The organism is Streptomyces sp. NPDC102360, from assembly GCF_044766085.1.
Taxonomy (GTDB): Bacteria; Actinomycetota; Actinomycetes; order Streptomycetales; family Streptomycetaceae; genus Streptomyces.
On sequence record NZ_JBIWLG010000010.1, the window covers coordinates 57,270 to 169,386 of the forward strand.

Annotated in this window: 104 protein-coding genes and 2 pseudogenes (2 of these 106 only partly in view); 38 read left to right on the plus strand and 68 right to left on the minus strand. The window is 70.8% G+C overall.

Going from position 1 to position 112,117, the window contains the following annotated elements:
• Positions 1-38, minus strand: the 5' end (the start) of a protein-coding gene (locus tag ACIRHA_RS31670; protein WP_403853000.1) for a PucR family transcriptional regulator. Its footprint begins 1,486 nt before the window's first position; 38 of the gene's 1,524 nt are visible here — the first part of the coding sequence; it begins with the start codon at positions 36-38; its stop codon lies beyond the left edge, outside the window.
• Positions 39-284: 246 nt separating this feature from the next.
• Here ACIRHA_RS31670 and ACIRHA_RS31675 point away from each other — a divergent pair, with 246 nt between their 5' ends.
• The 3 genes from ACIRHA_RS31675 (at position 285) to ACIRHA_RS31685 (ending at position 3,536) form a co-directional block, all read left to right on the plus strand.
• Entirely contained in the window at positions 285-1,652 is a 1,368-nt protein-coding gene (locus tag ACIRHA_RS31675; RefSeq protein ID WP_403853002.1) for a purine-cytosine permease family protein, read from the plus strand.
• Positions 1,649-2,137 carry a nucleoside deaminase gene (locus tag ACIRHA_RS31680; RefSeq protein ID WP_403853003.1) on the plus strand — a complete coding sequence of 163 codons (489 nt, stop codon included), beginning with the start codon at positions 1,649-1,651 and terminating at the stop codon, positions 2,135-2,137. The genes ACIRHA_RS31675 and ACIRHA_RS31680 overlap by 4 nt, the downstream gene beginning before the upstream one ends.
• Positions 2,138-2,198: 61 nt before the next feature.
• Positions 2,199-3,536, plus strand: coding sequence for an amidohydrolase family protein (locus ACIRHA_RS31685; protein ID WP_403853005.1), 1,338 nt, complete (start codon positions 2,199-2,201; stop codon positions 3,534-3,536).
• A 260-nt stretch (positions 3,537-3,796) separates the two neighbouring features.
• Here the strand turns inward: ACIRHA_RS31685 and ACIRHA_RS31690 are convergent, their stop codons facing one another.
• Positions 3,797-5,269, minus strand: a complete 1,473-nt coding sequence (locus tag ACIRHA_RS31690; RefSeq protein WP_403853007.1) for a DHA2 family efflux MFS transporter permease subunit — start codon at positions 5,267-5,269, stop codon at positions 3,797-3,799.
• Between the two features lie 230 nt (positions 5,270-5,499).
• Positions 5,500-6,282 (minus strand): MerR family transcriptional regulator, encoded by a 783-nt coding sequence (locus ACIRHA_RS31695; protein ID WP_403853009.1) that lies wholly within the window; start codon positions 6,280-6,282, stop codon positions 5,500-5,502.
• A gap of 122 nt (positions 6,283-6,404) precedes the next feature.
• Between ACIRHA_RS31695 and ACIRHA_RS31700 the strand changes: the two genes are divergently transcribed.
• On the plus strand, positions 6,405-7,520 hold the full coding sequence (locus ACIRHA_RS31700) for a serine hydrolase domain-containing protein (RefSeq protein WP_403853011.1): 1,116 nt from the start codon (positions 6,405-6,407) through the stop codon (positions 7,518-7,520).
• Between the two features lie 104 nt (positions 7,521-7,624).
• Here ACIRHA_RS31700 and ACIRHA_RS31705 read toward each other — a convergent pair whose 3' ends face one another.
• Positions 7,625-8,383, minus strand: a complete 759-nt coding sequence (locus ACIRHA_RS31705; protein ID WP_403853013.1) for an IclR family transcriptional regulator — start codon at positions 8,381-8,383, stop codon at positions 7,625-7,627.
• Positions 8,384-8,594: 211 nt separating this feature from the next.
• Here ACIRHA_RS31705 and ACIRHA_RS31710 point away from each other — a divergent pair, with 211 nt between their 5' ends.
• The 6 genes from ACIRHA_RS31710 to ACIRHA_RS31735 all read left to right on the plus strand — a co-directional run bounded on the left by ACIRHA_RS31710 (position 8,595) and on the right by ACIRHA_RS31735 (position 14,681).
• Positions 8,595-9,182 carry a VOC family protein gene (locus tag ACIRHA_RS31710; protein WP_403853014.1) on the plus strand — a complete coding sequence of 196 codons (588 nt, stop codon included), beginning with the start codon at positions 8,595-8,597 and terminating at the stop codon, positions 9,180-9,182.
• A complete protein-coding gene (locus tag ACIRHA_RS31715) occupies positions 9,179-10,162 on the plus strand; it encodes a fumarylacetoacetate hydrolase family protein (protein ID WP_403853016.1) in 984 nt (327 codons plus the stop codon). Before ACIRHA_RS31710 ends, ACIRHA_RS31715 begins: the two co-directional genes overlap by 4 nt.
• Positions 10,162-11,250, plus strand: a complete 1,089-nt coding sequence (locus tag ACIRHA_RS31720) for an alpha/beta hydrolase family protein (RefSeq protein ID WP_403853018.1) — start codon at positions 10,162-10,164, stop codon at positions 11,248-11,250. Before ACIRHA_RS31715 ends, ACIRHA_RS31720 begins: the two co-directional genes overlap by 1 nt.
• A gap of 2 nt (positions 11,251-11,252) precedes the next feature.
• Positions 11,253-12,185 (plus strand): NADP-dependent oxidoreductase, encoded by a 933-nt coding sequence (locus ACIRHA_RS31725; RefSeq protein WP_403853020.1) that lies wholly within the window; start codon positions 11,253-11,255, stop codon positions 12,183-12,185.
• A gap of 24 nt (positions 12,186-12,209) precedes the next feature.
• A complete protein-coding gene (locus tag ACIRHA_RS31730) occupies positions 12,210-13,760 on the plus strand; it encodes a bifunctional 3-(3-hydroxy-phenyl)propionate/3-hydroxycinnamic acid hydroxylase (RefSeq protein ID WP_403853022.1) in 1,551 nt (516 codons plus the stop codon).
• A 66-nt stretch (positions 13,761-13,826) separates the two neighbouring features.
• Positions 13,827-14,681: an alpha/beta fold hydrolase gene (locus ACIRHA_RS31735; protein ID WP_403853024.1), complete on the plus strand. Its 855-nt coding sequence runs from the start codon at positions 13,827-13,829 to the stop codon at positions 14,679-14,681.
• On the opposite strand, the gene ACIRHA_RS31740 is transcribed toward ACIRHA_RS31735, so the two are convergent.
• From ACIRHA_RS31740 to ACIRHA_RS31765, 6 genes are all read right to left on the minus strand, one after another.
• On the minus strand, positions 14,647-16,131 hold the full coding sequence (locus tag ACIRHA_RS31740) for an HAD-IA family hydrolase (protein WP_403853026.1): 1,485 nt from the start codon (positions 16,129-16,131) through the stop codon (positions 14,647-14,649). The genes ACIRHA_RS31735 and ACIRHA_RS31740 overlap by 35 nt on opposite strands.
• Entirely contained in the window at positions 16,128-17,105 is a 978-nt protein-coding gene (locus tag ACIRHA_RS31745) for a hydroxyacid dehydrogenase (protein WP_403853028.1), read from the minus strand. Before ACIRHA_RS31745 ends, ACIRHA_RS31740 begins: the two co-directional genes overlap by 4 nt.
• Positions 17,106-17,218: 113 nt before the next feature.
• Complete coding sequence (locus ACIRHA_RS31750) at positions 17,219-18,148, minus strand: carbohydrate ABC transporter permease (RefSeq protein ID WP_403853030.1); 930 nt, start codon at positions 18,146-18,148, stop codon at positions 17,219-17,221.
• On the minus strand, positions 18,145-19,005 hold the full coding sequence (locus ACIRHA_RS31755) for a carbohydrate ABC transporter permease (RefSeq protein WP_403853471.1): 861 nt from the start codon (positions 19,003-19,005) through the stop codon (positions 18,145-18,147). Before ACIRHA_RS31755 ends, ACIRHA_RS31750 begins: the two co-directional genes overlap by 4 nt.
• Before the next feature lie 237 nt (positions 19,006-19,242).
• Positions 19,243-20,547 (minus strand): ABC transporter substrate-binding protein, encoded by a 1,305-nt coding sequence (locus ACIRHA_RS31760; protein WP_403853032.1) that lies wholly within the window; start codon positions 20,545-20,547, stop codon positions 19,243-19,245.
• A gap of 171 nt (positions 20,548-20,718) precedes the next feature.
• On the minus strand, positions 20,719-21,873 hold the full coding sequence (locus tag ACIRHA_RS31765) for a substrate-binding domain-containing protein (protein WP_403853034.1): 1,155 nt from the start codon (positions 21,871-21,873) through the stop codon (positions 20,719-20,721).
• Between the two features lie 145 nt (positions 21,874-22,018).
• On the opposite strand from ACIRHA_RS31765, the gene ACIRHA_RS31770 reads away from it, so the two are divergent.
• The 3 genes from ACIRHA_RS31770 (at position 22,019) to ACIRHA_RS31780 (ending at position 26,238) form a co-directional block, all read left to right on the plus strand.
• Complete coding sequence (locus tag ACIRHA_RS31770; protein WP_403853036.1) at positions 22,019-24,457, plus strand: polysaccharide lyase 8 family protein; 2,439 nt, start codon at positions 22,019-22,021, stop codon at positions 24,455-24,457.
• Between the two features lie 88 nt (positions 24,458-24,545).
• On the plus strand, positions 24,546-25,262 hold the full coding sequence (locus ACIRHA_RS31775) for a heparin lyase I family protein (RefSeq protein ID WP_403853038.1): 717 nt from the start codon (positions 24,546-24,548) through the stop codon (positions 25,260-25,262).
• 178 nt (positions 25,263-25,440) lie between these two features.
• Complete coding sequence (locus tag ACIRHA_RS31780) at positions 25,441-26,238, plus strand: hypothetical protein (protein WP_403853040.1); 798 nt, start codon at positions 25,441-25,443, stop codon at positions 26,236-26,238.
• A 64-nt stretch (positions 26,239-26,302) separates the two neighbouring features.
• Here the strand turns inward: ACIRHA_RS31780 and ACIRHA_RS31785 are convergent.
• Positions 26,303-26,557: pseudogene (locus ACIRHA_RS31785) on the minus strand (class I SAM-dependent methyltransferase); the annotation flags it as partial.
• A gap of 61 nt (positions 26,558-26,618) precedes the next feature.
• On the opposite strand from ACIRHA_RS31785, the gene ACIRHA_RS31790 reads away from it, so the two are divergent.
• Both ACIRHA_RS31790 and ACIRHA_RS31795 read left to right on the plus strand, forming a co-directional pair.
• Positions 26,619-29,408 carry a hypothetical protein gene (locus tag ACIRHA_RS31790; RefSeq protein WP_403853042.1) on the plus strand — a complete coding sequence of 930 codons (2,790 nt, stop codon included), beginning with the start codon at positions 26,619-26,621 and terminating at the stop codon, positions 29,406-29,408.
• Between the two features lie 112 nt (positions 29,409-29,520).
• Positions 29,521-29,829: a hypothetical protein gene (locus ACIRHA_RS31795; RefSeq protein WP_403853044.1), complete on the plus strand. Its 309-nt coding sequence runs from the start codon at positions 29,521-29,523 to the stop codon at positions 29,827-29,829.
• 104 nt (positions 29,830-29,933) lie between these two features.
• On the opposite strand, the gene ACIRHA_RS31800 is transcribed toward ACIRHA_RS31795, so the two are convergent.
• Complete coding sequence (locus ACIRHA_RS31800) at positions 29,934-30,641, minus strand: TetR/AcrR family transcriptional regulator (protein WP_403853046.1); 708 nt, start codon at positions 30,639-30,641, stop codon at positions 29,934-29,936.
• 166 nt (positions 30,642-30,807) lie between these two features.
• Here ACIRHA_RS31800 and ACIRHA_RS31805 point away from each other — a divergent pair, with 166 nt between their 5' ends.
• From ACIRHA_RS31805 to ACIRHA_RS31815, 3 genes are read left to right on the plus strand one after another with little or no spacing between them, the layout of a single operon-like run.
• Positions 30,808-32,010 carry an acyl-CoA dehydrogenase family protein gene (locus tag ACIRHA_RS31805; RefSeq protein ID WP_403853048.1) on the plus strand — a complete coding sequence of 401 codons (1,203 nt, stop codon included), beginning with the start codon at positions 30,808-30,810 and terminating at the stop codon, positions 32,008-32,010.
• The gene (locus ACIRHA_RS31810) at positions 32,007-33,056 is read left to right on the plus strand and encodes a phosphotransferase family protein (protein ID WP_403853050.1); all 1,050 of its coding nucleotides are present in this window, start codon (positions 32,007-32,009) and stop codon (positions 33,054-33,056) included. The genes ACIRHA_RS31805 and ACIRHA_RS31810 overlap by 4 nt, the downstream gene beginning before the upstream one ends.
• 29 nt (positions 33,057-33,085) lie before the next feature.
• The gene (locus tag ACIRHA_RS31815; protein ID WP_403853052.1) at positions 33,086-33,844 is read left to right on the plus strand and encodes an SDR family NAD(P)-dependent oxidoreductase; all 759 of its coding nucleotides are present in this window, start codon (positions 33,086-33,088) and stop codon (positions 33,842-33,844) included.
• Positions 33,845-33,945: 101 nt separating this feature from the next.
• Here ACIRHA_RS31815 and ACIRHA_RS31820 read toward each other — a convergent pair whose 3' ends face one another.
• From ACIRHA_RS31820 to ACIRHA_RS31905, 18 genes are all read right to left on the minus strand, one after another.
• Positions 33,946-34,986: an MBL fold metallo-hydrolase gene (locus tag ACIRHA_RS31820; RefSeq protein WP_403853054.1), complete on the minus strand. Its 1,041-nt coding sequence runs from the start codon at positions 34,984-34,986 to the stop codon at positions 33,946-33,948.
• A 100-nt stretch (positions 34,987-35,086) separates the two neighbouring features.
• On the minus strand, positions 35,087-36,607 hold the full coding sequence (locus ACIRHA_RS31825; RefSeq protein ID WP_403853056.1) for a class I adenylate-forming enzyme family protein: 1,521 nt from the start codon (positions 36,605-36,607) through the stop codon (positions 35,087-35,089).
• Between the two features lie 70 nt (positions 36,608-36,677).
• A complete protein-coding gene (locus tag ACIRHA_RS31830; protein ID WP_403853058.1) occupies positions 36,678-36,998 on the minus strand; it encodes an EthD family reductase in 321 nt (106 codons plus the stop codon).
• A 39-nt stretch (positions 36,999-37,037) separates the two neighbouring features.
• Positions 37,038-37,427 carry a hypothetical protein gene (locus ACIRHA_RS31835; RefSeq protein WP_403853060.1) on the minus strand — a complete coding sequence of 130 codons (390 nt, stop codon included), beginning with the start codon at positions 37,425-37,427 and terminating at the stop codon, positions 37,038-37,040.
• A 42-nt stretch (positions 37,428-37,469) separates the two neighbouring features.
• Entirely contained in the window at positions 37,470-37,829 is a 360-nt protein-coding gene (locus ACIRHA_RS31840) for a nuclear transport factor 2 family protein (protein WP_403853062.1), read from the minus strand.
• A gap of 52 nt (positions 37,830-37,881) precedes the next feature.
• The gene (locus ACIRHA_RS31845) at positions 37,882-39,072 is read right to left on the minus strand and encodes an ABC transporter substrate-binding protein (protein ID WP_403853064.1); all 1,191 of its coding nucleotides are present in this window, start codon (positions 39,070-39,072) and stop codon (positions 37,882-37,884) included.
• Between the two features lie 184 nt (positions 39,073-39,256).
• Positions 39,257-39,877: a TetR/AcrR family transcriptional regulator gene (locus ACIRHA_RS31850; RefSeq protein ID WP_403853066.1), complete on the minus strand. Its 621-nt coding sequence runs from the start codon at positions 39,875-39,877 to the stop codon at positions 39,257-39,259.
• Between the two features lie 79 nt (positions 39,878-39,956).
• A complete protein-coding gene (locus ACIRHA_RS31855; RefSeq protein ID WP_403853068.1) occupies positions 39,957-41,105 on the minus strand; it encodes an acetyl-CoA C-acetyltransferase in 1,149 nt (382 codons plus the stop codon).
• Positions 41,106-41,136: 31 nt separating this feature from the next.
• On the minus strand, positions 41,137-41,940 hold the full coding sequence (locus ACIRHA_RS31860; RefSeq protein ID WP_403853070.1) for an enoyl-CoA hydratase-related protein: 804 nt from the start codon (positions 41,938-41,940) through the stop codon (positions 41,137-41,139).
• Positions 41,937-42,701: an SDR family NAD(P)-dependent oxidoreductase gene (locus ACIRHA_RS31865; protein WP_403853072.1), complete on the minus strand. Its 765-nt coding sequence runs from the start codon at positions 42,699-42,701 to the stop codon at positions 41,937-41,939. Before ACIRHA_RS31865 ends, ACIRHA_RS31860 begins: the two co-directional genes overlap by 4 nt.
• Positions 42,698-43,474 carry an SDR family oxidoreductase gene (locus ACIRHA_RS31870; protein WP_403853074.1) on the minus strand — a complete coding sequence of 259 codons (777 nt, stop codon included), beginning with the start codon at positions 43,472-43,474 and terminating at the stop codon, positions 42,698-42,700. The genes ACIRHA_RS31865 and ACIRHA_RS31870 overlap by 4 nt, the downstream gene beginning before the upstream one ends.
• Positions 43,471-44,739 (minus strand): acyl-CoA dehydrogenase family protein, encoded by a 1,269-nt coding sequence (locus ACIRHA_RS31875; RefSeq protein ID WP_403853076.1) that lies wholly within the window; start codon positions 44,737-44,739, stop codon positions 43,471-43,473. The genes ACIRHA_RS31870 and ACIRHA_RS31875 overlap by 4 nt, the downstream gene beginning before the upstream one ends.
• Before the next feature lie 49 nt (positions 44,740-44,788).
• A complete protein-coding gene (locus ACIRHA_RS31880; RefSeq protein WP_403853078.1) occupies positions 44,789-45,763 on the minus strand; it encodes a phosphotransferase family protein in 975 nt (324 codons plus the stop codon).
• Positions 45,760-46,992 (minus strand): acyl-CoA dehydrogenase family protein, encoded by a 1,233-nt coding sequence (locus ACIRHA_RS31885; RefSeq protein WP_403853080.1) that lies wholly within the window; start codon positions 46,990-46,992, stop codon positions 45,760-45,762. Before ACIRHA_RS31885 ends, ACIRHA_RS31880 begins: the two co-directional genes overlap by 4 nt.
• Before the next feature lie 17 nt (positions 46,993-47,009).
• Positions 47,010-48,155 carry a thiolase family protein gene (locus ACIRHA_RS31890; RefSeq protein ID WP_403853082.1) on the minus strand — a complete coding sequence of 382 codons (1,146 nt, stop codon included), beginning with the start codon at positions 48,153-48,155 and terminating at the stop codon, positions 47,010-47,012.
• The gene (locus ACIRHA_RS31895; protein ID WP_403853084.1) at positions 48,152-48,532 is read right to left on the minus strand and encodes a Zn-ribbon domain-containing OB-fold protein; all 381 of its coding nucleotides are present in this window, start codon (positions 48,530-48,532) and stop codon (positions 48,152-48,154) included. The genes ACIRHA_RS31890 and ACIRHA_RS31895 overlap by 4 nt, the downstream gene beginning before the upstream one ends.
• A 5-nt stretch (positions 48,533-48,537) precedes the next feature.
• A complete protein-coding gene (locus ACIRHA_RS31900) occupies positions 48,538-49,392 on the minus strand; it encodes an enoyl-CoA hydratase/isomerase family protein (protein ID WP_403853086.1) in 855 nt (284 codons plus the stop codon).
• 109 nt (positions 49,393-49,501) lie between these two features.
• Positions 49,502-50,566, minus strand: coding sequence for an alcohol dehydrogenase catalytic domain-containing protein (locus tag ACIRHA_RS31905; RefSeq protein WP_403853088.1), 1,065 nt, complete (start codon positions 50,564-50,566; stop codon positions 49,502-49,504).
• Between the two features lie 174 nt (positions 50,567-50,740).
• On the opposite strand from ACIRHA_RS31905, the pseudogene ACIRHA_RS31910 reads away from it, so the two are divergent.
• Positions 50,741-50,941: pseudogene (locus ACIRHA_RS31910) on the plus strand (cobalamin B12-binding domain-containing protein); the annotation flags it as partial.
• A 938-nt stretch (positions 50,942-51,879) separates the two neighbouring features.
• Here the strand turns inward: ACIRHA_RS31910 and ACIRHA_RS31915 are convergent.
• Positions 51,880-52,830 carry a helix-turn-helix domain-containing protein gene (locus ACIRHA_RS31915; RefSeq protein WP_403853090.1) on the minus strand — a complete coding sequence of 317 codons (951 nt, stop codon included), beginning with the start codon at positions 52,828-52,830 and terminating at the stop codon, positions 51,880-51,882.
• A 70-nt stretch (positions 52,831-52,900) separates the two neighbouring features.
• Between ACIRHA_RS31915 and ACIRHA_RS31920 the strand changes: the two genes are divergently transcribed.
• Positions 52,901-53,728, plus strand: coding sequence for an alpha/beta fold hydrolase (locus tag ACIRHA_RS31920; protein ID WP_403853092.1), 828 nt, complete (start codon positions 52,901-52,903; stop codon positions 53,726-53,728).
• Here the strand turns inward: ACIRHA_RS31920 and ACIRHA_RS31925 are convergent.
• The 6 genes from ACIRHA_RS31925 to ACIRHA_RS31950 form a co-directional block, all read right to left on the minus strand.
• Positions 53,662-55,656, minus strand: coding sequence for an FAD-dependent oxidoreductase (locus ACIRHA_RS31925; RefSeq protein ID WP_403853094.1), 1,995 nt, complete (start codon positions 55,654-55,656; stop codon positions 53,662-53,664). The two genes, ACIRHA_RS31920 and ACIRHA_RS31925, sit on opposite strands and share 67 nt — an antisense overlap.
• A gap of 18 nt (positions 55,657-55,674) precedes the next feature.
• A complete protein-coding gene (locus tag ACIRHA_RS31930) occupies positions 55,675-56,808 on the minus strand; it encodes an acyl-CoA dehydrogenase family protein (protein WP_403853096.1) in 1,134 nt (377 codons plus the stop codon).
• Between the two features lie 80 nt (positions 56,809-56,888).
• Entirely contained in the window at positions 56,889-58,226 is a 1,338-nt protein-coding gene (locus tag ACIRHA_RS31935) for an FAD-binding protein (protein ID WP_403853098.1), read from the minus strand.
• A gap of 83 nt (positions 58,227-58,309) precedes the next feature.
• Positions 58,310-60,811: an ATP-binding cassette domain-containing protein gene (locus tag ACIRHA_RS31940; RefSeq protein WP_403853100.1), complete on the minus strand. Its 2,502-nt coding sequence runs from the start codon at positions 60,809-60,811 to the stop codon at positions 58,310-58,312.
• Positions 60,812-60,822: 11 nt separating this feature from the next.
• Positions 60,823-61,692: a branched-chain amino acid ABC transporter permease gene (locus ACIRHA_RS31945; protein WP_403853102.1), complete on the minus strand. Its 870-nt coding sequence runs from the start codon at positions 61,690-61,692 to the stop codon at positions 60,823-60,825.
• Between the two features lie 161 nt (positions 61,693-61,853).
• Positions 61,854-62,657: an SDR family NAD(P)-dependent oxidoreductase gene (locus ACIRHA_RS31950; RefSeq protein WP_403853104.1), complete on the minus strand. Its 804-nt coding sequence runs from the start codon at positions 62,655-62,657 to the stop codon at positions 61,854-61,856.
• 53 nt (positions 62,658-62,710) lie between these two features.
• Between ACIRHA_RS31950 and ACIRHA_RS31955 the strand changes: the two genes are divergently transcribed.
• Positions 62,711-63,817 (plus strand): alcohol dehydrogenase catalytic domain-containing protein, encoded by a 1,107-nt coding sequence (locus ACIRHA_RS31955; RefSeq protein ID WP_403853106.1) that lies wholly within the window; start codon positions 62,711-62,713, stop codon positions 63,815-63,817.
• A gap of 46 nt (positions 63,818-63,863) precedes the next feature.
• Here the strand turns inward: ACIRHA_RS31955 and ACIRHA_RS31960 are convergent, their stop codons facing one another.
• Positions 63,864-64,805, minus strand: a complete 942-nt coding sequence (locus ACIRHA_RS31960; RefSeq protein WP_403853108.1) for an aldo/keto reductase — start codon at positions 64,803-64,805, stop codon at positions 63,864-63,866.
• Positions 64,806-64,850: 45 nt separating this feature from the next.
• Between ACIRHA_RS31960 and ACIRHA_RS31965 the strand changes: the two genes are divergently transcribed.
• Positions 64,851-66,317 carry a PLP-dependent aminotransferase family protein gene (locus tag ACIRHA_RS31965; RefSeq protein WP_403853110.1) on the plus strand — a complete coding sequence of 489 codons (1,467 nt, stop codon included), beginning with the start codon at positions 64,851-64,853 and terminating at the stop codon, positions 66,315-66,317.
• Between the two features lie 220 nt (positions 66,318-66,537).
• Here the strand turns inward: ACIRHA_RS31965 and ACIRHA_RS31970 are convergent, their stop codons facing one another.
• From ACIRHA_RS31970 to ACIRHA_RS32015, 10 genes are all read right to left on the minus strand, one after another.
• Positions 66,538-66,870 (minus strand): alpha/beta fold hydrolase, encoded by a 333-nt coding sequence (locus ACIRHA_RS31970; protein WP_403853112.1) that lies wholly within the window; start codon positions 66,868-66,870, stop codon positions 66,538-66,540.
• A 38-nt stretch (positions 66,871-66,908) separates the two neighbouring features.
• Positions 66,909-67,358, minus strand: coding sequence for an alpha/beta fold hydrolase (locus ACIRHA_RS31975; RefSeq protein ID WP_403853114.1), 450 nt, complete (start codon positions 67,356-67,358; stop codon positions 66,909-66,911).
• Positions 67,359-67,437: 79 nt separating this feature from the next.
• Complete coding sequence (locus ACIRHA_RS31980) at positions 67,438-68,082, minus strand: DUF6461 domain-containing protein (protein WP_403853116.1); 645 nt, start codon at positions 68,080-68,082, stop codon at positions 67,438-67,440.
• A gap of 15 nt (positions 68,083-68,097) precedes the next feature.
• Positions 68,098-69,261 (minus strand): FAD-dependent oxidoreductase, encoded by a 1,164-nt coding sequence (locus ACIRHA_RS31985; protein WP_403853118.1) that lies wholly within the window; start codon positions 69,259-69,261, stop codon positions 68,098-68,100.
• Positions 69,262-69,266: 5 nt separating this feature from the next.
• Positions 69,267-70,670: a peptide MFS transporter gene (locus ACIRHA_RS31990; RefSeq protein ID WP_403853120.1), complete on the minus strand. Its 1,404-nt coding sequence runs from the start codon at positions 70,668-70,670 to the stop codon at positions 69,267-69,269.
• Between the two features lie 103 nt (positions 70,671-70,773).
• Positions 70,774-71,352 carry a helix-turn-helix domain-containing protein gene (locus ACIRHA_RS31995; protein WP_403853122.1) on the minus strand — a complete coding sequence of 193 codons (579 nt, stop codon included), beginning with the start codon at positions 71,350-71,352 and terminating at the stop codon, positions 70,774-70,776.
• A 233-nt stretch (positions 71,353-71,585) separates the two neighbouring features.
• Complete coding sequence (locus ACIRHA_RS32000; protein WP_403853124.1) at positions 71,586-71,912, minus strand: hypothetical protein; 327 nt, start codon at positions 71,910-71,912, stop codon at positions 71,586-71,588.
• Positions 71,909-72,091, minus strand: a complete 183-nt coding sequence (locus tag ACIRHA_RS32005) for a hypothetical protein (RefSeq protein WP_403853126.1) — start codon at positions 72,089-72,091, stop codon at positions 71,909-71,911. Before ACIRHA_RS32005 ends, ACIRHA_RS32000 begins: the two co-directional genes overlap by 4 nt.
• Positions 72,092-72,371: 280 nt before the next feature.
• A complete protein-coding gene (locus ACIRHA_RS32010; protein WP_403853128.1) occupies positions 72,372-73,667 on the minus strand; it encodes a D-amino acid dehydrogenase in 1,296 nt (431 codons plus the stop codon).
• Positions 73,664-75,532, minus strand: a complete 1,869-nt coding sequence (locus ACIRHA_RS32015) for an MFS transporter (protein WP_403853130.1) — start codon at positions 75,530-75,532, stop codon at positions 73,664-73,666. Before ACIRHA_RS32015 ends, ACIRHA_RS32010 begins: the two co-directional genes overlap by 4 nt.
• 178 nt (positions 75,533-75,710) lie before the next feature.
• Between ACIRHA_RS32015 and ACIRHA_RS32020 the strand changes: the two genes are divergently transcribed.
• Positions 75,711-76,922 carry a CdaR family transcriptional regulator gene (locus ACIRHA_RS32020; RefSeq protein ID WP_403853132.1) on the plus strand — a complete coding sequence of 404 codons (1,212 nt, stop codon included), beginning with the start codon at positions 75,711-75,713 and terminating at the stop codon, positions 76,920-76,922.
• Positions 76,923-77,162: 240 nt separating this feature from the next.
• On the opposite strand, the gene ACIRHA_RS32025 is transcribed toward ACIRHA_RS32020, so the two are convergent.
• On the minus strand, positions 77,163-78,050 hold the full coding sequence (locus ACIRHA_RS32025; RefSeq protein ID WP_403853134.1) for a LysR family transcriptional regulator: 888 nt from the start codon (positions 78,048-78,050) through the stop codon (positions 77,163-77,165).
• A 106-nt stretch (positions 78,051-78,156) separates the two neighbouring features.
• On the opposite strand from ACIRHA_RS32025, the gene ACIRHA_RS32030 reads away from it, so the two are divergent.
• From ACIRHA_RS32030 to ACIRHA_RS32040, 3 genes are read left to right on the plus strand one after another with little or no spacing between them, the layout of a single operon-like run.
• Positions 78,157-78,570, plus strand: a complete 414-nt coding sequence (locus tag ACIRHA_RS32030) for a hypothetical protein (protein WP_403853136.1) — start codon at positions 78,157-78,159, stop codon at positions 78,568-78,570.
• Positions 78,563-80,227: a multicopper oxidase family protein gene (locus ACIRHA_RS32035; RefSeq protein ID WP_403853138.1), complete on the plus strand. Its 1,665-nt coding sequence runs from the start codon at positions 78,563-78,565 to the stop codon at positions 80,225-80,227. The genes ACIRHA_RS32030 and ACIRHA_RS32035 overlap by 8 nt, the downstream gene beginning before the upstream one ends.
• Positions 80,228-80,256: 29 nt before the next feature.
• Positions 80,257-80,679 carry a YybH family protein gene (locus ACIRHA_RS32040; RefSeq protein WP_403853140.1) on the plus strand — a complete coding sequence of 141 codons (423 nt, stop codon included), beginning with the start codon at positions 80,257-80,259 and terminating at the stop codon, positions 80,677-80,679.
• Here ACIRHA_RS32040 and ACIRHA_RS32045 read toward each other — a convergent pair.
• Positions 80,642-80,971: a hypothetical protein gene (locus tag ACIRHA_RS32045; protein ID WP_403853142.1), complete on the minus strand. Its 330-nt coding sequence runs from the start codon at positions 80,969-80,971 to the stop codon at positions 80,642-80,644. The genes ACIRHA_RS32040 and ACIRHA_RS32045 overlap by 38 nt on opposite strands.
• Positions 80,972-81,433: 462 nt before the next feature.
• On the opposite strand from ACIRHA_RS32045, the gene ACIRHA_RS32050 reads away from it, so the two are divergent.
• The 3 genes from ACIRHA_RS32050 (at position 81,434) to ACIRHA_RS32060 (ending at position 82,503) form a co-directional block, all read left to right on the plus strand.
• A complete protein-coding gene (locus tag ACIRHA_RS32050) occupies positions 81,434-81,817 on the plus strand; it encodes an RNHCP domain-containing protein (RefSeq protein ID WP_403853144.1) in 384 nt (127 codons plus the stop codon).
• 15 nt (positions 81,818-81,832) lie between these two features.
• Positions 81,833-82,270, plus strand: a complete 438-nt coding sequence (locus ACIRHA_RS32055; protein ID WP_403853146.1) for an RNHCP domain-containing protein — start codon at positions 81,833-81,835, stop codon at positions 82,268-82,270.
• Positions 82,271-82,338: 68 nt separating this feature from the next.
• Positions 82,339-82,503, plus strand: coding sequence for a hypothetical protein (locus ACIRHA_RS32060; RefSeq protein ID WP_403853148.1), 165 nt, complete (start codon positions 82,339-82,341; stop codon positions 82,501-82,503).
• 62 nt (positions 82,504-82,565) lie between these two features.
• On the opposite strand, the gene ACIRHA_RS32065 is transcribed toward ACIRHA_RS32060, so the two are convergent.
• From ACIRHA_RS32065 to ACIRHA_RS32075, 3 genes are all read right to left on the minus strand, one after another.
• Positions 82,566-83,459: a hypothetical protein gene (locus ACIRHA_RS32065; RefSeq protein WP_403853150.1), complete on the minus strand. Its 894-nt coding sequence runs from the start codon at positions 83,457-83,459 to the stop codon at positions 82,566-82,568.
• Between the two features lie 101 nt (positions 83,460-83,560).
• On the minus strand, positions 83,561-84,250 hold the full coding sequence (locus ACIRHA_RS32070; protein ID WP_403853152.1) for a helix-turn-helix domain-containing protein: 690 nt from the start codon (positions 84,248-84,250) through the stop codon (positions 83,561-83,563).
• 115 nt (positions 84,251-84,365) lie between these two features.
• Positions 84,366-85,001 (minus strand): TetR/AcrR family transcriptional regulator, encoded by a 636-nt coding sequence (locus tag ACIRHA_RS32075; protein ID WP_403853154.1) that lies wholly within the window; start codon positions 84,999-85,001, stop codon positions 84,366-84,368.
• 146 nt (positions 85,002-85,147) lie between these two features.
• Between ACIRHA_RS32075 and ACIRHA_RS32080 the strand changes: the two genes are divergently transcribed.
• Positions 85,148-85,903 (plus strand): SDR family NAD(P)-dependent oxidoreductase, encoded by a 756-nt coding sequence (locus ACIRHA_RS32080; RefSeq protein ID WP_403853156.1) that lies wholly within the window; start codon positions 85,148-85,150, stop codon positions 85,901-85,903.
• 77 nt (positions 85,904-85,980) lie between these two features.
• On the opposite strand, the gene ACIRHA_RS32085 is transcribed toward ACIRHA_RS32080, so the two are convergent.
• Positions 85,981-86,412 carry an OsmC family protein gene (locus ACIRHA_RS32085; protein ID WP_403853158.1) on the minus strand — a complete coding sequence of 144 codons (432 nt, stop codon included), beginning with the start codon at positions 86,410-86,412 and terminating at the stop codon, positions 85,981-85,983.
• Here ACIRHA_RS32085 and ACIRHA_RS32090 point away from each other — a divergent pair.
• Positions 86,411-86,551: a hypothetical protein gene (locus ACIRHA_RS32090; protein ID WP_403853160.1), complete on the plus strand. Its 141-nt coding sequence runs from the start codon at positions 86,411-86,413 to the stop codon at positions 86,549-86,551. The genes ACIRHA_RS32085 and ACIRHA_RS32090 overlap by 2 nt on opposite strands.
• A 25-nt stretch (positions 86,552-86,576) precedes the next feature.
• Positions 86,577-86,885 (plus strand): protease inhibitor I42 family protein, encoded by a 309-nt coding sequence (locus tag ACIRHA_RS32095; RefSeq protein ID WP_403853162.1) that lies wholly within the window; start codon positions 86,577-86,579, stop codon positions 86,883-86,885.
• Between the two features lie 84 nt (positions 86,886-86,969).
• On the opposite strand, the gene ACIRHA_RS32100 is transcribed toward ACIRHA_RS32095, so the two are convergent.
• The 4 genes from ACIRHA_RS32100 to ACIRHA_RS32115 form a co-directional block, all read right to left on the minus strand.
• Positions 86,970-87,488, minus strand: a complete 519-nt coding sequence (locus tag ACIRHA_RS32100; protein WP_403853164.1) for a hypothetical protein — start codon at positions 87,486-87,488, stop codon at positions 86,970-86,972.
• 23 nt (positions 87,489-87,511) lie between these two features.
• Positions 87,512-88,618 (minus strand): C1 family peptidase, encoded by a 1,107-nt coding sequence (locus tag ACIRHA_RS32105; RefSeq protein ID WP_403853166.1) that lies wholly within the window; start codon positions 88,616-88,618, stop codon positions 87,512-87,514.
• 542 nt (positions 88,619-89,160) lie between these two features.
• Entirely contained in the window at positions 89,161-93,483 is a 4,323-nt protein-coding gene (locus ACIRHA_RS32110; protein WP_403853168.1) for a trypsin-like peptidase domain-containing protein, read from the minus strand.
• A complete protein-coding gene (locus ACIRHA_RS32115) occupies positions 93,480-93,881 on the minus strand; it encodes a CU044_2847 family protein (protein ID WP_403853170.1) in 402 nt (133 codons plus the stop codon). The genes ACIRHA_RS32110 and ACIRHA_RS32115 overlap by 4 nt, the downstream gene beginning before the upstream one ends.
• A 602-nt stretch (positions 93,882-94,483) precedes the next feature.
• On the opposite strand from ACIRHA_RS32115, the gene ACIRHA_RS32120 reads away from it, so the two are divergent.
• Positions 94,484-94,687, plus strand: a complete 204-nt coding sequence (locus tag ACIRHA_RS32120; RefSeq protein WP_351344521.1) for a cold-shock protein — start codon at positions 94,484-94,486, stop codon at positions 94,685-94,687.
• A gap of 303 nt (positions 94,688-94,990) precedes the next feature.
• On the opposite strand, the gene ACIRHA_RS32125 is transcribed toward ACIRHA_RS32120, so the two are convergent.
• The 5 genes from ACIRHA_RS32125 to ACIRHA_RS32145 form a co-directional block, all read right to left on the minus strand.
• Positions 94,991-95,155: a hypothetical protein gene (locus ACIRHA_RS32125; RefSeq protein ID WP_403853172.1), complete on the minus strand. Its 165-nt coding sequence runs from the start codon at positions 95,153-95,155 to the stop codon at positions 94,991-94,993.
• Between the two features lie 3 nt (positions 95,156-95,158).
• Positions 95,159-96,145 carry an NAD-dependent epimerase/dehydratase family protein gene (locus ACIRHA_RS32130; RefSeq protein ID WP_403853174.1) on the minus strand — a complete coding sequence of 329 codons (987 nt, stop codon included), beginning with the start codon at positions 96,143-96,145 and terminating at the stop codon, positions 95,159-95,161.
• Positions 96,146-96,240: 95 nt separating this feature from the next.
• On the minus strand, positions 96,241-97,260 hold the full coding sequence (locus tag ACIRHA_RS32135) for an AraC family transcriptional regulator (RefSeq protein ID WP_403853176.1): 1,020 nt from the start codon (positions 97,258-97,260) through the stop codon (positions 96,241-96,243).
• 204 nt (positions 97,261-97,464) lie between these two features.
• On the minus strand, positions 97,465-98,547 hold the full coding sequence (locus ACIRHA_RS32140; RefSeq protein WP_403853178.1) for a zinc-binding dehydrogenase: 1,083 nt from the start codon (positions 98,545-98,547) through the stop codon (positions 97,465-97,467).
• Positions 98,547-99,107 (minus strand): 2,4'-dihydroxyacetophenone dioxygenase family protein, encoded by a 561-nt coding sequence (locus tag ACIRHA_RS32145; protein ID WP_403853180.1) that lies wholly within the window; start codon positions 99,105-99,107, stop codon positions 98,547-98,549. The genes ACIRHA_RS32140 and ACIRHA_RS32145 overlap by 1 nt, the downstream gene beginning before the upstream one ends.
• A gap of 319 nt (positions 99,108-99,426) precedes the next feature.
• Here ACIRHA_RS32145 and ACIRHA_RS32150 point away from each other — a divergent pair, with 319 nt between their 5' ends.
• Positions 99,427-101,319: an alkyl/aryl-sulfatase gene (locus ACIRHA_RS32150; protein WP_403853182.1), complete on the plus strand. Its 1,893-nt coding sequence runs from the start codon at positions 99,427-99,429 to the stop codon at positions 101,317-101,319.
• A 48-nt stretch (positions 101,320-101,367) separates the two neighbouring features.
• On the opposite strand, the gene ACIRHA_RS32155 is transcribed toward ACIRHA_RS32150, so the two are convergent.
• From ACIRHA_RS32155 to ACIRHA_RS32165, 3 genes are all read right to left on the minus strand, one after another.
• Positions 101,368-102,432 carry an AraC family transcriptional regulator gene (locus ACIRHA_RS32155; RefSeq protein WP_403853184.1) on the minus strand — a complete coding sequence of 355 codons (1,065 nt, stop codon included), beginning with the start codon at positions 102,430-102,432 and terminating at the stop codon, positions 101,368-101,370.
• Positions 102,433-102,499: 67 nt separating this feature from the next.
• Positions 102,500-104,824 carry an arylsulfatase gene (locus ACIRHA_RS32160; RefSeq protein ID WP_403853186.1) on the minus strand — a complete coding sequence of 775 codons (2,325 nt, stop codon included), beginning with the start codon at positions 104,822-104,824 and terminating at the stop codon, positions 102,500-102,502.
• Between the two features lie 61 nt (positions 104,825-104,885).
• Positions 104,886-106,259: an MFS transporter gene (locus ACIRHA_RS32165; RefSeq protein WP_403853188.1), complete on the minus strand. Its 1,374-nt coding sequence runs from the start codon at positions 106,257-106,259 to the stop codon at positions 104,886-104,888.
• A 245-nt stretch (positions 106,260-106,504) separates the two neighbouring features.
• On the opposite strand from ACIRHA_RS32165, the gene ACIRHA_RS32170 reads away from it, so the two are divergent.
• Positions 106,505-107,995: a long-chain fatty acid--CoA ligase gene (locus ACIRHA_RS32170; protein WP_403853190.1), complete on the plus strand. Its 1,491-nt coding sequence runs from the start codon at positions 106,505-106,507 to the stop codon at positions 107,993-107,995.
• Positions 107,996-108,018: 23 nt separating this feature from the next.
• Here the strand turns inward: ACIRHA_RS32170 and ACIRHA_RS32175 are convergent, their stop codons facing one another.
• A complete protein-coding gene (locus ACIRHA_RS32175) occupies positions 108,019-109,107 on the minus strand; it encodes a hypothetical protein (RefSeq protein WP_403853192.1) in 1,089 nt (362 codons plus the stop codon).
• Positions 109,108-109,196: 89 nt separating this feature from the next.
• Between ACIRHA_RS32175 and ACIRHA_RS32180 the strand changes: the two genes are divergently transcribed.
• On the plus strand, positions 109,197-109,763 hold the full coding sequence (locus ACIRHA_RS32180; protein ID WP_403853194.1) for a TetR/AcrR family transcriptional regulator: 567 nt from the start codon (positions 109,197-109,199) through the stop codon (positions 109,761-109,763).
• A 28-nt stretch (positions 109,764-109,791) separates the two neighbouring features.
• On the opposite strand, the gene ACIRHA_RS32185 is transcribed toward ACIRHA_RS32180, so the two are convergent.
• Positions 109,792-110,751: a hypothetical protein gene (locus tag ACIRHA_RS32185; RefSeq protein WP_403853195.1), complete on the minus strand. Its 960-nt coding sequence runs from the start codon at positions 110,749-110,751 to the stop codon at positions 109,792-109,794.
• A gap of 166 nt (positions 110,752-110,917) precedes the next feature.
• Between ACIRHA_RS32185 and ACIRHA_RS32190 the strand changes: the two genes are divergently transcribed.
• Entirely contained in the window at positions 110,918-111,175 is a 258-nt protein-coding gene (locus ACIRHA_RS32190; protein ID WP_403853197.1) for a hypothetical protein, read from the plus strand.
• 178 nt (positions 111,176-111,353) lie between these two features.
• Positions 111,354-112,117 carry the 5' portion of a phosphatidylserine/phosphatidylglycerophosphate/cardiolipin synthase family protein gene (locus ACIRHA_RS32195; RefSeq protein ID WP_403853199.1) on the plus strand. Its footprint extends 544 nt past the window's final position, so the window shows 764 of its 1,308 coding nt (coding positions 1-764); it begins with the start codon at positions 111,354-111,356; the stop codon falls past the right edge of the window.

Genomic DNA, 112,117 nt, shown 5'->3' on the forward strand with positions numbered 1-112,117 from the left:
CCGAGCCTCGACATGGCGAGCAGTTCGGCGAGCTGCACCGGTCGGCCTCCTCGACGCGGCCCACGTACGGGGCCGGCAGCTCGTGTTACGGGGATGCACACCGGCGTGCACGGGGTTTGGAGCATAGTACGGGGCCGTCGCGCGAAAGCGGCCGCGCGTCTGGAGAGATGTGCAATCCCGCTCGGGCGGCGCCGCCGGTTCACTGAGGGACGCAACGAGCCGCATGCCCACCCGCACCTCCCCCGCTCCCGTACTCCCCCGCCCCGTATTGGTGAGGAGCCATCATGCGCGCCGACCCCGAACGTCCCTCGGCCATCGAACGCCTGGGAGCCCAACCCGTCCCGCTCACGCGTCGGCACGGCCGCCCCTGGTCGCTGTTCACGCTGTGGTTCGGCGCGAACGTGCAGTTCGCGACGCTCAGCGTGGGCGCCCTTTCGACGTCCGTGTTCGGTCTCGACCTGCTGCCCGCCGTCCTGGCGATCCTCACGGGCACCCTGCTCAGCTCTGCCCTGGTCGGCCTGTTCTCCACCCGCGGGCCGCTCACCGGGGTGCTGCAACTCGTCCAGTCGCGCGGCCCGTTCGGGCGGCTCGGGAATCTGCCGTCCGCGGCGTTCACCGTCGTCAACGGCGTCGGCTGGTGTGTGGTCGACTCGTTGCTCGGCATCTACATCCTGCGGGACCTGACCGGCATGGGCTTCGCCCCGGCCCTCGCCCTGATGGCACTGGCCCAGCTGGGCATCGCGGTCGTCGGCTACCGGCTGATCCACACCGTGGAGCGGGTCCTCGCGGTGGTCCTCGTGGTGGTGTTCGCGGTGATGTCGGCGTACGGCTTCGGAGCAGCGCGGGCGTCGGCACCCGTCGATCCGGCCGACGGCTCAACTTCCGCGTTCCTGCTGGTCGTCGCCGTCACCGCAGCCCGCGTGCTCGGCTGGTCCGCGTACGCGTCCGACTACAGCCGCTATCTGCCGCAGCAGAGCCGGCCGCGCCGGGTGTTCCTCGCGGCGGGCGGTGGCTGCGCGGTCGCCGGGGTGTGGATCGGATCGCTCGGCGCCGCACTCGGCACGGCGGGCGCGCTCGACGACCCGAGTGCGATGGTCAGTGGCCTGCTGCCGCACGCGCTCGGCACGGTGGTGCTGTTGTGCCTGCTGCTTTCCACGCTCGCCTCCACGGTCATCGACCTGTACTCGGGTGCGATGGCGGCGCTCGTCGCCGGGTTCACCATTCCCCGCTGGGTGTCGGTGCTCGTCGTCGGCGGCCTCGGCACCGGGCTCGCCTGGTACGCGGGGCACGGCGACTTCGCGACGCAGCTCAACGACTTCCTGCTGATGACGGGTTACTGGCTGGCGCCGTGGGGCGCGGTGATGATCGTCGCGTACTGGGGGCGGGGTCGGCGCGCGGTCGCGGACCTGTACGACCCCGGGCACCGCTTCGGCCGGGGCCTGCCCTGCGTGCTGCTCGCGATCGCCACCGAGCTGCCGTTCATGAACCAGTCCCTGTACACGGGGCCGTTGGCCGGGGCGCATCCGGCGCTCGGCTCGTTCGGCCTGTTCGTCGGGTTCGCGGTGGCGGGGGCCGCCTACACCGTGCTGTGCCCACGCCCCCATACGTCCGAACTGCCCGCCACGTACGAGAAGTTGAGGAGCCAGGCATGACCATCACGACCGCATCCACCGCACAGGACGAGCTGTTCCTGCGTGCGGCGATCGCCCGGGCGGCGCAGGCCCGCGACGCCGGCAACCACCCCTTCGGCGCGCTGCTCGTCCTGGACGGGGAGCAGGTTCTGGAGGCCGGCAACACCGTTGTCACCGAACGGGACGCCACCGGCCACGCCGAGACCAACCTGGTGCGCCTCGCCACCAGCGCGTACGACCGCGGCGCGCTGGCCCGCGCGACGCTCTACACCTCCACGGAGCCGTGCGCGATGTGCACCGGAGCCGTCTACTGGAGCGGCATCGGCCGCGTCGCCTACGCCCTCGGCGAGGACGAACTCCTCGCCCTGACCGGCGCGAACCCCGAGAACCCGACGATGGCCCTGCCCTGCCGGGACGTCCTGGCCCGCGGCCAGCGCGCGGTCGAGGTGCTCGGCCCGTGCCTGCGCGAGGAGGCGTCCGCCGTCCACGCCGGATTCTGGAACTGAGCCCGCAGCCACTGGACTTGACCCCGCCGCCTCCCGCATCGGCCTTGAGGAGCAGCACACCATGTCGCCCCACCGCACACTCATCCACAACGGCATCGTCATCCCCTGCGACGGCACGAGGGCCGTCCTGGACCCCGGTTCCGTCCTCCTGGAAGGCGACCGCATCGTCGCCGTCGACCGCCCGGAGGCGTTCGACACCACCGACGCCCAGGTGATCGACGCCACCGGTCACGCCGTCATCCCCGGACTGCACAACACCCACCTGCACTCGGGCCTGTTGCGCGGCACCGCCGAGTCCAAGTCGCTGTGGGACTGGCTGCGCGACTACGTGGACCCGGCCCACAAGGCGCTCACCCCCGAGATCGCCGGGGCGGCGTCGCTGCTGTGCTACACGGAGTCGCTGCGGGCGGGCACCACGTCCGTGATGGACATGTGGCGTCACATGGAGGGCTCGGCGCACGCCGCCGAACAGGTCGGCATCCGCGCGACGCTCGTCCCCTACGTCGCCGACCTGCCCGGCTACGACTACTTCGAGACCCTGGAGACCAACCGCCGGCTACTGGAGACCTACCGCACGTACGCACGCGGCCGGGTCCGCTCGTGGGTCGGCCTCGAGCACCTCTTCTACTGCGGCGAGGACGCCTTCCGGACGGCCGCGGCCCTGGCCGAGGAGTTCGACACCGGCTTGCACACCCACTCCTCCGAGACGACGTGGGAAGTCGAGGAGTCGCTGCGGCAGTTCGGCCGCCGCCCCATCGAAGAGTTCCACCACCGCGGCATCCTCGGACCGCGCACCGTGGTCGCCCACTGCGTGTGGCTCGACGACCACGAACTCGACCTGCTCGCCGGGACGGGCACGAGCGTCGCCCACTGCCCGTGCTCCAACATGAAGCTGTCGTCGGGCCCGGCCCGCGTCGCCGACATGCGTGAGCGGGGCATCGCCGTCGGCATCGGCAGCGACGGCGAGAAGGAGAACAACAACCTCGACCTGTTGGAGGAGATGAAGTTCGCCTCCCTGCTGCAGAAGGTCACCTCCCTCGACCCGACGACCGGCGACCCGTGGGACATCCTGGACATGGCCACTCGGGACGGCGCCCGCGCCCTGGGCCTGGACGGCGTCACGGGCTCGCTGGAGGCAGGCAAGCGGGCCGACGTGGTGACCGTCGACCTGCGCCGCCTCCACACCACCCCCCTTCTCCACGGCGCCGACTTCAACGCCGTCCCCCACCTGGTGTTCTCCGCCTCCGCCGCCGACGTCGACCAGGTGTGGGTCGACGGTGAACTGCTCGTGGACGGCGGGACGGTGCGCTCCGTCGACACGGAGAAGGTGCGTCTGGAGGCTCAGGCCGCGGCCGAGGACCTGTTCCGGCGCCGGGCGGCTCTCACGAGGGGCCCGTGAGGTGACATGCCGGGCGCGCGCCGACAAGCCGCACCCCGGCCCCGAAGCGCTACGCATACGCACAGCGGATCAACGACGCGGCGCAGCAGGGCCGTCGCCCGGTCCAACTTCTCGCGTGCGCCTACGCATTGGGGAGCACGAGGCCTCGTAGACGGGGGGGGCGATCACGAGGCCGTCGGCGGCGGCCAGTTGGGCCGCCGCCGCGACCAGCCGGGGGTGGCCGGCGTCCCCGTGCAGCAGGGCCTCAACGGCGCGTGAGCTCAGCGCTTCTGCGGGGAGCGCGTACCGCGGCCGAAGAACAGCGAGGCCGCGAACGCCACAAGGCCGATGATGCCCGCGAGGATGAACGCCGCACTCAGACCACTCGCGTCGGGCGCGGCGGACGCGGCGTCGGACGCCAGGGACGCCACCGTGACGAAGACCGCCGTACCGCAGGCACCCGCAACCTGCTGCATCGTCGCGAGGATCGCACTGCCGTGGGAGTGCAGGTGGTCCGGCAGCGCGCTCAGGGACGCCGTCATCAACGGGGTCATCATCATGCCGAGCCCGCCCATCAGCAGCAGGTGGATGCCGATGACCGCCACCAGCGAGGAGTCCGGGCCGAGCAGCGAGAACAACCACAGCGAGGCCGCCAGCGCGGCCGCACCCGGGATCACCAGCGGCCGGGCGCCGACGCGGTCGTAGAGCCGGCCCACGGGGCGGCCGAGGACGCCGAGGAGCAGACCGCCGGGGAGGACGGCGAGGCCGCTGACGAACGTGGTCGTCCCCATGACCGTCTGGAGGTAGAGCGGCAGCAGGATCGCGGCCGCACCCAGCATGCACATGAACAGCAGCGCGGACAGCAACAGGGCCACGGAGAAGGTGGGGTTCGCCAGCGGGCGCAGGTCCAACAGGGCGCGGTCCCTGCGTTGCAGGCGCAGTTGGCGCAGGACGAACACGGTGAGGGACAGGAGGCCGGCGACGATCGGCATCCACGGCGCGACGGGGTGCTCCCCGCCTCCGGACTCACCGATGGAGGCGAGGCCGTAGAGGACGCCGCCGAAGCCGACGGCGGAGAGCACCACCGACAGCACGTCCAGCGGCACCTTCCGCGTCTCACTGTCAAGGCGCAGCCATATCGCGCCGATCACCAGAGCCGCCAGTGCCAGCGGCAGGACGATCCAGAACATCCAGCGCCAGCTCAACGAGGACAGCACCGCGCCGCCCACCGTCGGGCCGATGGCCGGGGCGACCGCGATGACGATCGTGATGGTGCCCATCATCGCCCCGCGGCGCTCCGCGGGGACCAGGCGCATCACCGTCGTCATCAGCATCGGGATCATGACGGCGGTGCCGAAGGCCTGCACCACGCGCCCGGTGAGCAGCACGCCGAAGCCGGGCGCGAGGGCGCTGATCAGGGTGCCGGTGCTGAACGCCGTCAGCGAGGCCAGGAAGATCCGGCGCGCGGAGAAACGCTCGAGAAGGAAGCCGGTGATCGGGATGACCACGGCCATCGTCAGCAGGAAGCCACTGGTCAGCCACTGCACGGTCGTCGTGGAGACCTTCAGGTCGACGGTGAGGTCGCGCAGGGCGACGCTCAGGATCGTCTCGTTGAGGATCATCACGAACGCGGAGGCCACAAGGACCGCGATCAGGACGCCTGCGCGCGCCGAAGTCCCGTCCGCGGGCGGGGCGGCCGTACTGCCGCCGTCGCCGGGCGCGTCCACGCTCTCGACGTTTGTTGGCTGGCTCATGTGGGGGTGTACCTCGCAAGAGTCGGTCGAAGTCATGGGCCGGGCCGTACACGGCGGGCCAGGTACTTGGCACACACGAACGGACCGGGCCACTCAGGGCGCTCACCGCAGGGCAGGGGAACGGCGCATACACGCAGTACGCACTCAACCCTCAACGCCCCGCCGTAGCACGGCATTCCGGGTATGACGGCCATCACAACAGATCACGGCGGCGGCAGGTGGACGTGGGCCTATCGCTGCGGGAAGTCGACACCGGCGGCGCGCAGCCGCGCCTCGACCAGCGCGTTCAGCCGGGCCATGGAGGGTGCGTCGTCCTCCCGGTGATGGTTGACCAGTGCGTACCGGGCCGCGTCGTCGGACCGGTCCCGGAGTCCGGTCCCCGCCGCCAGCAGCGCGCGGTCGGTCAGCACCTTCTCGGCCAGCGCGGACGCCAGCTCGTCGAGCCGCGGGTCGTCGGGCGGCCAGGAACTCGCGTCCCAGGCACGCTTGGTCAGCTCCACGTGCCCGGGATCGTCCAGGAGGTGCTCGAGCCGGGTCAGGAAGGTGTCGAACATCTCCGGAACCACCGCACGGGTCAGTACCAGTGCCTCTCGCTGCGTGGCCACGTACTCGGCTTTGAGGCCGAGTTCGGCCATACGGCCAAGGACCGCGCAGGCCCGGTCGGGCAGCAGGGCCCTGTCCCCGTGGGCGATCCGGTGCAGCGTGTCGCGGCGCGCGACCAGGTCCTCGATCTGCTCGGTGAGCCGGCGGTGAACGTCGTCCACGGCGGCGGCGAACCGCTCGGTGCCCGCGTCGAGCAGTTCGCCGGCCTCGGCGAGCGGCACTCCGGCCCCGGCCAGGGTCCGGGCCTGGACCAGCCGGAGCAGTTCGGCCGAGCCGTAACGCCGGTAGCCCGACGTGTCCCGCTCCGGCTCGGCGACAAGACCCAGCCGGTGATAGTGGCGCACGGTCTTGATCGTGACGCCGGCGTAGGCCGCCGCCTGACCGATGGTGAGCCCACCCTTGGCACGCATCCGCTCCAACTCCCCCCGAGAAGACTTGACCTTGACCTTAGGGCAGGGACCAGGCTCGCCGTACTGCCACTTCGCGCAGCCGTACTTCCACTTCGGGTACCACTCCGCACAAGGAGACGACCATGAGCCAGTCCCCGCACACCACAGCCAACTCCCCTGCCGGGGCGGACCGTCCGCAACTGCGCGGCGTCCTCCAGGAGATCGTCGATTCCGGAATCACCGGAATCCAGCTGCGGGTGCACGACGAGCGGGGCGCCTGGACCGCCACCGCCGGCGTGGCCGAACTGGGCCGCGGCGCCGAGCCTCCGACGAACGGGCACGTACGTATCGGCAGCAACACCAAGACGTTCACCGCGACGCTGGTGCTGCAACTGGTGGCCGAGGGCAAGGTCGACCTTGACGCGCCGGCCGTCGACCACCTCCCCGAGTTCGACCTCGACCGCCGGATCACGGTGCGCATGCTGCTGCAGCACACCAGCGGGGTGTTCAACCACACCGGCGAGTTCTCCGAGGACGGGACCGTGGCACCCGGAATCCCCTCGACCATCGCGGGCAAGGAATGGGTGGACAAGCGGTTCCACACGTACCGCCCACAGGACCTGGCCCGGCTGTCGCTGTCGAAGCCGCCGCGGTTCGAGCCGGGGGCGGGCTGGAGCTACTCCAACACCAACTACGTGCTGGCCAGGCTGCTGGTCGAGAACGTCACCGGCCTCCCCTGCGCCGAGGTGACACAGGAGCGGATCCTGAGGCCGCTCGGTCTGACGGGCACGGTGGTGCCGGGCGCCTCGCAGGACATCCCCGAACCGTACGCCCACGCCTACTACCGGTACGAGGACGCCGGCCGTACGCACACGGTCGACGTCAGCCGCCAGAACCCGTCCTGGGTCGACGCCGGCGGCGACATGATCTCCACCGCCCAGGACCTGCACACCTTCATCTCCGCGCTGGCCCGCGGCGAGTTGCTGCCCGCACCGCTCCTTGCCGAGATGAGCAAGCCGCACCCCGAGAGCGGCTTCGGACTCGGCCTGCGCGTCCAACAAGCCGGCCCCGACGGCGCCGACACCCTCCTGTTCCACAACGGCGGCCACAGCGGCCACGCGGCCCTGATGTACAGCACGGCCGACGGCAGCAGGACCCTGACCGCCGCGCTCAACTATGTGGACGATGCCGAAATGACCCTGGCGGGACCCTTCATGAAGGCGCAGGAAAGTCTCGTCGAGGCGGTGTTCGGCAGCTGAGCCCGCGTGGGAGGCCTGGTGGGGGCGGCGGTGTCGACCGTGCCGACATCGCCGGCCTCCCGCACCTCCTTTGGGCGGGGTACACAATCACCGCTCGGCGCGAACTACCCGAGCCGCGTGCCGAGTTCGGTGGCGGCGGCCACGACAGCGCCGCTGAGGAGGGCGAGTTTCGCGTCGGTTCGCCTCGCCGGGCCGGATACCGACAGCGCACCGCAGGCCACGCCCTGCCGGTTCCGTACCGGGGCGGCCACCGCGCAGAGGTCCCATTCGCTTTCCTCCATGTTGGTGGCGTAGCCGGCCTCCCTCACCTTCTCGAGCTCGGCCTCGAGCGCCCGGCGTGTGCTGACCGCATGCTCGGTTCCGCCCCGCAGCCGCGCGCCCGGATAGCGGCGCCGCAACTCTTCGCGGGAAAGCTCGGCGAGCAGCGTTTTCCCTGCGGCTGACGCGTGCGCCGGGCCTCGCTGCCCGGTACGCAGCCCGGCACGAATCACCTGCCGGCTCTCCACACCTTCGATGAAGACGGTCTGCGTGCCTTCCAGCACGAGCAGATGCGCGGTCTCGGAGGTGTCTTCGACGAGCTTCTCCAGCAGGAGACGTGCTTCGTCGCGCAGGGAGACGGCCCCCATCACGGCGATGCCGAGCCTGGCCAGGGCGGGCCCGGGTCCGTAGCCCTTGGTCCGGGCGTCCTGACGGAGCAGGTCACGGGCCTGCAGGGTGGTCAGCATTCGATGAGCGGTCGACCTGGCCACCTCCAACTCGGCGGACACGTCGGCGACTCGCAACGACGGCTTGTCCACCAGCATCAGCAGGATCCGCGCCGCGTTGTCGATCGATTCCACAGGGTAGGCGGCCGACACTGCCACACCCCCTCCGTCTCACTGTCGCCACTGCGACTGTTCTGGCAAATGGACTGCATTCCGCCAGCCAGAATACACCGATGCGCCACTCGCCCTGTGTTCCGCTGAGCAGAATCCTCTTCGTCCAGCAGAACATCCCTCCGTTGACGCGCCACCGGCTCGGAGCTAGCGTGCAGAACATGATCTGCTGTGCAGAACACTTTTCAGGAGGAGTGACGTGACGGCCTCAACACCGTCCGTCGCGGAACTCGGCCATGTCGGCCTGCGCTGTCACGACGTGAGCAGGCAACTCGCCTTCTACACCGACGTACTCGGGCTGACGGTCACCGACCACGACGAGCGGCTGGGCATCTGGTTCCTGTCCGCCCGGCCGGACACCGAACACCATGAACTGCTTCTGACCGATGGGCGGGACGCGCCGGTCGGCATCGGACTCATCCAGCAGGTGTCGTTCCGATGCGCACGCTTCGAGGACGTCCTCGGCTTCCATCGACGATTCCGGGAGCACGACGTCCGGCTCGACATGATCGTCTCGCACGGCAACGCCGTCGGCGTGTACTTCTACGACCCGGAGGGCAACCGGTGTGAGGTCTACTGGCGGACCGGGCTCGTGGCACGACAGCCCTTCGTCGAGCACATCGACATCGAGACCGATCCCGAGGAGCTTCTGGCCGCCATCGGGGCTTCGGTCGAGCGCCACGGCGCGACGGGTTTCACCGAGGAGAGCTATCGCGCCTGGACCCGCGAACAACGCGAGCAAACGGTGGCAGCCGATCGCGCCACAGCCCGGGAGGTGCGGCAGTGAAGTTCGTTCGCTACGCGGACGGCACGTCCTCACGCGTCGGTGTGGTGGACGGTGACCTGGTCCGGGTCGTCGACGGCCTGGCAGACCTGCTGCCTCTCATCGAGGCCGGCGACGCCGAGTTGCTCGCCGCCGGACGGACCGCGCTGCGGCGCGGCGCGACCGTGCCGCTTCCGGACATCGTTCCCCTGTCGCCGATCGCGACGCCTCCGACCGTCCGTGACTTCTACGCCTTCGAACAGCATGTCCGGGCAGGGCGCGCCTGGCGGGGCCTCGAGATGGAACCGGACTGGTATGAGCTGCCCGTCTTCTACTTCTCCAACCCCTACGCCGTCATGGGCTGCGGGCCGGTGCCGATGACGCCGGGTGCGGAGCGTTTCGACTTCGAACTGGAGGTCGCCGCGGTGGTGGGGCGCGGTGGCCGCGATCTGTCCGCTGGTGACGCCGAACAAGCCATCGCCGGTTACTGCGTACTCAACGACTGGAGCGGCCGGGACGTTCAGCAACGCGAGATGAAGCTGTCGTTGGGACCGGTGAAGGGCAAGGACACCGCGACGAGCCTCGGCCCGTACTTCGTGACCCCGGACGAGATCGCCGACCGCCGCGAGGGCAACGGCTTCCGTCTCGAAATGACCTGCACGGTCAACGGTGTTCCCTACTCCCGCGCCCTGTGGTCCGACATCCACTGGTCGTTCGGCGAGATGATCGCCTATGCCTCCCGCGGCACCGAAGTGCGGCCCGGCGATGTCATCGGCTCGGGCACCTGCGGCACCGGCTGCGTCCTGGAACTCTCCCGCACCCATGGCTCGACGACCTACCCGTGGTTGCGGCCGGGCGACGAGGTCGTCGCGTCGGTCGAAGGTCTCGGCGCGTTGCGCAATACCGTCACCGAGGCGGCGCCGGTCATTCCGTTGCGGCCCCCTGCCGCGACAGGGCAGAAGGACGGAACACGGCCGCGATTCACCGATGGAGTCGCGCGCTGATGGACGCTCCCGTACCGGCGGAGGACCCGGCCAAGCTGCGGGCCGCGTTGCTGCGTGCCATGCCGCTGTCCCGAATGCTCGATTACGGAATGGACCACGGGGACGCGGTCCACCTGGCCAGTGCTGCCGTCTCCGAACCGTGGCACGAAATCGCGACCCGCCTGGCCGAGGCGCAGTTGGCCCGCGCGGAGGCGGCCGCCGACCGCGGTGACGTCGAAACCGCGGTCGCGTGCTATCGCCGGGCAACGGCCTCCCTGGTCTTCGCACAGATGGCCTTCAACACCGACCACCCGGCCAAACGCGCGCTCTACGTCCGGCTCAACCGGGCCTACCGGGCCGCGGCCGAGCTCGACACCGAGTTGTGCGTGGAACGGCTGTCGATCCCGTTCCGGCAGAGCCACTGCACCGCCTGGCTCGTGAGTCGCTCCGGCGCTCACCCCGGCCCCGCGGTGGTCATCGTCGGCGGGCAGAGCGGTTGGGGCCCGGCCTTCCATCAGCAGGCCGAAGCCCTGGCCCGGCGGGGGCTGTCCGCTGTCCTGCTCGAGACACCGGGGCAGGGCGATACGCGCATGACCGGCGGACTCCACCTCGACGGGGGCGTCGACCGGGCCTTCAGCGCTGTCCTCGACGCCGTGCGTGCCCGTAGCGGCTACGACGGCCGGTACGGGGTGTGGGGAAACAGCTTCGGTGGGCTACTCGCCGCCCGTGCCGCGGTGCACGACAGCCGTTTCGGCGCGTGCTGCGTCAATGGGGCCGGCGCGAAGCCGGAGCCACTGCCGTTCCGGACCGCTCGCGAACAGTCGCGGGCGCTCCTGGGCGTCGACACCGACCACGAAGCCGCGGCTGTCCTGCGCACCCTGTGGATCGACCCGGCTCGCGAGCGCACGAGCGCCGCGCTGCTCGTGCTGCACGGTGGCAACGACCCGTTGGTCGGCCTCGACCAGCAGAAGGTGTTCCTCGACCTGTCGGCGCATCCGACCCTGCGGGTCTGGGACGACGGCGATCACACCATCTACAACCACTCGGCCGAGCGCACGGAGTTCGTCTGTGACTGGTTCCGTGCCCGGCTCACAGAGTCATGGAGGTAACCATGAAAGCAATCACCATCCGGGATTACGGCGACGTGGACGACCTGGAGTTCACGGAGCAGCCGACACCGGCGGTCGCACCCGGGGAGTTCCTGGTCCGGGTCAAGGCCGCCGGAGTGAACCCGGCCGACGAAAAGATCGCCATCGGGAATCTCGACGGCATCATGGTGACCCATTTTCCCCTCATCCCGGGCTTCGAGATGTCCGGCGTCGTCGAGGCTCGCGGCTTCGGTGCCACCGAGTTCGAGATCGGCGACGAAGTGATCGGCTTCGTCCTCAAGGACTGGGCGCAGAACGGTACTTACGCCGAACTGGTCTCAGCTCCTGCCCGCACTCTGGCGCGCAAGCCGGAGTCCTGGGACTGGCTCCGTTCGGCGTGTCTGCCGCTGAACGGGCTGACGGCCTATCAGGCCATCAAGCGCATCGACATCAGCGAGAGCGACACCGTCCTGATCCACGCGGCCTCCGGTGGGGTCGGCGCGCTCGCCGTGCAGATCGCCGCCACCCGGGGCGCACACGTCATCGGTACCGCCGGCGAGCGCAACCACGACTACCTGCGTGAACTCGGTGCCACACCGATCACCTACGGAGAAGGACTGGCCGAGCGGGTGCACGAGCTCGCGCCAGAGGGCGTCGACGCGGCGCTCGACTTCTACGGCGAGGACGCGGTGGCCGTCTCGCGGAAGGTCTTGAAGGATCCCGCGCGGGTCGCCTCCGTGGCCGACATCACCGCTCCCGAACAGGGTGGCCAATTGGTGTGGGCGCGCGCGAACGCCGGCGAACTGACGGAGGTGGCCGCGCTCGCCGAGTCCGGGAAGTTGTCCGTCCCCGTGCATCGTTCCTTCCCGCTGGAGCAGGCCGCCGACGCCTGGCGGATGCTCCACGCGGACAGCCGCGCCCGCGGCCGGATCGTGCTGGACATCGACGCCACCTGAGGTGCAAGCGAAAGGTTGGGACACATGAAACGTGCCGATGAACCCCGCACATCCACGACCACACCGGATGCGGTGGACGCGGATGTCCTCGTCATCGGGTACGGCCCGGTCGGTCAGACCCTGGCTGCTCTCCTGGGTGCCTCTGGGCACCGGGTGTTGGTGTGCGAACGGCGGGTCGGGCGCTATGAGACGCCCCGAGCCGGGCACTTCGATCACGAAATCATGCGCGTCTTCCAGTCCTTGGGCATTGCCGACGAGGTACGGCGCATCGCCGAACCGGCACGCGCGTATGAATTCCTCGATCCCGACGGAAGCGTGATTTCCCGTCTGCCAAGGGGATGGGCCGCCCCCTCCGGCTGGGACGCCTCGTACCACTTCTACCAGCCGGAACTCGAGGACGTCCTGGACGCGACAGTCCGCGGAGCGTCCACGGTGGACGTCCGTTTCGGTGCGGAGCTGGTCGGCCTGCGCCAGGGGGCCGCCCACGTGGAGGCGACGTTGGCGGACGGCGGCGTCGTCACCGCTCGTTACGTGGTCGGGGCGGACGGCGCCAACAGCGCGGTACGCACGCTCTGCGGCATTCCGACGGAGGATCTCGGTTTCCGGGGCGACTGGCTGGTCGTTGACGTCCGGCCCCGGCCGGGCGCCCCGGCCCTGGACATCCCCGACACCGGCCAGGTACTCGACCCCGCGCGGCCGAACCACATGGGCCGGGTGGCTCAGCGGTATTTCCGCTGGGAGTTCATGCTCGTCGAGGGCGACGATCCCGCGGAGATGGTGAAGCCGGAACGTGTCTGGGAGTTGCTCGGGCCGTGGATCGGCCCGCAGGAGGGGCAGGTGATCCGGCAGACCGTCTACCAGTTCCGGTCCATCGTGGCCGACACGTTCCGCCACCGGTCGGTTCTGCTTGCCGGGGACGCCGCTCACGTCATGCCGCCATTCCTCGGACAGGGCATGAGCTCCGGTATCCGGGACGCCTCGACCCTCGGCTGGATGCTCGACCTCGTACTGACCGGCGCCGCGGACCCGAAGCTGCTGGACCTGTACACGCTCTCGAGAAGGCCTCAAGTCATCGACTACATCGAGGAGTCGGTGCGGGTCGGGACCGTCGTCTGCGAGACCGACACCGTACGTGCGGCGCGACGTCGCGAGGACATGCGGTCGGCGACCGAGCTTCCGCCACCGTTCCAGCCACCTGTCGGCGCAGGCTTCCGGGCCGGGCATCCGCTGGCCGGCCACTTGGCTGTGCAGCCTCTTCTGCGGACGAGCGACGGAAAGACCGCGCGGTCCGACGACGTACTCGGCCGCGGGTTCACCCTGTTCAGCTTGGTCGAACCGGACGCGGCGACGGCCTCGGCCGTCTCGGACCTCGAGCGCGCGATCGGGCTGCGGTCCGTGGTGGTTGGCGCCGAGGGAGTCCAGGAAGAGGGCGAGGCGCTGCATGACTGGCTCAAGGAGGCCCGTGTCGTGGCCGTGCTGGTCCGCCCGGACTTCTACGTCTTCGGCACTGCTACCGGGCTCGCCGAGGTGGCGGGTCTGCTCGCCTCACTTCGCGTGAGCCTGTCGCTGACGTAACGGCGGGACACCGCCCGCGCGGCGGCCGACGACAGCCCCGGACCACGTGACACACGGAGGTATCTCATGCCGAAGACGAACAACGGTATCCATTACGAGGAGCGGGGAACCGGGCCGGACGCCGTCGTTCTGCTGCCCGGACTCGGCTGCTCACTCGCGTGTTGGTCCGAGGTGGCACCCCTGCTCGACGGCTACCGCCTCGTTCTCATGGACCTGCCGGGCCACGCGGGCTCCCTCCATGCGCCTGCCGACGGTTCCAGCCTCTCCCGGATCGCCGACACGGTGATCGACGCTTGTGACGAGCTCGGCCTCGAACGCTTCGCCCTCGTCGGGCTCTCCTTCGGTGGCGCGCTCAGTGTGCGGATCGCTCTCGACAGGCCCGGCCAGGTGTTCGCGGTCATGGCCCTCATGCCGTGGAACGCGGGCGGTACCGAGGTCGGCGATCCGGTCATCGAAGCGTTCCACAAGTCCTTCCGTGACGTCGAAGCCATCACGCGGGCCATTGGGGCCATCTCGCTGGAGCCGGGCAGGACGACCGATGTCGTGCGCACGATGACGACTGGCGTCACAGAGCAGTTCTGGCGCAGCTGGCTCGGGACCGGTGGTGGCGCCTACACGAGCATGTTCGAGGAGTTGCCCGGGATCGCCGTGCCGGCGTGCTACGTCATCGGCGGCAAGGACGCCATCGCTCCGCAGGACAAGTTGATCGCCGACATCCGTGCGATGCCCGGAGGCCGGCTGGTCTTCCTGTCGGACGCGGGACACCTCGCCCCGTACGAGTCTCCCGAGCTCGTCGCCCGGGAGATCCGCGAGTTCATCGGCCGCTACGCGCATCCCCGCCGGGACAGCCACGGCGACTGGCACGCCGCCGTTCGGGCGTCGACGGTCACCACCCCGCCTCCCTCAGCACCCGCGGGGTGACCTCTGGCAGGCCGCCGGTCAGCACCGTACGTCCCGGGGACTGAGGGATCCGGAGCAGGGACGGGACGGCGATGACGCGGCACTCCGCCGCCTCCGCCGCGGCGATGCCTGTCGGGCTGTCCTCCACCGCCACGCACGCCGCCGGGTTCACCCCCAGGACTCGGGCCGCCCTGAGGTACGGGTCGGGGTGGGGCTTGGTGTGCGGTGTCTCGCCCGCGGCCACCGTGGTGCGGAAGTGGTCGCGGCCCAGGGCCTTGGCCACCGTGTCCACCACGGGGCGCGGGGAGGCGGAGACCAGGGCCGCGGGGATGTCCAAGTCGGCCAGCAGTGAGAGGAGTTCGGGAGCGCCGGGCAGTGGCACCGCGTCCCGCTCCACCGCGGCCAGGAAGCTCGCTTCCAGTTCCTCGGTCAGCGACGCGACCGTACGGTCCGTGCCGCCGGCCGCGTGCAGGTACGCGGCGACGTCGACGGTCGCACGGCCGAGGACGCGCGGGAGGTCGGACTCCGGCAGCTCCCCCAGTCCGAGACCCGCCGCCGTCCGCTGCGCGGCCCGCCACCACAGTGGCTCGGTGTCCACCAGGGTGCCGTCCATGTCGAGGAGCACCGCCTGCGGGGTGGCCGCGAACGGGCGGCCGTCGAGCGTCCAGTGCCGGTCGGCCGGGCGGCCGAGCGCGGCGTAGACCTGTGCGGCCACATCGACGTGGGCGAGCGGCCGGGCGGGGGCGCGGTCGGCGATGTCGGGTCCCGCCGCGAGCAGCCAGGCGGTGCGCTCCACGGAGGAACGGCCGCCGTGGCCGCCCGCGTCGACGTGCCCGTGGTCGGTGACGACGAGGTACGTCCAGGCCTCCTCGGCGTAACCGGGGCGGGCACGCACTGCTGCCAGCAGCCGGCCCACCCGTGCGTCCGCCGCGGTCACCGCGCGCTCGTACCGGTCCCCGCAGCCCAGCAGGTGCGCGGTCTCGTCGGGCGCGCCGAGGTAGACGAACGAGACCTCGGGGTCATCCGTCTCCAGCACCGCGCGGGCCGCCTCGGTGATCTGCTCGTCGCAGGCCTCCCAGTCCTCGGCCGTCTCCGCTGCCGGGGCCGCGTAGCAGGACCGGGCGGGCGCCTGGAAGAGCGGGCCGCCGGAGCGGGACTGCAACAGCGGCTGCCAGCCGGCCGCGACGAAGGTACGGCGGCCGTCCTGTTCGGCGAGGCGGGTGGTGAAGTCCGGGAAGACGCCCAGGCGGTGGCCGGAGAAGTCGTTGCTCCACACACTGTGCTTGGCCGCCGTCACACCGGTGACGATCGTGGCCCAGCAGGGGCCCGACATGGTGGGTGTGGCCTCGTCCACCTCGATCGGGGCCAGAAAGCCGTGCTCCGCCAGCGCGTCGAGGTGCGGCGTCGGCACTCGGCGCAGCACGTCGAGGCGGACGCCGTCGATGCCGATGACCAGCACGCGGCGCCTCATGCGGACCTCGCGAGCTCGTCGGGGGCGACGGCGTGCGCGAAGGGCTCGCCTCGGGCGTAGCGCTCCAGTTCGGCGGTGGCGGCGTCGGCCATGCGGCCGAGCTCGTTGCCGAGGGAGCCCGCCATGTGGGGGGTCATCAACACGTTCGGCAGGCCGTACAGGGGCGAGTCGGCGGCCGGGACCTCCGGTTCGGTGACGTCGAGTACGGCGGAGATACGTCCGGTGAGCAGCTCGGCGGTGAGCGCGCCGGTGTCCACCAGGGAGCCGCGGGCCGTGTTGATCAGGGTGCCGCCGTCACGGAGGAGAGCCAGGCGGCGGGCGTCGAACAGGTGCCGGGTCTCGGGGAGTTGAGGGGCATGGATGGTGACGACGTGGCTGCGCCGCACCAGGTCGTCGAGGCCGGTCGCCTCGGCACCGAGGGCGGCGGCGCCTGCGGCGTCGAGGAACGGGTCGTGCACCAGCACTTCGAGGTCGAAGGGGCGCAGCAGTTCAAGCACCAGGCGGCCGGTGCGCGAGGCCCCGACGACGCCGACCGTACGGCCGTGGTTGCCGGCCCCGGCGAAGTACGGCAGCAGCGCGAAGCGGCCGCGGTGCTCCTGGTAGGTGCGGGCGCTGTCCAGCACCCGCTTGTTGGCGAAGAGGATCGCGGCCACGGTGTACTCGGCGACCGGCCGCGCGTTCGCCGCCGCGGCGCTGGAGACGGCGATGCCGCGCCGCCACACGGCGTCGGTGACATGGTGCTTGACGGAGCCGGCCGCGTGCACGACGGCCTTCAGTCGCGGCATCCGGCGCAGCAGCGCGGTGGTGAGCGGCGTACAGCCCCAGTGGGTGAACAGGACCTCGGCGGCGGCGAGTTCATCGGCGGGCGCCTGGGCGAGGTCCGGGCAGGACCGAGCGGTGTCGGCCTGTGCGGCAGCGGCCAGCCGGTCGAGGGCGCCCTCGGCGAGGAGGGCCGCGTGGATGTCGTCGCCCATGGCCAGAAGGGTGCGTGGGCGGCGCGCGGGCGCGGTGGGAATCGCGTTCAAGGAGGCGCCTTTCACAGCGGTCGTTGCGAGGCGGGAGTGGGCCGTCCCGCCGTGCGGGGAGGTCATTTCACCGCGCCCGCGGTCAGTCCGGAGCGCCAGTAGCGCTGCAGGCAGAGGAAGGCGACGATCAGCGGGAGGACGGCGACGAGGGAGCCGACGATGACGAGCGAGTAGTACTCGGGCTGCTGCTGGACGCTCTTGTTCCACATGAACAGGCCGAGGTTCACCGGGTACAGCCGCTCGCTGCTCAGCATCATCATCGCGCCGTAGAAGTTGTTCCACTGCGCGGTGAAGGTGAACAGGAAGATGGTCATGAACCCGGGGGCGAGCATCGGCAGCGCGACCCGGCCGAAGGTGCGGAACTCGCCCGCCCCGTCGACCCGCGCCGCCTCCAGCACCTCGCCGGGCACGTACCCCTCGGCGAAGACCCGCGCGAGGTAGACGCCGAAGGGGTTGGCCAGGGCGGGCAGCAGCAGCGCCCAGTACGTGTTGACGAGGTGCGCCTCGGAGGCGAGCAGATACTGCGGCAACTGCGTCACGGCGGACGGGATGAGCATCCCGACCAGCACCAGGCCGAAGAGCTTCTCCTTGCCCACCCACTGGTACTTGTCGAAGGCGTAGCCCGCGGCGACGGCGACGGCCGTCGACAGCAGAGCCCCGACGACGGTGTAGAGGATCGTGTTGCCGAACCAGCGCACGTAGATGCCGTCGTTGACGGTGAACAGCTCGTGCAGGTTGCTGAAGAGGTGGAAGTCGCCGAGCGCGAACGGGTTCGTCGCGAAGAGATCGGTGTGGTCCTTGGTCGCCGCGATCACCATCCAGGTGAGCGGCATCAGCGAGTAGAGGGCGAAGACGACCAGGAAGGCGTTGACGGCGGTACGAGAGGTCAGGCCGGTGCCGCGGCGCGGTGGACGGCCGGCGGGCGGCGCCGGTTCCGGCTCGGGCGCGGTTGCGTGGGGCGTCGAGGTGCCGGGGGCGGTGGTCGTGCTCATGCGGTCCTCCACCGGTTGCCGAGCTTGGTGACGACGTAGGAGGCGACGCCCCCGAGCACCGCGAGCAGCAGCGAGGCGGCCGCCGCGAGGCCGTAGTCGTGTCGCTGGAAGGCCGCCTTCATCACGTACATCGTCGGGGCCCAGTCGTCGCCCATGGCGTTGGCCCGCTCGTAGACGATCCGTGGGGCGTCGAAGAGCTGGATGGCTCCGATGCAGGTGAACAGGCCGACCAGGACGAGCGTCGAGCGGATCATCGGCACCTTGATCTGCAGTGCGGTGCGCAGCCCGCCGGCGCCGTCGACCGTGGCGGCCTCCAGGGTCTCGCGCGGGATGGCCTGCAGACCGGCGTAGAAGATGATCACGTTGTAACCGATCCACTGCCAGGCGGAGATGTTGACGACGGAGACGACGGCGGTGTCGGCGTCGAAGAAGTTCCAGCTCGCACCGAGGGCGTCCAGCGCGTCGGTGACCGGGCTGAGACCCGGGGTGTACAGGTACAGCCAGGTGACCGAGGCGATCAGCGCGGGGACGGCGTGCGGCAGGAAGAAGGCGATCTGGAAGAAGCGCCGGGCCCTGGCCGCCGCCGAGTCGATGAGCAGCGCGAGCGCCAACGAGACGGCGATCATCACCGGGATGTACAGGGCGCAGTAGACCGCCACGTTGCCGAGGGAGCGGAGGAAGGCGGCGTCGCCGAGCGCCTCGGTGAAGTTGCCGAACCCGGCGAAGACCCGCTCGGTGCCGCCGAAGCCGAGTCCCGACTGCTCCTCGCGGTACAGGCTCTGGTACGCCGCGTACCCGATGGGGGCGACGGTGACGGCGGCGAAGAAGACGAAGAAGGGGAGGACGAAGGCGGCGATCGCCCGGCGTTCACCGGGCCGGGCGCGACGACTGCCGGAGCGCGCCGCACGCGCCGCCCGGGGCGCGGACGAGGGGTGTTGCCACGGGTACTCCTTGGGGTGACGCCGGGGGGGGCGGACGGGGGGGCGGACGGGGCGTGGGGGGCGCGATACGACCGGCGGGGCCGAGGGGACCGGCAGGGCCGGAGGGGGCCGACAGCGCCGACGCGACCGACGGCGGCCGCGTCAACAGCGCCGCTACTTGGCCAAGTTGAGACCGCGCTCCTTGATGCCCTTCTCCGCCGCCCGCTGCCCCGCGGCCTGGCCCTGATCGAAGCCGGCGGCGGTCTTCTGCATCGCGGCCAGCACCTGCCCCTGCACCGGGCTCCACGTCCACCCGGGCACGATCGAGTCGGCGGCCGTGCTCGCGATCGCGTACGGGTCGGTGTCCTTGCCCCAGTACGACGCGTCGTAGGTCTCGGCGGCGACCTTGCGCATCTCGTCGTTCGCGGGCAGGGCGCTGCTCGGCGCCTTCGCGGATTCGAAGCGCGCCTTGATCCCGGCCTCGGTGGTGGTCACCCACTCGATGAACTGCGCGGCGGCCTCGGTCTTCCCGCTGCCCTTGGGCACCACGTACGAGGTGCCGCCGTACATGGCACTGGCCGGTTCGCCGTCCCAGCTGGGCAGCGGGGCGATGCCCCACTTGCCCTTGGCGTCGCCGTAGGTGGTCTTCATGCCCCCGGCGCTCCAGGCGGCACCGATGAAGGCGGCGGTCTTGCCGCTCGCCCGCTCCTTGGTCTCCTCCGGCGCCCACAGCGGGGTCTTGGAGACCAGGTCGTCCTTGACCAGGCCGGTCCAGTAGTCCGCGACCTTCATGGAGGCGGTGTCCCGCATCCGGACCTTCCAGGAATTGCCGCTGGTGGTGAACCACTTGGCGCCGGCCTGCCAGGCGAGGCCCGCCATGATGGCGGGGTCTCCGCCACCGAAGTTGGTTATCCGGACCTTCGGGTCCTTCTTCTTGACCGTCTCGGCGGCCTTCTTGAAGTCGGCCCAGGTCCTTGGCACTTCGACGCCGTACTTCTTGAACAGGTCCTTGCGGTAGTACAGCTCCAGCGGAGTGACGTCGAAGGGCACCGCCCAGGTCTTGCCGCCGAGGGTGACCAACGAGCGCATGTTCGCCGGGAACTTCCCCTTCACCAGCGGGCCCGCGGCATCGCTCAGGTCGGTCAGGTTGCCCTGGCTGGCGAATTCCGGGAGGGCCGAGTAGTCCATCGTGGCGACGTCGGGGCCGTTCTGCGCCTTGACGGCGTTGGAGAGCTTGGTGACACCGTCGGGACCCGCCGGTATCTCCGCGAACTTCACCTTGACGTTCTTGTGCGTCTTGTTGAACGCCTGCGCGGTCTCCTTCGCGCCGTCGGTCGACGACCAGTACGTGACCGTGACGGGGCCGCCTGACGCGGCGTCACCGCCCCCGTCGTCGCCGCCGCAGGCCGTGGCGGTCACGGCCACCGAGGCAAGACCGGCGATCAAAGTGATGCGGGAGGTGAGAGAGGTGGGCTTCATTGCACGTCGCTCCTACGCAGGACGGACCGGGTGAGCCGGAAGGCTCGGCCGATGTCGCGGCCCATGATTTGCGTCAGAACGAACAACAGTCAAGAGCGAATGAGCAATTCATTCATAGTGATCACTTCGATCAGAAAGGTGCGCCGTCCGCCGACGCGGCTCCGCCCGCGGTCACTTCGCACCGGTGCCGGACGAGTCCCGCACCCGCAGCCGAGGCATCAGCGCCAGATGCCGTCGCGGACTGTCGTCCCGCGTGCCACCGCCCGTGCCACCGCCCGCGCCACCGCCCGCGCCATCGACCGGTTCCGCCAGCCTGGCAAGGAGCAGTTCCGCCGCCGCCCGCCCAACGGCCCGGCGCGGCGGCGCCACCGCGGTGAGCGGCACGTCGGACAGTCCCGCCAGCTCGTCCTCGTACGCCACGAGCGCCATGTCCTCCGGGATCCGCAGACCCGCGGCACGCAGCCGCTGGACGATCCCGATGGCGTCCTGATCGTTGTGCACGAGTGCCGCCGTGACCCCGTCCAGCGCCAGCAGCCGCTTCGCGGCAGCGTCGAGGCCTGCGGGCGAGACCGCCGGGTGCATCTCGATCGGGTCGATCACCGGCAGCCCGCGGGCGGCCACCGCGGCTTCGTATCCCTCGCGCACCAGCGGGACGGTCGGGCTGTCGCGCCGCACCAGTAGCGCGACGGACCCGTGCCCGAGGTCGGCAAGGTGGTGGACGGCGGCCGCGGAGCCGAGCACATGGTCGGAGCGCACCACATCCAGGTGTGCGAGGCGGCCGCCGACCGGGATGCGCCGCTCCAGCAGCACCGCGGGCACCGGCAACTCCAGCAGCTGCCGCTCCTGTTCCGCGCTCGGCAGCCCCAACTCCCAGGCCGGTTGCAGCAACAGCCCCTGGACCCCGCCGTCGAGCAGCTGACCCACCTGGACCGCGTCCTCCGCGGGCACCCAGTTCGAGATCCCGACGACCAGTCGGCCGCCGCACGCCGTCACGGCCTCCTGGGCGCCGCGCACCAGCTCGGCGAAGTAGTACTCCATGCTCGGTACGACGATGCCGAGGGCCGGCTCGCCCCCAACGGCCGGGGCAGAGGCCGCACTTGGAGTCACGGCAGGACCCGAGGGCGCCGCCGCGGACTCCGTCTGCGGCCAGGACACCGTCCCGTGCGCCCGCTCGACGCGGCCCTGCGCGGCGAGCGCCTCGACGTCGCGGCGCACCGTCACGGCCGAGACGCCCAGCTCTTCGGCGAGCTCGGCGACCTTGACGCTGCCGCGCGCCCGGACGACATCGAGCACGCGGTCATGGCGCTGGTTCACGTGCAGTCGCACGACGGCCTACCTCCCTGGTCACACCCGCAATACGTGCGATTAACCGTACCGTACCGATCGTTTCTTTCGATACGAATGTCTTGAGCATTCCGTGCGGAGCGTGCTAGGAAGCTGGCACACGCTCCCCTCTGGGCTCGGAGACACCATGCCAACTCCCCTGTCCCGCCGCCGATTTGTTCAGGCCGCCGCCGGCACCGCGGCCGCCGTCGGCCTCACCGGCACCACCTTCGCCGTCGCCCCCTCCCCGGCGTACGCGGCGGACGAGTTCGACACACTGCGCGACACCTGGCGCGGGCTCCTCCTCGGCGAGGGCTTCAGCCCGACCGCCGAACCGTTCACATCAAAGCTCGCGGCCGTCGGCGCCACCGCCCGCGACCTGAGCGCGCGCATGACACCAACGGACGGCTCGCTGTGGCCGGACGCGGTGTGGGCGGACCCGGATCCCGACAAGGACACCGAGTCGTACGGCTTCTCCGGCAAGATCCAGACCAGCTTCGCCCAGCTCTACACGATGGCCGAGGCCTACCGCCAGCCCGGCACCGGCCTCACCGGCGACACGGACCTCGCCGAGCAGATCGTGACCGGCCTCGACCACATCTGCGCGAAGGTCTACAACGCGGGCCAGGAGCCGTACGGCAACTGGTACAACTGGCAGATCGGCGGCCCGCAGGCGCTCCTCGACACCGCCGTCCTCCTCCACGACCACCTCACCGCCGAGCAGATCGCCACCTACTGCGAGGCCGTCGACCACTTCGTACCCGACTCCGCGGTCGCGGACTACACCGGCACCTCGACCGGCGCCAACCGCATCGACCTGTGCCGGGTCCTGGCCGTCCGCGGCATCCTCGAGAAGAAGCCCGCGAAGGTCGCGCTCGCCTCCGAGGCCATCGCCCCGGTCTTCCCGTACGTCACCAAGGGCGACGGCATCTACGCCGACGGCTCGGTCATCCAGCACACCACCGTCGCCTACACCGGCTCGTACGGGGCGGTGCTCCTCGACGGCCTCAGCAAGCTGATCGCCCTCCTCGGCGGCTCCACCTGGGAGGTCAAGGACCCGAAAAAGCAGGTCATCTTCGATGCCGTGGAGGCGTCGTACACCCCGTTCCTGCACAACGGCCTGATGATGGACGGCGTCTCGGGCCGCGCGATTTCCCGCGGCCTGCCGCCCGGCGGCACCAAGGGGCAGAGCGACGACCAGACACGCGGCCACACGGTCATGGCCTCCATCGTCGCCCTCGGCCAGGGCGCGAGCGAGGCGGAGAACGCCCGCTGGCGCGCGCTCGTGAAGGGCTGGGTACAGCGCGCCCACTACCGTCCGGCAACCACCGACCCGGCCCTCCCGGTCAGCAAGCTGGCGCTGCTCAACGACGTACTGGACGACAGCGGCGTCGCCGCGGCCCCGCACCCCGACGGCAGCCTGGTCTTCGCCGCGATGGACCGCGTCGCCCACCACCGCGCCGGCTGGGCGGCCTCGCTGTCCATGGCCTCGCGCCGCATCACGTACTACGAGAACGGCAACGGCGAGAACCTGCGCGCCTTCCACAGCGGCTCCGGAATGCTCTATTGGTGGGGCGACGACTTCGCCAACGACCAGTACTCCGACCGGTATTGGCCCACCGTCGACCCGTACCGGCTGCCCGGCACCACCGCTTCCGCCAAGCGGCTCACCGACGGCGAGGGCGGCATCTGGGGCGCGGCGCTGCCCGATGCGGACTTCGTCGGCGGCGCGGGCGACGGCACGTACGCGATGGTCGGACAGCACCTGAAGGGCCTGTCCTCCACCATGGAGGCACGCAAGTCGTGGCTCTTCCTCGACGACGCGGTGATCTGCCTCGGCTCCGCGATCAAGGCCGCCGACGGCGCGGCGATCGAAACGATCGTCGAGAACCGCCACTTGGGCCCGACCGGCAAGAACCCCCTGGTCGTCGACGGCCGTACCCAGCCCGCGGACCTCAGCTGGGCTGCCACTCTCGACCGCGCGAAATGGGCCCACATCCAAGGCCACGGCGGCTACCTGTTCCCGGGCGGCGCCACGCTCAAGGCCGCGCGCGAACAACGCACCGGCGCCTGGCACGACATCAACACGGGTGGCTCACCAACGGAGTTCACCAGCCGATACGTGACCCTGTGGTTCGACCACGGCACGGCGCCTCAATCGGCCGGCTACGCATACGTGCTGCTGCCGGGGGCGGATGCCGCGCGCACCGCCCGCCGCTCCACGGCGCTGAACGGCTGGCTGACCGATCACACCAACACAGCGGTGGCGCACGGCGCCCGCATCCCGTCGCTCGGCGTCACGGGCGCGGTGTTCTGGGCGGCGGGCAGCTTCGGCGGACTCACCGCGAGCGCCCCCGCCACGGTCCTGGTCCGCGAACGGCGGGACGGGACCGCGACGATCAGCGTCAGCGACCCCACCCGAAAGCTCACCGGGCTCACCCTCACCTGGAACAAGGCGGTGCGCTCGGTGCTGTCCAAGCCGGCAACGGTGACACGGGCCGCCACGGGCCCGGCCCTGAAGCTCACCTTCGGCGACCTCTCGGCCACCGGCGGCACCACCCAGAAGATCACGGTCAAGCTCGCCTGAACAGCCACGTTCCCCACGGAAATGAACTCTTGCCCCAGGAGGTCTCATGTACGTGCACGCCCGTAAGCGCGGAAGGATACGCACAGCCATGGTCGCGGCAAGCGCTGCCACCGCTGCCGCCGGCCTGCTGCTCTTGAACACGAACTCCGCCCAGGCCGCGGTCTTGTGGGACGGCGACGCGGCGAGCGGCACCGGTGTGTTCGGCAGCGTCGAGTGCGACGCCCCCGGAAGCCTGACCACCCCGGAGCAGAGCGGCCACGGCGCCGTCTTCCAGTACTCCAAGTCGGTGGGTACGTACCGCTGCGAGTCCCGCGGCATATCGCCGGACGGCTCCCGGTACGCCTTCGCGAACGACAAGACGTACTGGCTCGGCTGGGAGCAGAAGTTCTCCGTGGTCCCGGGCAGTGGCTCCGACTTCGTGCCGTGGCAGTGGAAGTCGTATCCCAACTCATCCCAGAACTATCCGGTGTTGATGACGGTCGGCAGCGGACAGCTCAAGCTGATCTACGTGGGTCCGGGGGCCGGCTGGAAGACCGTGTGGTCCACGCCGGTGAGCGCTGGCGCGTGGAACCGGGTGGCCCTCGGCATCCACACCTCGACGTCCGAGTCGTCGGGCTGGGTCGAGCTCTACTACAACGGCACCCGACAGACCTTCTCCGACGGCTCCACCCGCATGACCGGCCGCACTTGGGACTCCGCCAACGAGCCGAAGTGGGGAGCGTACGACCGCGACAACACCACCACCAAGATCGTCAATACGGTGGACTCCCTCAAGGTCGGCTCCTCTTACGGGGACGTGGACTGACCCCGAGCGGGACCCCAATCGGCCGACGGACGGGTGTGTTTCGGTGTCTCAGGGGCACACCCAGATCGTCATCACCTCGTAACTGCGCTTCCCCCGAACACATCCGATCAGGCAGGCTCAAGATCGGCCAAGGGCAAACAGCCCGGCCGCACATCACACACCAACGGGGGATCACATCATGTTTCGCAACCACCGCCGCAAGGCCGTCCTCACCGCCGCCGCCCTGATGGCCACGACCACTCTGCTCACGGCCTGCCAGGGAGGCGCGGACGAGAGTGACGCGTCGAGCGGTTCCGGGTCGTCGTCGACCTCGGCGTCGGACGCGAAGGACAAGGGCGGAGACACCGGTTCGAGTTCCACGGAGGGTACGGAGTCGCAGGCCGGCAGCGGCTCGGGGGGCACGTCGCAGGGCAAGGGCGTGAGCGGAACCTGGTTCGGCAACGTCTCCTACCTGGCTCCCGGCAAGTACACCGTCTCCGACCTGAAGGACACCGAGCAGGCGTTCTTCACCTCGACCGACACCGATATCCAGGGCGCCGGTGACATCTGCGGCGACGCCGAGGGCCAGGCCGCCACCAAGTGCACCGAGGAGCAGCTCGAGGCCGCGTCCAAGAAGGGTGTCTCGGCGACCGTGAAGATAAAGAACGGCACGGCCGTCAGCATCGTCGAGGACCACGCCGGCAGTGGTGGCGGTGGTGACTCGGACACCGACAAGCCGAGCGGCCTCCGCTCCGGCGAACTCGGCTACCTGGCCCCGGGCAAGTACACCCTGCTCGACAGCGACGGAAACACCACGTCCTTCTACAGCGCCACCGCCACGACCATCAACGGCAACGGCTGGATCTGCGGCGAGAACGGTGACAACAAGCGCTGCACCGAGGGCGAGCTCGAGGCCGCGGCGAAGAAGGGCGGCGTCCGAGTCGTCGTCAAGATCGACAACGGCGCCGCCGTCACCATCGACGAGGAGCACAACTGAGCCACCTCGCACGCCACGGTGGACCGGCGAGGGACACCGTGACGTCTCGGCGCGGCGGAACTTGCGGCTTGTGGGTCACCCAGAGAGCAGTTCCGCCGGCCAGCGGTGTGCCCAGTCGGGTGGGTCGGTTTCATTGTAGCCGTTGAGTGTTCGGGGGTTCGGGCCGCGGATCAATGAGACTGAGCCCGCCGAAGTCGCAGAACACCAGGTCGAAGCTGTCGTCGGCGAAGGGGAGTTGTTCGGCGGCGCCCTCGGCGGAGAGCGCCCTGGACCACTGGCCGGCGCCGCAGCCGAGTTCGAGGACGCGCTTGCCGGTAACGGCTGAGCATGTGCACCAACTGGGTTACACAGACGGCCTGTTGTACGGAACACTCACCGGGATGGATGAGCACAGGAGCGCCGAGGCCGAGGCGGAGACGGAGCACCCTGTGCTGGGACGCCATCGCCGCACCTACCGCCCGCCACGCCGAGGACCCTTGGCGTATGGGCTCCTTCTGCTGCGACTCGTCCCCCTGTCCGCCCTGGTCTTCCTCCTGGCGATTCTCGTCGGCGCGTTCTTCGGCCGGGACGATGCGACCGTGCCCCAAGTGTTGGGTGTGCTGGCACTGTTGGGACCGGCAGCCGTCAGAGGACTGTGGCACTGGCGGCACGCCCACGTAGAACTGCGGCTGTACGAGCACGGGGTGATGGCCGTCGCATCCAACGGGCGGGATGCCGTCTATCCCTGGTCGTCGACGATGCTCTTCACGGACGGCAGGCGACGCTACAAGCTCGCCAACCCCGAAGGAACGGTCATCACGCTCGGAGCGGCAGGCCTCGGCCCCCTCCTGAACGCGACCCGCATCCGGGGCCTGCGCACCCGCACCTTGATCAAGGGCCTCCAGCTCCCGGACGAGAACGAGTGGGGCCCGGCGATCCAGCGGGCCATCCGGGACGCGATCCTGCCGCCGACCGTCGCAGCGGTACGGGACGGCGCCGAAGTCACCTTCGGGGTACTCGTGGTGAGCCGGGACGGGCTCAGTGTGCGGCGCAGGCGCGGGCGGGACGATGTCACGTCCTGGCAGGACGTCGTCTCGATCGGCGTCACGGACGGGGGCAGCCTGGAGGTGTCCTCACGCGGCCCCGACTTCCCGACCCACTACGCGATACCGCAGTACCAGATCCCCCACATCGAGGTCCTCCTCGCCATCGCCCACCGCGAGCGCACCAACCGGCCACCGAACGCACCCGCCCCGAGCACCGGACCACGGCCCACACCGACGGCGACACCAACACCGACACCAGCACCAGCACCAGCACCGGCACCGGCAACGGCACCGACCGGCGAGGACACCGAAGGGGCCGGGGACGCCGGGGAACTCAGCGACACGACAGCACGGTTGAGCCTGTACGTCACCTTCGGTACGGCCGCCTGGGCCGCCTGGCGGCTCGGTGCCCGACAAGGGCTGGACGGGGTCGGCCCCGTCCTGCTGACCATCCTCGCGGCGGCCTTCGGCGGGCTCTTCGGGGCCGTCTTCGGGCTGGGGATCGCGGCGTTCGCCGCGATCCTGCCGCGCACGGTCGGCGAGTTCATCGTCGAACCGCTGATCCGCTGGTTCCGGCACCGCCGCTACGTCGCCGCCCTCGTCCTCGCGCTCGTCGCCCTGGTCGCGCCGGTCGCGCTGCTGTTCATCCTGTTCTGGTCGTTCCCGTCCCGGCTGGTCCCGCTGCTCGCGCTGGTCTTCTTCGGCGGTTGGGCGCTGGTGCTCGCGATCAGGTGGTGCCACCGGTCGGACCGCACCCTCGTGAGGCACCTCCCGGATCTTCCCGGCGTGGCACTCATGTTCCTCGCCGTCCAGCAGCTGGTCTCCGGCGACATCCTGACCGTGGCGCCGGCCGCCGGACTGTTCTTCCCGATCGCGATCTGGCTCTGCCGGCGCGGCTGGCGCCGGTTGAAGGACTCGCCACGGCCGTCCGTGCAGGCGGCGGCCGACGTCGTGGTGTCCCTGCAACTCGGCCTGGTCTTGGCCGTGTTCGTGGTGTGGCTGGGAAACGTCCTCTCCTTCACTCCGGCACAAATCACCGCCGTGCGGGGCGTGTTGACGTCGCTCCAAGGGCTGACCGAAGTGCCCTGGACGTACTGGCTCGTGGCGTACACCGTGCTGGCTTGCGGCAGTTACGCGGTGTTGCGGTGGCCGGAGCGCGTCGCGCGCTTGCAGGAGCGGTTGCGCCCGGCCCGCTTCCGCGGGAACCGGCTGCCGCTGGGCGCCGCGGTCAACTTCGGGCGGCGCGTCCTCAGCGGGCTCAGTCTCGGCCTGATGGCCGCGCTGCTGTTCGCCGTCGTGGCGGCCCCGGTCTCCGAGGGGGCGTGGAAGCGGCCGGTGGCCAAGAGGTACGCACTGGAGACACAGCGCCGCCAGGACGCGGCCGGTGCCGCGGCCGCGTACCGCGAGATCCACCAGCAGGTGACGGCGCATCCCCGCTCGGCGGAGCGCCTGCGGTCCGTGGTGCTGGCCGTGTACCGGGCGGCGCCCTCGCCACCCGGGGAGGGCGTGAGCCCGGCGGCCCGGCAACTCGCGCGTCAGGTCGGCCGCTACCAGGCCGCCGCACTCGACGTCGACGACCCGGCCGCACCGCCACCGGACACACCACCGGAGACCGACGGCCTCGACGAAGAGCTCGCCCGTCTCGACGAGAGCCAGCAGCGCACCGAGCGGCGCGAGCAACGCACCGACCGCTTCGCCGAACTCGCGTCCCTGGCCCTCACCCGCACCTTCGACATCCCCGACCTGGGCGACAACGAGGCCGTGCAGATCCTCAAGGAGTACCTCGGCGGGCTGGTGGAGGACGGCCCGATGAAGCGGATCTTCTACCGGTGGGGCGAGCGCATCGGCCGGCCCGCACCGCCCCCTCCACCCGACGGCGAGCGGCTCGTGCGCATCGACCTCCGCCGCCTGACTTCGGTGGCGTACGACCGGGCCCGCGACGCGGTGGAGCGCGCCGACGGCGATCTGCTCGGCTTCTACCAGCGGTTCGGCGTGGGCCTCCCCACCGAGGAGCCCTCGACGACCAGGGTCGTCGACCTGGCGAACCAGCATCGGTACCTGCGGCATGCGACCGGCGACTGCTCCGGGTGTGTGCGCCCCGGGGGCGGGGACGGCGGAACCACTGGTGGCGGCGGGCGCCGCTGAGCCGCCCGGCGATTGATACCAGGAAATGTCGATCTCTTCATATACAGTGACCGACTGCTATCAGCCACCCCCCAACAGGTCTCCATGACCTGTCACTTGGAGAGGAACAGCTTTGCCTCGACGTTTCACCACACTCGCCGTGTCCGCCGCCATCGCGGGCGGCGTCCTGTTCTCGGCCGTCCCCGCACAGGCCGCCCCCGCTGCCGACCAGGGCAGCGTGTCGGCAGCCGGCCCGATCACCTGCAACATCTCCAAGATGCGCCAGCAGGTCGCCAGCCATAAGTCCAAGGCCAGCAAACTCGACGCTCTCGGCTACCACAAGTCGGCCGCGAAGGAGCGCGCGAAGGCACGGGCGATCCAGAACCGGATCCAGCAGTGCCAGGACGCCGACGACAACAACCCCGGCCCGATCGGCGGCTGAAGCCTGACCACTTCGGGGCAGGCACACGGACGGCCCCGAAGGTGAACGAGCCCCCGCCTGGCAGCACCCTCGCCGGGCGGGGGCGAATTCACCCTGAGTCTTCGCTACTTGGCCACCCGATTCCGCAAGGCCCGGCCCGCCCGCGCGTTCACGATGCGGAGTGCGATGTCGCCGTACTGGTAGGCGAGTTGGTCGACGGAGAACTCGCCTCCCTCGTGGAACCAGCTGGCCACACCGATGCCCATGTCCAGGATCGAGTACGAGGCGATCCTGGCGGACTGGACGTCGAAGACGCCCTCGGCCACGCCCCGCTCGATGAGTTCACGGTAACGCCGCTCGTAGTCGCTGCGGCAGCCGAGGACGCGCTCCTGGGCCGCCGGTTCCAGGCTGTCGATCTCACGGTTGCCCACGAAGGCCTCGAGGCGGTGGCGGGCGTGGTAGCGGATGTGCGCCTCCACCGAGCGGCGGAGCTGTTCACGTACGTCGTCCGTGCCGCTGACGGCCGCGATGTTGTCCGCGATGAGCTGCTCCATCGTGCCGATCATGACCTCGGCCAGCAGTTCGTGTTTCGACGTCACGTGTTTGTAGAGGCTCGGGCCGCGGATGCCGACGGCAGCGCCGATGTCGGTCATGGTCGTGGACCGGTAGCCCTGCGCCGCGAACAGCCGCAGGGCGGCCAGGCGGATCCCCGAGCGGCGGTCCGCCGGAGACTGCTCCTCGGGCCGCGCGGGACGGTGGGGGCGCTCGTAGCGACTGTCCCGACCACTGTCCTGGCCGCCATGGCTTTCGCGACCCTCGTGCGCTGCCGTCACGCAGGACTCCCTACCTACTCGTGACCTACCCATTGTTAGCCGACCGACATCCGCTCGGTCCAAGCAATCTACCTCGTACGGCAAGCGCGTACGCCACACACCCTTGACAGGCCACCACCCTCACACCTCTCATGGCTAATGGTCATTAGCCATGAGAGGTGTGAGGGTGTCCATCGGATTCGAGATCGACGAGAGGGTGGCCGACATCGCGCGGCGCACCACGGAGTTCGTACGGGACGTGGTGATCCCCGAGGAGCGCGCGTGCGACGGCAACGTCCACGACGGGCCGGAGCCACTGCGTCGGCGGCTACAGGAAGCGGCACGCGCGGCGGGAGTGTTCGCTCCGCACATCGGTGCCGAGTGGGGCGGGCTCGGTCTCGATCAGTGCGGGCAGGCGGTGGTGTTCGAAGCGGCCGGGTACTCACTGCTCGGGCCGCTCGCGCTCAACTGCGCGGCGCCCGACGAGGGCAATACCCATCTGCTCGAAGTGGTCGCCACCGAGGAGCAGAAGGAGCGGTTCCTGCGGCCGCTGGCCTCGGGTGAGGTGCGTTCGTGCTTCGCGATGACCGAGCCCGCACCGGGTGCCGGTTCCGATCCGCGGGCGCTCGCCACGACCGCCACGCGGATCGACGGCGGCTGGCGGATCGACGGCCACAAGTGGTTCATCAGCGGCGCGGACGGGGCGGCCTTCGCCATCGTCATGGCCCGCACCCGCGGCGAGGCGGGGGACGCGGGCGGCGCGACCATGTTCCTCGTCGGGGCCGACAACCCGGGCATGAAGGTCGTCAGGAACATCGACACACTGGACCAGGGGCTGTTCGGCGGGCACAGCGAGGTCGTCTTCGAGGGCTGCGAGGTGGGTGACGACGCCGTGCTCGGCGCGGTCGACGAGGGCTTCACGTATGCGCAGGTACGCCTCGGACCCGCGCGCATGACCCACTGCATGCGCTGGCTCGGGGTGGCGCGCCGGGCGCAGGACATCGCCCTGGAGCGTGCGGCGGACCGTTCGGCCTTCGGCAAGCCGCTGGCCGAACTGGGCATGGTCCAGGGCCTGTTGGCCGACTCCGAGATCGACATCGAGACCAGCAGGGCGGTGCTGTGGCGGGCCTGCTGGGAACTGGACCAGGGTCGTTCGGCCGCCCAGCACACCTCGATCGCCAAGACGTACGTCTCCGAGGCCGTGAACCGGGTCGTGGACCGGTCCGTGCAGGTGTGCGGCGCGCTCGGCATCTCCGGGGACGCCCCGCTGTCGCGGCTGTACCGGGAGGTGCGGCCGTTCCGCATCTACGACGGCCCGTCCGAGACGCATCGTTGGGCCATCGCCAAGCGTGCCGTCCGGGCCGCACGGGAGCGGCGGGCCGCGCTGTGACCATCCCTGAGTCGGCTGCGACCACCTCCGAGGCGACCGTCGTGGGCATCGATGTGCCCTCGCTGCGGCGGTACTTCGAGCGCCATGTCCCCGAGTGCGCGGGCCCGCTCGACATCGAGCTGCTGCACGGCGGGCGCTCCAACCTCACGTACCGCGTCAGCGACGGAACGCACCGGTGGGTGCTGCGCCGGCCACCGCTGGGGGTGCTGACGCCGACCGCGCACGACATGGACCGCGAGTACCGAGTCGTCGCCGCGCTGGGCGGCACCGGGGTGCCGGTCGCCGGGGCCGTTCTGTCGTGCCGGGAGCCGGATGTCATCGGGGCGCCGTTCTGCGTCGTGGACTTCGTCGAAGGGGCGGTGCTGCGCGACGGTGACGAGGTGGTGTCGCTGTCGGCCACGGACGTGCGGGGCGCCGCCGACGCGCTCGTCGACGCCCTGGTGGCCCTGCACGGGGTGGACCCCGCGGCCGTCGGACTCGGAGACTTCGGGCGGCCCGAGGGATACCTGGAACGGCAGGTGCGGCGCTGGCGCGGCCAGTGGGACAAGGTCGCCACGCGGGCGCTGCCCGACCTCGACGCCCTGCACGGCAGGCTCGCCGCCGCCGTGCCCGCGAGCGGCGCGCCGTCGATCGTGCACGGCGACTACCGACTGGACAACACCATCCTGGCTCCAGGCGACTTCGGGCGGATCGCCGCGATCGTCGACTGGGAGATGGCCACGCTCGGCGATCCCCTCGCCGATCTCGGCATGCTGCTCATGTACTGGGACCCGGCCTGCGAACCGGTGCTCGGCGCGCGCCACGTCCCAACTGCCCACCTCGCCTTCCCGGTTGGCCGCGAGCTGGCCGAGCGGTACGCCGCGCGCTCCGGCCGCGACATCGGCCAACTGTCCTTCTACCAGGCCCTGGCCTGCTTCAAGCTCGCAGTGATCGCGGAGGGCATCCACTCCCGCTATCTCGCGGGCCGCACCGTCGGCACCGGATTCGAGCACGTCGGCTCCGCGGTCCCCGCGCTGCTGCGCTCAGGCATGGAGCTGCTGCCGTGACCCCCGTACCACCGGCCGAAGGAGAGACCGTGCAAGACCGACTGTCCGGAATGATCGCCCTGGTCACCGGCGCGACCGGAGGCATCGGCGACGCCGTCTCACGGCGGCTCGCCGCCGAGGGTGCCACCGTGGTGGTCACCGACGTCGACGCCGACCGCTGCACCGCCCTCGCGAAGGAGCTCACCGCCGGCGGGGCGCGAGCGCTGGGCCTCGCCCTCGACGTGAGCGACGAGGACGTGTGGCGGGTCGCGATCGAGCGGGTGGTGGGCGAGCTGGGCGGCCTGTCCGTGCTCGTCAACAACGCGGGCATCGCCGAGATGCGGACGGTGGAGACGGAGACCCAGGAGTCCTGGGACAAGGTCATCGCGGTCACGCAGGGCGGTGTGTGGCTCGGCATGAAGCACGGCGGGCCCGCGATCGAGCGCTCCGGCGGCGGCTCGATCGTCAACATCGCCTCGATCTTCGGCACGGTCGGCGGCTTCGGCAGCCAGTTCTCGTACCACGCCGCCAAGGGCGCGGTCCGGTTGATGACCAAGAACGCCGCGCTGCACTGGGCCACCCGCGGCGTCCGTGTCAACTCCCTTCACCCCGGCTTCATCGAGACACATCTCTCGCGCGAACTGTGGCGCGGCACACCCCGGCACACCGCGATGGTCGAGGGCACCCCGATGGCGCGGCTCGGACGTCCCGAGGAGGTCGCGGGGACGGTCGCGTTCCTCGCCTCGTCGGACTCCAGCTTCATGACCGGTTCCGAGTTGTACGTCGACGGTGGCTGGACGGCCCGCTGACATGCGCCGGGGGCGCGGCAACTGCCGCGCCCCCGGGGGTTGTTACCTGAACCGTTCAGTACACCCGCGTATACCTGACCAACTCACCCACGTGCACTGATTCACCTCACCCGCGTGTACTGGTTCACCCCGCCCACCATCTCCACCGCGATCTGGCCCCGCAGCACCAGGACATCCAGGTGGGCCGCCGTCTCGTTGACCGCGAGCATCTGGTTGAAGGCGCTGAGGTCGCCGAAGGGCACCTCGCGGCGCGTCCAGCCCAGGGCGCGCGCCACCGCATGGGCGTCGAGGGTGGCCTCCCCCAGGGCTGTCAGGCTCTTGGCGAGCCGGTCGTCGTGGTGGGTGAGGAGTTCGGCGACCCGGGTGTGGGAGCTTTCGACGACCGGTCCGTGGGCGGGCAGCAGACGTGTGTCGGCGAACCGTGTCATGAGCCGCAGCGAGTCCAGGTAGTCGGCGAGGGGGCGCCCGCCGGGTTCGGTGAGTTCGAAGCCGATGGACGGGGTGATGTGCGGCAGGACGTGGTCCCCGGAGAACAGGAGTCCGCGCTGTTCGTCGAGGAAGACCACATGTCCCTTGGTGTGTCCGGGAGTCGGTACGACGCGCAGCTCGCGCTCGCCGAAGCGCAGCGTCTCCGCGCCGAGCCAGCGGTCCGGGGCCTCCCATACGCGCGGGTCGTAGCCGCCGTGGTCCAACGCCTGGACGTGGTCGGCCAGTTCACCGGCGCCCGCCCGGCGCAGCGTCTCCAACGAGCCCGTCGGTTCGTCGCTGCCCAGCCGGTCGAGCATTTCCAGGCCCGGCCGCTCCCCCGCGCCCAAGTACACGCGTGAGCCCAGCAGTCGGCGCAGTTCCACCGCGTTGGTGTAGTGGTCGCGGTGGATGTGGGTGACGAGGATGTGCCGGATGTCGCCGAGGTCGCGGCCGATGGCGGCCAGGGCCTCCTCGAGGGCCTTGCGGGCCTCGGGGATCGCCCAGCCACCGTCGATCATGACGATGCCGTCGTCGTCCGCGAGGTTCTCCAGCAGATAGACGTTGACGGCGTGCAGGCCGTCGTTGGGCAGCGGCAGCGGAACGCGGTGCACTCCGGGCTGCACGGTCTGGACTCCGGCTGCGGCCCAAGGGCCCTGGTCGAACCGCGCTGTCATGTCTCTCCCTCGCCGGCTGTCGCGCCGTGGTCGGTTGTCCTTCGTGGTGCGGGCCGCGCCGCCGTCGGCATGGCGGCGCGGCCCTCGGCGAGCCCGCCGGTCAGGCCGGGTCGGGCGTGCGCTTGCGTAGTGTGCGGGCGAGTTCACCGGCCCCGGACCGGTCGAGCTTGCCGACCTTGGTCTGGGGCAACTCCTCGATGCCGTACACGAATTCGGGCCACTTGTTCTTCGACAGGCCTACGTGTTCCAGGTGCGCGGTGATCTCCGCCAGGTCGACGGTGCCACCGTCCTCGGTGACGACGAGCAGGGCGATCCGTTCGCCGAGCACCTCGTCGGGTACGGCGGCGACGCAGGCCCTGGCCACGCGCGGATAGCCGGCCACCGCCCGCTCGATCTCGGTGATGTCGATGTTGCGGCCGCCGCGGATGATGATGTCCTTCTCGCGGCCCATGACGGTGACGGTGCCGTCCTCGTGCCTCATCAGCAGGTCGCCGGTGGGGAAGTAGCCCTCGCCCGTCAGCTCCGGCGGCTCGACCCTGCCCTCGCGGGCGTAGCCGAGGAAGAGGGAAGGGCCGCGGACCTGCGCCCGGCCGGACACCCCGGGTGCCGCCTCGGCGCCCTCGGGGGTCAGCGCGCGCAGGTCCGTGCCGGGAAAGGGGCGGCCGTCCCTGCCGAGCCGGACCTCCTCCGGGTCGTCGGGGCGCGGCGAGGTGTGGCCGAGACACTCGGACATGCCGAAGACGCGCAGGATCTTCGTTCCCAGGGACCGTTCGGCACGGGCGAGGGCGCCGCGGTCCATCGGTCCGCCGCCCACCGTGATCGCCCGCACTCCCCCGAGGACACCGGAGCCGGCCGCCTCGGTGCCCATCTGGAGCGCCATCGTCGGCACACACATGGTCCAGCGGACCTCGTGGTCGGCCATCCGCCGCAGCGCCGCCGCCCGGTCCCACTTGGCCGTCAGCACGAGCGGGCCGGTGAGCAGGAGGGAGAGGTAGACGCCGAAGCAGTACGCGGCCGTCGACGACAGCGGCACGATCGCGGCCACCGCGTCCCCGCGCTTCAGGCCGTTGATCTCGATGGTGCTCGTGCCGGCGTAACGCAGGGCAGCCTCGGACTGGACGACTCCCTTGGGCCGCCCCGTCGAGCCGGACGTCAGCCCGATCAGCACGCCGCCCGACCAGCGCGACACGTCGTACGCCCCGGGCGCGGTCCGGCAGGCCCAGCCGTCGAGGGCCGTGCCAGCACGCCCCTCGGGCACGAGGCCCGACACCCCCCACTCCTCCATCGCCGAGGGTTCGGCGACCACCGCGTCCGGCCGGATGTCCTCGTACGCGGCGGCGAACTCCTCGCGCGTGGTGTGCCGGTTGACCACCGCGAGCATGCCTCCAGCCAGACCCACGGCGAGGCTGCCGGCGACGGTGCGCCACGAGTTGTCGGCCTGGAGCGCGACTGTGCCGCCTGTGCCGCCTGTGCCGTCGGCGCCGCCGGGGAACATCACCTCGGCCAGCCGGGCCGCCTCGGCGAGCAGCTCGCGCGCCGTATGGGGGCCGGTGTCGTCGATGACGGCGACGAAATCCGCCTGCTCGGCCCTGTGTTGGAACTCCCGCACTACCTGTCGCATCCCGCTTCCTCGCTACGCTGTACCGAAATCCGCAATGACCGTCTGGCGTGTGCTGTGGTGCCGCGAGGTGTCAGCCGGCGAACATCTCTGCCTCATGACCCATCACCGCGATACGGCGGCCCTTCATGTCCCCCACCTGCGCGATCGCATCGGCCCACTCCTGGCTGGCCAAGGCCTTCTTCAGCTCCTCCGGGGAGTCGAAGCCGAGCACGGACATTCCGTCCCAGCCCTCCGAGCGCGGCTCCAGCGCCTGGTCGATCTCGGTGTGCCGCCAGGAGCGCAACCCGGGGAGCCGGTAGGTGAGTTTGGCGTGGTCGCCGCGCCACCAGTCGATGAAACGCTCGTGTGTCCACTCCGGTGGCCGGGCTGCCAGCAGGACGAGGTTGTACATGACTGCCTTTCCAGTGCGGTCGGTTGGGGTGACTCGGGTTCAGGCGAACCGGATCTCGGACGAGCGGCCGATCAGCAGCCGCTGCAACCGGTTCTTCTCGTCCACGCGTCCGGCGGCGACGAAACTCGCCTCGGGCTCACCGGCGCGGCGCACCTCGCCGAGGAAGAGCTCGTCCTGGCCGAGCGTGGTCGCGGACAGCAGATGGTGGGTGCGCGTACCGCGCTCGCGCTGTTCCAGGTAGCCGACGAGAGCGGCTCGGTCCCCGGCGAAGTCGGCCGCGTTGCCGTCGCCGGTGGAGAACAGGATGGAGAGCGAGAAGTCGTCGCTGATCAGGTCGAGTATCCGGTTCGGCGTGTCACTGTCGAGGATCTCGAACCAGGCGGTGAGGAAGGGGGCGGGGGCCGCGGCTGCGGTCGTCGTCTCCGTCATGTCGGCTTCCTTTCGGCTCGGTGCCGACCGTCGCGTACGCGGCTAGTCCGGCAGGTCGATGAGGTCGTACGTCGTGGTGAAGTACGACTGGTAGCGGGACATCCGCCCGGCGGGTGTGACCACGGCAGCCGACAGGAAGGACCCGACGGCCTTCCCGGACTCGGTCACCACTCCGTACACGGTCTCCAGATCTCCGTCGGAGCTGTGCCGGAGGATCTTGTGCTCCCGCTCAACGGCGTTGCGGCCCGCGATGTAGTCGGCGAAGTCCGCCTTGGACCGTCCCGTCGCCTCGCGGCCCGGCAGGGCGATGAGGAACCGGAAGTCCGGTTCGAGGAGGTCGAGCGCCCGGTCGGGGGCGTCGCTGTCCATGCGGGCCATGTATGCGGGCAGTACGTCGGCCATGGGTGATCCTCTCGTTCTCTTCGTTTTTGGTGGCCGCGCGATGTCAGGGGTGTCAGTCGCGGGTCGGTGGCGTGAAGAAGTCTCCCTGCGACTCCCAGCGGCCGTTCCTGACGACGACCTTCTGTACGTCGCGGGTGCCGAGGTTTCGGCCGGGTCCGAAGTCGAGGACGGGACCGACGCCGGTGTCGACATGGCGTGCGTTCTCGTAGGCCCGGGTCAGGGACTCGCTGGTGACCGGCCCGTCGATCGTCTTGGCGATCTCGACGAAGGCCTTCGCGGCCTCCCAGCCCCACAGGGTGATGAAGTCGGCCGGGTGTCCCCGCTCGTATTTGGCCATCCCCGCACGGAACTCCTTGATGGCCGGATCGTCGTCGTGCGGCGACTTGACCAGTTGCAGCGCCTTGAGCCCCTCGGCCGTCCTGCCCGCCAGGGACAGCGTGGCCTGGGCCGCCACGGGCGCGTAGCCGTACGCCGGGGCGTCGAGCCGCTGCATCCGCGCCTCCTTGAGGTAGGACGCGGTCTCGGCAGCGGTGAGGATCAGCACGACGGCGTCCGGCTTCTGCGCCTTGACCTTGCTGATCACCGGGCTGTAGTCGGTGGTCTGGTACTTGACGGTCAGCCGTTTCACCTGGACCGACGGATCGGTCTTGCGTGCGGCCGGCTCGATCTCCTTGCCCACGTTCACGAAGGCGGCCGGGTCGCTGTGCACGACGACGACCTTCTTGGCTCCGTCGCGTACCACCCACTGCCCGAGCGCCGCCGCCTGGTCCTCGTACAGCGTTTGCAGTCCGAAAAGACCGGGGCGGGCCGGCTCGTACCAGGACGCGTCGCCGCCGAGCGGGTTGAGGACCGGCACCTTCGACTGATCGAGCACGAAGGGGAACGTGGCCTGGGTCTGGGAGGTGCCGTTGGTGGCGACGATGGCCACGACCCCCTCCTGGTCCACGAGCCGGCGGGCGATCTGGACGGTCTGCTCCGGGTCGTTGGCGTTGTCCTTGACGACCCAGTCGATCTTGCGGCCGTTGATCCCGCCCTGCGCGTTGACCGACTTGAAGTACGCGTCGGCGCCCGCCCTTTCGGGGATCCCGAAGGAGGCCAGCGGGCCGGTGAGCGGGAACCACGCCCCGATCTTGATGACCTTGTCGTTGCCCGCAGAGGGGCTTCCCGTGCCGCAGGCGTTCGCCATCAGGGCGAGCGTCGCGGCCAGCGCGGCGATGAGCGCGCGAGTCGTGCGTCGTCGCAAGACCCCTCCTCAGATCAACCTGAGTTAAGTTCAATTCAGTTTGGATGTTAATCCCGGGGAAACCCCGCTGGCAATGGCCCGTCACGTGCCGATCCCCGCGGCCACGAAAAGGCTGGAGAAAACAGCTCGACCCCCGACGGATGTCCGTCGGGGGCCGCGCCCGTACTTGCCGGTACTTACAGGGTCAGGAAGCCACCATGCGCACGCAGGCGCCCTCGATCAGCTCGCTGATCTCCGACAGCGGCGTCGCGCCCGAGGGCCGGTACCACCGCCACACACTGACGATCAGGCCCAGCACGCTCGAACCGAGGAGCTGCGCGTCGCGCAGCGGGAACGAGCCCTGGGACATGCCCTTCACCAACAGGTTCGTCCAGTCCCGCTCGACGACCTGGACCAGCTGCCTGGCCGCCACCCGCTCGGCCTCCTCGCGCTTGGAGCCGCGGGAACCCGAGAGCAGGTCCATGTGGTTCTGCAGGATGCGCATCTGCAGAACCTCGTGCGGGGAGACATCGTAGGCCGCGCGGACCACGGCCCGCAGCGCCTCGACGGGCTCCTCGACACCCTTGGTCGCCTCGACGAACCGGTCGTGCGAACGCTCCAGTTCGAGCCGCATGATCGTGAGCAGGCAGTGCGTCTTCGACTCGAAGTAGTGGTACAGGGCGGTCTGACCGATCCCGACCCGCTCCGCCACGGTGGACCACTTGGTGGCCTCGAAGCCGGCCTCCCCGAAACAGTCCACAGCGGCCGTGAGGATGGCGGCCCGCTTGGACCTGGGCCCCGCCTCCGGTTCAACGATCCTTGTCATTACTTCTCTCCTGGCCGTCACTCGCCGTGTCCGTACCCGAGAGTAAACCCAAGCTGAACTCAGTTTCCAGCCGGATGGCTCAGCCCCGCTCGAGTACGGTCGCGTTCGCCATGCCGCCGCCCTCGCACATCGTCTGCAGACCATAACGGCCGCCGGTCCTGCGCAACTGATGAACCAGCGTGGTCATGAGCCGGGCGCCCGTGGCACCGAGCGGATGCCCGAGGGCGATCGCCCCGCCGAAGGCGTTGACCCGTTCCTGGGGAGCACCGATCTCCTTCTGCCAGGCCAGGACGACGGAGGCGAAGGCCTCGTTGATCTCCACCAGGTCGATGTCGTCGATCGTCAGTCCGGCCCGGTCGAGGACCTTCTCGGTGGCGGGGATCGGGCCCGTCAGCATGTGGATCGGGTCGGATCCGACCACGGCCGTGCTGTGCACCCGGGCCAGCGGGGTCAGCCCGTGGCGGCGTACGGCCTCCTCGGAGGCGATCAGCAGAGCGGCGGCGCCGTCCGAGATCTGGCTGGACACGGCGGCGGTCAGCCGGCCGTCCTCGGTGAGGGGCTTCAGGCCCGCCATCTTCTCCAGGGTGCTGTCGGCGCGCGGCCCCTCGTCGGCGCTCAGCCCGAACGCCGGGACGATCTCGTCGTCGAAGTCGCCTGCCGCCCGGGAGGCGAGCGCCCGCTGGTGGCTGCCGAGCGCGAACCGCTCCATGTCCTCCCGGGTGATGCCCCACTTCTCGGCGATCAGCTCGGCCCCGCGGAACTGCGACACCTCCTGCTCCCCGAAGTGCTCGCGCCAGCCCTCACCCGCGAACGGACTGCCGAGACCGGCCCGTTCGCCGACGAGCATGGGACTGGCGATGGGCACCAGGCTCATCACCTCCACGCCGCCCGCGACCACCAGGTCGGCGGCGCCCGAGCCGACGGCCTGCGCGGCGAAGTGGACGGCCTGCTGCGAGGATCCGCACTGCCGGTCGATGGTGGTGCCGGGCACGTGCTGCGGCAGCCCCGCCGACAGCCAGGCGGTCCGGGCGATGTTCCCGGTCTGGGCGCCGACCTGGCTGACGCACCCGAAGTACACGTCGTCCACGGCCGCCGGGTCGACGCCACTGCGGTCCAGCAGGGCGCGGAGCACGTGTGCGCCGAGGTCGGCGGGGTGCACGCCGGCGAGCGTGCCCTTTCGGCGGCCGACCGGGGTACGGACGGCGCCGACGATGAATGCTTCCGACATGGTGGGCTCCACGAGGTTCAGGGGGACGGGATCAGACGCCGGAGGTGCCCGGCGCCGCGCGCGTGAAGTCGGGCGCGCGTTTGCCGAGGAAGGCGGCGACGCCCTCACGGCCCTCCTCGGAGGCGGCCGCGGCGGCGAGCGCGCGGGCCTCGCGGTCCAGGTGCGGGCCGAGGGGCGAGGTCAGTGCGTCGGCGACGAGCCGGCGCGTGGCACCGAAGGCGGCGGTGGCGCCGCGGCGCAGCGTCTCCGCCGTGTGCGCCGCTTCCTCGGGCAGGTGTGCTGCGGGGACGACGCGGCTCACCAGGCCGAGCGCGGCGGCCTCGGCGGCCGGTGTCCTACGGTTCGTCAGCAGCAGGTCCAGGGCCCGCTTGGGGCCGAGCAGCCGCGGCAGGACCCAGCTCACTCCGGCGTCCGGCGAGTAACCGATCCCGGTGTACGCCGCGGTGAACGTGGCGCTGTCGGCGGCGAGGGTGACATCGGCCGCCGCGGCAAGGCCGATACCCGCGCCCGCGACGGCTCCCTGGACGGCGGCGACCATGGGCGCGTCGAGCGCGGCGAAGATGCGCAGTGCCTCGTGCAGTGCGTCCGTGACCGCGGTGAGGTGCTTCCGCAGTACCTCCCCGGAGAGCTGGGAGAACTCCCTGAGGTCACCGCCGACACAGAAGGACCTGCCTTCGGCGGTGAGCAGAACGGCCCGCACCGGGGCGTGCTCGCAGGCGCGTGCCGCGGCGAGGAGTCCGCGCGCGGCCTCCAGGCCGATCGCGTTGCCCGCCTCGCCCCGGCGCAGGGTGACCCGGGCCAGGCCGCCTTCGTCGATCTCGATGGTGACGGTCATCGCGCGGTCCATCCGCCGTCGACGGTCAGGACCTGCCCGGTGCAGTACGTGGAGGCGTCCGAGGCGAGGAAGAGCAGCGCGCCGTCGAGTTCCTGGGCCTCGCCGCCGCGTCCAAGCATGGTGTTGCGGTCGACCCAGCGGCTGGAGCGCTCGTCGCCGAAGAGGTCCGCGGTCATCTCGGTGCGGAACCAGCCCGGGGCGAGCGCGTTGACGCGGGTACCTGAGCGGCCCCACTGTCCGGCCAACTCCCGTGTCAGGCCGATCAGTCCGGCTTTGGACGCCGCGTAGGCGGCGCCGCCGAGGGGTGCGGCGGACACCAGGCCGAGGATGGAGGAGACGTTGATGATGCTCTTCCCGTTCATGTCGCCGCCCGGCGCCTCCGTGATCAGCCGGGCCAGGTGGAAGGGCGCGGTGAGGTTGACACCCAGCACGTCGGCGAAGGCGTCCGGTGACTCGTTCTCGGCGCGCGTCTCGCCGGATGTGGCCGCGTTGTTGACCAGGACATCGACGCGGCCGGTGGCGGCGAGCGCCGTGTCCACCAGTTCCGTACGGTCGGAGGCCAGCGAGACGTCGCAGGCCACGGGGTGGATGCGGGCGTCGGAATCGGCGAGTTCCTTCAGCCGGTCGACGCGGCGGGCGGCGGCGAACACGGTGGCACCCGCCTGGGCGAGGACGGTGGCGAAGCGGGCGCCGAGTCCCGCGGAGGCGCCGGTGACGATCGCGGTGCGGCCTTCCAGGGAGAAGAGGTCAAGCGCGCTCACTCCTCCACCCCGATCGGCAGTGCGGTCGCGCCGCCGTCCAGCACCAGGGTCTGGCCGGTCATCCACGACGAGGCGTCGGAGGCGAGGAACAGGGCGGCGTTCGCCACGTCCTCGACGGTGCCGAGGCGCCGCATCGGCAGCTTGGCCGTCAGGAGCGGCTCGCGGACCTCCCACACCGCGCGGGCCAGCTCCGTCTTGATCAGCCCGGGGGCGATGGCGTTCACCCGGGCCCGCGGCCCGAGTTCGTAGGCCAGTTGCCGGGTCATGTGCAGCATGGCGGCCTTGGTGGCGTTGTAGTAGCCGATGTGCGGGTCGACGATCAGTCCGCCGACGGAGGCGATGTTCACGACCGCTCCCCCGTGCTCGGCCATCCAGGCCCGCCAGGCGTAGCGGGTCCAGGCGAGCATGCCGTACTGGTTGACGCGGACGGTCTTCTCCGCGCGCGGCAGGTCCAGATCGATGAGGTCGCCGTTGTAGGGGTTGGTCGCCGCGTTGTTGACGAGGATGTCGAGGCGGCCGAAGCGGTTCATGGTCTCCTCGACACAGGCCTCCGCCTGGTCGGGCTCGCCGGCGTTGGCGACCACCGTGTGGATGTCGCCGTCGCCCTTGACGCGCAGCAACTCCTCGCGGGCGGCGGCGAGTCCGGGCTCCTTGCGGGCGGCGATCACCACGTGGGCGCCGGCCGCGCGGTAGGCGGTGGCGATGCCGAGGCCGATGCCGCGGGATCCGCCGGTGATGACGGCCACCTGGCCGTCGAGAGTGTGGGCGCTCACGCCGCACCTGCCTTCGTCTGGGATTCCGTCTGTGCGTGCTTCGGGGACCGCGCCTCGGAGCGCTTCTTGTACGGGGCGAGTTCCTGGCGTGCCACGGTGCGCAGATGTACCTCGTCGGGGCCGTCGGCGATCTTCAGGGCCCGCGTGATGGAGTACAGCCGGGCCAGTACGGTGTCGTCGCTCACCCCGGCCGCGCCATGGGCCTGCACCGCGCGGTCGACCACCTTGTGGGCGACCTCCAGGGCGGCCACCTTGATGGCCGCGACCTCCATCCGGGCGGCGGCGTTGCCGACGGTGTCCATCAGCCAGGCCGACTTGAGGACCAGGAGGCGCAGCTGCTCGATCTCGATGCGACTGCGGGCGATCCATTCGCGCACCACGCCCCGGTCGGCCAGCGGCCCGCCGAAGGCCTCGCGTGCGCTGACGCGTTCGCACATCAACTGCAGGGCGCGCTCGGCGAATCCGACGGCGCGCATCGCGTAGTGCATACGTCCGGGGCCGAGCCGTCCCTGCGCGAGCGCGAAGCCCTCGCCCTCTCCCCCGAGGATGTTCCGCACCGGCACCCGGACGTCCTCGAAGAGCACGTCGCCGTGGCCGAGCCGGTCGGTGTAGCCGAACATCGGCAGGTCGCGCAGGACGGTGACGCCCGGGGTGTCCCGCGGGATGAGCAGCATGCTCTGCTGACGGTAGGTGGGCGCGTCCGGGTCGGTCTTGCCCATCAGGATGATGAGCTTGCAGTCGGGGTCGAGGATCCCGGAGGTGTACCACTTGCGGCCGTTGACGACGTACTCGTCTCCGTCGCGGGTGATACGGGTGCGGATGTTGCGGGCGTCGGAGCTGGCGACCTCGGGCTCGGTCATCGCGAAGCAGGAGCGGATCTCTGCCTCCAACAGGGGCCGCAGCCACTGCTGTTGCTGCTCCGGCGTGCCATACAGGGCGAGCAGCTCCATGTTGCCGGTGTCGGGCGCCGAACAGTTGAACACCTCGGGGCCCATGATGGAGCGCCCGGCCAGCTCCATGAGCGGCGCGTACTCGAGGTTGGTGAGCCCCGCGCCCCAGTCGCCGTGTGCCATGAAGAGGTTCCACAGCCCCTCGGCGCGGGCCTTCTCCTTCAGCTCGCTCATCACCGGCGGCAGCGCGTGCGGGTCGTCCGCCTCGGCGAGCTGGCGGTCGTACACCGCTTCCGCGGGGAGGACGTGCTGCTCCATGAACGACCGCATGCGGTCCTGGAGTTCACTCGCGCGCGGCGAGTATCCGAAATCCACGATGGCTCCTGTGGTGGGTCGGGGCTGTCGGCGTGCGGGTCGGGAGCCGTCAGCCGAGGAGGTCGCGCGCCGTGCGGATCATCGCGGCGATGGTCGGCGGCAGTCGCTCCTGGTCCGGGTCGTGGTGCTTGCCCTCGCGGTGCCGGCGCAGGTTGTGGCCCATGATCGCGGCCATCTTCATGCGGCCCAGGGCCCGGAACCAGTTCATCGCGGGCAGTGCGGGCCCGCCGGCGCGGTAGGTGTCGAGGAGTTCGGCCTCGGTGGGGAGGCCGGGCACCGCGCGTCCCAGCTGCGGGAAGTTGTGGTGGTCGGCGAAGAGCAGGAACCAGCCGAGGTCGATGCGCGGGTCGCCGACGCTCCAGATCTCCCAGTCGACGACGGCGGTGGCGCGTTCGCCGGCGTACAGGATGTTGCCGAGCCGGAAGTCGCCGTGCAGCAGTACCGGAGGGAGGCCGTCGGGCACGTCATCGGCGAGGGATGTGAGCAACTCATCGCCGCCGGGCCGCAGTTCGTCCGGTACGGCGTGCATGGTGCGGCTCCACCGCTCCAGCTCGCCCGCGGCGTCCAGCGGCTCGGGGGCCTCAAGCGCGGGGCCCGACACGTCGGTGTCGTGCAGGGTGCGCAGGACGCGGGCGCTGTCCAGCATGCGCGCCCGCGCCGTCGCCGCGGCCATCTCGGGTTCGTCGAGGATGGGCTCGATCGCCTCTCCTGCGGCGAACTCCATGGCGAACCAGGCGGGTTGGGCCTCGTCGACGACGGCGACGCCGGGCACGGGGACCGCCGAGCCGGCCAGCGCGCGCAGCACGCGCGCCTGGCGGAGCACGTCGTTGCGCCCGACCGGCCGCTGCCCCGGCGGCACCGCCTTGACGACGTAGGCCGCCTCTCCGGCCGTGACCGAGTACGTCAGCCCGGAGTGTCCGCCCGGCAGCGTCACCAACTCCCCGACGGGCACGCCGGGATGGCGCACCGCGAGCCGTTCGCGGACGCGCAGGGCCAGGTCGGCGACGGGGGTGGCCGTGCTCATCGGACGGGCTCCTTGGGCAGGCCGAGCACGCGCTCGGCGAGGATGTTGTGCTGGATCTCGTCGGTGCCGCCCGCGATGCTGTAGCCGGGCGCGCCGAGCAGGTGTTCCGTCCAGGCGTACGTGCCCCACTCCCCCGTGTCGGCGACGAGGGCCGGGCCGAGAAGGTCGGACACCAGGTCGCTGGTGTGCCGCATGGTCTCGGTGGCGTACAGCTTGCCGACAGAGGCCTCCGCGCCGGGTTCGCGTCCGGCGACGAGGGCGCCGGTCACCCGCAGCCCGATCAGCCGCTGGACGAGGGCGCGTACGTAGAGATCGGCGGCCCGCTGCTGTTCCGCGCCGGTGAGGGGGCGGGGCAGGTTCCGCGCCAGATCCACGGCCCGGTCGGCGTTGTCGAGGCCGAGGCTGCCGGAGTCGAGGCGTTCGGCGGCGAGCACGCTGAGCGTGACCCGCCAGCCCTCGCCGACCGGTCCGAGCCGGTCGGTGTCGGGGACGACGACGCCGTCGAGGTAGACCTCGTTGAAGCTGGCGCCGCCGGTCATCTGCCGGATGGGCCGCACGGTCACGCCCGGCGCGTCCATGCGTACGAGGAAGACGGTGATGCCCGCGTGCTTGCGGACGTCGGGGTCGGTGCGGCACACCGCCACGCCCCAGGTCGCGACGGTCGCTCCGGAGGTCCACACCTTGTGCCCGTCGAGGATCCAGTGCGCGCCGTCGCGCACCGCCTTGGTGCGCACCGCGGCGAGGTCGGATCCGGCTTCCGTCTCCGAGAAGAGCTGGCAGGCCAGTTCGTCGGTGCGCAGCATCGGGCGCAGCCAGCGCTGTTTCTGTTCCTCGGTGCCCCAGATGCCGATCGCGGGGGCGACGAGCTGCTGGGTCACCGGGAAGATCTCGGTGCGGTGCGGCACGTCGAAGGCGGCTTCTTCGGAGCGGTAGAGCTGTTCGTAGTACGCGGGCAGGTCGCGCCCTCCGTATGCGGCCTGCCAGTTGAGCGCTCCCCACCCCTGGTCGTAGCGGGTGCGTTCCCATTCCTGGGTGCGGGCGGTGTGCTCGTGTTCCTGTTCGTCGGTCCGGTTGTCGAACACGGCGACCGAGTCGGAGCCGCTGCCCCAGGCGCCGTCGGCGGCGCGCGGGCGGGCGACCGTGGAGAGCCACCGGCGGGCCCGGTCGCGGAACTCGTCGGGTTCGGGGATCGCGCTGTCGGGGATCCCGTTTCCGGGGATTCCACTCATGTCTTCCTCACCTCCGTTCAGCGGGACAGCACGGTGCAGGCGCTCACGCCCGGGGCTCCGTACACGTGGGTGAAGCCGACCTGGGGTGTGCCGGGCACCTGGCGTTCGCCGGCCGCGCCCCGCAGCTGCTGGACGACTTCGTAGACCTGGCGCAGTCCTGAGGCGCCGATGGGTTCACCGTTGGCGATGCAGCCGCCGTCGGTGTTGACCGGCAGCCGCCCGCCGACCTCCGTGGCACCGGCGGCGATCAGCCGCTCCTGTTCGCCGTCCTCGCAGAATCCGCACTCGGCCAGGTGCATGAGCTCGGCGCCGCTCTCGGTGTCCTGGAGCTGGCAGACGTCGACGTCGCCGGGGGCGATGCCCGCCTCCTCGAAGGCGGCGGCCGAGGCGTCGCGGCTGACGCTGGTCAGCTCGCCGCCGGGGATCCAGGGGCTGAACACCTCGAACGAGCCGAAGCGCCGGGTGCGGACGGCCGCCGAACGCAGGGTCACCGAGGGGGCGTCGAGCGTGCGGGCGACCTCGGGCGAGCAGAGCACGAGGGCCGCTGCGCCCGCGCCGGGGGAACAGAACATGTAGCGGGTCAGCGGGTCGCTGACCATCCCGGAGTCCAGGATCTCCGCGGCGGAGACCGGCTTGCGGCGCCAGGCTTCGGGGGTGCGGGCGCCGTTGCGGTACGCCTTCTCGGCGATGAGTCCGAGGGTGTGCGGGGTGATCCCGTGGTCGTGCATATAGCGCTGGATCTTCATGCCGAAGAACTGCGTGGTGACCATCAGCCCGTCGCTGCCGTACTCCTCGCCCAGGCCCCAGTCCTCGGGCCTCGGATCGAAGGCGCCGCGCGGGTGCTTGTCGAAGCCGACGGCGAGGACGACGTCGGCCATGCCGGAGCGGATGGCGTTCACGGCGGAGACCAGAGCGCTGCCGCCGGTGGCGCAACCGTTCTTGACGTTCACGAACGGCAGTCCGGTCAGGCCGAGTTGGGCCACCAGGGTGTCGGCGAGCCCGGCGCTGTCGCTGCCGCCGAACGCGGCCCGCACCCGCGACCACTCGATTCCGGCGTCGGCGAGGGCGGCTTTCACCGCGCTCACGGCCAGTTGCCGGCCGCCGGCCTCGGAGCGGCCGAAGGGGGTGCGGCCGGCGCCGCAGATCAGGACGTCGCCGCTCATGAGGCCTCCTCCGGGGTGTTCGTGGGCCGGGCCCGTGGCACCCCGTCGCCCGCGGTCAGGGTGAGGGGCATGCCGATCCGGACCGCGTCGAGGTCGTCGACGTCGAGTACCGCGGCCACCCGTACGCCCTCGGCAAGCTCCACGTAACCGAGCGCGAACGGGCGGAAGCCGCCGGGCGGCTCCCGGTACGGCGGCGACTTGGGCGCGTACCGCTGCACCGTCCAGGTCCACAGCGTGCCCTCGCCGCGGAGGGCCACCGGTTCGGCCGGCCCCCCACAGCGCGGACAGGACTCCTCCACGGGGTAGACGGCCACCGAGCAGCCGGAGCAGCGTGCGCCCTGGAGTCCGGCGGCCGGACTCCGCGGATGCGTGGTCATCGTGCTCAGCGCCCCGTCCACTTCGGCTCGCGCTTCTCCAGGAACGCCGAGACGCCTTCGTTGGCGTCCTCGGAGTTGAGCGCCACGCCGACGGCGAGGTGCTCCATCACCATCAGCGACTGCGTGTCGGCGTCCAGGCTGCGGTCGATCGTCATCTTGGTGAGCCACATCGTGAACGGGCTCTTGTCGGTGAGGTGGCTGATGAACTCCTCGACCGTCTCGTCCAACTGCTCCGCGGGAGCGGACTTGTTGATGAGGTCGAAATCGGCGGCCTCGACGCCCGAGAGCAGCTTGCCCGTGAGCATCAGCTCCTTGGTCTTGCGGATGCCGATCATGCGCGGGACGCGGTAGATCGGGCCCGCGCCGCCGAACAACGAGCGGTTGATGTGGAAGTCGCCGATCTTGGCGTCGTCGGCGGCGATCGCGAAGTCGCAGGAGATCATGATCTCGAAGCCGCCGGCGGTGACGTAACCCTCCAGGACGGCGACCGAGGGCGTCTTCATCGAGTACAGGCGGTCGCACACCTTCGCGGACTTGACCGCGACGTCGATCGCGTTCGACTTGCCGACGAACTCCGACTTCAGGCTGTCGAGGTCGAAGCCGGAGCAGAAGGTGTTGCCGCGGCCGCGGATGACCAGGACACGCAGCTCGGGGTCCGCGTCGACCTCGGTGATGATCTCGTCGAGCCGGTCCAGGATCGGCACGGTGACGCAGTTCTTCTTGTGCGGACGGTTGAGCCAGACACGGGCCACGTGACCGTCGCGCTCGAACTGGATCTGCTCCTCGACGGGCGCCTCGTCGGTCGCGGACGTCTTGGACTTCGCGGACGCCGTGCTCTTCTCGGCGATCTCGGCTGCCATCTCTGATCCCTCCGGTCCAGGCCGGGTGCCCCGGCCTTCAAACTGAACTGAATTCACTCTGAGTCTGGAGAGTCGTAGATCCGCTGTCAACCCTCCACCTGAACTTGATTCAGGACGAGCGTGAGGAGCCGTCCGGCGGGATGTCGACGAGCACCTTCAGCCGCCGCGCGTCCCGCACGTCGTGCAGCCCCGCGACGGTCCCGGAGAGCGGGATGTGATCGAGCCAGCCGTCCGTCGGATACCGCCCGGCGGCCATGTGCCCGAGGACCCGCTCGAAGACGCCGTCGGGGTAGGCCTCCGCGCCGAGCAGGGCGAGTTCAGCCATGCGGATGACCGTGCCGTCGACGGCCACCGGGCCCGAGTAGAGCGCCACCATGACGACGGGCGCCCGCGCGGCCGCCGAGCGAAGGGCGGCGTCCAGCGCGTCGGCACGGCCCGCGCACTCGATCGCGGCGTCCACCCCCCTGCCGCCGGTGCGCCGCAGCACCTCCTCGGCCACGTCGACCGCGGCGGGATCGAGCGTCCGGGCACCGTGCCGCTCGGCCGCCGCGCGGCGCGACGCGGCGGGCTCGACCACGGTGACGTCGTCGACGCCGTGCGCCTTGAGCGCGAAGAGCGCGCCCATGCCGACCGCGCCCGCACCCATGACCAGCGCACTGCCTCCGGGCCCGACGCCCGTCCGTTCCACGGCGTTCAGCCCCGTCGCCATGGGTTCGACGAGGGCACCCTGTTCCAGCGGGAGCCCGTCGGGCAGGCGGTGCACGGCGTCGGCCGGCACCACCACGTACTCGGCGAGGCCGCCGCCCGGGGCAGTCACGCCGATCGCCGCGAGCCGACTGCACAGGTGCGCGAGGCCGGAGGTGCAGCGCGGGCACCGGCCACAGGTGCGGATCGGGCGCACGCAGACCCGGTCGCCCGGCGCGGCCCGGTCGACACCCTCGCCGTGGGCGACCACGGTCCCGGCGAACTCGTGGCCCAAGGTCTGCGGCAGGACGGCCCCGGTCAGCGGATTCGGCACGTGCGTGGCGCGCGGCGCCTCGAAGTACTCGTGCACGTCGGTTCCGCAGATCCCCGCGTACGCCACGCGGATCTTCACCTCGCCGGGCCCCGGCTCGGGTTCGGGCATCTCCTCGATCCGCAGATCCTTGGCTCCGTACAGCCTGGCGGCGAGCATCGTTCCTCCCGGAAATCATCCCCGTGCGACACGTGCGATCCCTCGAGACTGCCACCGAACTGAACTGGCTTCAATGTTTTGCTTGAGACTTGCACCTACTTCGGTTCAGTATGGAGAACGTCCGCCCACCCGTATCCGCCCCTGCCGACGCGGGAGGGGCAGTCTGGAGTGCCCATGTCCGCCGGTGACGCGGCTGCGCGGCCGTACCGCGCGCAGCATCCCGTCCGCTTCGTGACCGCATCGAGCCTCTTCGACGGCCACGACGCGTCGATCAACATCATGCGGCGCATCCTCCAGGCACAGGGCGCGGAGGTGATCCACCTCGGGCACAACCGCTCGGTCGGCGAGGTGGTGGACGCCGCTCTGGAGGAGGACGTCCAGGTCCGATGTACCGGACCTCGTACCGTCCGGACTTCACCTGACGGAAGGAACCGCTCCCTCGACGAGGGGCTCGGGACATGGGCTATCTCGCTCTCGGATCCCGCTAGGGGAGATTAGGGGACGCACCCCATCCCGAGAGACTCAAACGATCTTGCCGGATATGAGAAAAGGCGCCTCTGACCAGCGCCTTTCTCGTGGAGCGGGCGACAGGAATCGAACCCGCGTAGCTAGTTCGGAAGATCGCGTACGCTCACCCCGCCTGACCAGGCAAGACGCTGACCTGCGCGTTCTCGGGACGCTCGCCGGGAGTGCCCGTGGTTCCCCGGTGCGTGCCGGTCCATCGGGCACGTGGGGGACACGAACGATCAGGGGGCTTCGTCTCCGTCTTCTTCGCGCATCTGCCGCTCCATCGACTTTTCCATGCGCCGTTCCAGCCGGAGCGCGAGTTTGTAGCTGATGTAGCCGGTCACGAGCGCAGAGCCTATGGCTCCGCCCGTGGCCACAAGGCCGGAGCCCAACGCCGCGCCCGTGATGGCTCCCACCAGTATCGGAGGAAGAAAGGCGCACAGACCGAAGCACACTTGGATGAACCCCTCGCCTGAGGCTGGTCCGTGGGGCCCTCCGCCGCCGTCCATCAGAGTGTGTCGTCCTTTTGCTCGGTGCTCTTCTGGTCCAGGGTGCGGCATGGCCACCGACAGTGTGTAGGGGCCTTGGGCCTTTCCCCACAAACCGCTCGGACGTCGGCGCCTTCTTGACCACAGCGGTTCCCGGCTCCCATCCCGTCCGCCGTCGACCCACGCCCGCTCGGCTTGCCGCGCACCAGACTCCTGTAGCCGGACGGGCCAACGGACACTGCGATCCCCCTCCACGCGAAGCGAACGCCACTGCTCGAACAGCGAAGCGTTCCGGACCGCCCACTTCAAGGAGCTCCGTCAGGTCTGGCTGAAGGTGCGTCGGTAGGCGCCGGGCGTGGTGCCGAGGTGGGTCCGGAAGCGGCGGCGCAGGTTGACCGCCGAGGCCAGTCCGACGCGGGTGGCGATGGCTTCGACCGGAAGAGCGGTCTGTTCCAGCAAGACGCGTGCCGCGTCGATGCGTTGGTCGAGCAGCCACTGTCCTGGGCTGGTGCCCAGTTGCTCGGCGAAGCGCCGGGCGAGGGTCCGGCTGGAGAGCCCGGCGCGCTCGGCGAGCCGGTCGAGGGTCAGTCGGGTGTCGAGCCGGGAGGTGGCCCACTCCAGCAGGGGCGCCAGTGACTCGTCCGCCTTGGCCGGTACGGGCCGTGCGGCGTACTGGAGTTGGCTGCCCTCGCGGTGCGGCGGCAGGACCATGGTTCTGGCGATCCGGGCGGCGTATGCCGCACCGTGGTCGGAACGAACCAGGTGCAGGCACAGGTCGATGCCCGCGCCGGTTCCGGCACTGGTGGCCACGTCGCCGTGGTCCACGAAGAGCACGTCCTGGTCGATGTGCACCTGGGGGTAGGCGGCGGCGAGTCGCGCGGTGTCGCGCCAGTGCGTGGTGGCGCGGCGGCCGTCGAGCAGGCCGGCCTGGGCGAGGACGAAGGCTCCCGTACAGATGGCGACGATCCTCGCCCCGCGCCGGTGGGCAGTCCGCAGCGCCGCGGTGACCGCCGGGGACGCGGGCGCGCCGGGCGGCTGCCAGCCGGGGACGATCACGGTGTCCGCCTGCTCCAGGGCCTCGAGGCCGGCGTCGACGACCATCGCATAGCTGGCGGTGGTCGGCAGCGGGCCGGGGTGCTCGGTGCAGATCCCGAAGCTGTAGCGGGGCGGGTCGTCCTGCGGGGCGGTGCCGAAGATTTCCGTGGCGCAGGAGAGCTCGAAGGACGACTGGGGCGGATGGACCAGGGCCACCACCCGATGAGGGCGCATGGCAAGATTGTACCCAGAGGTGTCTTTCTGGTCTCTCGGCGCGACGCCCCGCAGGGGACACAGTGGACCCATGAGCGAAACCGCCGGAACGACAGTACTGAGGACCACGGTCCAGGTCGACGGGGAGCCGGCCAGCTACTTGACCGCAGGGCGGCCGGATTCCCCGCCCGTGCTGATGCTGCACGGGACGTACTGGAGCCGTGTCTGGCTCCCCGTACTCGACCACCTCGCCGACGCGGGGCTGCGGCCGCTCGCGGTCGACCTCCCCGGCCTCGGACGCTCAGGAGGCCGGCTCACCCCGGGGACGGCCACGGTTCCGGCTCTCGCCGACTGGGTGACGCGATTCGTCTCCGCGCTGGACCTCCCCGGCCCCCTCGCCCTGGCGGGACACGACATCGGTGGCGCCATCGCCCAGCACCTCCTCGCCCACAACCGGCTCGACGTGTCCCGGTTCGCCCTGGTCAACTCGGTCCTCTACGACTCCTGGCCGGCGCCTCACGTGGCGCAATTCCGGGACGTGGACACGGGCAAGGGCGTGCTCGCCGCCCGAAGGCAGGCGGTGACGAGGGTGCTGGCCGGTGTCGCCACCGAGTCGTTGATCGCGGACTACGCGGATCCGTGGACCGATGAGCGGGTGCGCCGCTCCTGGCTGGCCCTGGCGGGCGCGGCCGACAACCGCTACACCCTCGACCTCGTTCCCGCGCTGCGGCGGTCCACGACGCCCAAGCTGTTGGTCTGGGGGGAGGACGACCTCCACGAGACGGTGGAGTACGCCGAACGGTTCGCCTCGGAGATGCCCCACACCACGCTCATCCGCATCCCACACGCGGATCACATTCCCACGGAGAACGCCCCCGACCGGATCGGCCGCGCGCTCGCCGACTTCTTCACAGCGTAGAGAGTCGCCGCCGCGCGACCCTCGGCGATGGCATGGGCGATGCGACGCGGTACGACGCAGTCACCCACCGCGTCGACGCTCTGGCCGTCGGCCGGAGTGAACTCGGGGCGGTGCGGGCGCCGTTCGCCGACGGTCACCAAGAGGTCCGCGGCCAGGGTCGACTCCTGGCCGTCCATGGTGTGCCGCAACCGCAGCCCGTCGCCGGTCGTGGCCGTGACGGTGTTCATCACGACGACGCGCAGTGGTGTTCCGGCGAGCCTGTCCATCAGCTGGGTGCGGTTCTCCGGTGACAGACCGGTCGCGAACCCGTTCCCGGGCGTGACCACAGTGACCTCACGTGCTCCGGCCGCCAGCGCGCTCTCCACGGCGCTGACACCCTGCCACCAGCCGAAGCCGTCGTCGAGGACGGCGATCCTGGGGGCGTCCGGCACGACATCGGCGTACCGGTGGAGGAAGTCCGTGCTGGTGAGGGTCGGCAACTCGCCGGGTACGGGGACGGTGGCCTCCCGGGCTCCGGTGGCGAGCACGACCCTGGGGAACCGTGCCAGTTCGGCGGCGTCCGGTGTCGTCCCCAGCCGGACGCGGACGCCGAGGTCGGCGAGCTGGTCGCGCTGATGGTCGACGATCTTCTGCCAGCCGGTACGGTGCGCGGCGCGGGCGGCGAGGTGCGCTTGGCCGCCGACCTCCCGGGCGGCGTCGAAGACGACGACTTCCGTGCCGGAGCGGGCGAGCGTCATCGCACACTCCATGCCCGCGGGGCCTGCCCCGATCACGGCTACGGGACCGGGCCGGCTCACCCGCGAAGGACTCAGACGTAGGGGAACGGCCGGGCGGAACTCGGTTTCGGGCGGGCCGAGTTCGGGGTTCACGGAGCACGATCCGGTGGGCTCGAAGGTGCGGCAGCCCTCGTTGCAGCCCGTGCAGGGGCGTACGGAACGCTCGTCGCCCGCGATCACCTTGCGGGCGAAGTCGGGGTCGGCGATGAACGGCCGCGCCATGCCGACCAGATCGGCCCCCGAGTGCAGCGCCCGTTCGATGTCGGTGACCGACCGGAATCCCTGGCTGATGAGGAGCGGCAGCGCGACCGCGGCGCGCAGCCGAGCCACGGATTCCAACAACGGCGGTCGGGTGGTGGCCATGCCGGGGACGTAGGTGTTGCGGACGCCGGTGGTGACATTGACGTACGTGAAGGGTGAGGCGGCGTGCAGGCGCGGCAGCAGTTCGGTGAGGTCGTCCAGGCCGAGCCCGGAGTCCTCGCCCGGTTCCACCGACACCCGTACACCGAGGGGGAGTTCACCGATCTCGCCGCGGATCGCGTCGATCACCTGGGCGAGCAGGGCGATCCGGTCGCCGTACTCGTCGACGCGGGTGTTGGTGGCGCGGGAGAGGAACTGGGCGAGCAAGTAGCCGTGGCCCGCGTGCAGTTCGACGCCGTGGAAGCCGGCCTGCACGCTGTTGGCCGCCGAGACGCGGAACGCGTCGACGACCCGGCGTACTTCTTCGCCGCTGAGCGGGTGGGGCGCGGTCGCCTCGCGGGGTGAGCGGACGGCGGCCGCGGAGACCGGCGCGTAGTACGTGCCCGCGCCAAGGGTCTCGCGGCCCAGGTGAACGAGTTGGGCGAGGGCGACGGCGCCGCCGTCGGTGAGGGCCTCGGCGCGGCGCCGCACGGCGTCCTTGATCTCGGGGCGCCACGCCTCGGTGAGATAACGCTGCGGCAGAGTGGACTCCCGGGCCACCGCGGTGCCGCCGGTGATGACCATGCCGGCGCCACCCTGCGCGAGGCGCCGCCAGTAGGCCGCGTCGGCGTCGGTGGGAGCGCCGTCGGCGACGGCGGCGGTGGCGTGCGCGGTGGCGACGAGCCGATTGCGGAGAGTGTGCCCGCCGAGCGTGAACGGTGCGGCGAGAGCGGGTGCGTCGTGTTTGCTCATGTCACCTTCCCTGACGGCTCAGGCGGCGGATCGCGGGGCGAGACCGATGAGTGCGGCGAGCCGTTCGCGGTGCTGCTCCGCCGTGCCGAACAGCACCTCTGCGCTGCGCGCGCGGCGCACGTACAGGTGCGCGGGGTGCTCCCAGGTGAAGCCGATCCCGCCGTGCAGCTGGACGTACTCGGCCGTGGCCAGGCGGAAGGTCTCGGAGCAGACCGCGGCAGCGGCGCTCGCGGCCACCGGCAGCTGGGTCGAGCCGAGGGCCGCACAGGCGGCCGCGTAGGTGGCCGCCGAGCGTGCCGCCTCCAGCGCGACGAGTACATCGGCCAGCCGGTGCTTGACGGCCTGGAACGAGCCGATAGCGCGCCCGAACTGCCGGCGCTGCGCGACGAAGGCGACCGTCGCGTCGAGCGCGTGGCCGCTGCCGCCGACCTGCTCGGCGGCGAGCGCGGCCCGACCCGCATCGAGCGCCGCCGTCACATCACCGGACTCCCCCACAGGCGTGGCGGGCGCGCCATGGAACTCCACGCGTGCCTGCCGCCGTGTCTCGTCCAGGACGCGGTGCGGGGTGCGCACGCAGGTGTCGGGGGCCGGTTCACAGGCGAACAGCCGCGGTCCTTCGGCGGTTCGGGCCCGTACGAGGATGAGGTCAGCGCCCGCACCGTCGAGCACGAAGTCCACCGCACCGCGCAGCACCGGCCCCGAGGCGTTGGACTCCGCGCTGATGGCGGGCACGGCGTCGTGGAACCCGGCGACGGTCGCCGTGAGCGTGCCGTCCGCGATCCGCGGCAGGTAACGCTCGCACGCCTTCCGGTCCCCGGCCGCGAGCAGGGCGTGGGCGGCGAGGACCACCGTCGGCAGCAGCGGCCCGCAGTACAGGGCGCGCCCCGACTCCTCGAGGGCCACGGCGAGTTCGGCGAAAGTGAAGCCCGATCCGCCGTATTCCTCGGGGATGGCGAGGCCGTGCACGCCGATCTCGCCCGCGAACCGCGCCCAGACCGTCTCGTCGTATCCGCGCGGGGTGGCCAGGTGCTTGCGGACGTCCTCCGGGCCGCTCGTTTCGGTGAGGAAGTCCCTTAGGACGGCGCGTAGTTGACGCTGTTCCTCGGTCTCGGAGAGCAGCTGAGGGTCGATCTCGGGGTGACGGTGGTGCATGGCGTCTCCAACGTGCTCGGTTGGTGGAGAGGGGGAGGTGGAGGCTGTGGCTGCGCGGCGGCCCGCGAAAGGGGAGTCGGTCAGGAGCCGGGCCCGGAGGCGGCGGTCCGCGCCGCCGTGAGCCCGAAGACGAGGGCCGAGGCGAGGCCGCCCGCGTACGCGCGGTGCCACAGGCCGCCGGTGTCCGATCCGGCGGCGAGGAGTCCGGGCAGCGGTCGGCCGCCCTCGCCCAGGACGCGGGCCCGGTCGTCGATGCGTACGCCGTGGAAGGGAAAGGTGATGGCCGGCTCCGTCTCGATGACGTAGTACGGCGGCTCGTCGAGCGGCAGCCGGTCCGACTCCCGTCCGGGCACCAACTCCCGCCCGCCCACGGCGTGTTCGTTGAAGCGGGCGACCGCGTCCCGGACGGCCACGGCGTCGTAGCCCCACTCCTCGGGCAGGTAGGCCAGCTCGTCGAGGTCCTCGGCGAGGCCGACACGCCCGCCCCGCTTGCTCGCCAGGGCGAACTTGTCGACGGCGACGGCCCCCTCGACGTAGGAGCCGACGATCCAGTCGCGGAACACCCGGGAGTCCGCGATCAGCAGCCCGCGGCCCTCCGGCTGCTCAAGGAGTTCCATGGCGGTGAGGTGGTCGCCGCGTGTCTCGTCGACGAATCGCTCGCCGCGCAGGTTGAGCAGCAGGGCGTGCTCGCTGTAGTAGAGCGACAGGTCGACGAAGTCGGCGCCGTCAGCGAAGGGGACACCGCTGGGCACGAGGTGTCCGTAGAAGCCGGCGTTCTCGGCACCGGTGGCCGCGCCCGCGGTGGTGGCGAGGCGGTAACCACCGCCGGTACTGCGGGGGTTGGAGCGCAGCTGCATCCGGTCGGCGCGGGGGTGGAGGTGTGCGGTGCGCAGGGCGAGGTCGCCCTGAAAACCACCGGTCGCCAGAAGTGTGTTCCGGGCCCGGATGCGCCTGCGGGTGCCGTCGGCCGCCCGCACGTCCGCTCCGGACACGACGCCGTGCTCGGCCACGAGGTGTGCGGTCTCGGTCTCGAGGAGCACCTCGCCGCCGCTTTCGAGGACGAGGCGTCGGCAGGTGTCGACATAGTGGTTGGTGTCGAACTGGTGCCCGCGGCCAAAGCTGAGGATGCGTTGCGCGTCCTTCGCCTCGACGCCGATGGAGCGGATCCAGGAGATGCCGTCGGCGAACCGGTCCACGAGTGCGCGCTTGAGCGCGGTGTCGCCATGCGGGTTGTGCGCGTCCATGACGTCGTGGTCGGGGGCGGTCCACGCGTACCCGGCGAAGCGTGCCGAGCCGCCGACGTCCGTGCCGGTCTCGGTGATCGTGACGGACAGGCCGTCCCGGGCGGCGCGGGCACCGGCGGTCAGTCCCGCCATGCCCGCGCCGATGATCAGCAGGTCGACGGCTTCCGTGGTCATGCGGCTCTCCTGGGGTCAGGGGTCGAAGTGGTGTCTCAGCCCTGGGGTGAAGTGGTGCCTCACCCCTGTGCCGAAGTGGTGTCTCAGCCCTGCGCGACGGCCACGGAGGCATCGCCCTGCCCGTCGAAGTAGGCCTGTTCGGCGCGGGCGAGGAACCGCGGGTCGGCGGGCTCGCCGCGTACCGCGATGCCGCCCTCGTGGAGGACGACCACTTCGTGGCAGGCGGACGCGGCACGGCCGAGCGACTGCTCCAGGAGGACGACCGTGATGCCTTCGTGGGCGAGACGGCCGAGGCGCGCGTACACCTCGTCGACCATCGCCGGGGACAGGCCGAGGGCCGGCTCGTCGACGATCAGCAGATCGGGCCGGGCCATCAGGGCGCGGGCGATCGCCAGGATCTGCTGCTCGCCGCCCGACAGGCCTGCGGCCGCCACACCCATCCGCTCGCGCAGCCGCGCCGGCAGCCATTCGGCGGTCTGAGCGAGCCGCGCCCGCAGTTCCGGTCCCTTGATGCCGGCGGCGTACGCGGCGACTTCGAGGTTCTCCCGCAGCGAGAGCGTCTTGAACAGGGCGCGCCCCTCGGGCACCAGGGCCGAGCGCAGGTCACCGGCGAGCGTGCGCCCGCCGAGCGTGGGTGAAAGCGTGCCGTGCAGGATCCGGCCCAGGGTGCTCTTGCCCGCGCCGTTGGCGCCGACGACGCCGATCACGCTGCCCTGGGGGACGGCGAGGTCGATGCCGTGCAGCGCCGTGACCCCGCCGTAGTTGTGGCCCACGCCGTCGAGGCGTACCGCGGCGCGTTCGCTGCCATCACGGGGCGGGAGTCCGTCCCTGGCGCCGCCCTCGCCCAGGTACGAGGAGCGCACCCGGGGGTCGTCCAGGATCTTGCCGGGTTCGCCCTCGCCGATCGGCCGCCCGAAGTCGAAGGCGACCACCCGGTGGGCGACGGCGAACAGGTCGTCGAGCACGTGGTCGATGATCACGACCGCGGTGCCGCGCTCCTGCTGGCGCACGATCTGCCGTGCGAGGAGGGTGCGCTCGGTGGCGTCGAGGCCGCCGAACGGCTCGTCCAGGATGAGCAGTTCGGGCTCCTCGGCCAGGGCCCTGGCCAGGTCGAGGCGCTTGTGCAGACCGAACGGCAGCTCCGCCGGGTAGCGGTCGGCGACGTGCGCGAGGCCGACGCGGTCGAGGAGTTCGTCGGCCGCGGCACGGGCCCCAGGGGTGACACGGCGCCGGGTGCAGAGCACGTTCTCCAGGACGGTCAGTTCGGGGAAGGTCTCGGCGTGCTGGAAGGTGCGCCCGATACCGAGCCGCCTGCGGGCGGTCGCGCGACTCTTCAGCAAGGGTTTGCCGTGGTAGCGGGCACCCCCCGCCACCCGTCCTCCGCCGACGAGTCCGGACAGGACGTTCAACAGCGTGGTTTTTCCAGCCCCGTTGGGGCCGATGACCGCGACGGTCTCACCGGCCCGTACGGACATGGACGCGCCTTCGAGCGCCTTGAGCCCTCCGAAGGTGACGGCCACGTCGTCGAGGCGCAGGAGTTCGGGTGCGGTCGCCGGGGGCGCGGGGACGGACCCGGCCTGCTCCTCGGCCGGCGCTGGCGCCGTGGGTGTGCTGCGCGCAGGTCGCCGCAGGAGTCGGCGCGCGAGGCGTCCGGCGGCGAGGACCACGCCGCCCGGCAGGAACAGCAGCGCCGCGATGAGCACGAGGCCCTGCAGAATCGGCTGCGGCACGCCCGCGCTCTCGGCGGCGGTGGGCACCCAGGTCAGATAGGCGCCACCGACCACCGCGCCGATGAGGGTGCCGGGGCCGCCGAGGACGCACCCGGCGATCAGTGAGATCGCCAACGTCAGAGAGAACGGGTCGGGGCTGACGAATCCGACGACCAGGGCCAGCAGAACGCCCGCGACGGCGGCGAACGCGGCGCTGACCGCGAACGCGAGCGCCGACTGCGCCTCGGGTGCGATGCCGATGGAACGCGCCGCCATGGGATGCGACTTGGCGGCGACGAGCCGCATCCGCAGGGCGCCGGGCCTGGCCAGTGCGGCGATGCCGAGCGCGACCCCGGCCACGCCCACGGCGATGTACTGGGCGTGGGTGCCCGCGCTGGCCAGCGTGCCGAGGCCGAGGGCGCTGTGCAGTCTCGTCATCGGGATGCCCTGGTCGCCGCCGGTCACGCCGGTCCACTGGCCCATCACTTCCAGCGACACCATGGTGAACGCGAGGGTGAGCAGAGCCACGTACAGCATGGAGAAGCGGGCGCCCGCGCTCCCCAGGAACGCTCCGAGTGCGGCGCTGCACCCGACCGCCCCGAGCACCACGGCCTCCACCGACCAGCCGTGTCCGCTGCCGTACGCGGCGAAGTAGGCGCCAAGGGCGAAGAACGCGGGGTGAGCGATGGACCAGATCCCGGCCCACCCCGCGAGCAGGCTGACGGAGAGGACGAGGACGGTGTAGACGGCCGCGAGCCCCACGGAGTAGGCCTGATACGGCGGGATCACACCGGAGTTGAGTACGACGATGAGCACGGCCGCGGCGAGTGGGCCGAGCACCGCTCTGGCGAGGGTGGGACGACTGACGACGGACATGGAGCGCTCCCTCAGACCCGCTGGAACGTGCGCACACCGAACAACCCCTGCGGGCGGATCAGCAGCACGAGGATGGTGAACGAGAACACGAAGGTGTCCCGGTAGCCGGCCGAGACGTAGCTCGCGGCCAGGTTGTCCAGGACGCCGACCGTGAGGCCGCCGACGACGGCGCCGTACATGCTCGTCAGGCCGCCCAGGAAGATCCCGGCGAAGGCGCGGAACAGGGGCGCGCTGAGCACGGTGGGGATGAGTCCGGCGCGGGGCGCGTACAGGACGGCGGCGAGCACCGCCAGGCCGAGGCCGAGCGCCCAGGCGATCCGCGCGATGCGCTGCGAGCCGAGGCCGAGGACCTGTGCGGTCTCGGCCGACTCGGCGACGGCGCGCATGGCGGAGCCGATGGTGGTGCGCCCGAAGAGGTACGCCACCAGCGCCATCGCGACCGCCGCGACGGCGAGGGTCAGCAGGCTCTGGGCGGGGATCGCGGACCCGCCGATCGTGACGGAACCCTCCACCAGGCTCGGGAAGAGCTTCGGCTGGTCGTCCCAGATCGTGCTGATGACGCTCTCCGCGATGAGCGACAGCCCCATGGTCATGACGAGCGCAGAGAGCAGTTCGCCCTGTGCCAGGGGCCTGATCACCGTCTCCCGGGCGGCCAGGCCCACCGCCGTGGTCACCGCGATCGCGGCCACGGCGGCGAGCAGCAACGGCCAGCCCGTGTCGTACAGGGCCAGGGCCGCGTAGAGGCCGACGGTCGCCAGGCTGGCGAGCGCGAAATTCACCACGTCCGTGGCCCGATAGATGATCACGAGCCCCAGGCCCATGAGGCCGTACACCGCGCCGCTGGCGAGACCGCTCACCAGGACGAGCAGAAACTGATCCACTTCGACCGTCTCCTCGCTCCCGGGCGCCAGCACGGCGCACCACAAACTGAACTCAATTCATGCACCGTAGGCATCCCTGGACCGGTCGGGCAAGACCCGTGCACGAGTTCGTCCGGACGCCGCATGACCCGCCCGAACGCCCCGCGCTCCGATCCGTCGGATCAGGCGGTGAACCGGCCGCCGTTGGCCAGCAGCACCGCGCCGACCAGGTTCGCCGCGGCATCGCTCGCCAGGAACAGCGCGATGTCGGCGATCTCCTCGGCCGTGGCGTACGGGCGCACCCGCGGGTCGGCGAGTCCGCTGCGGAGCGCGGCGGGGGTGCGCGCCGCCATGCCGGTGTCCGTCGGGCCCGGCGCCACGACATTCACCCGGATTCCGGCGGGGACGACCTCCTTGGCGACGGCCTGGCACATCGCGTGCACGCCGGCCTTCGACGCGGCGTAGTGCGGATAGCCGACGGGGGCGTCGAAGGCCGAGGAGGAGCCGATGACCACGATCGACCCGGCCTTCTCCGGCCTCATCGCCCGTACCGCGGCGCGCAGTACGTGGAACGTGCCGTCCAGGTTGACCCGCATGACGCGCCTCCAGTCGGCGTCCTCGAGCCGGTCGGTCACCTCGGCGGGGCGGCCGTCCACCAGCGCGTCCGCTATCAACTGCTTGGCCCTTGGGTCGTCGACGCCCGCGGCATGCACCAGGACGTCGAGCCGCCCGTGCTCCCGCACCACACCCTCGACGGCCGCCTCGACCGCGGCCGCGTCCGCCACGTCGAGGGCGACCACGCTCGCCGCGCGAAGCCCTTCGGCCACGGCTTCGGCGCCGACGGCCTTGACGTCGGCCAGGACCACGGCCCTCGCCCCTTCGGCGGCCAACTGCCGTGCCACGGCCGCCCCCATGCCCGACCCCGCCCCGGTCACCATCGCGACCTGCCCCTCGAACCGGCCCTGCCGCGTCGCGTCACCACTCATCCCGCAACTCCCTCGCTCGCACCCGATATTGAACTGACTTCGTCTCTGTTACCGTGCTCGACGACGAACTGACAAGAGCCTGGACGGTGAAGATGAGAGCGGTGCGGCTGGCGACGTGGGAGCGGGATCCCGTACTCGCGGAGGTGGAACGACCGGAGCCCAGAGGGGCCGAAGTACTCCTCCGGGTGGAGGCCGCGGGCCTGTGCCACTCGGACGTGCACGTCGTCGACGCCCCCTCCGGGACGCTCCCCTACGAGCCGCCGTTCACCCTCGGGCACGAGGTGGCGGGGACCGTGGAGGCGCTTGGGCCCGACGCGGACGTGGGCGTGGGCGGCGACGGCAGCGACGGCCTCAAGGTCGGTGACCGCTGCGTCGTCTACGGCCCGTGGGGCTGCGGCTCGTGCCCACAGTGTGCCGTCGGCCGGGACAACTACTGCGACCGGCGCTCCGCCCTGTCCTGGCACGGAGTGGGCCTCGGCCGAGACGGTGGGATGGCCGAGTACGTACTGGTGCCGTCCGCGCGCCAACTCGTGCCGATCGGCGACCTGCTGGCCGATCAGGCGGCGCCGCTCTCCGACGCCGGACTGACCTCGTACCACGCCATCGCGGGGCTGCGGCACCTGCTCGGCGAGGGCACCTCGGTCGCCGTCGTCGGCGTCGGCGGGCTCGGCCACGTCGCCGTCCAGATCCTGCGGGCGACGACCCCGAGCCGCGTGCTCGCGGTGGACATCCGCGAGGAGGCACTGGACCTCGCGGACCGCTCCGGCGCCCACTTCGCCACCCTGCTGCGCGCGGACACGGCGAACGTCCTGCGGACACGGACCGGCGGCGCGGGCGTGGACGCCGTGCTCGACTTCGCCGGCACCACGGCCACCCTGGAACTCGCCGCCGCCGCGCTGCGCCCAGGCGGAGAGCTCGCCCTGGTGGGCAGCGGGGGCGGCCAACTCGCCGTACGCAAACCGGGGTTCCTTCCCCCCGGCTTCCGGCTCTCCCTGCCCTTCTGGGGCCCGCGCCCCGACCTCACCGAGGTCATCGCCCTGGCCCGCTCGGGCGCCCTCAAGGTCGAAACACAACGGTTCCCGCTCTCCGCGGCTCCGGAGGCATTCGCTCGGCTACGGCGGGGCGGAGTGCGGGGGCGGGCGGTGTTGGTGCCTGGCTGAGCCGACGGCTGCGGTGCCCAGATTCACCGCCGGTCCAGCTCGCGGGTCACACCGCGGAGTCCAACCGCCACCGCTGATCCGCCGTCAACTCCAGTGCCACGCCCGCGATTGCCTCGTCCAGCTGCTCGACCGAGCTCACCCCGACGATCGGCGTGGCAGCCGGATGCCCTCCGGTCAGCCACGCCAACACCACCCGGTTACGGTTCGTTCCGGTCTCGGCGGCGATCTCGTCGAGCACCGCGAGGCGGCGGACGGTTCCAGGATGGTCGTACTCCTGTGGAAGTGGCTTGTCCGCGCGGGTGTAGCCGCCGCTCAGCAGCGGCGTGTACGCCCACAGCTCCATGTCCGGGTGGTGCTCCAGGTAGTGGAGCACCTCGTCGGTGACCGCAGCGAAGCGGTGCCCCTCGCCGGGCCGGATCGCAGGGCGCGGCCGGAGGTACGTGTGGCGTTGCTGCACCGCGGTGAAGCCGGCACCGCCGTGCTCCCGCGCGAGCTGCCGCGCCAACTCGACCTGCCACACGGGGTAGTTGGAGCAGCCGAGACGCTCGACCGTCCCCGCGGACACGAGGTCACCGAAGGCGGCGACCGTCTCCTCCAGCGGCGTGGCCGGGTCGGGCATGTGGGCCCAGTACAGCTCGACGTGGTCCGTGCCCAGTCGTCGCAGGCTGTCCTCGATCCCGCTCTTGACGGCCCCGGCCGACAATCCCTCGGCGGTCTCCGGGAACCGGCCGGCCTCGGTCGGCTCGCAGCCCACCTTGGTGCTGATCCTCACGCGGTCACGGACGCCCGGGCGGCTCGCCATCCAACGCCCGAGCAACTCCTCGCTCTGCCCGCCGAATCCGGTCGGGTCGGCCCAGAACGCGTAGCAGTTGGCGGTGTCGATCCAGACGCCTCCGGCGTCCACGAAACGGTCCAGGATCTCGAACGATCGGTGCTCGTCCTGGACCGTGCCGAACAGCATGGCTCCAAGAGCCAGATTCTCAATCATGCTTTCACGCTAGGTGCGTTCGGTTCGGCGGTACGCTCCAATGTTGTGGCTGATTCCCAGACCAATTTCGCGTGGGCGACGCTGCTGGACATCGGTTCGCCGGAGGGCGGACGGCGCCGCCTGCACGATCGCCTGGCTCACGCGCTGCGCACCGCGATCCGGGACGGCCGGCTGACGGAGGGGGCCGCCGTGCCACCGAGCCGAGCGCTCGCCGAGGAACTCGGCTTCTCCCGTTGGGTGGTGACCGAGGCGTACGGACAGCTCATCGCGGAGGGATACCTCTCCGCCCGGGTGGGTTCCGCTACGCGTGTCTCCTGGTCGCCGGAGGCATCCGGCCCGACACCGCCGCGGCCCCGCGGCCGGCGCTCACCAGCCCGGCCGCCCATCCGGTACGACCTCGCGCCCGGCCTGCCCGACCTGCGGGCTTTTCCCCGCCGCCGCTGGGCTGACGCCGTCCGGGCGGTCATCGGCTCGGCCGTCCACTACGACCTCGGTCTGCCCGACCCTGCCGGGCACACGGTGCTGCGTACCACCCTCGCGCAGTACCTGCGACGCTCGCGCGGCGCGGACGCACGCGCCGAGTCCGTGACCGTGTGCGCCGGTGTCACCGACGGACTGCTGCGCACCTGCCGGGCGTTGCGCGCCGAGGGGATCGCCGACGTTGCCGTGGAACACCCGGGCTGGGGGCGGCTGCAGGACGCCGCGACCGGCGCGGGCCTCCGTGTGCACCCGGTTCCCGTGGACCACGACGGTCTCGACGTCGACGCCCTCGCGCGCACACCGGCCGGGGCCGTCATCGTCGGCGCGGCACACCAATTCCCCACCGGCACGGTGCTGTCCCCGGCACGCCGCGCCAGCGTGGTGCGCTGGGCCCGCGAGACGGACGGCTTCGTCATCGAGGACGACTACGACGCCGAGTTCCGCTACGACCGCCACCCGGTCGCCGTCATGCAGGGCATGGCCCCGGGCCGGGTCTTCCTCCTCGGCTCGGTCAGCAAGACACTGTCACCGGCCCTCGGCCTGGGCTGGCTGGTCACCCCCGCTGCGATGGCCCCGGCACTCCGGGCAGCGAACCTCGTCGCCGCCGCGCCACCGGTGCTGGACCAACTCGCGCTCGCCACCTTCATCGACCGCGGCTGGTACGACGCGCACCTGCGCGCGGCCCGGCGGCGGTTCCGCTCCCGCCGCGACCTGCTGGTCCGCGCCCTCGCGACCCAGGTACCGAAGGGCTGGGTCGCAGGCACCGCCGCCGGACTGCACGTCCTGCTCCACCTGCCGGACGACACGGATACGGCCGGTACCGTCCGGGCGGCGGCCGCCGCCGGGCTGCGCCTGGCGGACCTCGACGACTACCGCACCCACCGACCGTCGGAGCCCGCACTCGTCCTCGGCTACGGCAACATCAGCGACACGGAGATCCTCCCGGCCATCACCCTCCTACACGACGCGTTGCGTTCACCGACGGCTTCGCGGCCAACGCGTACAGCACAGCGGCGACATGACGGCCGCTGACACCACCCGCGTCATCGACCTGTCGGGGCGATGGACCCGGGTTCCGGCTCGCGTGGCCGACCAGGACGGTCGCGCATCCTGTCATGCGCATGTCCTGAGGAAATATTCGCTCACGGACGCGCCGCCACCGAGGGTCACGCCGGGCCGGCGACCGTCATGCCGGCCGGAACGGTAGGGGCAGAGAAGTGGCGCGTGTCAGCAGCACGGCCGTGGCCGGATGTCAGACCGTGGCCAGGAAGGCATGGACCGCGTCCGCGAAGCCGGTCGGGTCGTTGGCGTACACGAAGTGGTCGGTCGCAAGCTCGGCCAGGCAGGCGCCGGGCCGCCGGGCGACCATCCGCTGTGCCTGCTCGGCGGGCAGTACCCCGCCTTTGGTGCCGCGTATCAGGAGTGCCGGGCAGGTGGTGGCGGTCCAGTCGGCCCAGTGATCACCGTGCACCTGGTCCTCGGAGTCGTAGATGTCCTGGGGGTGGAAATGCAGGCCCCACGTACCGTCCGGACGCTCGCGGACGGCGGATCCGAAGTGCGGGGCGAGGGGGCCCAGCTGGGCCACGAACGCTTCCTCGGTGGGAGCGGTGCCGTCGGGCAGGTTCAGGACGAAGGCCAGCGGGTTGGCGCCGCCCAGGCCCAGCTCGGCGCAGCCCTCGGCGTTGACGATCGCGGTGCGGCGGGGTGCCGGGCGGCGAACTGGTAGGCGTTGATGGCGCCCAGCGAGTGGCCGAGGAGCGCAGCCTGATCCAGGCCCAGGTGGTCCATGAGGGCTTCCAGGTCGGCGATGTAGCCGGCCCGGCTGTAGTCGGGTGCGCGGTCCGATGCTCCGTGGCCGCGCTGGTCGGGTGCCATGAACCGCCAGGCGGGGGCGAGTCGCGCTGCGAGGTCGGCGAAGGAGGCGCCCTCCGACATGTGTCCGTGCAGTGCGATCAGCGGGCGGCCGGGCCCGCCGAAGTCCATGTAGGACAGGGTGCGGCCTTCGATGGTGAGCGTGGAGCGCTGGGCGCTGGTGGGGTTCATGGCCTCACCACAGCGGAGATCTATACGCATGTTCAATACGCTAGTATAAGACGCTCGTATGGAACCATGATGCGCCCCGGATGCGTGATCGCGTCGTCCATTCCGCGCGTCACCAGGTGGAGGGAGGTGAGGTGCGAGTGACGACGGCTGGCAGCCGCCCGTCCCCGATCGCTTGCCGTGGCAGCGACAGACCAAAGTGATCGCCGATGACATTCAGCACTCGACGCTGCTCCTCGTCGGTCGGCAACTCCTCATCGAAGCCGAGCAAGTCATCCATGGAGCCTTCGGGCGCGATGACTCCGGCCTCCTCCAACGCCGGCCGCAGCAGCTCGCTCTGGACACCAGCAGGGTCGTAGCCGGAGCCCAACTCGAAGTGCAGCTGCACCTCACCGTCGGCGAGGTACCGGAAGAAGGCAGGCGGGTCGTCCGGCCTCGGGTCGAAGATCAGCACTTCGGCGTCGCGCGACACCACCGGGTCCAGGGCCCACCCCTCACTGCCTCCGGATTCCACGATGAACGACCAGTCACCGCTCTCGCCGATGCGGCCGACACAGTAGGTGTGCGCGAGATCGACCATGCGGGATGCTTCGTGGACGGTGAGAGCATGGCCGACCTCGACCGGCTCGTGGTCGGCCATGCGTTCGGCCAACTGCCGGGGGCCGATACCGCGGGCGCAAGTGACGTACAGGTCAGAGGCGTTCAGGTTGCACTCGCCGTGCCAGGCATCGGCGAGCCACGCCAGATTCTCGGGCATTGCCGTCGACTCCTTCTACCGGTAAGTGGCAGGCACCGGGCGGGAGGGATGTTCGGCGTCGAGGATGAACGCCATGCTGTCGCTCTTCGGTGGCAGGCCGAGGGCCGCTCGGGCCGCGGCCTCGCCGAAGACCGGTGCGTTCTTGAAGCCCTTGCCGGAGAACCCGGCGCAGACGAACACCGAGGGCATGCCCGGGTGTTCGCGCAGGAACTCGACGCGTGAATGCGTGTAGGCCTCGAAGTACGCCTGGGCGCGCATCGGGTAGTCCTCAAGGATCGGGAAGAGGTCCCGCGCGACCCCGCGGATGGGGTCGAGGTCCTCGTCGGTGATGCGCAGGGGCGCGGTGTCCGGGGACTCGACGGGCAGGTGGTCGCGGAATCCGACGCCGAGCTTCATGGCCAGGCCGTCCGCGGTAGGCAGTCCGTACGAGTAGTCGGGTTCCGTCCGCAGATAGGGGAGCAGGCCGTCGAGCGTGCTGCCCGCCTTGGGCAGGTACCACGACGAGATGAGGCGCCGCGTCGCGAGATAAGGGGCGAGGGCCGGCAGGAGGGTGGCGGTCCACGCGCCTGCCGCGACGACGACGCCGTCATAGCGTTCCGTGCCGTTGCCGGCCACGATGTCGACCTGGCTGCCGACCTGGCTGCCGACCTGGTTGATGGCCGTGACACGGCATTCGCGGAGGATCCGTGCGCCACGTGCGAGAGCCGCGTCCGCGGCGCTGCGCACGGTGCGTTCGGGGAAGATGATGCCGGCCCCCTTGTCGAGGATGGCGATCTCGTCCTCGTGCAGCCGGTATTGCGGGAACCGCAGCCGCGCATCCTCGCGGCTGAACACCTCGGCCCGGCTGCCGAGCAGGGCGGCGCTCTCGAGCGCGATGCGCGTCGCGGCACTGGCGGTACTGCCGATGGCGAGGGCGCCGGTCAGGTTGCGCAGCGTGCGCCCGGATTCCTCTTCGAGTTCGCGCCAGATGAGGTCCGACCTGTCGGTGACGGGCAGGTACTCCGGATTCTCTACGTCGATGTGCCGGAACAGCCTGGTCTCACCGCCGGCGGCGCCACGCGAGTGCCCCGGACTGAAGAGTTCGTAGCCGGTCACGTCGGCGCCGTGCTTGGCGAGTTGCCAGAGCGCCTGCGCCCCGATGGTTCCCGTTCCGATCACGGCGATGCGAGGAGTGGACATGGGGATCAGGCCTCGATTCCGGCGTACAGGCCACGGTGGACGGGCCTGCGGAACGCGTACAGGGACAGGCCCGCGGCGACTGCTACGAGCGCGAGGGTCAGGAAGTAGGTGTTGTTCGAGACGGCGGTGAAGAACTGCCCCAACAGGCCCGAGAGGGAGGAACCGAGGGCCAGCGTGAGGAAGTTGATGGCGACCATCTGCGCGGTGAAGGCCTTCGGCGCGATCTGTGTGGCCAGGGAGAGTCCGATCGGCCCGACGAAGATCTCGGAGCTGCCCATGATGAACATGAACAGGACGATGTAGGCGAACGGGATCGTGCCGCCGTCGAACAGCGCGGAGATCACCAGAATGAACGCGAAGCCCAGGCCTATCTGTACGAGACCGATGGCGAACTTGGTACCGGCCTTCGGCTGCCGTGCCCCCATCTTCTTCCAGAGGGCGGCGCCGATCGGGAGCATGGCCACGCCGGACGCGGAGGAGATCATGGTGATCCAGCCGACGGGGAACGACCAGTCACCCATGCTGAGATCCACGCGGCTCTTGACCAGGAGGGAGATCGCGGTGAACTTCGCGAAGAGCAGCCCGAAGTACAGGGACGCGCCGAGGAACAGGGGTATGTAGGAGCTCACGCGACGGCGCTCGAACGCGGTCACGTTCCGCGAGCGCAGGATGAGCGCGAAGTAGACGGCGGCGGTGAGCAGGGTTCCCACGGTGACGATCATGGAGAGCCGCTCGGCCTTGAGCAGGCCGGACAGGGTCGCGAGGGCGATGACCACGAGCGCGGCGGCGGCGATGCCAAGGGCCTTGCGCCGTGCCGCCGCGGGCAGCGGGTTGATGACCTCGGCGGCACGAGACGGCAGGTACCGTGCCGACCGTACGTACTGGACGAGCGCGATGATCATGCCGACCGCGGCGAGCCCGAAGCCGACGTGGAAACCCCACTGGTTCTGGGCGAGACCCGTGGTCAACGGGCCGAGGACGGCTCCCGTGTTGATGGCCATGTAGAAGTACGAGAAGCCGGCGTCCTTCTTCGCGGCGCTCTCGCTCGCGAGGATGAAGCCCACGATGGAGGTGATGTTGGTCTTCAACGCGCCCGTGCCGAGGACGATCAGGACGAGACCCGTGCCGAGCCCGAGCAGCCCCGGCGCGACAGCGAGCACGATGTGGCCCAGGGCGATGACGATGCCGCCGCCGAGGACGAGCGCATGGGGGCTGACCAGGCGTTCGCCGGCCCAGGCGCCCAGCAGTTGGGCCAGGTAGACGGCGCCACCATAGGCCCCCGTGATGCCGACCGCCGCCGCGGCGGGAAGGGCGAGGCCGCCTTCGCTCAACGCGTCGAGGAGGTAGAACGCGAGGATGCTCTGCAGGCCGTAGAAGGAGAAGCGTTCCCAGAGTTCGGCGAACGCCATTCCTCCGACACCTCGGAGTCCGGCTCTCGCGTTCTGGGCGCGCTGCGGGGACGTGACGGACAAAACGGCTCCCAGGGTGTCTCGTCGGGTGATCGCACGCCGGTCAGTACGTGGGGGGCGCCATGGCCCACATGACCTTGGCGGGGTGTGTGCCCGTGCGTTCCATGACCTTGTGCGGGTGGCCACTGTTGTAGCTCACCGAATCGAGCGGGCCGAGAGTGTGGGTGGTGGCGCCGACCTGCAGTTCGACCTGGCCTTCCAGCACGACGAGGAGCTCTTCGGAGGCGCCGTGCGTGTACTGGTCCGTACCGGTGTCGCCGCCGGGCTCGAAGGTGCCGAGGAGCACTTCGAGGTGGTCGAAATGCGCCGGGGTCAGCTTGAACTTGGACGCCTTGTTGCCGAACTGTCGACTCGTGGCGTCCGCGAAACGCAGCACCGGCCGGGTCGGCGTGCCACTGGACGCGAAGAGGTCTCCGACGTTGAGCTTCAGCACACCGCAGACCTTCTGCAGCGTGCTGACGCTTCCGTTGGCACGCCCGCGCTCGAGCTGTGACAGGTAGCCAACGGTGATGCCGGTGGCTTCGGAGACCTGTTGCAGCGTCAGTTGAAGGGCTTTGCGGCGACGCCGGAGGCGGTCCCCGAGCGTGACATCGGACTCGTCGGACTCATCGGTCACGGACATGACGGCGACGCTACACGAGACTTCGACTCCTGTCTCAAATTTTTTTACTCGGAGTACAACTCCATTTCACCCGCCGGGCGTTGTACTCGGCGAAGCGGAACTGCAGGAGGAGCCAGGCATGGACGTCGACGTCGCCCAGGTCGAGACGCACTGCAGGGAGCGGTGCGAGGCGAACTACGCGGTGCGCGTGGGCGAGTTGGGCGACACGAGGACGCTGCGGTTGCTCGGGCCGCTCACGATGGCCGGTGGTCCGGGTCGGTCGCGGGCGAGCAGACCTCGCTCACCAAGAGGGTGGCCCTGCGGCGCTGTTCGTCGACGGGCTGATCGGCGAGGTTGGAGAAGGCCGGTACCCGGCCGGCGGGGTCGACGATGCTGGTGACACCGCCGGTCATGGTGGCCACCGCGTTGGCGAAGGCGAACAGGTCGCCGAGCCCTGCCCCTGGGGAGCACCGCCAACTGCGGCCAGTCGCTGACGGGGCGGGCCAGCACGGTGCTGACGTGGTGGGCTCGCCCAGCGCGCGGAGGGAGTCGGCATCGACCGTGGCCGGTTTGGCGATCACCGCGGCGGTCCTGGACTTGCCCGCCCGCGCGAGGAGTTCGGCGCAGGAGGCCCCGTCCGCCGGATAGCCGACGGATAGCCGACGGCGAGCAGCACGGCACCCGGCGGGATGTACTCCTCGCCGTCGGTCGGTTCACGCAGGACGATCGACTGCACGAGCGGGTCCTCGCTCTCGTGCACCGGCCACAGGTCCGCTCCGAAACGGGATCCGGCGCGGCAAGACGCGGGCCCTCGGTGCGAGCGCCGGACTGATCGGCCGGGCTGCCGTCTACGGCCTTGCGCACCCCGGCGAAGCCTGCGCCTCCGCCGTACTCGCCTTCACCGGCAACACCAGGCTGGATCCCCTCAACCCGTTGTGCCTGAGCCTCAGTTGAACGACCGAGTTCCACCTCCCACGGGTCGATGGGCACGGACGGTGCCGCCAAGGAGCCGTCCGAGGTCCACGTCCGCCGGAGCCTACCTACAGCACATGCGCGGGCGCCCCGATGCCGGGCCGGCCACGGCCGGCCATGCGCATCGGCGAGTACGCCTCGACCGGGATGGGCGAGGGGCGGCCGGCGACGAGGTCGCGGATGATGCGGGCGGAGCCGCTCGCCATCGTCCAACCCAGGTGTCCGTGGCCCGCGTTGACAAGCAGGTTGCTGTGGTGGGTGCGGCCCAGGAACGGAGGTCCGTCGGGCGTCATCGGCCGCAGTCCGGCGCGGTAGTGGGCCTGTTCCCAGTCGAGGCGCCCCGGGAAGAGGCGGTCACCGGCATCCCGGATGGCGGCGAAGTCCCGAGACCGGAAAGTGGTGTCATGGCCCGCGAACTCCGCGGTCGCCGACAGGCGAAGCCCGTCCTCGAAGGGCGACCAGGCGACCAGTGTGGTCTCGTCGATGCCCCCGGTCCCGAGGGCGGGTTCGCCGTCCCGCCACGGCACGGTGACGCTGTAACCCTTCGCGGGATACACCGGAAGGTGCACACCGGCGGTGGCCGCGAGATCGGCTGCGGAGGAGCCGGTCGCGAGAACGTACTGGTCGGCGACGACGGGACCCTGCGTGGTGTGTGCCGCCACGACCTTCTCGCCCTCGGTCTCAAGGCTGGTGACCTCGACACCGGTGGTGAGGACGACGCCTCGCTCGGTGGCACGCCGGGAGAGTTCGAGGGCGAACCGGTGGGGGTCGCCGGTGCCGTCCGACGGGTCGTACACGGCGCCGACGAAGTCGACTTGGGCCCCGGCGAGCTGCGGCTCGATCCGGAGGATCTGGTCGGCGTCGAGGATCTGCTGGTCGCGGCCGAACTCACGCAGGATCCGCGTCTGACGGGCGGCGCGGTCCAACTGCCGCTGGTCGCGGTGCAGGTAGAGCACACCGGAGGTGGTCCGGGAGTGGGCGATGTCCTCGGCCTCGGTGATCTCGGCGAGGACCTGTCGGCTGTAGTCGGCCAGCGTGTACTTCAGGCGCGTGTTCGCGATGAACCGCTCGCTCGTGCACTGCGACAGGAAGCGCAGGCCCCAGCGCATCAGGTCGAGGTCCACGCGCGGCTTGACCCGGATCGCGGTCCGGGTGCCGAACAGCGAACGCACCAGCATGCCCGGCGCGGCCGGGGAGGCCCAGGCGTAGGAGTGTCCGGCCGCGACGAGCCCGGCCGTGGCGGCGCTGGCTTCACCCGCGATGCCCGCTCCCGCCTCGTAGACCGTGACTTCGTGGCCGTCGGCGGACAGGGCGTAGGCCGTGCTGACGCCGACGATTCCGGCGCCGATGATCGCGATCCTCATACGGCTGCGGCCTCCTCAGTGGATTCCCCGGCGGATTCCAGCGAGCAGACGGCGGTGATCTCGACCAGCAGGCGGGGGTCCAGGAGGTCGGCGACCACGGTCGCGCGCGCCGGCCGGTGACCGGCGAACCAGGCAGCCCACTCCTCGTTCATGACCGGGGCGTACGAGGCGTCGGTGAGGTAGACCGTGGCCGCCGCGACCGAGTCCGGGCCGGTGCCGCAATGGGCGAGGACGCGGCCCAGGCGGTCCAGGGCGCACCGCACCTGGCCCCGGATGTCGCCCTCGTGAGCGACGGCGCCGGTCTCGTCGAACGCGACCTGGCCGGAGACGTGGAGGGTGTCACCGGATCGGGTCGCCGCCGGGTAGGGGCTGTGGGGCGTGGTGATTCCGGGTACGTCGACCGGGGTCGGCGCCGAGGTCCGGGTCGCGGCCGGGGTGGCCGCGTCGGCAGGGAAGTTCATCGGGGGTCTCCGCTGTTGACGTGCTGGGGGGGTCGGGGAGGTCCGAGGAGCCGGGGGTGTGCCCGGGTCCTGGCCCTTGGGTCCGGAGGCGTCCGCCCCGCCGAGTGGCAGGCCGCGGGTCTCCGGAGCGAGGAAGAACGAGGCGGCGCAGCCCACCAGGGCGATGAGCGCGCCGGCGAGCATCGCGAGGCGGGTGCTCTGTGCGAGGAGCAGTGGCGCACCGTACGTGCCGACGGCGGCGCCGATCCGGCTGATGCCGGTGGCGAATCCGTTGGCGGTGCCGCGGATGGCGGTCGGGAACAACTCTGAGGGATACAGGGCCTGCAGACACTGTGAGGAGAACGAGGCCAGCCCGAAGGTCGCGAACAGAGCCACCACGGTGCCCACCGAGGGGTCGGCGAGCCAGGCCAGTGCGAGCAGTGGCGGCACCGAGAGCCCGAAGCTCCACAGCAGCAGCGGCCGCCGCCCTCGGTTGACGAACAGCATCCCGGACAGCGAGCCGAGGACGAAGAACAACTGGACGAACACCGCGCCCAGGTAGGCATCGGGGCCGTGGGCCATGCCGAAGGAGGCGAGGATGGCGGGCTCGTACGTGGTGATGGCATAGATCGGCAGCAGCTGGCAGGACCAGAACAGGCAGACGAACAGCGTCCGTCGGCCGTTCCCGCCACGGAAGATGTCGACGTAACGCGGTGGCCGGGCAGGCGCCGCGGCGGCCTCCGCGAGGAGTTCGGGCAGCTCGTCGGCCGAGCCGTGCATGCGGACGAGTACTTCCCGTGCCTCCGCTTCCCTCCCCCGCGAGAGCAGCCAGCGTGGTGACTCGGGGGTCCGCAGCCGCAGGAGCAGTACGAGGAACGCGGGCACGGTGCTGCTGGCCAGGATCCAGCGCCAGTCGTCGAACCCGGCGCGCAGCATCAGCCAGCCCGTCACGTACGCCACCGCAGCGCCGAGCGACCACATCGTCACCAGCACCACAAGCAGTGGTCCGCGGGACTTGCGCGGCGCGAACTCGCTCGCGATGGTGCCCGCGATGGCGAAGTCCGCGCCGATGGCGATGCCCATCGCGCAGCGCACCGCGGTCAGTTGCCACGGCTCGGAGACGAAGAGCTGGGCGGCGGAGAGGAGCACGAACACGGCGATGTCCGCCAGGTAGACGCGTCGGCGGCCGATCCGGTCCGTGACGTAGCCGAAGACCAGACCGCCGAGGAACATGCCGATCAGCGAGGCGGAGCCGATCAGTCCCGCGTCCGCCGCGCTCAGCCGCAGATCGGTGGTGACCAGCGGCAGTGCGACGCCGATGATGGAGAGGATGTAGCCGTCGCAGAACTCACCACCGCCCGCGTACAGCGTGACGAGCCAGGGAGCACGGGAGGGACGGCGGGGAGGAGAGGCCGTGCTGGGCATGGGGCGGCTCCCGGGGACGGAGGAACGGAGGGCGCGCCCGGTCGAGGCCGTTCATGGAGACCGGCGGAGGACGCGGGGACGAATCTATGCGGCACGCTGACGGCCGGTCACCGTACGGGGCGTATGAAACAAGGGGGCACGCGGCGACGGAATCTGTGCGCGCTGCACAATACGACGCATGACAACTCAGTACGGCGGCATGCCTCTCCACGGCGGCATGCCTCTCACCGAAGAGCTGGCCGATGAGATCGCACGGGACGTCAGCGGCATCGTCGGCTTCCCCATCCTCATCACCGGCCGCGACGGTGTCGTTCTGGGCAGCGGTGAGCCCGGCCGGGTCGGCACGGTGCACGAGGCGTCACTTCAGGTGTTGCGGACCCTGGAGCCCGCCGAGCACACGACCGCGCAGGCCCGTGCGCTGTCCGGGGTGAAGCCCGGCATCAGCCTCCCCCTGGTCCTGGACGGCGAAGCCGTCGGCACCGTCGGACTCACCGGACCGCCCGCCCGCATCCGGCAGTTCGGCCGACTGGTACGGCGACAGACGGAGATCCTGCTGCGGGAGTCCGCGCGCTCACGCAGCCGCATGCTGCGCGACCGCGCGGTCGAAGACCTGCTGCGCGATCTCGCCCTGTACGACGCCGCGACCACCGACCGGGCCGCCGTCCTCACCCGTGCCGCGGATCTCGGCCTGAAGCCGGATCTGCCGCGGCACGCTGTCGTGTTCGCCCATGCGCCGGCCCCCGGGAGCGGCCACCGCTCGCGACCCGGCGACGTCACCCGCCTGCTGCGCGAGGTCTTCCCCTCGCCCCAGGACCTCGTCGGCGAGGTGTCCACCGGGCGCTGGGCCGTTCTCCACCACGACGCCGACGGGCGGCTCGCCGAACGCTGCGGCCGGCTCCTGGAGTTGCTGGACGAGCGCCACGGCACCGAACCCCGGCTCGGGATCGCGGCCCCGACGGCCGACGTACGCGGAGCAGGAGCGTTCGCCTCAGCGCACGCCCTGGCGGCCGACGCCGCACAGGCGCTCCGCCTCGGGCCGGCCCTCCAACCGGACCGCCGTGTCCACGACGCGGGCGAGCTCCGCATCCCCCTCGTACTCGCCGCCCTGCCGCCCCATGCGCGGGCCCGGCTCGGTGCGGACACGCTGACAGGACTGCGCGAGGCACGCGACTGGCCGGCACTGCGGGCCACCCTCATCGCCTGGGCGCACAGCGGCTTCGCGCCGGTCCGCGCGGCGAGCGACCTGCGCATCCACCGCAATACGCTCCTCTACCGCCTGGACAAGATCACCCGCCGCACCGGCCACGACGTACGCGAGCCGCGTGAGGCCATCGCGCTGTACCTGGCGGCGCTCGCCGACGCGGACGGTGCGAGCGGCGAACAGGGCTGACACCTGATCGAGGACACCGTGGGTGCGCCGGCAGGGGTTTTCCGACTCGCCCTTTCGCCGGGGACGGCGCACCGTGAACGCGCCGCTATGGCGCGAGCCCCGCCGGAACAGCCAGGCAACTCATGATCGCCACTCGTGCTGCCCGACCCCGCGTGCGGGTCGACGCGGCTGAGGCGATCGCCGCTGGTGCGACGGAGGTGGCTCGGGTTTCCGGTCCTCGCCGAGATGACGATACGGCGTTCACGTTTGTGAGCTCGCGCCCCACGGCCAGGTGGTGAGCGTGTGGTGCAGCAGCCGGGTGGCGGTCGACTGCCGGCTGTCCGCGACCCGGTGCAGCGTGAGGGTGCGGCGGCAGCCGGGGTCATCGACGGCGGCGCAGGCGATCGGCGCGCTGACGCTCGCGCTGAGGGCCACCGCCGGGAGCAGGGTGAGGCCGATGCCGGCGCTGACCAGCATGGCGGTGGCGGCCGGTTCGTCGCCCTCGCAGACAATCCGCGGGCTCAGGCTGTGGCGGTTGAAGAGCAGGTCGAGCAGGCGGCGTTGCCAGTGGCCGGACCGGGAGATCACAAACGGTTCGTCGCGCAGTTCCGGCACGGCGACGGAGTCGCGGGCGGCGAGCCGGTGCCCGGGTGGCACGGCCAGCCAGACCTGTTCGTCCATCAGTTGGGAGCTGTCCAGGCCATCGCCGGGGATCGGCTGCGACGCGACGCACAGGTCGACCTCGCGGGCCAGCAGGGCGCGGTGCATGTCCGCGGCCGACAGTTGGTGGAGCTCGATGTCGACGTCCGGGTGGGCGGCACGATAGGCGGCCAGCGGGCCCGTGACGGTCAGGAACGTCTCCGCGGCGAGGCGTACTCCGCCGACGCCGTCGTGCGCCGCTTCCGCCGCGGCGCGGCGGCCGGCGTCCAGCTCACCGAGGGCCCGCTCGACGTGTGCCCGGAAGACCCGCCCGGACTCGTTCAGCCGCAGTCGGCCACCCCGGTCGAACAGGGGCGCGCCGAGCTCGGCCTCGAGGCGGCCGATGGTACGGCTCAACGACGGCTGCGCCACGCGCAGTTCAGTGGCCGCCCGGCTGAGGTGCTCAAGCCGCGCGACGACCAGGAACTGCTGGAGTGCGTGCAGGTCCATCCCCGTCCACCTCCCTCATAGCGCCAAAGGCATAACACCAAAGACATAGCAGGATAGCAATACTTGTCTTTGACGTAATACCAAGTGAGGCATGACCGTTGAGGGCATGACCACGACACTGGAGAAACCGTCAACAGCCCCGCGACGCAGCCTCGTTCACGGCCGGCTGTTCCGGTTCGCGGTGACGGTGCACGCCGTCGCGGCCTTCGGGCAGCCCGCCTTCGCGGGCGCCTACCTGAGCGGGGACATCGGCGGCCTCGACTGGCACGCCCGCGGCGCCGACATCGTCTTCTCCCTGGGCATCGGGCAGGCCCTCGTCGGCAGCTTCACCTCCCGGCGGATGCGCCGCTGGTGGCCGTTCGCGGTGTCGATGCTGCTGGTCGTGGCCGAGTCGGGGCAGTACCTGGCGGGTATGGAAGGCCTGCTGTGGGTGCACATCCCCCTGGGTGTAATGATCATTGCGGGACTGGCCGTGCTGTCCGCCGCACTCTGGATGCGACAGGAGCCGGCCCATGCCTGAGCCTGAGCAGCCGTCCGGGCAGTGGACCCGGCGCCGCGCACTGGGCTTCGGCGGCGCGCTCGGGCTGGCCACGGCGGGTGGCCTGACCCTGGCCGGCACGATGGCCAACCGACCGGAGCGCACCGGCAATCAGCTGCACAGCGAGGTGCCGCTGCCGAAGCCGTACACCGTGCCGCTGCCGATCCCGCCCGTCCTCAAACCCGTCTCCACCACCAAGGGCATGGACCGATACGAGATCACCCAGCACCGAGCGGCCGCGGAGATCCTTCCGGGGGTGACCACGACGCTGTGGACGTACGACGGGAGCTTCCCGGGACCGACCATCGAAACCCGCCGCGGGCGGGCCGTGACCGTGCGGCACCGCAACGAACTGCCGGTCCCGACCGTGGTCCATCTGCACGGCGGGCACACCCCGGCCGCCTCCGACGGCTACCCCACCGACCTCGTCCTCCCGGCCGGCTGGCCGGACCCGGCGGCACACGGGCAGCACGGGCAACATGGGCAGCACGGGCAACATGGGCAGCACGAGCACCATGGTCAACACAGTGGCGGGCACCAGATGTCCGACCCCCGCGCGGCGACCAGCCGGCTCACCCGCGAGTACACCTTCCCGACCGACCAGCGCGCCACCATGCTCTGGTACCACGACCACCGCATGGACTTCACCGCCCCCGCGATCTGGCGCGGCCTGGCCGGGATGCACCTGATCCGTGACGACATCGAGGACGCCCTCCCCCTGCCGCGCGGCGAGCGCGAACTGCCGCTGCTGATCGCCGACCGGGCTTTCGCCGCCGACGGCTCGCTGCACTACCCGTCTCTCGACCCCGAGCTGCTCGACCGCCCCGGCGTGACCGGGCGGTACGCCGCAGGCGTGCTCGGTGACGTCATCCTGGTCAACGGCGCACCCTGGCCGGTACATGAGGTCGAAGCGGCCCGCTACCGGCTGCGGCTGCTCAACGGCTCCAACGCCCGGCACTACGAGCTGCAGGCGGTCACCGACGACGGCCGCCGCCTCGACCTCGTGCAGATCGGCGCCGACCAGGGCCTGCTCGCCGCGCCCGTCAGGCACACCGAACTGCCGATCGCGCCGGCCGAACGCTACGACGTGCTCATCGACTTCGACCGCGTACGACCAGGCACCCGGGTGCGCCTGATCAATCGCCTCGGCTCCGGCCGTACCCGCGAGGTGATGGCCTTCCGCGTGACGCGCCGCGCCCGCCGGGACGACAGCCGCATCCCCGCGAAGCTCGCCGACGACCTGCCCCGCTGGCGCCGCTCACAGGCGAGCGCGGTCCGCGAATTCTCCTTCCTCGCCGGGCGGATGGAACACGGCAGGGGCTGGCTCATCGGCGGAAAGGCCTTCGACCCCGCGCGTACGGACGTCCGCACCCGGCTCGGCGCGGTGGAGGTCTGGCGGCTGGTCGCCGACGTCCACCACCCGGTCCATCTTCACCTGGTCGGCTTCCAGGTGCTCTCCCGCGGCGGCCGGGCGCCGCTGCCGCACGACGCGGGGCTGAAGGACACCGTCTCGCTGCGCCCCGGGGAATCGGCGGAGATCATCACCCGCTTCGACGGCTATCGCGGCCGCTACCTCTTCCACTGCCACAACGCCGAACACGAGGACATGGGAATGATGGCCAACCTTGAGGTCGTCTGACCCACAACGAATGAAGGGAACCAGGAGAAATGAGCGAAACCGAACTCCGAAACCACATCGCCAAGCTGGCCGAAGGCATCCGAGACAAAGACATGGCGGGCTTGAAGCAGCTCTACACCACGGACGTCGTCTCCTTCGACGTCGAGCCGCCACTCCAGCACGTAGGGATCGACGCGAAGCTGAAGAACTGGGCGAAGGTGTTCGCGATCTTCGAGGAAGTGACCTATGAGGTGCGCGGCCTGAAGCTCACCGTGGGCGAGGGTGTGGCGTTCGGGCACTGCTTCGCCCGGCTCTCCGGCACCTTGAAAGGCGGGACCTCGACGGACGGAATGTGGGTCCGAGGCACATTCTGCTTCCGGGAAATCGCCGGCACCTGGCTGATCACGCACGACCAGATCTCCGTCCCGTTCGACATCACGAGCGGCCAGGGAGTGACCGACCTCGAACCCTGACAGGGGGCCTGTCGGCCCTGAGGAGCAGAGCGACCGCGGTGCCGAGCACCACCGTCAGGCCGACACAGGCCACCGCGAAGAACGCGGTGTTGGGCAGCACCGTCTTCCAGAGCAGATCGCCGCTGAGCAGTTCGACGTAGTGGTCGAAGCCCGTGAAGGTGGCGACGCCGCCGCCGAACTTCACCTCGTAGTCCTGCAGCGACAGGATCCCGACCTGGATCATCGGCCAGAGCAGCAGTCCCGCGAGGACGACGAGGACCTCCACGGCCTCGGCGGCGAGCGTGCGATTCATCTGGTTCCTTCGTGGACGCTCCGCCCTCCAGGGAGCGGAGAGGAAACGGACTCCTGCCCTTGGGGACGCTCGCGCCGCCGTCCTTGCATGGACATCACCGACGAGTACTTGGACATCCGGGCGCGCCGTTACGTCGACGGATTCTCCGCCGCGCGCGCAAATATTCGCTCGCATACGCCCCGCCGGCCTGCCTACGCTTGCTCCGCTGCTTTCCCCCGCACCGGCGCCCCTGCCCGTGCGGCCGAACCACCGGGCCCGTGCCCACCGAGAGGGTGTCTTGATGACCCGGACCGCGCCGAGCGCGCCTCACCGCGACGTACCGCGTCCACGTTTCGTACGTGCACGTACTGCACGTACTGCACGTACTGCACGTACACGCCGCGGATAACCGACCGAACCATCTGTCGAGGCCGCTCGGCCTGCTCTTGCTGTCGATGACCACCTTCCCAGCAAGGAGCACAGGTGTCCGAGCACACCCCCAACTCCCGCCCCAGCCCCAGCCCCACCCTCAAGATCAGTACGTTCGTCTGCGCCTGGTGCGGTCTCACCGTAACCACCGCCGATCCGGACGGACGCAGTCGTAACCACTGCCCTTCGTGTCTGCACTCGCGCCACGTCCTGGACCACGTTCAGGGCGGTCGCACCGAGTGCCACGGCCGGATGTCCCCGATCGCCATCGCCGTCCTGCGGACCGGCGACTGGAGGGTCGTCCACCGCTGCGTACGGTGCGACGAGCTCACCTCGAACCCTGTGAGCCCGGACGACAACCAGCTGGTGCTGATGCGGATGGCGGTACGGCCGCTGGCCCAACCGCCCTTCCCTCTCGAAACGTTCGGCACACTGTGAGCGGGGAGGCCCGGCATGCCGCGCCGTAATCGGATGTCGACCGGCGGCCCCACCTCCCGGCAGCGCCGCCAGCGCGACAAGGACGTCCTCCACGACCAGCGCGACGGCCACCGCAGCCGTGACTTCCGCTGCGCCGGCTGCCGGTTGGACGTGTCCCTGGACGCCCCGGGCAGCGGTCACCGCAACCACTGCCCGAACTGCCTGACCAGCCTGCACGTGGACGCCCGGATCCCCGGCGACCGCGCGTCGGACTGCCGGGGCCGGATGGACGCCCTGACGGTGTCCTGCCGCCCGGACGGCGAGTGGCTGATCGTCCACGAGTGCCTCTCGTGCGGCGAACTCTCCACCAACCGCGTCGCGGGCGACGACAACGCCCTCGTCCTGATGCGTCTCGCGGTCCTGCCACTGCGCACCACGAGCCGAGCGGCGAACCACACGTTGCTGATGTGGTGAGGGAGGTCCGGGCCGGGCACGGCCGTGACGCCGCCCGTGCGCGACGTCACGGCCGTCGGGAAGACGTCGTGGGGAAAGATGGTGGCCGGAACCTCAAGGCCGGGGTGGGCGCGACCGTTCGCTGCGAACTCACCGACGGTGGCGCGAAGTTGGGCATGCCGGTCACCGCGAAGTCGGTCGACGGCGACAAGGTCAACATGGACTTCAAGGTCGACGACGCCGCGACCGGCTGATCCCGGCCACCCCGCCGGCCGGGCCAATTGCCGCCTCCCGCTTACCGGTTACCAGTTACCGGTTACCGGCCGTTGGCGCGGAGCGTCGCCACGGCGGAGACGGTGACGTAGCCGCGCCATTCGAGCGCTGCGGCCTCGGAGTAGCTGGGGAAGTCCACGGCCCAGCCGCCGTCGGCCTGCTGTCCGGCCTCCAGACGGTCCAGGTCGTGGGCGACGGCGTCGTCGTCCACCAGGGAACGGACCGGGCGGCCGGGTTCCGACGCGAAGTCGAGGAGGTGCAGGGTCTCCCCTTCGGCGCCTCCCACGACGGGAACGGCGCCGTCGGCCGGCACGTACCGGTGGAGGCTCCGCAGCAGTTCGCGGGCCTCGGGGTAGGTGTCAGCCGTGGCGTCGAGGAACTGGAGGGCGAACGACAGGACGTAGGCGAACGGAGCCTCGTCCAACTGGTCGATCGCATCGAAGCAGTAGCGGGTCACCCGCGCCAGCCAGGGATGCTCCCTCGCCCGGTCATCGGACCGGGCGACGCGATGGGCCTGAGCGGCGACCGCGGCGGTGATCTGCAACGACGACGCTTCGGAATCGGTCTCGACCCAGAACGGCGCGCAGGCCGCCGGGTTCGCGACCGGCAGCGCGAAGGGCAGGCCCCCGTCGGGCAGGGTCACCGAGTCGAGCCAGTCGAAGAGCCCGACCGTCGCGGGCGCCGCCCCGGTGGCGGCTTCACCGATCGCTTGCAGCGCGTGCAGGGCGCCGGCCGGCTGACTCTCGGGCGCGCGCAGGTCGGGTTCGATGCCCCACCCGTACCCGCCGTCGCGGTTGCGGTGGCCCTCCACGGCGGCGAGCACCGCCTCCCGGTTCGCGGGATTCGCCTCACTGGTGAGCAGTGCGAAGCGACGTCGGTCCAGGACACGTCCGTGAGATGCCAGGAACGAAGCCGCCCGGCCGATATCGATACTCATGCGTTCCACGCTGTCACGCGCACGGCGTGCCGGTCTTGGACGAATCGGCCAGCCGGACCGCCGCGCGTGGCCGACGTATCCCGGCCGCGCGGTCGGCATGGTCAGGCCACGAGTTCACCGGGCGTGGCTCCGGCCAGACGCCGGGCGTCGCGGTTCAGATGGGACTGATCGACGTAACCGGCCATCGCGGAGGCCTCACCGAGCGGCGTACCGGACCGGGCGAGGTGAAGTGCGTACTGGAAACGGTGGATCGACGCGAGCGTCTTCGGGCCGTACCCGAACACCGTGTCGCAGACACGACGCAGACTCCGCTCCGGGAGGCCGTGCTGGTCGGCGATGTCGGACACGCTCAGACCGGCTCTTGCGGCCCGGTCCAACGACGCCGCACGACGCAGGGCGGAACGGTCGGGCGCCGCCTGCCCCCAGAGCGTGACGAAGAGGTGCTCCAGCGCGGCGGCAGGATCGCCATGTGCGGTATCGACGACCTTCCCCGGCACCTCGATCAGCTCGCTCAGTTCGAAGCGCTGGTCGGTCAGCTCACGCGCAGGTACGCCCAGCAACGCGTACGCCGTGCCCGGCGCCAGCCTCAGACCCCAGGTCACCCCGCCACTCTCCGACGAGGAGACCATCACGGTGGTGTCGGCACCGGCGAGCAGGAAGCGGTCCTCGGACCACATCAGGTCCATGACTCCGTCGGGCAGGATGCGCATGTCCCCGGGGTCGGCCTCGACCCGCCACAGCACCGCTCCGGTACGAAGACCACGCCTGGCCCTGTAACTGCTCGTACTCATCGCCTCCCGTGGACTTGTCGGAATTCTACGCCGCAGGTGTCGTGCACACCGAGGCTGCGCCGCCCCCTTGGGCCCGCCGTCGTCTACCGACAGGTATCGACGATCCGGCTTCGGGTCAGGCCGGAGGTCCGGGGGCGTATCTGGCGAGCATCGTCTCGACAGCCTCTTCGACGGCGTTGCGGATGTCGGAGCTTGCGGGGTTCCAGCCGGTCAGCAGCATGCGGGGCCACAGGACGTAATTGGCGATCATGCCGAGGAACTGATTCGCGGCGCTCTCGGCGTCGGGCACATCGGCGTTGCCCGCCACATGCTCGGATTCCAAGTAGCGCTGGACGGAGGCGAAGTAGGGCAGTTTTCCGAGCTGGAACTGCATCCGTCCCAGCTCGGGGAAACGAGGCAGTTCGGCGATGACGATCCGGAACAAGCCTGCCATGCGGGGCCGGCCGATCAGGTCGGCGTAGCGGTGGCCGATGGCTGTCAGCCCGGAGCGCAGATCTCCCGCCCGGGGCCGCGCGGCGGTATCGCCGGCGTCGCGCTCCCAGGACTCGGTGACGATGGCCTCGAAGAGGGCCGCCTTGGTGGGGAACTGCTTGAACAGGGTGGACTTCGAGACCCCGGCCGCTTCGGCGATCCGTGCGAGGGAGGTGCCGTCGTAGCCACGGTCCAAGAACAGCTCTGTGGCCGCGGAGGTGATCGCCTCGCGCTTCTGCTGGGCGAGCCTGCGGTGATGCGCGGTGAGTTCTGCTGCCATGCGGAGAGTATGCCGCAGTCCCGAGGCGAGTCACTTGACTCGCCTCGGGGGTCCGCTTACGGTGCACCAGTAAGGCGAGTCGAGTGACTCGCCTCGGAACTGTGGCACCTGGGCACATCCTGGTTGTCGCACGGTGGAGGACGTTCATGGCAGACAAGATCGCTTTGGTGACCGGTGCGAATCGCGGCCTCGGGCGCAGCGCGGCCGTCGCCCTGGCCACACGCGGGGTGCGGGTCGTGGTCACCCACCGCGGCGATGCGGCCGGGGCCGAGGAGACGGCGGAGCAGGTGCGGGCCGCGGGTGGGACTGCCGCTGTTCTCCGGCTCGACATCAGCGACGTCTCCTCCTTCGCGTCCTTCGCCTCAGAACTGGGCGCGCAGCTGGAGCGCTGGGGTACTTCGCGGCTCGACATCCTGGTCAACAACGCGGGAGTGGGAGTCTTCGGCCCGCTGGAGACCGTCACGACCGACGACTTCGACACGGTGATGGGCACGAACGTCCGGGGCACGTTCTTCCTCATCCAGTCGCTCGTGCCGCTGCTGGCCCAGGGCGGCCAGGTCATCAACGTCTCGACGTCACTGACCCGCCACACCAGCCCCGCCACCTCGGCCTACTCCGCCTCGAAGGCCGCCGTCGAAGCCCTGAGCCGCACCCTCGCCGCGGAACTCGGGCCTCGCGGCATCCGGGTCAACTCCATCGCACCCGGGCCGACCGCCACCGACTTCAACGGCGGGGCGATGCGGGACGACGCCGCGATGCGCCAGGTCCTGGCCGGACAGACCGCGCTCGGCCGCGTCGGCGAACCCGAGGAGATCGGCGACGCCATCGCCACGCTGGCCTCCGAGGGGCTGCGCTGGGTCACCGCCCAACGCATCGAGGTCTCCGGCGGCGCCCTCCTGTGACGCCGGGCGACGGCCGAATCGAAACGGGCGCAGGATCTCGTGGCCCTCGGCCTCGCACCCTCCCGCCCTGGCCGGGGTCAGGCATCCGGTGAAACGGTCGCGGTGACCGGTGTACCCGCCTCCACAGTGCGGCTCACCGTGCACAGGCGGTCGTGCGAGTTCTTCACGGCCCGCGGCAGGATCGCGCGGGGCCGCTCTCCCTCCGGTCCGTCGGGGAACGTGACGTGGAAGGTGACGGCGAGGTCCGTCATCCGGTTGCCGCCCTCGTCCTCGACCTTGTCGCCGGATGCCGTGACGGTGAACGCGGTCGGCTCGGCATGCCGGGTCGTGGCGACCTCCACGTCGACCGCGGTGCAGCCGCCGAGCGCGGCGAGGAAGAGCTCGACCGGAGTGAAGTCCGCCTCCGAGCCGGTGCCGAAGGTCAGCGTGCCCCCACGGGCATTGGTCGCGGTGAACCGAGCCGGACCGGCACGTTCGATGGACACGGAGCGCAACGCGTTGTCAGTCATGGCGCCGACAGTAGTGTCGGTCGACCAGGAGTGGGACGAGACCCGCGGCGGCTGCACCGTCGGCGACCACACGGTCATCTCGGAGCCTGAGCCTCCGCGCCCTCTGGCCGTCGACCCCGGACAGGAGGTACACCGGTAGGACCGACACCCGGGAGGTGCGTCCCATGGGTGAAGTTCACCTGTCGGCGGACGACAGCGAGGTCACGGTGCGGCGCGGCGACGAAGTCGTCGTGCGGCTTCCCGAGAACGGCACATCCGGACATCAGTGGCAGGTCCGGGACATTGGTGGAGGCCTGGAGGTGGCAGGCAGCGACTTTCTGCCGCCCGACGCGCTCGTGCCCGGCGCGGGCGGCACCCGGGTTCTGCGGCTGCGACCGACCAAGGCCGGGGACGGGCACCTGACGCTGCACCTGAAGCAGCCGTGGAGCGACGACGTGGCCGAGGAGTACGCCCTGCGGGTGACGGTGGAGTGACGCGGGAGAGGGCCACGTCCGACCCGGCCGGACGTGGCCCTCTCCCTTGCCGTACGAGGGATGTGCTACTCGATTCGGATCGCGCTACCAGAGGTAGATCTCGTGGACCATGCCGTCCGGCTCCTCGCGGAACGAGATGGGCTTCCCCGTCTGCCGGGACTGGGCGGCCAGGGTCGTGAGTGCCGTGAACGACCAGTCGCTTGCGTTGTAGATCTTCTTCCAGGCCCCGCCCTTGATGTGCACCCAGACGTTGCGGGTCTGGTTGATGCTCCACATGGCGTCGACCACCGCGTTCTGCGTCCAGGTCCCGGTGATGGCGGTGGCGGCCTGCGCCGCTCCGAACGCCTGGAGATTTCCCTGGAGTTCGGGCGTCAGGGTCGGCCGGGCCTCACCGGCCGCCGACTGCTCGAACCGCTGGACCATCGCGTCGCCGGCCGGCTTGCCCGGCTCGGTGATCGCGATGCCGGTCTGGCCGACATCCACGCCCGGAGGCAGCAGCGCCGGCCGCCCGGCCTCGTCCTGCGCGGCCGAGGAACGGACGTCCTGTGTGCTGGGTGCCTCTTGCCTCGGTTTGTCCGACCGGCTCTTCTGCTGAGGGCTCATGGCCGTCTCTCCCTTCGCCGGTGTCACCAGGCGTAGATCTGCTGGGCGGTGCCGTTGTCCTCGTAGATGCCGACCTTGGCACCGTTCGCCTTGGACGCGGCGAGTTCGGCGAGCATCGACGCGTCGGTCGCGCCCACCGAGCCGTTGAGACTCAGCCAGCCACGCAGTTCCGCGTACGCGTAGACGTTGGCGTCGGCCTCGTTGCTCCACAGCGCGAGGATGCGCTGGTCGGGCAGCCAGTTGTGGATCAGGGTGCCCAGGGCCGCGACGTTGTGCCAGCTCTCGATGCCGCACTCGCCGTAGCCGATGCGGAAGAAGCCCTGTTCGCCCCAGCCGGGTCCCCAGCTGTTCTTGGCGATCCAGCAGGACTGCGCGTCGTCGTAGCCGACGAGGGTGACACAGTGACCTCCGAGGAGGTTGCCGGTCGTGTGCCGGTAGACGCCGCTCGAATAGCTGTAGAAGTCCTGGTAGACGTAGAAGCAGGCCGTGATGGAACCGTAGGCGGCGATGTTCTGCTTCATCAGGGCAGGGTTGTTCACCTGCTCCCAGGAGCGCACCTTCACCAGACGGTTGGTCCAGTCCGCGTTCAGCTTCGAACAGTCCTGGTCGCCCGCCGTGTACGGGAAGTACTCGTCGATCGTGATGCCCGAGTCACGGGCCTTGTCGTGCAGCGGCTCGGGGAACCAGCCGTTGGCGCAGTTGCGGCCCGCCTCGCGGCCGTAGCAGTAGAACGCCTGCGCCTCGGAGAGGTCGACCGGGAGATTGGGCGCCCCGTAGCCGTAGCGGGTGACGTGCTCGATCGTCGCGACGGAGCCGAAGGCCACGCAGGAGCCGCAGTTGCCCTGGTTCTTCACCGGCGTCGTGTAGTTCAGCCCGCCGATGTTGCGCAGGTCGAACGCGGCGGGGGCGCCGACGGACTCGGCGGTCGCCTGCTCGGCGGCCGCGACGTTGCTCTGGTGCGCGCCCTCGATGGCCGCGCGCTCGGTCTCGTCCACGGGCACACCGAGCCGCACTTGCCGCTGTCCCTCGGTGAGCATGGTCATGCTGGTCGTGGCCATCTGCCACGGATTGCCCGCCTGGTCGAGAGCCTCCCTCAGTTGACCGAGATCCAGGGGTTCGCTTGCAGGCATGTGAAGCCCTCCTTCGTGCGGGGTGCATGCCGAGGGCACGCCGGACGGCGCACGGACGGCGAAACAGGTCGGGGGGATTTCTCAGACACCGGGCTACATACGACGGCGCCGGTGTGCCCCCATGAATTGCAGCCGGAATGCTTCACGCGCAGACACGGCGGCCTGACGTCACGGAGCGTCGTACGCGCGACACAACCCGCAAGAGGTGTGGGCGAGTTGGCGCAGATCGACGCTGAGTGGTGGCGAGGTTATGTTCTTCCCGAGGCTTTCACAGCCGACCCCCCGAAACCGATTGACAGCCGACGACTCGACGCGACTGCCGCATACGCAGCTAAGCAGAGAACCCGTGGGCCGGGAATACCTGGCCCACGCTGACCGTAAGGAGGAGACGGGCTTCCCTTTGCGCGGCGTCCCGGGCATCGCGATGGCCAACGAACTCGAGACCCAGGCCCGCCAGGACACCTGCCTGGAGGCCATCCAGGCGACCGGCCGCAGCCCCGTCCTCGGCTCACTGCTCGACGGAGCCCGTGCAGCCGGGTTCCTCACATCAGCTCGGGGCGGCCGGGGTTGGGCTTCTCCGCGCGGGGTCCGGGGCACAGCGGTTCGTCCGGCAGGGCGGCGGGCAGCCCTGCCCGCTGATCCCCGGTGGGTTCGCGGTGGCCGATGACGGCACACAGGGTGGTGCGCCAGACCACGGGGTCGAGGCGGACCGGGGAGGCGCGGCCGTTGTCGTCATCGACGAGTGCGGTGCGGCCGTCGCCGGACAGGGACGGGAAGCGGTACGGGACGGACTTCGAGGTCAGCCCCAGGTTGACGACATCCTTCTCCTGGGCCGGGTCGCCGAACCGGTACGTGCGGACCGTGCTGCGCGAGGCCAGTACGAACGACGTGCTGTCCGGGAAGGCGAGCGCGTACTCCTCGACCCCTTCGCCGAGGCCCAGGCCGCCGCGCACCTTGCGCAACGGGTCGCGTTGCCACAGTTCGACGGCGCTGCCGCGGCGCAGCAGCGCGAAGTAGCGACCGTCCGCCCCGAAGGCCAGCCGGTTGGTGTCCGTGCCGGTGTCGAGCCGGGCCCGGGTGCGGCCTGTCGCCAATTCGACGACGCGGGTGTAGCGCTGGTCCCACACGGTGATCGCGACCCTGCCGGGCTTGGGATAGGCCGACACCTGCATCTCCGGTGCACCGTCCCTCATCTGCGGGTGCAGGGCCTTGGCGTCGTAGCGCGCGAGCTGCTTTCCGCTGTCGGTGTCCCAGAGTTGGACCACCGTGCCGGAGACGGTGATCAGATTTCCGGAAGGGTCGAAGAAATAGGAGAGGTAATTGCCGGTGTCAACGGGTGGCGGCGGCGCCGTGGTGATCTCGTGGACCGCCTTGAGCGTGGCGAAGTCACGGATCATGACACGGTTGGAGCCGACGCGTTCCGCCAGGTGCTTTTCTTTGCGGTCGAAGGCGACGATGTCGTCCTTCAGCGGTTTCCAGTACGGCTTGGGGCGGTAGACGCGGACCGTCGGCTTGTTCCCGCCGACGGGCACGATCCCGATGCGGGAGGCGTCGGCGAGGGTCACGATCAACTTGCTGCCGTCGCCGTTGAGCCGTCGTTGCGAGGTCGGGATGATCCGGTTGTGCGCGGCCAGCCGCGAGTAGACCACGCGGTTGGCCCCGGCGAGGATCTGCGCGGGCTCGCCGTCGACGACACCGAGGCGCGGATACGCACTCACGCTCGCGCCGCCCGTCGGCTCCCCGGTGCTCACCGCGATGGTGCGGCGTTCGAGATCCACGAGGTTGGTCCAGCCGTTCTCCGCGACCGCGACCCGGCGGCCGGTGCGGTCGACGCTCCGCATCGCGGGGCAGTTCAGGTCCTTCTCCTCGTACGGGCGAGGTCTGCTGTGCGACGCGCCGCCCGTGAGGGACTGCCGCCACATGGTGACGCGTTCCCCGAAACCGTGCTCGGTACAGAACGCGGCGGCCTTGCCGTCCGCGGTGAGCAGCACCTCGTCGATATCCTTGCCGCCCGCGAGCGTGCTGCTCCGGCCGCCGGCCAGGTCGACGGCCTTCACCTCGTAACTGTCCTTCTTCCCCTCGTAGCTCTTGACCAGAACGGTACGGCCGCCGGGGGCGAACCGGATGTCGTGGCTCACACCGCCCGGCGCGGGGACCCGGCCGCTGCGCTCGGCGCCTTCCGGGGCGTCCAGGTCCCACCAGAGCAGGTACTTCTTGCCGAGGGCAGCGGCGTAGCGGCCGTCGGCGGAGAGCGCGGCCAGATTCCCGTCGTACGACTGGTTGCCCGCGCCGGGCACGGCAGGCAGCCGGTGGGCGCGAGAGAGCAACTGCCCGTCGGGGCCATCGCGGTGCACGTCGTACCAGATCAACCGGCCGTCCATGGCGAGGAACGCGGTCCTGCGGCCATCGGCGGAGACGAGCGGATGGGCGACCTGGACCTGCTCGTCGATGCGCTGGGTGTGCATCTCACCACTGGTGGCGTGGGTGTAGAGCGTGGCCCGGCCGCCGCCCGACCGGGCGAGGACCACGTCGCCGTCGTGGCTGGTGTCGATGGCCTCCGCGTCGCCGTTGATGATGTCGCCGGTCCCGATGGGGGCGTCCTGCGGCCCGGTCAGCAGCCGGTCGGTGAAGCCCTGCGCCAAGTAGGCGCGCAGCAGCGCGTCCCGTGCCTCACGGGTGTGCGCCGAGCCGTACGCGGCGAGCGCGAGCTGTACGGACAGGGCGGGGTCGTCATCGGCCTCGTCAGCGGAGGCCTGGGCGAAAGCGCGGGACGCGGACTGCTCGGCGCGCTCGGCGCTGACATACCGGTAGTAGGCGAACAGCGACCCGAAGACGAGCACGAGGGCGGTACCGAACGCGAGGCCCGAGCGCAGGAAGCGGCGTCTGCGCAGGCTCGCGCGGCGGCGGGCGCGGCCCTGGTCGAGGTACGTGCGTTCGGCCTCGCTGAGGTCGGCGGCGCGCTCGCGCAGCCAGGGTTCGGCGGTGGCGAGCGCGGTCGCGTTCGGCAGCAGGTCGGGAGCGTGACCGGCGCGCTCCCAGCGCTCCAGGTCGTGCCGGAGCAGCTCCCGCCAGCCGAGGAACGCCCGGTCCTCGGCGACGAGTTCGGCGAGGAGGCTCCAGCCGCCGAACAGCGCCTCGTGGGCAAGCTCGACCGTCTCGGCGCCCTCAGGGCTGCGCCCGGTGACCAGGAGCCGGGTCTCGGCGAGGCGCTGCGCGATCTCCCACTGGACCGGGTCGAGTTCGCTGCGCGCGGCCGTTCTGCGGGTGGCCGCGCCCGAGCCGGGTGGCACCCGCACCAGCGCGATGAGCAGGCGGCGGGCGGCCGGCTCGTCGTCCTCGGGAACCTTGGCCGCCCACATACGTTCGGCATGCCGGCCGACCGCCCCGGTGACGCCGCCCAGTTCCCCGTACGCGTGATGGGTGAGCAGTCCGCCGGTCTGCCTCCGCCACAGCTGGTCGAGGGTGAAGCCGAGCAGGGGCAGGGCGCCCGGGGCGTCACCGGTGTCCGTGAGCAGCACATCGACGAGGCCGGACTCGTAGTCGACGCCGGGGATCGCGGCGACGGGGGCCGTGACGATCTCCCGCAGCCCGTCGGCGCCGAGCGGCCCGAGCGCGTAGAGCCCGCGCCGCAGTGCGGGTCCGAGGGCCGGGTGGGCGAGGGCCGTTTCGAGGAAGTCGGCACGCAGCGTCGTCAGGACGTGCAGCGGGTCGGCCGGGCGCCCGGTGAGGATCAGTTCGGCCAGTTCGGCGGCGGTGTCAGGGCCTGCCCCGAACACTTCCTCCAACTGGTCGACGACGACCAGCAGTCGCTCGCGTTCCTGGCGGCGGAGGACCTGGGCGACGAGGTCGGGAAGCCCGCCTCCGGTGAGTGTGCCGGTGAATTGCGGAAGCAGCGTGAGCCGTTCCGATTCGCTCGACTCCGGTTCGAGCAGCGGGATCAGGGCGGCGGCGAGCGCGGCGGCGGGACCGCTGCCCGACGCGGGCCGCAGCACCGCGACGGCGAATCCCTCGGCGCGCAGCAAGGGGACCGCACCGGCCAGGGCGAGCGACGACTTGCCGCATCCCGACGGGCCGACCAGGCAGGTGCGCTGCTCGCGCACGATGTGTGCGGCCAGTTCCTCGCTCTCCGTCGCACGGCCATGGAAGTGGTCCGCGTCGGCTTCCCGGAAGGCGTCCAGGCCCCGGAACGGGGAGGGCGGCAAGGTGAGTTCGCGCAGTCCCGGCCGGACGCCGAGCAAGGTGTCGGCCGGGATGAGGTAGCTGGCCGGCGGCTCCCCCGCTTCGGCCACAGTGATCATGCCGACCACTCCGCCGAGTTGCTCGTCCCACACGGGGCCGCCGCTGAATCCGCCGGTCACCCGGTAGCGGCCGTCCGCGGCAAGGTCCGCCTGCACCCAGCCGCCTGCCTGCCGGTCGCGCAGCACCGCGGAGTGCCAGGCACCCCCGCGCCGACCGGCGGGGAAACCGAAGGCACGCGCCGGATGCCCCCACATGTCGGATGCCTCGACGAGCCGCACCGGCCGCGCGTCCCGCAGTACCGTCACGAGTTCCAGTAGGGCGATGTCGCCCGCTCCCGACTCCTGCGCGGGCTCCCAGTGCACGACCCGGGCACGTACGCGGGACGCGGAGCGCGCTCCGGCCAGCGGCAGATCGACGGTGACCTCCGCGCCGTCGGGCAGCGGCGCCCCGACGGGCAGACCGAGCGCGGCGGAGACGACGTGCGCGCAGGTGAAGGCCAGGTCGGCGGTGACGAGGAAGCCGACGCCGCGCGGGTCTCCGCGGGCGTCGCTGATCCGTATCAGGGAGGCGCCGAGGACGCCGGGCCCCGGCCCCGCGCCGTCCGGCGGCCGGGCGACGAGGGTCACGCGCCTTCGTCCCTGGCGGCGGTGGGCGCGGCGGCGGTGTCGGTGTCGGCGGCGGTGTCGGGGGTGCGTCGGTCCCAGGTGAGGCGGACTGCGAAGTTGGCCTGGGCGGCCGTGCTGCTGATCACGACATCGGCCTCGGCCGAGAGGGAGAGCCCGAATTCGAGGCAGATCTCGTCGGGCCCGTGCGCCATGCCGCCGAAGGTCTCGACGAAGTTCGCCGCCACCGGCCGTACGCTGGACAGGAGTTCGCCGAGGGAACGGGTGGCGCGGGCCACGACCTGTCCCGGCCGTGCGACCTGAACCAGGCCGTCCGCGGGCGGCTCCTCGATCGTCACCTTGACGGTGTCCTCGGGCCGTGCGCCACCCGACTCGAGCGGAAGTTCCACCAGGTACGCCATGTGTGCAGCCCCCGTTCTGCCTCCCGCCCCTGCGACCGGAGGCCCCTGTAACAACGATGCCACGCGCAGTCACTCCATCAACTCGCTTTTGCCCAAGCCGCTTTGGCTGAGTGTTCGGTTCGGTGATCTGCGTCTGGTTCGATCGCTCAGGTGCCGAGCCGGTTGAGGGTGCTTTCGCCGGTGAGGCGGCGGGCCATGAGCTGGATCATGGCTTCGGAGACCGATCCGGGACAGCAGCGTCACGCCGGCCTCGGCACCGTGCACGGACCCACATCCGGCGCTGACTACTTTGCGCCGTGGGCCAGAGACAGGGCTCCGGGGCCGTACCAAAGGGGGCTGACCCATCCGTGTGACGCCTAATGGGGTAGTACGCCCCGTTTGTGCAGTGGCTGCGGCAGATCAGTGGACAAGGCTCGTTCTCCGTCCGTAGCTTCGTCGGCACCGGCCGTGTAACGTCCACGTCAGCAGTCATGGTTCCGAAGTACCGCCCGTGAACCTCGCGTTCACGGGCAGCTTGCTGTTAGCAGTCTCTGAGGACCAGGACGACCACCTCCGGCTCCCGCACGGTGCGGGAACCGACTTCGAGTCCCCTTGGAGGACACATGGCCACCGGAACCGTCAAGTGGTTCAACGCAGAAAAGGGCTTCGGCTTCATCGAGCAGGAGGGCGGCGGCCCGGACGTCTTCGCCCACTACTCGAACATCAACGCCTCCGGCTTCCGTGAGCTCCAGGAAGGCCAGAAGGTGAACTTCGACGTCACCCAGGGCCAGAAGGGCCCGCAGGCGGAGAACATCACCCCCGCCTGAGCCACACACACGTCGACGCCCGCCTCGGTTCGCCGAGGCGGGCGTCGCGCGCGTGTGCGGCGGGCTGCAGAGCCCGGTGGTCACGCCGAAGACAGCGACCGCGCGTCCATCGCCCACGGATCATCGTGACAACTCGTGGCGTGTGCTGCCGGCGGTGACCTCGATCACGGCTCGATATCGTCGTCACGGCCCTGGACGACACCACCAGCTCGGCCCCTGTCCTCCCGGCCGACCAGGGTTTCGCTCACCGGCGGAGCACGATGCACCGCAGCCCACCCGACTCGCCGAGCCGGACGCCGGGGATCAGAGGTCTTGGACGGCGCGGAGGGCTGCGCTGACGCGGATCATCGCGTCGGGGCCGACGTCGCCGCGCGGCGTGGCGTCCCCGGGTTTCCAGGAGGCCGACGCACTTCGGCGCCGTCGTCTGCGTGACCTGTTGGTCGTCCCGTCGACGACCGTGCCGGTCATCGCTCAGACCAGGCCCTCCTCCCGCGCCCACACCTCGGAACGCCGCATGCCCTCTTCGAAGTCGACCAGCGGCTCGAATCCGAGCACCCTGCGGGCCTTGGCGATGGAGTAGCTGCCGGGGCGGTTGAAGAACTCGGCGGTGGCGGCGCCCACTTCGGTCGACCTGCCGAGCTTGCGTTGGAGGCCGCCGACCAGGCCGAAGAGCGGCACGGCGACCTGGATCGGGAGCGTGCGCACCTTGCGGCCCGTCCACCCGGCGAGGCGCCCGAAGTACTGCCTGGCGGGCACGCCGCGCTCGTCGGCGACCGTGAAGATCTGGCCGGAGGCGGCCTCCGCGGACGCGGCGAGGACCAGGCCGTCGACCAGGTTGTCGACGTAGACGGCGTGGAAGATGCCGTCGCCGCCGTTCGGCAGGATCATCTGCCCCGACTTGATCATCTTGAGGGGCTCGCGGATCCACACCGAACCCGGGCCGTAGACGTCGCCGGGGCGGACCACCACCACGTCGATCTCACCCGCGGCGTGCGCGGCCAGTGCGACGGCCTCGGCGTTGACCTTCGTATCGCCGTACGTGGAACGCCCGGTGACACGCACCGGGTAGGTCTCGTCGACGCCGTCCGGGTAGTCGTGGCTGAACGCCGCCACGGAGGAGATGTGCACGAAGCGGCGGACCCCGGCCGCGGCCGCCGCCTCGATCATCCGACGGGTGCCCAGGACGTTGACCTGCCACGCCTGTTCGTACGGCGCGACCATGCTGACGACGGCCGCCGTGTGGATGACCACGTCCACGCCCTCAAGGGCCTCGGCCCACGGACCGGGGTCCGTGGTGGAGCCCCGGACGATGCCGGCGTCGGCGTCCGCCTTCAGGTCGACGCCGGTCACCTCCGCGCCCAGTTCTCGCAGGCGGCGGGCGAGCGCGGTGCCGATGAAGCCTCCGGCGCCGGTGATGAACACCTTGCCGGGAACCTGCGGAGCGGGACGTGCGGACATCTGGGCCTCCTCCTCGTTGCGGAGCGTTCAGCATGTGGCGAGGAGGCGGGCGGCGGCTCGTCCCTGGGCGACGGATGGTTGACCGCAGGCGACATTCAGCTGGGGACGCGTGCCTGTTCCTGCAGCGCTTCACGGTGCGCGGCGGGTCCGCGGCCGTACCAGCGCTTGCAGGCACGGGTGAGCACGCTCTGGTCGGAGTAGCCGAGCAGGCGGGCCAGGTGTGTCATCGTCAGGTCGGTGTCGCGGATGTACCGCTCGGCCAACTCCCTGCGTACCTCGTCGACCAGGTCGTTGAAGGACGTACCCTCGGCGGCGAGCCGGCGCTGCACGGTGCGCGGGTGCATGGCGAACCGGTCGGCGACGAGGTCGAGGCTCGCGACGCCGGTCGCGAGGAGTGGCCGTACCAGGCGGCGTACGCGCGCGGCGAGACTGCGGTCGCGGCCGGCGACGACGGTCTCCAGATAGTCGACCAGCGCATGGTGCGCGATCTGGTCCTGGCTGACCGGCCGCGCGAGGTCGGCCGTACGCAGGGTGAATCCGGCCCGCGGCTCGCCGAAGCGCGCCGGGCAGCCGAAGTAGTCGCGGTACTCGTGCTTGTGGCCGAGGGGAGCATGCGGGAGGTGCACGGTCACCGGCTGGTACGCGGCGCCCCACAGGCGGCGGAAGACCCGCAGCACGACGCCGAGGGCCAGCTCCATGGACTGCTGGTGCGGCGGGAGCCGGTCGATGAGGATGTCGAACTCGAAGAAGGTTCGGTCGGCGTCGTGGGTCGGTTCGACGCCCACCCCGAGCGCCGGGGCGTAGGCGGCCAGGTACGTCTCGGCGATCTGGAACGCCTCGCCCACGGTCGCCGCGGTCCGAACGGCGACGCCCAGGGGGCCGAGGATGTCAATGCTCTGCCGCAGGGCGAGCTGTCGGCCGAAGTCGCCGGTGGCGGTGACGGCCGCCGCCGTCTCGACGGCACTGATGTGCCCGAGGTACGGGAGGAACGCCTCCGGATTGCCGACGTCCTCGGGACGCAGACCGGCGTGCCGCAACAGCGGATCGGGGTCGGCTCCCAGTGTGGTGACGAGCTCGCGGTAGCCGAGGAGCCCTGTGCCCTGTATGACGCTCACGCACTCAAGATCCGCATGTCACGGGCGGGTGTCAAGGTCTGGGCCCGACCCGAACGGACGAGGTGACGGATGTCCTACGGGGAGCGGGCGGCGCATGCCTGCGGGCCGCGCTCCCCCGGCGCCGCACGTCGGCGGCCACGCCTCCCCCAGTGTTGGGCGCTTGCGGCCGCCCTCTCCCCGAGGCGGCCGCAAGCGCGGGCGTGCTCACTTCGACGGATCGATGAGGATCTTCGCGTCCGCCGGTGAGTCGGAGAGCCGCTCGAATGCGTCCGCGACCCCGGCCAGACCGGTGCGGCCGGTGATCAGCGCGGTCGCGTCGAGCTCTCCCTCGGCCAGCATGGTCAGCGTCTGCGCGAACTCCTGCGGCGAGTAGTACAGGCTGAACCGGAGGTCGAGTTCCTTGACGATGGCCTGGGCGGGCTCGATCGTGTCGCTGCCGAGGTTGATGCCGGCGACCGCGATGCGCGACCCGGCCGGGGCCCCGGAGATCAGCTGCTGCAGGACGCCCGGCGCGCCGGTGCACTCGAAGCCGATGGTCGGCCGCAGCGGGAGCTGCCCGGCGACCGCGGTCGGCGGCGCCATGCGTGCCGGGTCGTCGGTGACGGCGGCGCCCGTCCACGCCTCGTACGGGGACCGCTCGCGCGGGTCGACGACGATGTCCGCGCCGAGCCTGCGGGCGAACTCCCTCCGCTCGGGCGACAGATCGGCGGCGACGATCGGGCCGAGGCCGCGCGCCTTGAGCAGGGTGATCACGGCGAGGCCGATGGGGCCGCAGCCCACGACCAGCGGCACGTCCTCGCCGCCCGCGTCCACCCGGCCCAGCGAGCGCAGCGCGACCGCGAGTGGCTCGGTGAGAGCCGCGGTCTCGGTGTCGAGGCCGTCCGGCACGGGGATGAGCAGTGCCTCGGTGAGGACCATGCGCTCCGCGTAGCCGCCGGGGGTGGCGGTGCCGGCGAGCCCGAGCATCACCTGCTGCTCGCGCAGCAGGATCGGCATCGCGACCACCCGCGTGCCGACAGGGACCGTCCGCTGGGTTTCCGGTCCGTACGAGAGCACCTCGGCGACGAACTCGTGCCCCAGCACGATCGGTTGGTCCAGGTCGAGCATGTCGACGCCGAAGGCCGCCTGCGAGGCGCGGTTGAAGTCCGGGCCGTGCACGGCGCAGGACTTGTCGGAGCCGCAGATGCCGCAGGCGAGGACCTTGACGAGCACCTCACCTGGCCCTGGAACCGGCTCCGGGATGTCGTCGAGGCTGAGCTTTCCGTCCTTCAGGACGACGGCGCGCATCAGCCGCCCTGCTTCACGGTGAAGTCGGCGGCGCCGCCACCGATGTAGTTGACCGGGCCGACACCCTGCGCCTCGGAGAGGGTGTCCGTCAGGTGGCGCACGAGGGCCGCGTCGAGGACCGAGTGGAAGGTGCCGTCCTCGTTGAAGTTGACGTTGGCTCCGGAGATGCGGAACAGCACCACGGTGTCCTCGGTGTTCGAGGCCGGGGTGGTCAGTGTGTGGACGGACGCGCCGGGCTCGTAGAGGTACGAACCGGCGGTCTGCGGCTGGTCCGGGTACTCGATGTAGTTCCAGGAGCCGCTCATCGTCCAGGCGTCGACCGCGCCCGTGTGGTAGTGCATCGGGATGCTCGCGCCCGGTGCGAACGTGGCGAGCACGACCCACTCGCCGTTCTCCAGGTCGAGGCGGAGCGGCTTGAAGTGCACGCCCGGTCCGAGGGCGTCCTTGATGAGCGGGAGGTCCTTGTCGTTGACGGTGAGCAGTTCGCCCTGCGGCAGAGCGACGACGGGGAGCGGGGCTCCCGTGACGGTGGTGGCGGGGGCCGGTGCGGGAGTGGGCATGACGTGAACCTCTCGTTGGGCCCCGGCCGTTGGGACAACTGTGCTCCCACGGCCGGCGTGACGGGGTAATGGGGGTGTGTCCCGAGGATGCGCCCGCCACCGAGGGCAGCGCCTTGACTCTGCGCGACAGACTCTTGACCGCACACGACGCGTCGTCGCGCCCACCGTGTCGGGCCCCACACTCTCAATGTCGTCCGTGGTCAACGCATCGTCGCCTGCGATCAAGTCGTGCGCATGGTGTGCGGGGGCAGGGTGAGGCTTACGCGACAGTCCGCGCGCCACCGTCGCAGACGACCAGGACGAGAGAAGACCGAGCACCGTGAACACTGAACGCAACGCCGCCACCGAAGCCACCCGGGCCGCTCACACCGCGTCCGTGACCGGCCTGGACTTCGCCGACCGCCGCCAGTACGAGGACGCCGCCCGCGGGTTCATCGGCACGATCGACCCGTGCGTGATCCACGATGCGGACGGGCGTGTCGTCTGGGACCTGCGGAAGTTCGACTTCCTGCATGGCGAGGCCCCCGGCACCGTGCACCCCAGCCTGTGGCGCAACGCCCAACTCAACAGTGGGCACGGCCTGTTCGAGGTGACGGAGCGGCTGTACCAGGTACGGGGCTTCGACATGGCGAACATGACGGTGGTCGCCGGCGACACCGGCTACCTCGTCATCGACCCCCTCATGACGGCCGAACCGGCCCGCGCCGCCCTCGACCTGGTGCGCCGGCACCTCGGGGACCGTCCGGTCACCGCGGTGATCTACACGCACAGCCACGCCGACCACTTCGGCGGCGCCAAGGGCGTCCTGACGGCCGAGGAGGCCGCCGAACGGAACGTGCCCGTGATCGCTCCCGCCGGCTTCCTGGAACACGCCGTCAGCGAGAACGTGTTCGCGGGCAACGCGATGACCCGCCGCGCCGCCTACATGTACGGCATGCACCTCTCCGACGACGACCGCGGCCAGCTCGGCACCGGGCTCGGCCACGCCCCCTCGCAGGGGCGGGTGACCCTCCTCGCGCCGACGCGGGCCGTCGACACGACCGGCCAGGAACTCGTCGTCGACGGCGTACGCATGGTGTTCCAACTGATGTCGGGGGCCGAGTCGCCGGCCGACATGAACATCCACTTCCCGGACCTGAAGGCCCTCAACATGGCCGACAACCTGGTCCACAGCATGCACAACCTGTACACGCCGCGCGGCGCGCAGGTCCGCGACGGCCTCGCCTGGAGCGAGTACCTGAACGAGTCGGTCGAGCTGTTCGGCGCCGAGACCGATGTGATCTTCCTGGGTCACCAGTGGCCGGTCTGGGGCCGCGAGGCGTGCGCGGAGGCCCTGCGCGCCCACCGCGACCTGTACCGCTACCTCCACGACGAGGTGCTGCGCCTGGCCAACCAGGGCCACACCCTGCACGAGATCCCGGACCTGGTCGAGCTGCCCGAGGCGCTGGCCCGCCACTGGTCGAGCCGCGGCTACTACGGCGCTCTCGGCAACAACTGCCGGGCCGTCTACCAGAAGTACCTGGGCCACTTCGACGGCAACCCGGCCCATCTCGAACCGTACGCACCCGCCGAGTCCGCCCGCCGCTACGTGGCGCTGGCGGGCGGCATCGACCGCCTCCTGGAGCAGGCGCGCGCCGCGTACGACGACGGGGACTACCGGTGGGTGGCGGAGCTGGTCAACCACGCGGTGTTCGCCGAGCCGGCCCACACCGGAGCCCGCGAGTTGCAGGCCGCCGCGCTCGAACAGCTCGGCTACCAGGCCGAGTCGGCGGTGTGGCGCAACTTCTACCTGTCCGGGGCCCATGAGCTGCGCCACGGCACACCGCCCCCTGCGGTTCAGGTCGGCACGCCCGACGTGGCCGCCGCGCTGACCACCCGCATGATCCTGGACGCGCTCGCGATCCGGATCGTGGGGCCCACCGCCGCCCGGCACCCCATGACCGTCAACCTCACGGTCACGGACACCGGCGAGCAGGCCGTGGTCGAACTCAGCAACGGCGCACTGGTACCGACGTACGGCCGGCACCGCAGCGACGCCGATGCCCAACTCGCCGTCGAGAAGCAGGTGTTGGCGGCACTGGCCCTCGGCGGCGTGGAACTCGACGCGCTGCCCGGGGGGCGGGCCGAGGTCGAGGGGGACCGGGCCGCCGTCGCGACCCTCTTCTCGCTGGGCGAGCCCTTCGACCCGTCCTTCCCGATCGTGACGCCCTGACGACGCCCCCGCCCCGCAGGGGGCCGACCCCGCGCCGGGCAGGTGGCGTCAGTTCGACGCCGCCGCCCGCCTGGCCTGCGCCGAGCAGCCGAACCAGCGGCGGCACGAGCGGCTGAAGCTGCTCTGCTCGCTGTAGCCGAGGACATCGGCCAGCTGCGCGAGCGGCATGCGCGTCGTGCGCAGATACCGGTCGGCGAGGTCACGCCGCACGTCGTCGACGATCTCCTGGAAGGTGATCCCGTGGGCGGCCAGCTGCCGCTGCAGCGTCCGCGGGTGCACGACCAGGTTCTCCGCGACCTCTTCGATGCCGAACCGCCGGGTGGGCAGGGCCCGTTTGACGATGCCGCGCACCTCGGCGGGCAGCCCGTCGGCGCCGAACACCTGGGCGCCCCGGCCCAGGTATTCGAGGACCATCCGGCGCACCGCCGGATCACTGCCCTCCACCGGCCGGTCCAGCACATCGGCCGCGAACCGGAAGCCCCAGTGGTCCTGTTCCACCGTCACCGGGCAGCCGAAGTACCTCTCGTACACGGCCATGGGCGCGCCCGGACAGTGCAGAAGACTGGCCGACAGCGGTACGAAATCGGGTCCGATGAGGATGCGGAAGATCTGCAGGCTGGTCCCCAGGGACAGCTCACCGATCTGCGCCAGATCGATCAGCCCACGCTGCACGCGCGGGCGGATGCGGAACTGGAACTCCGCCACCGCGCCCGCCGCGTCCGTCGCACCCGCCGTGTCCGTCGTATCCGTCGTCTCCGCTGCTGCCGTGTCGACGGTTATCTCGATCGCCGGGCTGTACTGGTACAGGAACCGGGCGATGCTGTTGAGGGCGTCACCCACCGACGTGGCGTGCCGGGCGATGAGCCCGACCGGCCCGAGGATGTCCAGGCCTTGGTGGGTGGAGAGCCGCAGCCCCAGGTCGGGGCAGTCGTGCCGGCCGGCCGCCAGGTCGAGCGCGTTGACCAGCGCCCGGTACGGGATGTACTCGTCCGGATCGCTGACCGCCTCCGGCCGGATGCCCGCCTCGCGGAGCAGTTCGTCCGCCCGGCCGCCCAGGGAGGCGACCAGGGCGGGGAAACCCGTGAGGGAACTGGAACGGATCAGCGAACTCATGTCGCCAAGTGTCAAAATCTCGTCACCCGAAGTCAAGAGTTCGCCGACCGGCCCTTGGATCACTCACTCACTGCAGCGACGCCTTCGCCCTGGCCTCCCCCAGCGGGTCCTCATGGGCGTCCTCGCCGCTGTCCAGGACGACCTTGTGGATCCGCCCACCGGTGAACACACCCCGTACGGTGTCGTACTCCGTGACCGGGTTCCCGTTGTCCTCGCCGATGTCGAGGCCGTCGGTCATGTGGTAGATGAACGGCACCGTGTGCGCGAGCCGCACGGATCCGGCCGGCTTCCCGTCGACGAACAGCTCACCGAGACCGCCCTTGCCGACACCGCCGCCGTCGTACGTGAAGCGGTAGCGCACCTCGTGCCGCCCTACGCTCAGCGGTTCCGGCGCGGCCGCCTCGTAGCGCTCGACGTCGACCCAGCTGTAGTGGAACACCGGGACGCCGCCCCGCAGATGGAGCGCCCAGCCGGCGAATCGACTGCCCTGCGCGGTGATCACGCCACCGGCCTGCTCCTCGCCGATCTCGACGTCGGCCGTGAGCGACCACGACCGGTTGCGGGTGGAGGGCAGCACCGACTCGTGCAGGGCGCGCATCCCGGGATAGAGAGTGACGGTGTCTCCCGCGCCCACCTGCGGCCGGCCCACCTCCTCGCTGTTCACGCGGACGGCCTTGCGGTCGTCGAGCGGGAAGACGTTGTACTTGGCGCCCTCGATGAGGAACAGCTCCTTGAGGCGCTCCAACTTGTCCGGCATCTCGGCCGCCAGGTCGTGGGCCTGGCTGTCGTCGCCGGGCGCGTACAGCTCCCACACGTCCTCGGAGAACGGCCGCGGCGCGCCGTTGAGCTCCCAGGGCACCTCGTGCTTGGTGCAGGCCGACCAGCCCTCGTGGTAGATGCCCCGGTTGCCGAAGATCTCGAAGTACTGGGTGGTGTGCCGCTCGGCGGCGTCCGCGTCGTTCAGCGCGTACGCGAACGAGACACCCTCCATGGGCTTCTGCGCGACGCCGTTGACGGACGTCGGCTCGGGGATGCCCGCCAGGTCGAGAATGGTCGGCGCCACATCGTTGACATGGGTGAACTGGCTGCGGATTCCGGCCTGTTCGATGCCGCGCGGCCAGTGCGCGATGGTGCCGACGCGGGTGCCGCCCCAGTGCGAGGCCATCTGCTTGGTCCACTGGTAGGGGGTGTTCATGGCGTGCGCCCAGCCCACCGGGTAGTGGTTGTAGAGGCCCGGGCCGCCGAGCTCGTCGACCCGCTCCAGCATCGACTCCACCGACGCGGGCACGATGTTGTACGTCGCGTACTCATTCACGCAGCCGTCAGGGCCCGCCTCCGCGCTCGCACCGTTGTCACCCATGACGTACAGGATCAGCGTGTCGTCGAGTACGCCCATCTCCTCCAACGCGTCCACCACACGGCCGACTTGGGCGTCGGTGTGCGTGGCCATGCCCGCGTACGCCTCCATCATCCGCGCGTAGAGACGCTTGGCGTCGTCGGACTGGTCGGCCCAGGCGCCGATCTCGGCGGGGCGTGCGCTGAGCTCGGTGTCCTCGGGGACGATGCCCCGCGCCTTCATCTCGGCCAGCGTGCGCTCGCGCTGCTCGTCCCAGCCGTGGTCGAACTGCCCGCGGTACGCCTCGATGTACTCCTCGGGTGCCTGGAGCGGCGAGTGGCAGGCGCCGAACGCGAGATACCCGAAGAACGGCTGGTCGGGCGTGACGGCCTGCTGTTCGCGGATGTCGGCGATGGTCCGGTCGGCGAGGTCCTCGCTGAGGTGGTAGCCGGGCTCGGTCGGGGTGGGGACCGGCGTGGTGCCCTCGTACAGGTTCGGGTACCACTGGTCGGTCTCGGCGCCCATGAACCCGTAGAAGCGCTCGAAGCCCTCTCCCACCGGCCAGCGGTCGTACGGGCCGGAGCGGGAGGTCTCCCAGACCGGCGTCTGGTGCCACTTGCCGAAGGCGAAGGTGTTGTAGCCGTTGCGGCGCAGGATCTCCGGGAGTGGCGCGCAGGAGTCGGGGCGCGCGGAGGTGTAGCCGTCGTGGCTGGTGGCCAGCTCGGTGATGCCGGCGGCGCCGACGGTGTGGTGGTTGCGCCCGGTGAGGAGTGAAGCGCGGGTGGGCGAGCAGATCGCCGTGGTGTGGAAGCGGTTCAGGCGCAGGCCGTCGCCGGCGAGCCGCTCGGCGGTGGGCATCCGGCACGGGCCGCCGAACGACGAGGACGCGCCGAAGCCCATGTCGTCGACGAGGACGATCAGTACGTTCGGGGCGCCCTTCGGCGGCCTGATCCGCTCCAGCGGCTCGGGTTGACGGGCGTCGCGGACGTCCATCGGTGTGGCCGTCGAACGCTTCGGCTGCTGGATGGGAAGGGTGGCACGATAGGCCGGATTCACCACGGGGTCGTTCCTTTCAACGGGCTTGCGGATGGTGCGAGTTGGTGGGAGCCCTGAGGCGTCACATATCGGCCGGACGCGGGTCCGGAGCGTCGGGCAGGGCAGTGACGACGCGGCGGTAGCGCAGCACCAACGGAAGAGCGGTCAGCAGAAGCAGCGCCGGCAGGGCCGAGAAGCCGAGCCGGATGCCTTCGAGCGCGGCCGACGACTGACCGACCGGATGATCCAGGGTCGAGGAGGCGTAGCCGCTGAGGGTGAGCACGAGCGTGTAGCAGAGCGGGCCGAGGGCGTGCCCGGCCGTGTCGACGGCCGTCCACACGCCGGAGAGCACGCCCGCACTGTCCTGACCGGTGCGCTCCGCCTGGTACTTGATGCAGTCGGTGAGCAGCGCGTACATGGCGACGAGCCCGGCGGCCTGGCCGAACGCGGGCAGCACGCTCGCGGCGATCGTCGCGCCGGTGCCGATGTCGACGGCGACGTACAGGACGAACCCGCCGAGGGTCCACAGCAGCAGTCCGGCCACCAGGAGCGCGATGTTGCCGAACCTGCGCGCCAGCGCTCCCGCGACGGGCACCGCGAGCGTGGAGCTGAGGGCGAACACCAGGAACACACCGGCCTGTTCCTTCTTGCCGCCCAGGAAGTACGTGGCGACGTAAGGGAGCCCGGTCAGCACCATCACGGTGAAGACGAAGTAGACGAACAGGATGGCCGACAGCAGCACGAACGGCTTGTTGCCCCTGGCGGTACGGAAGGCGGCGCGCAGCGACGACACTCCTTCGGAGGGGCGCGAGCGCACGTCCCGGGTGGTGAACACCGGAATCAGCAGCACCACGAGCAGCACCACACCGATGATCACGGCCATGGTCCGGTACGCCGCCGGAGTGCCCTTCTCCGTGAGCAGCGGCCCCGCCACACCCCCGACGAGCATGCCGAGCGTGAAGAACAGCGTCCGCCAGGTCATCAGCCGGGTCCGCTCGGCCGTCGACTCGGCCATCTCGGCGGGCAGCGCCGTGTACGGCACCTGGAAGCACAGGTAGGCGGCGGACGCGGCGAGGAACGCGGCGAACACCCACAGCGCGGCCGCGTCCCCGCGCACCGGGGAGCTGAAGGTGATGACGAAGGCGAACGGCAGCACGACCGCACCGGCCGCCATAAGTCGGCGCCGCCGTCCGGTGCGGGCGGCCTCACGGTCACTGGCCGCGCCGACCCACGGGCTCGCGACCAGGTCGAACAGCTTCGGCACGGCGACCACGACGCCCGCGAGCGCTGCCGGAACTCCCAGCGCGTCCGTCATGTAGATGAGCAGCAGCAGACCGGGGAGCGTGTTGAAGGCGTTGGACGCGAGCGCCCCGACGCCCCACCCGGCCTTCCGGCCGACCGACAGCCGTTGCCGATCGACCGCGTCGGCGCCTGCGGAACCAACCGAGTTCGTCATCTGAGGGGGACCGTTCTTCGGTGGTGGCCTCATGGGCCCGGGAGATGTGCTGCGGCACACCATTGCGCCCGTCCCGGCCCCGACGCTTGTCACACGGCGTCAAGTTTCTGTCGCCATATGACAAACGGCCGTACGCCGACGCCCCTTGTCGCGACCCGTCAACCATGTGTCGCGCACGGTCAAGGCCGGCTGTCCACCACTGCGCAAGCCTGGCCCTCTGCCCGCCCGTAGGAAAGAGGCCGATGATGACCAATCTCGCCCGCAACCTGGTGCACACCGCCGGCGCCCACCCCGACCGTCCGGCCGTGCGCCTCGACGACCGGGTGCTCGACTACCGCACCCTGGACGAGCAGAGCGCCCGTGTCGCGGCCTGGCTCGTCGGCGAAGGCGTGACGCCCGGCGACCGCGTGGCGGTGATGCTGCCCAACATCCCCCGGTTCGCGGTGGTCTACTACGGTGCGCTGCGCGCGGGAGCCGTCGTCGTCCCGATGAACCCGCTGCTCAAGGCGGACGAGATCGCGTACGGGGCCGGTGACTGCGGCGCCCACGCGATCCTCACCTCTGGTGTGTCGGCGGAGCAGGCGTCGGCCGCCGCCGACCGGCTCGGCATCCCCTGCACCGATGTCACCGACGATGTGTTCGCCACGACGCTTGCCGCCGTGCGGCCGCACGGCGGGATCGTGGACCGGGCCGGCGACGACCCCGCGGTCGTCCTCTACACCTCCGGCACCACGGGGCGGCCCAAGGGAGCCGTCCTCACCCACGACAACCTCCGCAGCAATACGGAGACGGTCAGCCGGCTCCTGGGCATCACCGGCGCCGACACCGTCTTCGGCGGCCTGCCCTTCTTCCACGTCTTCGGCCAGACCTGCGGGCTCAACGCCGCCGTCCTGACCGGAGCCTGCGTGACCCTGCTGCCGCGCTTCGACGCCGCGGCCGCCCTGCGCATCCTGGCCCGCGACCGGGTCACGGTGATGGAGGGCGTGCCCACGATGTTCGTGGCGCTGCTCGCGGCGGCGGAGGCGGCCGGCGGGGCGGGGGCCGGCGCCGTCCGGGTCGCCGCGACCGGCGGCGCCGCGATGCCCGTCGACGTACTCCACCGCTTCGAGGCCGCCTTCGGCTGCCCGGTCGTCGAGGGGTACGGGCTGTCCGAGACCTCCCCGGTGGTCACGCTGGGGGCGGTCGACGGCGTCCGCAAGCCCGGCTCGATCGGCACACCCGTCGACGGGGTCGAGGTCCGCCTGATCGACGACGAGGGCAAGGACGTCGCCGACGGCGCCACCGGGGAACTGGCCGTCCGCGGCCCCAACGTCATGACGGGCTACTGGAACCGCCCCGAGGCCGACGCGGCCGCGTTCACCGACGGCTGGTTCCGCACCGGCGACCTGGCCCGCCGCGACACCGACGGCCACTACTTCATCGTGGACCGCAAGAAAGACATGATCATCCGCGGCGGCTACAACGTGTACCCCCGCGAGATCGAGGAGGTCTTCTACACCCACCCCGCCGTCGCCGAGGCCGCGGTCGTCGGCGTCCCGCACGACCTGCACGGCGAGGAAGTCACGGCCGTCATCACGCTGCGCCCGGGATCGACGACCACTTCCGAGGAACTGACCGACTACGTCAAGGCCCGCGTCGCCCCCTACAAGTACCCGAGGACCATCCGCCTGGTCGACGCCCTCCCCAAGGGCCCCACGGGCAAGATCCTCAAGCGCGCCCTCACGGAACGGGACTGACCGCTGGGGTGTCGCCACGGTGTTCAGTGGCGGGGGAGGTCGGCGTCCACGAAGTCGGCTCCGGCGGTGATGGCGAGGCTCGTGCCGAGAGCGGCGGACGGGGTGTGAGCGCCGGGCCGTGCCTTGCCTTCGGCGAGCTGGAGGGCGGTCTGCGCGGCTACGGCGGCGGTGAAGTCCATGGCGTCGCCGGTCCGCAGCCAGCCTTCGCGGACGGTGCCGTCGGTCCAGGTGATGACGGCGTGACCCCAGGTGTGGGGGCGAGGGCGGGGAGCGGCTTTGGCCTTGATCCCGGACATCCGGTTGATGGCGAAGGTCCGCACGGCCCGGATCCGCAGGATCGCCGACACCAGCGGCAGGGCCGCGCGAACGGCGGGCGAGCCGGGAACGAGGCCGGAGGTCGCCGACACCGAGGGGGCTCCGCTCACCCGGTGCGCGGCGATGAGTTCACCGGAGGGGACACCGACCGATGACATGGGCTCTCCGTCGGGCAGGGTCAGTTGGTGGACCTCCCCGCCGAGGCGGGTCTTGACCAAGTGGCCGCCTTCGTAGCGGCGTCCCCCCGTCGCGAACGTGTCCACGATGCCGGTGGCGAGAGCGGCGCCGAGCAGTCCTTCCTCGACGGCGGCCGAGGCGACGGCGTCCACGCGGACCCGGCTCGGCACGGGACGGTTCTCGCACAGGCGTGCCACGACCGCCTCGGTGCCGACGACGCCGAACCCCGCGCCGGTCACCAGGGTGCTCCCGGCGGCGACGGCCTCGTCGTGCAGGGCGCACAGGCGGTGGAAGGCGGTCGGGTCGTTGGCCTGGTCGACGTAGTGGCCGCCCGGCATACAGGCGCGTGCGAGCGGGACGGCGCTCTCTGCGTAGTTCCCGATGGTGTTGACGACGACGGCGGGCCGCTGCCGGGTGATCTCGGCCGCCATGGCGTCCGCCCCGGACGCGACGACGATCTTCGAGTCGGCGTCGAGCCCGAGGTCGGCGGCGGCTTTACGCAGCCGGTCGGTATCGCGTCCGACCAGCACGGGGACGGTTCCGGCCGCCACGATCCGCGCCGCGACGGCCCGGCCGACCCGGCCGGTGGCCCCCAGTATCCAGATCTCGCTCTGCTTCATTCCTCTTCCACTCCTGCGATGTCTCACTGTGACATCACCAGGCTAGCACCGATGTCACAGTGAGACATCTCCATGGGTAGGATGCAGGTATGGCACGTTGGGACGCTGGAGCTCCGGAACGCCTGCGCCAGGCGGCACTGGACCTGTTCGGGGAGCACGGCTACGACGCCGTGACGGTGACGCAGATCGCAGAGCGGGCGGGCCTGACCCGCCGGACCTTCCACCGGTACTTCCCGGACAAACGGGAGATTCTCTTCGCCGGCTCCGAGCGGCTTCCACCCGCCGTGACCGAGGCCGTTCTCGCCGCGGCTCCCGGGCTTCCACCGCTACGGGCGGCGCTGTCGGCCCTGCGCGAGGTCGGTACGGAGGTCAGCGCGACGGTCACCGATTCCGGGCGGCGCAGAGCGATCATCCAGTCCAGTGCGGAACTCCTGGAACGCGAGCGCAGCAAGTCGGCCGAGGTCACCGCCTCGCTGCAGAGCGCCCTGGAACAGCGCGGAGCCGGACCTGCCGAGGCACACCTCGCCGCACGCGTGGCCTCGATCGTCTCCGAGGAGGCGTTCGGACGCTGGGCCCACGGCGAGGACACCTTCCCCAGGTGCTTCGACGCCGCCGAGGACGCGCTCCACGCGGTGCTCACCACCGGAGCCAACTGAACCTCCAGAAACAGACCCGCGGTGTCGGTCAGGCTGTGGAGCTTGCGCCCGTCACGTGATGTACCGCCGTCGTATCCGCAAACAGGCCCGCGGTGTCGGTCAGGTTGTGGCGCTTGCGCCCGTCACGTGATTGACCGCCGACGTATCCGCGACTGTCCTCGCCGACGGTCGCGGAGGCGTCCACCGACTGGCCGCCGATGCCCCCCTGTGCACCGTCATGATCAGCACCGGACTGCGCCGCGGCGAAGCCCTCGGCCTCACCTACGAAAACCTCGACCTGCCCGGCCGGAGCCTGCGCGTCCACCGCTCCCTCGCCGCCATCGACAACCGCCACCCGCTGCTCGGCCCCACCAAGACCACGGCCAGCAGCGCCTGGACCACCCTGCCCCGCCACGCGATCACGGTCCTGCGCCGCCGCCAACGAGCCACCGGCCGCGCACCACCGGCCTCGTGTCTTCGCTCGCGCCGACGACGCCCCACCGCGCCCGCAACAAGCCCTCAAGGACTTCCAGAAAGCCGCCGCACTCGCCGGATTGCGCCGCATCGGCCTCAAGGATTTGCGCCACGGCACCGCCACCCTGACGCTCACTGGCGGAATCCCCTCGCCCTCGTCTCCAAACTGCGGCGCCTCGCCGAGAAGGCCAACAAGATGGCCGCACCGATCGGCACCGCCGCCGATCGCGAGGACATCCTCCGGGCTGCCGCTCGCCTCAACCGGCCTCTCGGCAGCGAACGCGGGATCAAGAAGCTTCCGGAGCACCTCACGCAGGGCGAGACCATCCGCTTCGTGGCCTCCGGCAGCAGATGCGCCACCACAGCCGAACAGGACCACAACGAAGGCCAGTTCCTCCTCCGCGAGCAAACTCTCTACCTGTCCGCGTACGACACCCGACCCGACACCGGCAACCGGATCGCCCACCAGCAGCCCACCGAACGCCCGGGCGACCGACTCGCCCCCCTGACTCAACTTGCGCAGTGTCGCGGGCATTTCCCTGCTTTCTCGTGCAACCCCCGGACGCCTTTACGAGTCTCCTGTGTGTCGAACGGTGGGCCACGCCTGGAACAACTTCGGGCAAACGCCAACGGACCGGCACCTCATCGACGCGGAATGTCCGCCGGACGCCGCGCCTCTGTCCCCTGCAGGAGCTCAACGCATGGCCAAGCACACACGCCCTCCCACCTCGCCTCCGACGCGCATCCGCGTCGCCACGGCGAACGCGGCGGCGGCGCCCCTGACCGGCGGCCTCCTCGCCGCGTCGGCGGGCACGGCCGACTCCGTCACGCACCACACAGCAGATTTCAGCGGGGAAGGCTACGGCGACGTCGCATTCTCCGCCGGCAACTCCACCGCGCCCGGGCAGCAGAACGCCGGGAACTTCGTCGCCCTGCAGGAGACGACGGCCGCCAACTGATCCGAGGCCATGGGTAGTTCATCCGGCCGGATGACAGGCGATCCCGTCACACCGAACTGCCGGACAGGCCCGTACTGCGACGTCGGCCACCAGGCCCACCTCGGCGACCACTCATGGGTCGATCAGCACAGCAACACCCCGACTCGTCATCGTCAACAACCCCGCGAAAGGCCCGTCCATGAAGCGCACGCTCACGTTGATCACCGCGCTGGCCGTCACCGCACTGTCGCCGACAATGGCGCACGCGGCGGTCAAGAAAGCCAAGCCTCCGCTCACTTGCGACTCTCGGACGTTCACCTCAAGACCGGGCCCGAGCTTCAACGACCCGGAGGACGCCGACGCCCAGATGAACGTCATGGGCCCGATCATCGAATCGATCAACAGCGCCAGCTGCGGGCAGACCATACGCGTCGCCATGTACTCGATAGGCAACACGCAGCCCGGCCCGGACTTCGCCAACGCCCTCATCGCCGCGCACCAGCGCGGCGTCATCGTCAAGGCGCTGATGGACTCTCACAGCGACAATGCGATCTGGCAGTCGATGGTCACCGAACTGGGCAACGACCCGCAAGCCTCCAGCTTCGCCGCACTGTGCCCGGGCGGCTGCCTGACCCACTACTCCGGCTCCGCCCTGCACGCGAAGTACTACATGCTCAGCGGCGGCAGCGACGCGAACAGGACGGTGACCGTCACCAGCGCCAACCCCACCTCCGCCCAGGCCAGAACCGCGTGGAACAGCGGCGCCACAGTCAAGGGCAACGTCGACCTGTACAACTCCTACGTCCGCTACTTCACAGCCATGGCCAAGGGAGCGCAGGGCGGCCCGGGCCCATTGGTGCCCGACTACTACAACTCCACCAGCGGCACGGACGCCAGGACGACACTGTCCCCGCCCTCCTACCAGTGGCCCAAGGCACGCTCCAAGAGCGACACCTGGGTCGA

Bases quoted from the DNA above. Each gene is read 5' to 3' on its own strand.
- ACIRHA_RS31675 (WP_403853002.1), top strand. From the start codon at position 285: ATGCGCGCCGACCCCGAACGTCCCTCGGCCATCGAACGCCTGGGAGCC.
- ACIRHA_RS31680 (WP_403853003.1), top strand. From the start codon at position 1,649: ATGACCATCACGACCGCATCCACCGCACAGGACGAGCTGTTCCTGCGT.
- ACIRHA_RS31685 (WP_403853005.1), top strand. From the start codon at position 2,199: ATGTCGCCCCACCGCACACTCATCCACAACGGCATCGTCATCCCCTGC.
- ACIRHA_RS31690 (WP_403853007.1), bottom strand. From the start codon at position 5,269: ATGAGCCAGCCAACAAACGTCGAGAGCGTGGACGCGCCCGGCGACGGC.
- ACIRHA_RS31695 (WP_403853009.1), bottom strand. From the start codon at position 6,282: ATGCGTGCCAAGGGTGGGCTCACCATCGGTCAGGCGGCGGCCTACGCC.
- ACIRHA_RS31700 (WP_403853011.1), top strand. From the start codon at position 6,405: ATGAGCCAGTCCCCGCACACCACAGCCAACTCCCCTGCCGGGGCGGAC.
- ACIRHA_RS31720 (WP_403853018.1), top strand. From the start codon at position 10,162: ATGGACGCTCCCGTACCGGCGGAGGACCCGGCCAAGCTGCGGGCCGCG.
- ACIRHA_RS31725 (WP_403853020.1), top strand. From the start codon at position 11,253: ATGAAAGCAATCACCATCCGGGATTACGGCGACGTGGACGACCTGGAG.
- ACIRHA_RS31730 (WP_403853022.1), top strand. From the start codon at position 12,210: ATGAAACGTGCCGATGAACCCCGCACATCCACGACCACACCGGATGCG.
- ACIRHA_RS31735 (WP_403853024.1), top strand. From the start codon at position 13,827: ATGCCGAAGACGAACAACGGTATCCATTACGAGGAGCGGGGAACCGGG.
- ACIRHA_RS31740 (WP_403853026.1), bottom strand. From the start codon at position 16,131: ATGAGGCGCCGCGTGCTGGTCATCGGCATCGACGGCGTCCGCCTCGAC.
- ACIRHA_RS31745 (WP_403853028.1), bottom strand. From the start codon at position 17,105: ATGGGCGACGACATCCACGCGGCCCTCCTCGCCGAGGGCGCCCTCGAC.
- ACIRHA_RS31750 (WP_403853030.1), bottom strand. From the start codon at position 18,148: ATGAGCACGACCACCGCCCCCGGCACCTCGACGCCCCACGCAACCGCG.
- ACIRHA_RS31760 (WP_403853032.1), bottom strand. From the start codon at position 20,547: ATGAAGCCCACCTCTCTCACCTCCCGCATCACTTTGATCGCCGGTCTT.
- ACIRHA_RS31770 (WP_403853036.1), top strand. From the start codon at position 22,019: ATGCCAACTCCCCTGTCCCGCCGCCGATTTGTTCAGGCCGCCGCCGGC.
- ACIRHA_RS31775 (WP_403853038.1), top strand. From the start codon at position 24,546: ATGGTCGCGGCAAGCGCTGCCACCGCTGCCGCCGGCCTGCTGCTCTTG.
- ACIRHA_RS31780 (WP_403853040.1), top strand. From the start codon at position 25,441: ATGTTTCGCAACCACCGCCGCAAGGCCGTCCTCACCGCCGCCGCCCTG.
- ACIRHA_RS31790 (WP_403853042.1), top strand. From the start codon at position 26,619: ATGGATGAGCACAGGAGCGCCGAGGCCGAGGCGGAGACGGAGCACCCT.
- ACIRHA_RS31820 (WP_403853054.1), bottom strand. From the start codon at position 34,986: ATGACAGCGCGGTTCGACCAGGGCCCTTGGGCCGCAGCCGGAGTCCAG.
- ACIRHA_RS31825 (WP_403853056.1), bottom strand. From the start codon at position 36,607: ATGCGACAGGTAGTGCGGGAGTTCCAACACAGGGCCGAGCAGGCGGAT.
- ACIRHA_RS31830 (WP_403853058.1), bottom strand. From the start codon at position 36,998: ATGTACAACCTCGTCCTGCTGGCAGCCCGGCCACCGGAGTGGACACAC.
- ACIRHA_RS31835 (WP_403853060.1), bottom strand. From the start codon at position 37,427: ATGACGGAGACGACGACCGCAGCCGCGGCCCCCGCCCCCTTCCTCACC.
- ACIRHA_RS31840 (WP_403853062.1), bottom strand. From the start codon at position 37,829: ATGGCCGACGTACTGCCCGCATACATGGCCCGCATGGACAGCGACGCC.
- ACIRHA_RS31850 (WP_403853066.1), bottom strand. From the start codon at position 39,877: ATGACAAGGATCGTTGAACCGGAGGCGGGGCCCAGGTCCAAGCGGGCC.
- ACIRHA_RS31855 (WP_403853068.1), bottom strand. From the start codon at position 41,105: ATGTCGGAAGCATTCATCGTCGGCGCCGTCCGTACCCCGGTCGGCCGC.
- ACIRHA_RS31860 (WP_403853070.1), bottom strand. From the start codon at position 41,940: ATGACCGTCACCATCGAGATCGACGAAGGCGGCCTGGCCCGGGTCACC.
- ACIRHA_RS31880 (WP_403853078.1), bottom strand. From the start codon at position 45,763: ATGAGCACGGCCACCCCCGTCGCCGACCTGGCCCTGCGCGTCCGCGAA.
- ACIRHA_RS31885 (WP_403853080.1), bottom strand. From the start codon at position 46,992: ATGAGTGGAATCCCCGGAAACGGGATCCCCGACAGCGCGATCCCCGAA.
- ACIRHA_RS31890 (WP_403853082.1), bottom strand. From the start codon at position 48,155: ATGAGCGGCGACGTCCTGATCTGCGGCGCCGGCCGCACCCCCTTCGGC.
- ACIRHA_RS31895 (WP_403853084.1), bottom strand. From the start codon at position 48,532: ATGACCACGCATCCGCGGAGTCCGGCCGCCGGACTCCAGGGCGCACGC.
- ACIRHA_RS31900 (WP_403853086.1), bottom strand. From the start codon at position 49,392: ATGGCAGCCGAGATCGCCGAGAAGAGCACGGCGTCCGCGAAGTCCAAG.
- ACIRHA_RS31905 (WP_403853088.1), bottom strand. From the start codon at position 50,566: ATGCTCGCCGCCAGGCTGTACGGAGCCAAGGATCTGCGGATCGAGGAG.
- ACIRHA_RS31915 (WP_403853090.1), bottom strand. From the start codon at position 52,830: ATGCGCCCTCATCGGGTGGTGGCCCTGGTCCATCCGCCCCAGTCGTCC.
- ACIRHA_RS31920 (WP_403853092.1), top strand. From the start codon at position 52,901: ATGAGCGAAACCGCCGGAACGACAGTACTGAGGACCACGGTCCAGGTC.
- ACIRHA_RS31925 (WP_403853094.1), bottom strand. From the start codon at position 55,656: ATGAGCAAACACGACGCACCCGCTCTCGCCGCACCGTTCACGCTCGGC.
- ACIRHA_RS31930 (WP_403853096.1), bottom strand. From the start codon at position 56,808: ATGCACCACCGTCACCCCGAGATCGACCCTCAGCTGCTCTCCGAGACC.
- ACIRHA_RS31935 (WP_403853098.1), bottom strand. From the start codon at position 58,226: ATGACCACGGAAGCCGTCGACCTGCTGATCATCGGCGCGGGCATGGCG.
- ACIRHA_RS31940 (WP_403853100.1), bottom strand. From the start codon at position 60,811: ATGTCCGTCGTCAGTCGTCCCACCCTCGCCAGAGCGGTGCTCGGCCCA.
- ACIRHA_RS31950 (WP_403853104.1), bottom strand. From the start codon at position 62,657: ATGAGTGGTGACGCGACGCGGCAGGGCCGGTTCGAGGGGCAGGTCGCG.
- ACIRHA_RS31960 (WP_403853108.1), bottom strand. From the start codon at position 64,805: ATGATTGAGAATCTGGCTCTTGGAGCCATGCTGTTCGGCACGGTCCAG.
- ACIRHA_RS31975 (WP_403853114.1), bottom strand. From the start codon at position 67,358: ATGCGTATAGATCTCCGCTGTGGTGAGGCCATGAACCCCACCAGCGCC.
- ACIRHA_RS31980 (WP_403853116.1), bottom strand. From the start codon at position 68,082: ATGCCCGAGAATCTGGCGTGGCTCGCCGATGCCTGGCACGGCGAGTGC.
- ACIRHA_RS31985 (WP_403853118.1), bottom strand. From the start codon at position 69,261: ATGTCCACTCCTCGCATCGCCGTGATCGGAACGGGAACCATCGGGGCG.
- ACIRHA_RS31990 (WP_403853120.1), bottom strand. From the start codon at position 70,670: ATGGCGTTCGCCGAACTCTGGGAACGCTTCTCCTTCTACGGCCTGCAG.
- ACIRHA_RS31995 (WP_403853122.1), bottom strand. From the start codon at position 71,352: ATGTCCGTGACCGATGAGTCCGACGAGTCCGATGTCACGCTCGGGGAC.
- ACIRHA_RS32010 (WP_403853128.1), bottom strand. From the start codon at position 73,667: ATGAGGATCGCGATCATCGGCGCCGGAATCGTCGGCGTCAGCACGGCC.
- ACIRHA_RS32015 (WP_403853130.1), bottom strand. From the start codon at position 75,532: ATGCCCAGCACGGCCTCTCCTCCCCGCCGTCCCTCCCGTGCTCCCTGG.
- ACIRHA_RS32020 (WP_403853132.1), top strand. From the start codon at position 75,711: ATGACAACTCAGTACGGCGGCATGCCTCTCCACGGCGGCATGCCTCTC.
- ACIRHA_RS32025 (WP_403853134.1), bottom strand. From the start codon at position 78,050: ATGGACCTGCACGCACTCCAGCAGTTCCTGGTCGTCGCGCGGCTTGAG.
- ACIRHA_RS32030 (WP_403853136.1), top strand. From the start codon at position 78,157: ATGACCACGACACTGGAGAAACCGTCAACAGCCCCGCGACGCAGCCTC.
- ACIRHA_RS32035 (WP_403853138.1), top strand. From the start codon at position 78,563: ATGCCTGAGCCTGAGCAGCCGTCCGGGCAGTGGACCCGGCGCCGCGCA.
- ACIRHA_RS32040 (WP_403853140.1), top strand. From the start codon at position 80,257: ATGAGCGAAACCGAACTCCGAAACCACATCGCCAAGCTGGCCGAAGGC.
- ACIRHA_RS32045 (WP_403853142.1), bottom strand. From the start codon at position 80,971: ATGAATCGCACGCTCGCCGCCGAGGCCGTGGAGGTCCTCGTCGTCCTC.
- ACIRHA_RS32055 (WP_403853146.1), top strand. From the start codon at position 81,833: ATGCCGCGCCGTAATCGGATGTCGACCGGCGGCCCCACCTCCCGGCAG.
- ACIRHA_RS32065 (WP_403853150.1), bottom strand. From the start codon at position 83,459: ATGAGTATCGATATCGGCCGGGCGGCTTCGTTCCTGGCATCTCACGGA.
- ACIRHA_RS32070 (WP_403853152.1), bottom strand. From the start codon at position 84,250: ATGAGTACGAGCAGTTACAGGGCCAGGCGTGGTCTTCGTACCGGAGCG.
- ACIRHA_RS32075 (WP_403853154.1), bottom strand. From the start codon at position 85,001: ATGGCAGCAGAACTCACCGCGCATCACCGCAGGCTCGCCCAGCAGAAG.
- ACIRHA_RS32080 (WP_403853156.1), top strand. From the start codon at position 85,148: ATGGCAGACAAGATCGCTTTGGTGACCGGTGCGAATCGCGGCCTCGGG.
- ACIRHA_RS32090 (WP_403853160.1), top strand. From the start codon at position 86,411: ATGGCGCCGACAGTAGTGTCGGTCGACCAGGAGTGGGACGAGACCCGC.
- ACIRHA_RS32085 (WP_403853158.1), bottom strand. From the start codon at position 86,412: ATGACTGACAACGCGTTGCGCTCCGTGTCCATCGAACGTGCCGGTCCG.
- ACIRHA_RS32095 (WP_403853162.1), top strand. From the start codon at position 86,577: ATGGGTGAAGTTCACCTGTCGGCGGACGACAGCGAGGTCACGGTGCGG.
- ACIRHA_RS32100 (WP_403853164.1), bottom strand. From the start codon at position 87,488: ATGAGCCCTCAGCAGAAGAGCCGGTCGGACAAACCGAGGCAAGAGGCA.
- ACIRHA_RS32105 (WP_403853166.1), bottom strand. From the start codon at position 88,618: ATGCCTGCAAGCGAACCCCTGGATCTCGGTCAACTGAGGGAGGCTCTC.
- ACIRHA_RS32115 (WP_403853170.1), bottom strand. From the start codon at position 93,881: ATGGCGTACCTGGTGGAACTTCCGCTCGAGTCGGGTGGCGCACGGCCC.
- ACIRHA_RS32120 (WP_351344521.1), top strand. From the start codon at position 94,484: ATGGCCACCGGAACCGTCAAGTGGTTCAACGCAGAAAAGGGCTTCGGC.
- ACIRHA_RS32125 (WP_403853172.1), bottom strand. From the start codon at position 95,155: ATGACCGGCACGGTCGTCGACGGGACGACCAACAGGTCACGCAGACGA.
- ACIRHA_RS32130 (WP_403853174.1), bottom strand. From the start codon at position 96,145: ATGTCCGCACGTCCCGCTCCGCAGGTTCCCGGCAAGGTGTTCATCACC.
- ACIRHA_RS32140 (WP_403853178.1), bottom strand. From the start codon at position 98,547: ATGCGCGCCGTCGTCCTGAAGGACGGAAAGCTCAGCCTCGACGACATC.
- ACIRHA_RS32145 (WP_403853180.1), bottom strand. From the start codon at position 99,107: ATGCCCACTCCCGCACCGGCCCCCGCCACCACCGTCACGGGAGCCCCG.
- ACIRHA_RS32155 (WP_403853184.1), bottom strand. From the start codon at position 102,432: ATGAGTTCGCTGATCCGTTCCAGTTCCCTCACGGGTTTCCCCGCCCTG.
- ACIRHA_RS32165 (WP_403853188.1), bottom strand. From the start codon at position 106,259: ATGACGAACTCGGTTGGTTCCGCAGGCGCCGACGCGGTCGATCGGCAA.
- ACIRHA_RS32170 (WP_403853190.1), top strand. From the start codon at position 106,505: ATGACCAATCTCGCCCGCAACCTGGTGCACACCGCCGGCGCCCACCCC.
- ACIRHA_RS32175 (WP_403853192.1), bottom strand. From the start codon at position 109,107: ATGAAGCAGAGCGAGATCTGGATACTGGGGGCCACCGGCCGGGTCGGC.
- ACIRHA_RS32180 (WP_403853194.1), top strand. From the start codon at position 109,197: ATGGCACGTTGGGACGCTGGAGCTCCGGAACGCCTGCGCCAGGCGGCA.
- ACIRHA_RS32185 (WP_403853195.1), bottom strand. From the start codon at position 110,751: ATGCCCGCGACACTGCGCAAGTTGAGTCAGGGGGGCGAGTCGGTCGCC.
- ACIRHA_RS32190 (WP_403853197.1), top strand. From the start codon at position 110,918: ATGGCCAAGCACACACGCCCTCCCACCTCGCCTCCGACGCGCATCCGC.